Raw genomic sequence first — 115110 nt, 5'->3', positions numbered from 1 at the left:
TTCTTCTGCACCTTGATCTTCTTCATGACAGTCACCTCCTGTTTGAATCGGATTCTGTTGCATTCACCCCGAACGGTCGGATGGTCGAAAGCCGCTAATCCGCGGCGACGACCCTCTCCACCGTGGGGTGGTCCGGGTGGCCGATCAGCGCCAGTCCATTGCTCGTGAGGACGCGCGTGTCGGGCGAAATGATGTCCAGGTGGTATTGGGTGTACGGAGTGAGACCGAGGCCGTAGTGCAGGCAGCCTTCCGTGCCGCCGTACACCTCGTTCATGGCGTGGTTGCCGGGGAGGATGTCGAGCGACGTGTTCAGCGCGTGGCCGATCTCCCACACGATCCGGTAGCGGGAGTCCACCGCGAACATCTGCTCCAGCATCGCCACGGCCGGCGCGGCTCCCGGGTCCAGCGCCTCCAGGCGCGTGATCCTGCCGTCCTCGACCTTGGCCTTGATGGCGTTGTCGCGCATCGCCCAGAGCTGGGAGTGGATGCGGGCCTGGTCGGTCCGGGAGAACGACGGGGTGCCGTTGTGGAGGATGGGGTAGCCGCGCAGCGTGATCTCGCCCTCCAGCGGCAGTTTCAGGGCCTCGTCGAACTCCCTGATCTCCACCGGCAGCACGCTGATCTCGCCGGACGGCACGATCTGCTGGTCACCCCACTCGAGCGGACCGGCCTGCTGGTTCCACACCAGGCCGTCGCGCAGGTGGTCGAGTACGGCCCGGGTGCCGTGCACGGGGTCGGCGTACACCAGGTGGTCGGCCTCTTCGGCGAGCTCGAAGAACGTGTCGCAGAACGCCGCCTGGTCGGCCGACGAGGTCCGCTCCATGATCCCGAGGAAGTGCCGGATCTCCTCGAGGGTGGTGGGCGTCGAGTTGCACGCCATGCCCATGATCTTCCGCTGGCCCACCAGATCGGGATCGGGGGACTCGAAGAAACGGTGCGGTGAGACCACCAGAATGTGGGCGGGTTCCGGGATCCGCTTTTCGAGTATGTCCTCGAAACGGTCGCCCGTGCCCATCGGGATCGTGAGGTAGCCCTTGTAGGCGGCGGATTCGACGATCTCGAACTGATCGATCAATTCGGGGTTCGTGACCAGGCAGAAAGTGCTTCCGGTGGCCTCGCCGAACTGGCTGAAGCGTCCGGGATCTATGGATATCCGAGTCATGATCACTCCCTCGTGGCCTGTGCCGCTCGCCCTCGCCGTGGTCACTACTGTGGCCGCCGGCGGCCACCGCTCGCTATAGGACCTATGTCCCGGGGGTCTTTCGTACCCGGTCGGAGCGGTGTGGTGCCGTGTGGGCGGGCTTTTATCCGACCTTTAGGGGCATGTCAAGCCCCGACTTTCCGGAACGTGACCCGGGTGTGCCCGCCGGGGCTTACTTGTGGTGCGGGCCTCACCGGAAACGAAATGAGGCAACAGACAACCGCACCGCCCCGAATTACCGGGCAATTCGAATACTCACTTTGGATAGCTGGGAGAAAATCATGAACCGCAAGATGCGTATCGCCACCCTGGTCGCTTCCGCCGCTGTGATCGGTGGAGGGGTCCTCCTCCCCGCCTCCACGGCGATGGCGGCCCCGATGCCCCATCACGTCGTCTCGTTCGTGGAGGACGGTGGGGCCGGAGGCAAGGGCGGCAAGGGCGGTGGCGGCGGCCTCGTCGGAGGCGGCGGCGGCTCCGGCGGCGCCGGTGGCGGCAGCGTCAACGGCACCGGCGGTGCGGGTGGCGACGGCGGCGCCGGCGGTGACGGCCTCCTCGTCGGCGGTGGCGGCGGTGGCGGCGGCGGTGGTGGCGAAGGCCGCATCGGTGGCGCCGGCGGTGACGGCGGTGACGGCGGCTTCGGCATCCTCGAGGGCGGAGAAGGCGGCCAGGGCGGCGGCGGTGGCGACGGCCGGCTGATCGGCGGCGTCGGCGGCAACGGCGGCGACGGCGGCTTCGGCATCTTCGACGGCGGTGCGGGCGGCGACGCGGGTGACGGCGGCTTCGGCGGCCTGATCGGCGGCCTCGGCGGCGACGCCGGAAACGGAGGCGGCGCCCTGTTCTGACAGCCACTCCCGGCACCACGGGTGGAGGCCTCCGGGCCTCCACCCCGCCCCGACCCGCACACCCTCACACCCCGCCCCCCTCCTCCACCCCCCTCTTGACCACAGCTATGGAGCACCCCATGTTCACGAATTCCTGGCAGCGTCCGCTCATCCTGGCCGCGACCACGTTCGCACTGGTCACCGGTACCGCCGTCGCCGCGCAGGCTTCGGTGCACCACACCCCGGCAGACGTCACGACGACTGTCGTGGCCGACCTGCCCACCACCTGCATCGGGGGCGGCGAGGGCGGCAAGGGGGGCAAGGGCGGCGAGGGCGGCAAGGGCGGTCAGCCCGGTGAGCCGGGTGAGCCCGGCAAGCCCGGCACCGTGGGCTGCCTCCTCGGGTTCGACGACCTGCCCGACAAGAAGAAGTCGGATCTGACGGTGGTCGACAAGGTGCGCATCGTGCTGACCCTGCTGGCCGACGACTCGGACGAGACCAAGGAGAAGATCTCCAAGAAGTACGACATCCCGGAGGAGCAGCTCGACACCTGGAAGCGGCAGTACGTGGACGGCGACTGGTTCGCCCTCATGGGAGACAGCCTCTCCTGACCGAGGGGGCCGACGGGCCGGCGGACGGATCGCCGGCCCGTTTCTCGAAACCGATGTCCAGACAAGGGAGAAGCCCATGCGCAAGCGAGGTTCTTGGAAGTTCCGTCTCGGTCTCGTCGTCTCGGCGACCCTGCTCGGCGCCGGTGCCATGACGCCCGCCGCCATGGCGGCTCCGGCGGCGCCCTCGGTCCAGCCGGTCCAGCAGTACGGCGCCTCGTACGGCGGCGGTGACAACGGATCCGGCGGGAGCCGCTTCGGCAGCGGCTCGTTCGGCGACGTCCAGGTGGGCAACGGCAGCGTCCGCGTCGGCGACAAGGTCTGCGCCGGCAAGTGCAGCGGATCGGTCAACGGCACCAACGGCAGCGCGGGCGGTGTCTGCGCCGGGCTGTGCGAAGGCAGCGGCAACGGCGGCGCCGGCACCAACGGCGGGACGGGCGGCAACGGCCAGAACGGCGGCAAGGGCGGAGTCTGCGTCGGCGTGTGCAACGGCAGCGTCAACGGGGGCAAGGGCGGCAACGGCGGGGCCGCGCCCCCCGGCGGCGACGGCGGCCTCGGCGGTCTCGGCGGCGACGGCGGGCTCTGCGTCGGCGTCGGCTGCCAGACCAGCGGCCGCGGCGGCGACGGCGGCGACGGCGGCGAAGGCTGACCCCGCTGACCCGCTGACCCCCCGCGTGGCGGGCGGACCACCCGCCACCCCTCGCCCGTCACCCGCTCCGGCGGGTGGCGGGCACGCGTGTGGGCCACTCGATAGACTTCTCGGTACGGCTGGTCACGGACGAGCGAGGACGGGGTCGGCATGACGGCACCGAACCTGAGCAGCTACACGGGCCGGCCCTCCGCCCTGATCGGGAAGCAGATCGCGGGCTACCGGGTGGAGCGCATGCTCGGCCGCGGCGGCATGGCCGTCGTCTACTGCGCCAAGGACCTGCGTCTGGGCCGTACGGTCGCCCTCAAGCTGATCGCCCCGGAACGGGCCCGCGACGACACCTTCCGGCGCCGCTTCACCCACGAATCACGGGTGGCCGCGTCGATCGACCACCCGCACATCGTGCCCATCTTCGAAGCCGGCGAGACCCACGGCGTCCTGTACATCGCCATGCGCTACGTCTCCGGCCTGGACCTGCGCGTCCTGCTGGACCGGGAGGGCCCCCTCCCCGTCGCGACCGCGCTGCGCATCGCCGCCCAGGTGGCCTCCGCACTCGACGCGGCCCACGAGCACGATCTGGTGCACCGGGACGTCAAGCCCGGCAACATCCTGGTGGCCGCGGGAACCGACAGCGAGCACCCCGAGCACATCTACCTGACGGACTTCGGCCTCACGAAGAAGGCGCTCTCGCTCACCGGGTTCACCACCACGGGCGAGTTCGTCGGCACGCTCGACTACATGGCGCCGGAACAGATCTCCGGCCGGCCGGTGGACGGCAGGTGCGATCTCTACAGCCTGGCGTGCGTCGTCTTCGAGACCCTCGCCGGCGGGCCGCCCTTCGAGCGCGACGACGCCGCGGCCCTGCTCTGGGCGCACCAATACGACCAGCCCCCTCTCCTGACGGAGAGGAGGCCGGATGTCGCAGGTGCCGCCGATGAGGTCATGGCAAGGGCCCTGGCGAAGGTGCCCGAGGACCGCTACGGGTCCTGCCTGGAGTTCGTGGCCGCGCTGCGGGCCGCCACCGGGAACGGGGCCGGACGCCGGGACGGCACCCCGTCCCCCGGGAAGGCCGGGGACGAGGTGCCGTTGCCGGAGCCGCCGGCCTGGGCCGGGCCGGTCTTCCGCGGCCCGGCCTGAGGGTCACATCCCCAGCGATATCGCCAGCCGGGTCAGTTCCGCCGTGGTGTTGGCGCCCAGCTTGGCGCGGATCCGGCGGAGGTAGGCGTCGACCGTGTGCTTGGAGAGCCCCATGTTGCGGGCCGTCTGCAGATAGGTGCAGCCTGCGGCGATGTGGCGCAGTGCCTCCTGCTCGCGCGGGGCCAGCGCGGGTGCGGGGGCTTCGGTCTGCGGCGCGACGAGTGTGAGGCTCATGATTTCCTCCGGCGGAGCGGTTCGGTCATCACTGCTCACGTCCTCGGAAGCAGGGGACTTGTCAGCGAATATCGCTGTATGTCCCTGATAAAGAGATTCCTCGCGCGACTTCATGACGCCGTCCGCCGACTGTCACAGGCGCGTCACAGGCCCTCCGCCACCCGGCGCGCCACCCGCACCTAGTACCCGACGAGGGTCTGCTCGGCCCAGATGGTCTTGCCGATGGGGGCGTGCCGGGTGCCCCAGCGCTGGGCGAGCTGCGCGACCAGCAGCAGCCCCCGCCCGCCCTCGTCGAAGGTCCGGGCCCGCCGCAGGTGCGGGGCGGTGTTGCTGGAGTCGGACACCTCGCAGATCAAGGTGTTGTTCTCGTGGATCAGCCGCAGCTGGATCGGCGGCTGGCCGTAGCGGATGGCGTTCGTGACCAGTTCGCTGACCACGAGCTCGGCGACGAACGCGGCCTCGTCCAGCCCCCAGGCCGTCAGCTGCTCGGTGGTGTACCGGCGGGCGCCGGCCACGACGGAGGGGTCCGAGGGCAGGTCCCAGACGACCACCTTGTCGGCGTGCAGGGCCCGGGTACGGGCCACGAGCAGCGCGACGTCGTCCTCGGGAGGGTGGGTCAGCATGGCCGTCAGCACGCGGTCGCAGATCGTGTCCAGGTTGGCGGAGGGCCGGGCGAGGGCCGCGAACATCCCGTCCAGGGCCTCGTCGATGTCGTGCTCGCGCGCCTGCAGCAGACCGTCGGTGTACAGGGCGATGACGCTGCCCTCGGGAAGCTCGACGTCGACGGGCTCGAACGGCAGCCCGCCCAGGCCCAGCGGCGGACCGGCGGGCACGTCGAGGAGGTACACCGAGCCCTCGGGGGAGACCACCACGGGCGGCGGGTGGCCGGCCCGGGCGACGGTGCAGTGCCGGGTGACCGGGTCGTAGACCACGTACAGGCAGGTGGTTCCGATGCCCCCGGCGGCCTCCCCGGCCGCGTCCCGGTCGGCCTCGTCGGCGGCCAGGTGGATGATCAGGTCGTCGAGGTGGGTGAGGAGCTCGTCGGGCGGCAGGTCGACATCGGCCAGCGTGCGTACCGCCGTGCGCAGCCGGCCCATGGTGGCGGCGGCCCGCATGCCGTGGCCGACGACATCGCCCACGACCAGCGCCACCCGGGCGCCCGACAGCGGGATCACGTCGAACCAGTCGCCGCCCACGCCCGCGTCGGTGCCGGCGGGCAGGTAGCGGGAGGCGGTCTCGAGCGCCGCGTGCTCGGGCAGCGTCTGCGGCAGCAGGCTGCGCTGCAGGGTCATCGTGCTGGTGTGCTCCCGGTTGAACCGGCGCGCCTTGTGCACGCTGACGGCCGCCCGGCCCGCGAGCTCCTGCGCCAGCCACAGGTCCTCCGGCTGGAACGGCTCCTGGCGCCGGTGCCGGCCGAACAGCGCGACGCCGACCGCGGTGCCCCCGGCCCGCAGCGGCACCACCATCATCGAGTGCGTCCCCGACTCGCCGATCCAGGCGGCCCCGGGATCCCCGGCGGCCCACCGGGCGACCGCCGGGTCGGCCGTCGCGTACACCGCGCCACGGCCCGCCGCCAGGCACTCCACCGGGGGTGACAGCGGGGGGTAGACGGTCGTGCGGCCGACCGAGACCGGCGACTCGGGAGCTCCCTCGAGGACCGACCGCACTGCGGTACGGGACACCGTGACCGGCCCCGCCACCGGGCCGTCGGCGGGCTCCTCGCCGCGCGCGGGGGGCTCCAGCAGGTCGACGACCGCGAAGTCCGCGAACCGGGGCACGGCGGCCTCGGTCAGCTCCTGTGCGGTGCGGGTGCTGTCCATCGTCGTGCCGATGCGGGCGCCGCCGTCGTCCGGCAGCAGCATCAGCTGCCGCTCGCCCTCGATCCCGGTCCGGTCGTGCGCGGCCAGGAACACCCCGTGCACCAGCCCGTCCCGGTCCCGCAGGGGCGCCAGCGAGGTCGCCCAGCCGTGCTCGGTACTCGCCCCCGCGGGCCGGACGAAGGCGTGTACCTGCTGCGGCTCACCGGTCTCCAGCACCACGCGCATCCTGCGCTCGGTCTCGTCGCTCACCGGATCCGGCGCGATCTCCGGCAGCCGCAGCCCCCGCATCTCGGCCTCGCTCAGCGACAGCGTGCGCACCATGCCCGCATTGGCCCGCACCAGCCGCAGGTCCGTGTCGAAGACGGCCAGGTAGCAGGGGGACTGGGTGAACGCCGACTCCTCGAGCCGGTCGCCCCAGGACGCGCGGGCCGCGCCCGGCACCGCGGACACCACGAACCACTTCGCCGTCCCGCCGGTGGACGTCCAGCGGTGCGCCAGCAGCCCCGTTTCCAGCCGCCGGCCGTCCCGGTGCCGCAGCGCCACCGTGCCGCTCCACCGCTCCTGTCCGGGCGGCATCCGCCACGCCGCGTCACCAGTGCCGTCGGCGAGCAGCCGGGCGGCGGGCAGGCCCACCACCTCGGAGGCCGCGTAGCCCAGCAGCCGACCGGCCTCCTCGCTCCACTCGGTCACGACGCCCTGCTCGCTGAGGGTGGCCGTGGCGGTGTATGCCGGCTCATGGGAGGCGTCGGTCATCTCACCCTCGCTATTCCTCTGCCGCTGATCCGCGGCAACCTGCACGGCCAGGGGCTCCACTGACAAGCATGATCCGGCCGGGCGAGGAGCACCAGCGCAGTGCCGTCACGGCCGCCCCGCCCCGGGTGCGAGGACGAGGGCGAGGACAGCGCCGCCCGCCTGCCACACCATCGCGCGGCGCCGTCCGCCGAGTACGGGCGGACACAGGCCCAGGATCGCGACGCGGCGCGGAGCGGCGCCGAAGACGCCGCGCCGGTCCGCCTTGACCGCTGCTTCCTTCAGCGCCCACGCGCCCGCCAGGGCCTCGGGCCGGTCCGTGCCGGTCAGGGCCAGCTCCCGGGGGGACAGGACGTGGTCCGCGACCCGGCGCACCGCGTCGGCCGAGGAGGTCTCGCACAGGTCCACTCCGACCGGTTCCGGCGCGAGGGCCGCCGCGACGTGCCCGGGGGTGTGGCTGAGGGAGAGGTGCACACCGGCCACCGGGCTGCCGCCCACCAGGACGTACGGGCTGCCGTCGGCGCGCGGCAGGACCTCCACGCCGTCCTCCGGTACGGCGAGCAGCTCGCCGGCCAGGCGCTTGGCGAGCAGCCGGCCGGCCGCCCACTCGGCCCGTCGCCGGGCCGGCAGCACGTCGGCCACGCGTCGTTCGGCGGCCGACAGAGCCGACAGGGCCGACAGGGCCGACAGGGCCGGCGCCCGGTCGAGGTCGCCGCGCCGGGCCACGGCGAGGAGGGCTCCGCCCCACCGGTGCGGGTGGCCCGGCGTGATCGGCCGGAAGACGCCGGGCCGGGTGTCCGTGCCGGGGGTCATGCCGCGGCGGGGACGGGGTCCAGGCGCCGCAGCTCGCCCTCCAGCGCGGTCACGGCCTGCCGGATCTGGCCGGGCGTGTGGTCACGGGTGACGAAGAAGCGCAGCCGGGCCATCTCCTCGCGCACGGCCGGGTAGAGGATCGGATTGACGCTGATGCCGTGGGCGAAGAGGGCCTCGGCCAGCCGCAGGGTCTTCAGCGAGTCCCCGACGATGCACGGGACGATCGCCGTGTCGTGGCTGTCACCGATGTCGATGCCCGCGTCGCGCGCGAGACGGACGAACAGCGCGGCGTTCTCCGCGAGACGCGCGACGCGCTCCGGCTCGGCCCGCAGCACGCGCAGGGCCGTCAGGGAGGCGGCGGTGTCGGCCGGGGTCATGCCGGCGCTGAAGATGAAACCGGGGACGGTGTAGCGCAGGTACTCGACCACCGCGCGGCTGCCGGCCACGTAGCCGCCGCAGCTCGCCATGGCCTTGGAGAGGGTGCCCGACCACAGTTCCACCGAGGTGCGTTCGATGCCGAAGTACTCGCCGATGCCGCGCCCCGTCGCACCGATCGTCCCGATGCTGTGCGCCTCGTCGATCATCAGCAGTGCGCCGTGCCGGTCCTTGACCTCGACGAGGGCGGGCAGGTCGGCGATGTCGCCGTCCATGCTGTACACGCCCTCGACGACGACGAGCACCCGCCGGTACTGGTGGCGGACCTGCGTGAGCACGGCGTCGAGGGCGGCCGCGTCGTTGTGCGGGAACGGCCGCCGGGTCGCGCCGGAGAGCTTGCACCCCTGCAGGATGCTGTCGTGGGCCAGGGAGTCGTGGACGACCAGGTCCCCGGGCCCGACGAGGTGGCCGATCACGGTCACGTTGGTGGCGTGGCCGTTGGCGAGGGTGACCGCGGCCTCGCAGCCGAGCAGAGCGGCGAGTTCGGCGTCGAGCTCCAGGTGGAGCGGACGGCTGCCGGACAGCAGCCGGCTGGCCGACACCGACGTGCCGTAGCGCTCGATCGCCTCCTTGGCCGCCTCGTTCACGCGGGGGTGCGTGGCCATGCCCAGGTAGTTGTAGCTGGAGAAGGAGAGGAGCTCCCGGCCGTCGACGACGGTCGTGTCCGTCATACCGCCCTCGTGGACGAGGAAGTACGGGTTCGGCAGCCCCAGGCCGGTGAGCGAGGCGATGCGCTCGCCGTGCGCGGTGACCTCCGGGAAGCACTCGATCCGGGTGTGCTCCTCGGGCAGCGGAGCCGCGGCTGGGGGAGCCGGCTCGGGCGCCTCGCCGGCGTGGTGGTCGGCGCGCTGTACGGGGACGGCTGCCGGTTCCGGTTCGGAGGCCGGGGCGCGCTCCGGTGCGGGCTCCGGTGCGGTGCCCGGTGCGACGCCCGCGATCAGCGCGGCGATCCTGGCGGGCGTCGGCCGGTCGGCGGTCGTGTCGTCGAACGTCCACCACGGCCACTGCCGCTTGAGCGAGGTGAACAGGTCGGTCAGCATCAGCGAGTCGAAGCCGAGCTCGTCGATCAGGAGCTGGTCCCCGCGCAGCCGGTCCACCGGGAACGCGCTGATCCGGGCCACGTGCCCGAGCACCGCGGCGGTGACCTCGCCGAGGTCCCCGGCCGGGGACGGCTCGGGCGCCGTCGCCACGGGGGCGGCGGGCGCCGGGGCGGGCGCGGCGACAGGGGGCGGGGTGACGACCGCGGCGGCCGGGGGCGGCGTGACGACCACGGCGGCCGGGGCGGCCGGGACCGGGGCGGCGGCCGGGACCGGGGCGGCAGGGGTGTCCTGCCGCGCGGGCCCCGGGGCGGACACCCAGTAGGACTGGCCGTCGAGCCGTGCCACCGGAAGGTCCAGCAGCAGGCGCTCCTCCCGGGGTACCAGGGCCCGCGGGTCGACCGGGGCGCCCAGGACGGCGAGCCGGGCGAGGGCCAGCACGAAGCCGCGTCCGTGGTCGGGGGCCGCGCCCGAGGCCGGGACGACGTGCGCGTCGCCGTGGCCCGCCAGGTCGCGCCGGACCGAGGTGAGGAGCGAGCTGCCGCCGCTCACCTGGACGAACACGCGGGCCCCCTGCTCGTAGGCGGCGGCGACTGCCTCGCCGAACCGGACCGGCGCGGACGCGTGCCCGGCCCACAGCTCGCGCAGCCGGCCGGGGTCGGCGCAGACCGCCGCGTCCACCGACGACACGAACGGCAGGACGGGACTGCCGATCGGTCGGCCGGCGAGGTCCGCGCGCATCGTCTCGTCGGCGCGGGCCATCAGCGGCGAGTGGAAGGGGTGGGACACGTCGAGCGCCGCGGTGGCGATCCCCGCGTCGGCGCAGGCCCGCCGCATCGCCGCGAGCCCGGCCTGGGTACCGCTGACCACGACCTGGCGCCGCTGGTTGAAGCAGGCGGGCCACACGCCGTCGATGCCGTGCAGGAGCCGGCGGCAGGTCTCCTCGTCGCTCTGCACGGCGAGCATTCCGCCCCCGAGGCCGTGCCCGGCGTCCCGGAGGGCCGCCCCCCGGTGGACCAGGAGCCGGACGGCGCCCGCGTCGGTGAGGGCCCCGGCCGCCGCGGCCGCCGCGAACTCGCCGACGCTGTGGCCGAGGACGAGGTCGGGGCTGACGCCGCAGTCGGCGAGGAGGCGGGTGGCCGCGAGCTGCACGGTGCCGAGCAGCGGCTGGCACACCTCGGTGGCGGCGAGCCGGTGACCGAGCTCCTCGGGGTCGCCCCGGCCGTCGCCGTACAGCAGGTCGGCGAGGTCGAAGCCGCCGTCCCGCCGGGCCACGGCGCCGAGGGCGTCGACGGTCGAGCGGAAGCCGGCGAAGCGCTCGTACAGGTCCCGCATCATGCCCGGCCGCTGACTGCCCTGGCCGGGGAAGAGGAAGGCGATGCGGCGCCGCTCGGCCGGCAGCGGGGCGTCGGCGGCGAAGGCGCCCTCGCCGAGGTCGCCCCCGGTGCCGTCGCCCGGGTCGCGGCCGGCCCCGTCGGCGAGCTGCCGGCGGGCGCGCCGCAGCCGCTCGGTGAACTCCTCCGTACCGCGGGCCACGATCGCGAGCCGGGCCGTCAGCGGCCCGCGCCCGCCCAGGGTGTGCGCCACCGCCGCGAGCGGGACGCGCGGGGAGCGGTCCAGGGTGTCGAGCAGCTCGCCGATGTGCCGGTCCAGCAGCTCACGGCTGCCGGCCGACAGCAGCAGGAGGTGGGGATCGGAGGCTTCGGTGCGGACCGGGAGGCGGCGCAGGGCCGGGGAGGGCTGCTCCTCCAGCACCACGTGCACGTTCGTGCCGCCGAATCCGAACGAGCTGACGGCGGCGCGCCGCGGGGTGCCCGCGCCCGGCCAGGGCCGGGCGCTGTCGGCGATGCGCAGGCCCGCGGCGGAGATGCCCAGGTCCGGGTGGGGGGTGGTCAGCGGCTGCGGGACGATCGTCCCGTGGTGCACGACCAGGGCGGTCTTGATCAGCCCGGCGATGCCCGCCGCGGACAGCGCGTGCCCGATCAGGGCCTTGCCCGAGGCGAGGTAGCACAGGGCGGGGTCGTCGTCGGGGTACTCGGTGCGCAGCCGGCGCAGCGCCTCGACCTCGGCGCGGTCGCCGACCGCGGTGCCGGTGCCGTGGGCCTCGATGAAGCCCACCGAGGAGGGGGCGACCCGCGCGTCGTCGTAGGCCCGGCGCATGGCACGCAGCTGCCCTTCGGAGGTGGGCACCAGCGGCCCGGGGGAGGCCCCGTCGTTGGCCGAGCCGATGCCCTTGATCACCGCGTAGATCCGGTCCCCGGCGGCGAGCGCGTCGGCCAGCGGCCGTATGACGACGGCCCCGGCGCCTTCGCCGAGGACGAACCCGTCGGCCTGCTCGTCGAACGGCCGGCACACCCCCGCGGCGGACAGCGCGCGGAGCCGGGAGAAGCCGACCAGGCTGTCGGGGGTGAGGTTGAGGTACACCCCGCCGACGACGGCGATCCGGCAGGTGCCCTGGCGTACGTGGGCCATCGCCTGGTCCAGGGCGACCAGCGAGCCGGAGCAGGCGGCGTCCACGGCGAAGCTGGGGCCGCCGAGGTCGAACTGCCGGCTGATGGTGCCGGACGCCATGTTGAGCAGGCTGCCCGGAAGCGTGAAGCTCTGGATCGTGCCGAGCCGGCCCGCCTGCTCCCGGATGGCCTCGCGGCCGCCGCGGTCGTCCTCGGCGAGGGACTCCTCGGCCAGGCTGATGGCCCGGATCGGGGCCGACATCAGGTCCTTGTACTCGGACACCGACAGCCCGAGGAACACCCCGGTGTTCTCCCGGTCGAAGTCCCCGCGGCCCATCCCGGCGTCGTCGAGGGCCTCGCGGGCCACGTCGAGCATCAGCCGGTGCTGCGGGTCCATGGCCCGGGCGCGCGCGGGTGGCACCCCGTAGTGCAGGGCGTCGAAGCGGTCCACGTCCTCCAGGAAGGCGACCTGATCGGTGTAGGCGGCGTTGGGCGCCGACCGGTTGCCGGGCTCGTGGAAGGTCTCGTGGTTCCAGCGCTCCTTCGGCACGGAGGCGAACTGCCGCTCCCCGCTCAGCAGGAGCTCCCAGTAGGCGCGGATGTCGGGGGCTCCGGGGAACCGGCAGCCGAGTCCGGTGATGGCGATGTCAGACATGACGGTTCTTCCTTGTCGGACGGACGGACGGACGGGCGGGACGGGCGGGACGGGCGGGGCGGGCAGGGCGGGGAGGGCGGGGATTCCAGGGGTGGGGGCGAGCGGGCTGCCGGCGGTCAGCGGCGCGCGGGGGCGCAGCGGCGCGGCGGGACGTGCGCGCAGAGGGGCGTGTGGACCGGGGTCCGGCCTCGGGCCGGGGGACACCTCCCCTGGACGCCGGGGGGAGGACGGGGCGCGAGGGGCTCCTTGGGCCGCAGCAGCCGCGGCGCCCACCAGTTCAGGTCACCGGCCAGGCGCATGAGCGCGGGTACGAGGACGCCCCGCACGAGCGTGGCGTCGAGGAGCACGCCGAGGCCCGCCCCGATCCCGAAGAACTGCAGCAGGGAGACCTGGGAGGTGCCGAAGCTCAGCAGGGTGAACGCGAGCAGGGCGCCGGCGGTCGTGACGATCCCGCCCGTGTGGGCGATGCCCGAGACGATCGAGGAGGCGTTGTCCTGCCCGGCGTCGTGCGCCTCCTTGATGCGTGCGAGGACGAACACCTCGTAGTCCACCGACAGCCCGAAGACGATGCAGAACAGCAGCACCGGCATGGTCGTGCTGAGCGGTCCGGGCGTGAAGTCGAGCAGGTGGCTCAGATGGCCCGACTGGAAGATCCAGACCATCGCGCCGAGGACGGCCGCGAGGCTCAGCGCGTTCAGCACGATGGCCTTCAGCGGCAGCAGCAGACTGCGCGTGAAGCCGAGGAGCAGCAGGAACGTGGTGACGGTGATCACGGACAGGGCCAGCGGAAGCCGGTCGCCGACCGTCGCCTTCGCGTCGACCAGCACCGCACTGGGCCCGCCGACCAGCACCTCGGTGCCCTCGGGGGCGGGAGTCCCGCGGATATCGCGCACCAGCCGCTGCGCGGCGCTCGACTGGGGGTCGGCCCGCGGCACCACGGAGAGCCGGGCGGGGCCGCCGCCGGCCGGCGCGGTGACCGGCGAGACCTGTGCGACGTGCGGGAGCGCGGACAGCCGGCGGGCGTACTCCTCCCGAGCCGACGGGGAGGCCTCGCCCGTCATCAGGACCGTGAGGGCGCTGGAGCCCGTCATGTCGAACTCGGCGCGCACCAGGTCCCCGGTCTGCCGGCTGGACGCGCTCACCGGCAGCGCCCGGTCGTCGGGCGTGGCGAAACCGGCGTGGGCGAACGGCGCGGCGAGCACCACCAGCAGGCCTACCACCGGCAGCGCCGCGATCAGCGGGCGGCGTACGACGATCCGCGCCAGCCCCTCCCAGAAGCGGGACCCCGAGCCGTCGCGGGCCCGGCGGCGCCACGGCACGGCCCAGGCGTTCACCCGGGGGCCCAGCAGTGTGAGCAGGGCGGGCAGCACGGTCACGGCGCTGACCGCGGCGATGGCCACCACGGCGATGCCCGCATAGGCGAAGGAGCGCAGGAAGTACGGCGGGAACACCAGCAGCGTCGCGAGCGCGGCCGAGACCGTGGCGGCACTGAAGCCGATGGTGTGGCCGGCCGTGCGGACGGTCCGGATCGCCGCGTTGCGCGGCCGGTATCCGGCGGCGAGCTCTTCGCGGAACCGCGAGACGACCAGCAGCCCGTAGTCGATGCCCAGCCCGAGGCCGAGCGCCGTGGTGAGGTTCAGTGCGAACACGGACACGTCCGTGACGGCGCCGAGAACGCTCAGCACCAGCAGTGTCCCGGCGATGGACAGCACACCGATCAGCAGGGGCAGCGCGGCGGCCACCACACTGCCGAAGACCAGGACCAGCAGGATCAGGGTTCCGGGCAGGACGACGGCCTCGGCCCGCTTCAGGTCGGACTCGGCGATGTCCTGGAGCTCGGCGTCGACGAGCGCCGACCCGCCCACCCGCACCGTCAGGGGCGCCTGGGAGCCGGCGTCGGCCGGGGTGGTCAGCTCCTCGCGCAGCTGCCTGATCCGTTCCGAGAGCCGTTCCCCCTCCCCGTCGACGTGCGCGAGCAGCATGGCCGCCCCGCCGTCCCGGCTGCGCAGCTCCGCCGCGCGGCCGGTCCAGTACGAGCTCACGGCGCTCACCCCGGCCCGGGCGGTCAGGCGCCTGGTCAGTGCCTCGCCCTCGCTCCGGGCCGCCGGGTCGTCGACGGATCCGCCGCGGGCCTGAGCGACGAGGACCAGGTTGGGCGCCGCCCCCAGGTGCTCGGCCGCCAGCTGGGCGGCGCGGCTGGACTCGGAGCGCGGATCGTCGTACCCCTGGCTCTTGAGCCGGCCGGTCGCCTCCAGGCCGAACACGACGGACAGCACGAGGAACGCGAGCGCGGCCAGGAGGACGAGCCGGGGGCGACGGGTCACGAAGACCCCTGCGCGACGGTCCATCGGGGCACTCCCTTCCGGGTGGCGGGTCCGTCCCGGCGTGGCGCGGGACGATCGGCTTCCACCGTGCCGGGCGCGGGGACGGGGTCGTAGCCCCGGCTGTTCGTCACTTGACAGGCGCTCGTCCACAGGCCCCGGCCGACGGACCGGGGCTGTCGGCGGGAGCCGTTAGGCTTCGTGGATGGCCCTTCCGGACGCGTCCCCCGAGACCACCGACGCGCTGCAGGTACTGCACCGCGTCTTCGGTTACAGCTCCTTCCGCGGTGAGCAGCAGGAGATCATCGAGCAGGTCGTCGGTGGCGGTGACGCCCTCGTGCTGATGCCGACCGGCGGCGGCAAGTCGCTGTGCTACCAGATCCCGGCGCTCGTCAGAGAAGGCACCGGCGTCGTGATCTCCCCGCTGATCGCGCTGATGCAGGACCAGGTGAACGCGCTCACCGCCCTCGGGGTCCGGGCCGGATTCCTCAACTCCACGCAGGACCCGTACGAACGGCAGGCCGTCGAGCAGGCCTTCCTCGCGGACGAGCTGGACCTGCTCTACCTGGCCCCCGAGCGGCTGCGCGGCGAGGGCACGCAGCGGCTGCTCGACCGGGGCAGGGTGTCGCTCTTCGCGATCGACGAGGCGCACTGCGTCGCCCAGTGGGGCCACGACTTCCGGCCGGACTACCTGGCGCTGTCGATGCTGCACGAGCGGTGGCCGAAGGTACCGCGGATCGCGCTGACCGCCACGGCCACCGAGGCCACCCACGCCGAGATCGTGGCGCGGCTCGGCCTGGAGGACGCCCGGCACTTCGTCGCCAGCTTCGACCGGCCGAACATCCAGTACCGCATCGTCGGGAAGAACAACCCGCTCAAGCAGCTGCTGGAGCTGATCCGCACCGAGCACGAGGGCGACGCGGGAGTCGTCTACTGCCTCTCGCGGGCCTCGGTGGAGAAGACCGCGGCCTCCCTGGTGGAGAACGGCATCGACGCCGTGGCGTACCACGCCGGCATGGACGCCCGCACCCGCGCCGCGAACCAGGCGCGCTTCCTGCGGGAGGACGGGGTCGTGGTGGTGGCCACGATCGCCTTCGGCATGGGCATCGACAAGCCGGACGTGCGTTTCGTCGCGCACATGGACCTGCCCAAGTCGGTCGAGGGCTACTACCAGGAGACCGGCCGCGCCGGGCGCGACGGCGAACCGGCCACGGCATGGCTGGCGTACGGCCTTCAGGACGTGGTGCAGCAGCGCAAGCTCATCGACGGCTCCGAGGGCGACGACGCGCACCGCCGCTCGCTGGGCATGCACCTGGACGCGATGCTCGCGCTGTGCGAGACGGTCGACTGCCGCCGGACCCGGCTGCTGGAGTACTTCGGGCAGTCCGGCGAGCCGTGCGGCAACTGCGACACGTGCCTGACGCCGGCCGAGTCCTGGGACGGGACGGTGGCCGCGCAGAAGCTGCTGTCCACGGTGTGGCGGCTGGCGAAGGAACGACGCCAGAAGTTCGGTGCCGGCCAGATCATCGACATCCTGCAGGGCAAGAAGACCGCGAAGGTCATCCAGTTCGACCACGACGCCCTGTCGGTGTTCGGCGTCGGTGCGGACCTGGGCACCGCGGAGTGGCGGAGCGTCGTGCGCCAGCTGCTCGCGCTGCGGCTGCTGGCGGTGGAGGGCGACTACGGGACGCTGGTGCTGACCGACGACAGCGGCGAGGTGCTGGGAGGACGCCGCAGCGTCTCGATGCGGAAGGAGAAGGCGGTCGCCGCCCCGGCCCGCAAGGACTCCGCGTCGGGCAAGGGCAAGGGCTCGCGCGTCCCGGCCGACCTGCCGGCGGCGGCCGTACCGGTCTTCGAGGCGCTGCGCGCCTGGAGGGCCGCGACCGCGCGCGAGCAGGGCGTGCCCGCCTACGTGGTCTTCCACGACGCGACGCTGCGGGAGGTCGCGACGCGGCTGCCCGGCACCGTGGAGGAGCTGGGCACGATCGGCGGAGTGGGTGAGGCCAAGCTCGCCAAGTACGGCGAGGGCGTCCTCGACACCCTTGCCGAGGCCCACGCCGCGGTCCCGGAGCCGGCGGGCGCGCCCGCGGCGGAGTCCGTCCCGGCGCCGTCACCGGCGCCCGCGGCGGCGGCCCCGGACGACGAGGAGCCGCCCTTCGACCTGGACGAGATGGACCCGCCGTGGGACGACTGGCAGTAGCCGGTCCGCCCCATCGGCGGGGCCGCCTCAGCCCGGCTGCTCCGGGGCGAAGCGGACCGGTGCCTGGAAGCGGGCCTTGCGGGCCGCCCGCCCGAAGACGGTGAGGACGGCCGGTCCGGCCAGCGTGATGCAGATCAGGTTGGTGACCGCCCGGCCCGTGTCCCAGCCCAGCGAGGTGGCCAGGTCGAAGGCGAGGTAGCGCTGGAACTGCTCGCTGAAGGGCAGACCGGGCAGGTAGGCGATGGAACTGTTCGGGTCCAGGGAGAACGGCCAGAAGGACAGGTTGAGCAGGAAGCCGAAGAGGTAGCCGGAGAGCGAGCCGTAGGCGGCCAGCATCGCGACCTCGCGGCGGCCGGTCGCCCTCGGGAGGAACCCGGCGAGCATGCCGACGAAGGCGCAGCCGAACATCTGGTAGGGCATCCACGGCCCGACGCCGCCCGTGATGAGCGCGGAGGCGAACAGCGAGGTGCAGCCGAGGGTGAAGCCGAACCCCGGGCCGTAGACCCGCCCGGCCAGGACCAGGATGAAGAAGACCGTCTCGATCCCGGCGGTGCCCGCGCCGAGCGGGCGGATCGCCGCGTTGACGGCGGACAGCACCCCCAGCATGGCCAGGGCCTTGGAGTTGATCCCGCCCTCGGCGATCTCGGAGATCACCACGCAGAGCACGATGACGAGCAGCACGCCGAAGATCAGCGGCGGGGCGTAGTTCGAGCCGAACTTCCCCGGCGCGACGAGGAACGGCCAGAAGAACGCGACGACTCCGAGGAAGGCCGCCATCGCGATGACGATCCCGGCGCGGGCGCGGATGCGGATGGCCGCGGTGTAGGTGCTCACGCGTGCGGGTCCGTTCCGTCGGCGGGCAGTACGCGGGCCAGCTGGTCCACGGTCAGGAACGGCAGCGGGGCCAGGATCTTCGCGGTCTGGGGGGCGAAGACGGGGGAGGCGACGATGACCTCGGTGGTGGGGCCGTCGGCGACGACGTCCCCCTCGGCCATGACCACCACGCGGTCGGCTGCCCGGGCGACGAACTCCACGTCGTGGGTGGAGATCACGATGGCGCGCCCCTCCGCGGCCAGGTCGTCGACGATGCGGATCAGCTCGCTCTTGGCGCGGTAGTCCAGCCCGCGGGTGGGATCGTCCAGCAGCAGGACCCGGGGCGCCGCGGTCAGCTGGATCGCGAGGACCAGGGCGAGCTTCTGCCCCTCGGACAGGTCGCGGGGGTGCGTGGTCCCGGGGATGCCGGGCGCCAGCCGGTCCAGGATGGCGCGGGCCCGTATCCCGTCCGGGGCGACCCCCGACTCCACGTCCGCCCGGTCGAGTTCCTGCGTGACCGATTCGAGGTAGAGGAGGTCGGTGGGGGTCTGGGGGACCAGGCCGACCAGCTGCCGGGCCTCCGCGGCGGAGAGCTTCTGCGGATCGCAGCGGTGTGGGACGGCTGGGGCCGTTCCCGAGCCCGAATGCCCGTACGGCAACGCACACAGAGAAGCCGTACCACGCGTTCCGGACGGCGGCCTCAGCCATGCCCGCCCGCGTCCGAACAGGCCCGGCGGCGCCAAGGCCCGGCCGGCGTCCGCCGATTCCAGGAGCAGGCCATGTCCCGTCCTCGTACCTCCCGCCGCCTCGCGCTCGCCGTGCCCGCGGCGCTCGGCGCCTTCGCGCTCACCGCGCTGCCCGCGTCCGCGACCTCGACGCCCGCGCAGATCGCCACGTCCAAGACCAACGGCGTCGCCTACCTGAAGTCCCTTCAGGCGGCTGACGGTTCGTACGCCGGTGCCGGGCTGTCCAACGAGTGGGCGTTCAGCGCCTTCGCCGCGGCCGGTACGGCCGTCGTCGACGTGGCCCCGGGCGGTGACACGACGAAGAACGCCCGGTCCGTCTACCGCAACCTGCTCTCGACGTCCGGCCGGCCGTCCGCCACCCCGGTGGTCACCGACTACGAGCGCGGCACGCTGAACGCGTACGCGGCGGGCATCGACCCGGCGCGCGTCTCGGACTCGAGGAACCTCATAGCCAACGTCTACTCGTACTGGCAGACCGCCGAGGCGGGCTACTTCGGCCCGTCCGGCAACCTCAACGGCACCGTCTTCGCGGCTCTTTCGCTCGGCGGCGCCAAGACGCAGGCCGGCGGCACGCGGATCCCGCAGGCGCTGACCGACGCGATGGTCGCCCGGATCCGGGCCAACCAGCACAACGACGGGGGCTGGGCCTTCAGCAAGGCCGAGGGCAACCCCACCGCGCTGGCCGCCCAGGGCGACGTCGACATGACCGGCGCGGCGATGGCCGCCCTCTGCGTCTCGGGCGTCCCCAACACCGATGCCGACGTGGTCCAGGGCAAGAACTTCCTCAAGGGCAGGCTCGCCACCACCGGCGCCTTCAACTCCCTCTACGGCGTCAACACCAGCTCCAACGGCTGGGGCGTCGCCGGGCTCAACGCCTGCGGCATCAACCCGCAGACCGGCGACTTCCTGACCCCCTCCGGCAAGACCCCGGTCGACTTCCTGATCGCCAACCAGTTCAACCCGGCGGGCGGCTTCAAGTACAAGCCGGCCGACACCACCCCGACCGCGTACGCCTCCATCGACGCCCTGCGCGCCGTGGCCGGCGGCGGGTTCACGGCGGCCCCGCCCGTCCCGGTCACCCCGGGCGCCCCGAAGTGGGTCTCCGCGGGATCCTTCACCGCCGGCACCGCCACCAAGCTGGCCCTCACCGTCGACGACGGCGCCGGCGGCCTGAAGGTCTGCTCCGTCGCCTTCACCCCGACCGGTACGACGACCACGCTCGGCGACGTCCTGAACGCGGCGGCCGGCGGGGCCACCCCGGCCGGCTGCGTCACGAGCGTGACCCCCTCCTCGGGAACCGGCACCGTCACCGCCGTCAACGGCAAGGCCAACAGCGGCTCGAACACCTGGAAGGTCAGCGTCGACGGCTCCGCCTTCGCGGGTGCCGCCCGCGACAAGGTGATCAACGTGGGCGACACCATCGCCCTGTGCTGGGGCGCCTGATCCGGTGGGGTGCGGGGCCCTCCCCGCCGGGGAGGGCCCTGCACCCGTTCACACCGGCACCCGGCACCCGGCACCGGCCCCGGACCTCAGCCGCGGGTGAAGTGCGCCGGGCGCTTGTCCACGAAGGCGGTCATGCCCTCCTTCTGGTCAGCGGTCGCGAACACGGCCTGGAACAGCCGCCGTTCGAAGCGGACGCCCTTGGTGAGGGTGGTCTCGAAGGCCCGGTCCACGGCCTCCTTGGCCTTCATCGCGACCGGCTTCGACATCCCGGCGACGGTCTCGGCCGGGAGGGAGTCGTGGCCGGTGGACCGGTTCCGCGCGCCGTGCAGGTCGACGGTCGTCCGATGGTCGCCGTGACGGAGCGCGAGTACGAGGGCCTGATCGCCGCACGCCGCCAACTGGGCGCCCAGGTCGCCAGGCTGCGCACCACCAAGAGCGCACTCGCCGACATCCTGGAGCTCGCCGAGGCGCTGGGCGCGGCCCTGGCCGACCGGATGCCGCCCGGCGCCGACGCGGCCGCGCCCGACGCGTCGGAACTGCTGGGGGAGGCCCGCCGGCGGATCGAGCGCGCACGGCGGATCACCGGAGCGGGCGGCGGTCAGCCGAGGTCGTAGAGGCGGAACAGGCGCAGCCGGTCGGGGCCTTCGTCGTCGTCCGCCGCGGCCAGGGCCTCCCAGCAGCGTGCCGCCTCGGCGCGGGCACGGGCGCCGGGCCAGGGCTGCGGGAGCAGCTCGGGGGGCAGCAGCGGGTCGGGTTCCATGGCGGTGGTGAAGGCCGAGGCCAGCTCGACGGCGTACGTCAGCCGCTCGGTCCCGGTGGGCAGGTCCGGGCCGGCCAGTCTGTCGAGGCGGGCCGCGGCGAGCGCGGCGAGTGCCTCGTGGCGCTCGGCGATCTGCCGGAGAGGCCAGAGCAGGGCGGCCAGCCGGGCCGGTTCGCTCTCCTCGCCGACCCGTAGGTCCCGGCTGGTCAGCCGGGTGAGCGAGGGCAGGACGCCGAGGTGCCGGGCGTGCGCCTCGACGATGTCGCCGATCGCGTTGGCGCTGACGTAGAGCCCGCCCTGCAGGGGCGCCGCGCCGAGGTGGAGCAGGGCGTCGCGCAGGGCGTCGCGGGCCTGCCGGGCGGTCTCGGGGATGGCGAAGGCGAACAGGTGCCAGGTCCCGTCCCAGGGGGCGAGGCCGCGGTCCTGGCGGTAGGCGTGGCGTACGTACTCCGCGTCCGGCGCGATGGAGCCGGTGGGGTCCGCGGTGGCGTGCAGCCGGGCCTTGCGGCCGCGGCCCTCCTGGGTGAACCGGCCCTCGGCGACCAGCCGTTTGACGCACAGCCTGACCTGCTGGTCCGTCATGCCGAGTGCCCCGGCGACGGCGTACAGCCCGCCGCAGTCGACCGAGCCGTCCTCGCGGACCAGGCCGAACACCAGGGTCCGGGTCCCGATCCCGGGCTGGGCAGATGCGGGCTCCGCCCCGGCCGGACCGTCCGTCATGGCTCTGTCCACGATTGCTCCTCGCGCTCTGCGGATGAGCATAGTACGGTCGAATCAGAAACGAGCGTTTTCAGATCGATAGTTTCTGTTCCGTCGACGCCGAAGGGGCGAACCGATGACCACCCGACCCACGCAAGGACCCACCGCAGGACCGACGGCCGGGTTACCGGCGGGGGCGGCCGCACCCCGGCGCCTCTCCCACATCGACGCCCTGCGCGGCTTCGCCCTCTGGGGCATCCTCCTGGTCAACATCACCTTCATGGCCTCGGCCTACCAGGGCACCGGTGTGGACGAACCGGCCTTCCGCTCCGCGACCGACACCGCCGTCCGCCTGCTCACCCTGGTCTTCCTCGAGACCAAGTTCTACCTGCTCTTCTCCTTCCTCTTCGGCTACAGCTTCACGCTCCAGCTGGCCTCCGCGGACCGCGACGGCGCCGCCTTCCTGCCCCGCTTCCTGCGGCGCTGCGCGGGCCTGTTCGTCCTCGGCGCCGGCCACGCGGTCCTGCTCTTCCCCGGCGACATCCTCACCACCTACGCCGTGCTCGGCCTCGTCCTGCTCGCCGTACACCGGATCCGGCCGCGCACCGCCGTGGGCACGGCCGTGGTCCTGCTCGCCGTCATCGCCGCCGGCTACCTGCTGCTGGCCTGGGCGGTCACCGCCACCGGGGGCGGCGGCCTCGACACCGACGCCGTCACCGAACAGGGCCGCCGGGCCACCGAAGCGCTGCGCGGCGACGCGGCGTCCGTCATCGGGGCGCACCTGCGCCAGCTGCCCGACATGGTGTTCGTCCTGGCCTTCTTCCAGGCACCGGCCGCGTTCGCCGCCTTCCTGCTGGGCCTGGCGGCCGGCAAGCGCGGGGTGCTCACGGACCCCGCCCGCCACCAGCGGTTCCTGCGCCGCCTGCAGTGGGTCGGCTTCCCCGTCGGCCTGGCCGGCGGCCTGGTCTGGGCGCACTCGACCCACGCGTACTCCGGTACGGCGTACCAACTGGTGGCGGTGGCCGTGGACGTGCTGACCGCCCCGCTGCTCGCCGCCGCGTACGCCGCCACGGTGCTGCGGACACTGGCCGGGCCCCGGGGCCGGCGCCTGGAGGCGGCGCTGGCCCCGGCGGGGCGGATGACGTTGACCAACTACCTGGCCCAGTCCCTGGTGCTGGCCCTCGTGTTCACCGGATACGGCGCCGCCCTGGTCGGCCGGCTCGCCCCCGGGTACGTCACCCTGACCGCCCTGGCCCTCTTCGCCGTACAGCTGGCCTTCAGCCGCTGGTGGCTGGCCCGCCACCCGTACGGGCCCGTGGAGTGGGCGCTGCGCGCCGTGACCCTGGCCCGGAAGCCCCGCTGGAAGGGGCGGGCGGACTGACCGCGGTTCAGCCCGCGGCGGCTCCCAGGGCGCTGTCGGGGATCCAGGACCCGTGGATTCCGGCCGGCACCCGGTGGGGCAGGTGGACGGTGGCGATCCGGTCGAGGCCGGCGGCGTCGAGGACCAGGAGTTGCGAGGCGTCCTGTTTGAGGTCGGAGACCACGGTGAGCAGGTAGCCGTCGTCCTCGCACGTGGCGCGGGCGGCGGGGACGAAGACCGCCTCGCTCGGCAGCCGGGCGTCACCGGCCCGGTGGATGCGGCGGGCGCCGGTGACGCGGTCGTACTTGACGATTCCGTACCCGCCGAAACCCTTCTCGTCGGGGAAGGAGACGGCGTACTGGTAGCGGTTCTCGGCGCCCAGGTACTCCTCGTTGAGGGTGGGGAACTCCACCGGCAGGTCGTCGATGATCTGCTCGTCGACGCTGCCGGCGGCCAGGTCGACCACCCAGCGGCGGGTGTACGACCGGGCTGCGGGCTCGGTGCCGCGGCCGGGTGCGCCGGTCCACCAGTTCCAGGAGAGCCGGAAGCCCTCACGGTCGACGGTGGGCCCTTCCAGGACGATGCGGCCCCGGCCGTCCTCGTAGGCGTTGGCGACGTGCAGCAGGCTGCCGGGTTCGATGGACAGCCAGCGGACCCCCTGGACACCGTCGCCGCCGCGCGGCATGACACCGATACGGGCGGGCTGGGCATCACTCCAGGAGTACGGGATGCCGGAGTGCTCGGCCGGGTCGAAGGTGACGTTGCCTTCGACGAAGACCACGTGGTGGCGGGTGAGCGCGAAGTCGTGCTTGAGCGCGGCGGTGGCTCCCGGGATTTCGGCACTGTGGACGATCGCGCCCTTGGCGTCGGCGACGTGGTGGGTGAGGAAGGGAGGGAAGGGTGAGGAGCCGAAGAAGTGCAGCTCGCCGGTGACCGGGTCGGTCTTGGGGTGGGCGGTCATGGCGGTGCGGAGCTTGCCGTCGAAGTCGTGCGCGCCGACGGTCTCCAGATCGGGGGTGAGTTCGAAGGGGAGGTTCGCCTCGCAGAGGGCCAGCAGACGGCCCGCGTGCTCGATGACGTGGGTGCCGGCGGTGCTGGCGGTCAGGTCGGGGCCGCGGTCGGTCATGTACGGGGCGCCGTCCAGGGCGGGGGTGTGGACCCAGCGGTTGCGGTACCACTCGGCACGGCCCTCCCGCAGCCGGATCCCGTGCACCATCCCACTGCCCTTGAACCAGTGGGCGGGGGTGATGCCCGGCTTGGGATTGTGACTGTTACGGATCAGACGGCCGGTCAGCTCCGGGGGCAGGGAACCCTCCACGGTGAGCGCGGCGGCGGTGACCTCCTCGACGACGGGGGTGTAGTGACCGGTCAGGTACGGCTTCGCGGCAGCCGTGGCACAGGCCTCTCCTGCCGCCCGGTCGGTGCGTGTGCGTGCTGCGTTCATGCTCCACAGCCTCGTCCGCGGCGCCGTCCACTTTCCAGACCCGGACGGACCGGGCACTGTCCACTGCTGTCCACACCTGTCCACTCCACCCCACTCTCCACCCCACCGCGCCCCCTCCCCGCGGGGCGTGCTCCCGCTACCGGGGCCCGTGCAGCTCCCGCTCCCACAGGGCCTCGCAGAGCAGGTCCAGGCCCTGCCTCAGGTGGCGGCGGTAGGTGCCGTACGGGAGGCCGAGGCGGCGCGCGGCGGCCTCCTGGGTCGGCGCACCGGAGAGGTAGCCCGCCGTCACGGCCTCGCGGGCGCGCACTCCCCGCGGGTCACCGGCGAGGTCGTCCACGGCCTGCCGCAGCAACGCGCGCAACTCGTCGGCGGGCTCGTCGAAGTCCGCCGCGAGGCGGGCGCGCATCAGGGCGCAGGCGGCGAAGGCCCCCGCGTCGCGCCAGTGGCCCAGCGCCTCCCGTACCGCCTGGTCGAAGGAGGTACGCGAGACGGGCGACGGCCCCGACCGGGCGGGCACGTCCGCCTCGGTGGCCGCCATGAACCGCCGCAGCCACGTCTCCACGGGCACCTGGCGCCAGTCGACGGCGAACAGCCCGTAGTCGTGCGCCCCGACGCGCGGGCGCTCCCCGGTGTCGACGAGGGTCCCGCGGACGCGCTCCGCCCAGGTCTCGGCGTCCTGGTAGACGGCGAATCCGTACGCGCGGCCGCGGGCCCGGGCCGACTCGGCCTGGGCCCGTGAGCTGCTCAGGTCGATGACGCGCGACGGGACCTGGTACCGCTCGGGATACACCGAGAAACGGCTGATGCCGATGTGCTCGCCGGCGCCCACCGGATCGGTGGCGTCGGCGTACCGCCACGCGGCGGCCACGACCGGGTCGGTGGCCAGGTCCAGGGGGTCGGGAGGGGACGGCAGCGCCAGCCGGGCCGTGAACGCCACGATCCGGCCGGTGCTCACGAGCCGGTAGACGCTGAAGGCCTGCGGCTGGCGCCGCGCCCAGTACCGGACCAGCTCCGCCGAGGCGGCCCCTTCGGTCTCCTCGGCCATGCGCAGCACGACGTCGAGGTCGTCCGGGTGCAGGGGCCGGTCGTGCACCTCGTCCTCGCGGGACCAGGTGCGCAGCCGGGCCAGGGCCTCGCCCTCCCGGAAGAGGAAGAACAGCTCGTCGGTGACCGTCCACACGCGGTCCTCGGGTGCCTCGCGCAGCAGGCGCAGGTATTCGTCCGCCAGGCGCCTGCGCATCGCCTCGAACGCGTTGGGCGCCCGCCAGCGCAGGTCGGCGGCGAGCGTCTCGCGGGCGGCGTCGTGCGGATACAGGCCGCGCAGCGCGGACTCCATGAAGGGCAGGTCCCGCAGCCAGGAGAAGAGCAGGTGGGCGTCCTCCCCGGGCAGGACGGCGGCGAGCAGTTCCTCGGACGTGGAGTGCGCCTGCGCCGCCAGCTCCAGGGCGCGGCGGTGCGCCGCCGTGGGCACCTCGCCGATCAGGCCCGTCAGCAGGGTGCGCAGCACGTCCGCCGAGGGGGCCCAGATCTCCTGCCGGCCGCAGCCCTCGGATCCGGCCGCGGCCGCGAGCGACAGGGCCAGGGGGTTGCCTCCGGCGAAGCGCAGCACCCGGTCCCGCAGTTCGGGCCGGATCTCCGCCGCGGCCAGCAGGCGCCGGGCCTGCTCCTCGGAGAACGGCTCCAGCCCGGTCACGTGCAGAAGCCGGGACCAGGCGGGATCGGCGGCCCACTGCGGCTGCGGCGGGCGGCGCCCGGCCAGCACGACCAGGGTGTCGTCGGCGGCGCGCGGCAGGAACTGGTGCCACAGCCAGCCTTCCAGCCACTGGCAGTGCTCGAAGGAGTCCACGATGAGGACCGAGCCCGCGACGTTCAGGAAGGGGCCGGCGGCGCTCTCGAAATCGGCCGGGTCCCGGCTGACGAACCGGCCGTCGAGTTCGACCAGCTGCCGGCCCGCCGCACGGGCCTGGTCCGCCATGCGGCGCAGCAGCGTCGACTTGCCGATGCCGCCCGGCCCGTACACGTAGAACGCGAACGGCGCCTGCGGAGCGCCGGCCAAAGCCTCCTCGAACCGCCCGAGTTCCTCGTCGCGGCCCACGAAGGCCCGTACCCGCGCTCTGTTCAGTCTTTCCCCGACGGACGCCACAGCGGCTCCCCACCTCCTGGTTTTCGGAAAATGCGTACGCGGCGCGGCGGGGCCCGCACCGGACGGTGCTCCGTGCGGACCCCGCCGGCCTCATCTGACCGTGCCGAGGTTCCCGTCGTCGGGGTGGCCGTCGACGAGGAGGGTGGTCTCCTCGACGCGCCGGAAGCGGCCGTCGGGGGCCATCCGGGCGAAGAGGTAGACCTCGGTGCGGGAGACCCGCCCGTTCTCCAGGCGGACGGTGACGGTGTGGCGGTCCGCGTAGCGTGCTCCGTCGCGCAGCTCCTCGTGGACCTCGATGTGGCCGCCGCGGACCATCGAGCGCAGGCGGGCCATGTGCTGGGCGAAGCCGGCCCGGTCGCTCCACACGCCGTTGGTGCGCTGGCGGTAGTCGGGGGTGAAGTGCCGGTCGAGGGCTTCTTCGAGGTCGGGGACCGGCGTGAAGAGCAGGTCGTTGATGGCGCGGGTGATGTCGGTCGATGTCATGGAAGTGCCTTTGCCTGACGAACGGGTGGGACGTGACCATACCGGCGGGCGGAGCCGGGGAAGCGGGTCAGCCGAGGCCGGTGCCGCCTTTGCGGGCGGGGGTGAAGTCCAGCGGCAGGGCGACGGGGCCCCGGGTGTACAGGCCGGATTCCCGGTACCGGAAGCCGGGGCGGTAGCGGACCCGGTCGAGCAGGGGCAGGAGCATTCCGGCGACGGTATCGAGCTCGGCGCGTGCGAAGGCCGCGCCGACGCACTGGTGCAGTCCGCTGCCGAAGGCCAGGTGCTGGGCGGCCGCGGTGAACGAGCGGGCCGTGCCCAGGTCCGGGCGGTGGATGTCGAAGGTGTCCGGGTCGCTGAAGGCCCCCGGGTCGCGGTTGGCCGCGCCGATCATGCAGAAGACGGTGGCCCCCGCCGGTACGGTGCCCCCGCCGAACACGGTGTCCTCCTCGGCCTCGCGCGGGATGAGCTGCACCGGCGGGGTGTAGCGCAGGGTCTCGGCGATCGCGGCGGGCAGCAGGCCCGGGTCCCGGCGGACCTGCGCCAGCTGCTCCGGGTGGTCGATCAGGTGCTTGAAGAGCAGGGCGAGCGTCTTGTCGGCGGGCTCGGTGGCGGCGGCCAGCACGTTGATCACCAGCGCGGTCACCTCGCGGTCGCTCATGGCGATGCCGTCGAACCCGGCGGTGCACAGCTTGGAGATCAGGTCCTCGCCGGGGGCGCGGCGCCGCTGCTCGATGACGGGCCGCAGATGGGCCTCCAGCTGCTCGGCGCACTCCAGGCAGCGGCGGCGCCGCCCGGGGGTGAGGGCGAGGCTGGTGATGAACTCGGTGACCCCGGCGTTCCATTCGGCCACGCGTCGCCGGTCCCCGCTGTCCAGGCCGAGGACGTCCAGCGTCACGTGCACGGCGAGCGGCTTGCCGAAGTCGTTGACCAGGTCCATCCGGCCGCGCGGCAGGAAGGGCGCCATGAGTTCGGCGGCGTTGGCGCGTACGGCGCGTATGTGCTCTTCGAGGGCCTGGCCGGTGAAGGCCCGTACGACGATCTTCCGCTTGGCGGTGTGCTCGGCCCCGGTCATCTGGGCGAGGACCGGCCCGCGCATCACCGGCTCCGCGCGCACCTGCAGCGTCCGCGTGGTGAACGCCTCGTGGTCGGTCAGCACCCGCTTCACGTCCTCGTGGCGGGAGAGGAAGTAGCTGTCGATCGCCGGCTCGTAGTGCACCGGTGCCCGCTCCCTCAGGTGCGGGAACCAGCGGTAGGGGTCGGCGGCGAAGTCCTCGGACAGGACGCTGACATCGGGACTGACCACAGGCATGGGGGGACCTCTCGGCGTGCGCGGTGCGGACGGAGCCGGTCCCGTCAGAACCCGCCCGGGGGGCAGGACGAGCGAACGGGCGTGCAGGTTGCGTCCGTTGCGCACTCGAAGTCCGGGGTGCGGGCGGGCAGCACCGCCTCCGGCCGGGTCGCGCCCGGGCCGGCGCGGCCCCGGTGGGCACCGCTTCCGGCAGCCTCCGCTGAATGCATTCACGAATGCCGGCTCTCCGCCAAGACCCGCCGAATTAAGCCAGAGAAGCGTCCGGATCCATGAAATCCATGCCACCTGGAGTTCTCCTAGAGCCGCCCTGGGGTCCGCATTCAGAGAGGTGTCGAAGGGGTGAAATCAGACAACCGTCCTGCTAAATTGCCGGATTTATGAACTGTCGTTCGTGATAGACATGAAGAAATCCACGAGGCAAAGGGACTGGGCTCCCACCCTGCCGCACCCACCTCTCCTTCGGGACCCGGCCGGACACCCCGAGCCTTCCCGTCGGCGTGTGAACGCACGCGCACGCCGCGAACCCACCCACCGACATCATCGACAGTGAGGGAAACACCGTGCCCGCACACCAGAAGCTCTACCTCCGCCCGTCCGTGGTGGCCCAACCCCTGCTGCACCGCTGGTACGCGTGGCCCTACCTCCTGGCGCCCCACACCGGCGCGCTCAACCTGCGGGAACGCCTGCTGCCGATCGTGGACAGCTACCTGAAGGCACCCCACCTCCACGACGCGGTCACCTCCGACCCCAACCGCTACGGCGCGCCCTTCCTCGACCCCGACGGCGCCACCCGCGACGAGGTCCAGGCGGCCCGCGAGGCCATGGTCAAGGACGGCCAGGCCAAGCTTCAGCTCGCCGACGACATAGACGCACTGCGGACCCTGCTGCGGGAGCAGGCGCTCGGCGGCCCGATGGAGCCGGTCTACCCCCAGGTCCCGGACTCCCTGCGCGGGCGCGTCGAGCTGGTCTACGACACCGCCCACCGGCCCAACTTCCGCTTCTTCGAAGCGCTGATGTACGACTCGCCGGCGTACGAGCGCGAAGGCCAGTGCGTCTCCCTCACCGCCGCGCCGAGCCCCCAGCCCTTCGTGTACAGCAGCCCCGTCCTCCCGCGCCCCGACCGCCTGGACATCCAGCTGCCCTTCGACTCCCCGCTGTGGAACGAACTCTTCGGGGCGCGCCTCGACCCGGTCGACGTACCGGAGCTCGCACAGCGCCTCGGGATCGCCGACGCCGACCTCCCGGCCTTCACCGCGCTGTTCCACGACGCGCCGCCCGCGGAGCACACCCCGCCCGCGCCGGGAGACGTCCGGGTCCGCTACCTCAACCACGCGTCCGTGCTGATCGAGACCGGCTCCACGTCCGTCCTCCTCGACCCGGTCATCGGCTACACCGGCGACGGCCACGAGCACTACACCCTCGAAGACCTCCCGCGGCACATCGACGCCGTCGTCATCAGCCACTTCCACTCCGACCACTTCTCGCTCGAGACGCTGCTCCAGCTCCGCACGCGCATCGGGACGATCCTCGTGCCCCGGGCCTCCGGCGGATCGCTGTGCGACCCCAGCCTCAAGGCCATGCTCCAGGCCCTCGGCTTCTCCAACGTCCAGGAGCTGGCCGAGCTCGAGACCCACCGCGTGGCCGACCGGGTCGAGGTCACCGCCCTCCCCTTCGTGGGCGAGCACGCCGACCTGGACATCCGCACCAAGATGGTGCCCCTCGTCCAGGCCGGCGGCCGCAGGTTCCTCTTCGCCACCGACATCACCCCGCTCGAGCCCGCGCTGTTCGGCAACATCCCCGGCCTCACCGAGACCCCTCTCGACGCGCTCTTCATCGGCCTCGAATGCGTCGGAGCCCCGCTGAACTGGCTGTACGGGCCGATGCTGGAAGGCAAGCTCTCCCGCGAGCACAACAACGGGCGCCGGCTGAAGGGCAGCAACGCCGCCCAGGCCGACCAGCTCGCCCGGCAGCTGGGCGCCCGCCACGTCTACGCCTACGCCATGGGCCTCGAACCCTGGCTCAAGCACCTCACCGGCTCCGAGTACGACCCCGAGGCCGAACCGGTGCAGCAGGCCGGTGTCCTCACCCGGCTCAGCGCCGAACGCGGCATCACCGCCGAACTCCTGCGCGGCCAGGCCGAGCGCACCTGGCCCGTCGCCGACCCGGCGCGGCCGTAGTCCGGGCGGCGGTCCGCACGCGTCCCTTCACTCGAGTGTGAATAGAGGGCGCTTCCATCCGTGCGGGCTAGGCTCTGTCAATCGAGAAATCAACAATAATTCGGCAGGGGACGCTTGTTGATGAACCATCGCGATCCGAAGACCCTGACTTTCCTTTTCGAGGAATGCGCCAGAAGATTTTCGGGTCATACTGCCCTGGAATTCGAAGGCGAATTTCTGAGTTACGGCGAGTTGAATCGCAGGGCAAACAGACTGGCCCACCATCTGCGGGACACCGGCGGAGTCCGCCCCGACGACCGGGTGGCGATCCTCGTCCGGAATCCCCCGGACGTGATCATCGCCATGCTGGCCACCCTCAAGGCCGGCGGTGCCTACGTCCCGCTGGACCCCGACAACCCGCCGGCGGTGACCCAGCGGATCGTCGAGGACGTGGCACCCAGGGCCATGGTGGTCGAGTCGTCGGCTGCCGCCGGCGCGATGTTCTTCGACGGCGAGCTCTTCATCCTGGACGTCATGGGCGGCGCCCTCGACACGCCGGACTCCGATCCCGATCCGGTTGCCACCTCCTCCGACCTCGCGTACGTGGTGTACACATCGGGATCGACCGGGCGCCCCAAGGGCGTGGCCGTCGAACACCGCGCGATCGTCAACACGCTGACGTGGCGCAACTCCTATTACGGGTTCGGTCCGGACGACGTGACCCTGGCCATTCCGCGGCCGTCCTTCGACAGCGCCGTGGCGGACACCTTCTGCGCCCTCACCTCCGGTGCGCGTCTGCTCCTCCCGCGCCGGGACCGCATCACCGACCGGCGCTACCTGACCGGTCTGATGGAGGACCGGGACGTCACCCACTTCCTGATCACCCCGATGCTGTACAAGCGTCTCCTCGAAGGCATGGAAGCCCGCCGGCTGAAGTCCCTGCGGTGCGTCACGATCGCCGGTGAATGGTTCACCTCGGGTCTGACCCGGGAGCACTTCCTGCGCGTCCCGGAGGTGGACCTGTACAACGAGTACGGCCCCTCCGAGAACGCGGTCTGCTCCACGGTCCACCGTCTCGCGGCCACCGACGAGCGCGTGCTCATCGGCAAGCCGATCGACCACACCGAGGCCTTCGTCCTCGACGAGGACGGCGCGCCCGTGGCGGCCGACGGCATCGGAGAGCTCCACCTGGCCGGGGCGGGCCTGGCCCGGGGCTACCTGGGCGATCCGCGGCTGACCGCGGAGCGGTTCTTCACGCCGGACGCGCCGCCGGCCGCCGGGAAGCGCGTCTACCGCACCGGCGACATCGTCCGGCAGCACGCGAACGGCGACCTCGAGTTCATCGAGCGCCGGGACGGCCAGGTGAAGATCCGGGGCCGCCGGGTCGAGCTGGGCCACGTGGCCCGGGTCCTCTCGAGGGACGCCGAGATCGGCCACGTCCACGTACTGCGCCACGCCACCGACTCCGAGACGCCGCTCCTGCTCGCCTTCGTGCAGGGAGCCACCGGCCGCGACGTCGAACGGCTGACCGCCGTCGCGCAGGAGAACCTGCCGGAGTACATGGTCCCCTCGGCGATCATCCCGATCGACGCCGTGCCGCTCACCCGCCACGGCAAGATCGACGACAAGGCCCTGGTGGCCCTGTACGCGCAGGCCGCCGGCCAGGGCGCGACGGGCCCGGAGCCGACCACGGAAGCCGAGGCCGCGCTCCTGGAGATCTGGCAGGAGCTGTTCGCTCCCCTGCCGATCGGCCTGGACGACGACTTCCTGGACCTCGGCGGCGACTCCCTCAGCGTGATGGACCTGCTCTCCCGGGTGGAGACGCGGATCGGGGTCCAGCTCGACGTCTCGGACCCCTACACGGACCGGACCGTCCGGAGCCTCGCCCTCAACATCGAGAACCGACAGAACGACAAGGTGGGTACAAAGTGAGCAGGCAAAGCGGTACTGACTCCGTGTTCGGCGGTGTCGACTACGACGTGGTCATCGCGGGCGGCGGCCTGGCCGGGCTCTGCCTGGCCAAGCAGCTCAAGGACGCGCAGCCCGAGCTCTCCGTCCTCGTCTGCGAGCGCGAGCGCTCACCGATCCCGCTGTCTGCGCACAAGGTCGGCGAGTCCTCGGTCGAGGTGGGCGCGTACTACTTCCACCACGTCCTCGGCCTGTACGACTACCTGGAGGAGAACCACCTCGAGAAGCTGGGGCTCCGGTACTTCTACGGCGGTGGCTCGGGCCTCCAGGAGGAAGCCGAGTTCGGCGTCAACCGCTTCCTCCCGGCGAAGTCCTACCAGCTCAACCGCGGCTCCTTCGAGGAGCACCTGCGCGAGGTCGCGATCGCTGCCGGGGCCGAGCTGACGCAGGGCGTCAAGGTGCTCGACATCGAGCTCGGCGAGCAGGACGCCCCGCACCGGGTGACGTACCAGGCCGTCGACGAGGACGGCGCGGAGGCGATCGCCGTCACCTGCCGCTGGGTCGTCGACGCCACGGGCCGGCACCGGCTGCTCCAGCGCAAGCTCGACCTCACCAAGCGGTACCCCAAGCCCCACAACTCGGTCTGGTTCCGGCTCGAGGGCAAGCTCGACACCGACCAGGCGGTCGGCGCCGAGCACACCGGCTGGCACGACCGCATCACCGAACCGCGCTGGCAGTCCACCAACCACTTCATGTTCGAGGGCGGCTGGGTCTGGGCCATCCCGCTGGCCCCCAACCACACCAGCGTCGGCATCGTCGTGTCCGACGACCTCCACCCGGTCACCAAGTTCAACCGGATCGAGAAGGCCATCGACTTCGTCGCCGAGCGCGTTCCGGGCTTCGACCCCGCCATCCGCGAACTGCCGGTCCTCGACTTCCGCGTACTGAAGAACTACAGCCACTCCTCGCAGCAAATCTTCTCGCAGGACCGCTGGGCGTGCGTCGGCGACGCCGCGGTCTTCGCCGACCCCTACTACTCCGTCGGCTCGAACCTGATCGGCTACGCCAACAGCTTCGTGACCGAGATGGTCGGCCGGGACGTCAAGGAGTCCTTCGACGAGGGCTTCGTGCGGTACGCCAACCGCTGGTTCCTCTCGCTCGCCGAGGGGCTCACCCTCAACATCCAGGGTTCCTACGCCTTCCACGACAATGCCGTGATCATGTCGTTGAAGACCATCTGGGACTACTACGTCGGATGGTCCTTCTCCGACCCGCAGTTCTACGGCAAGACCTTCCTGGACGAGTCGGCGAGCACGACGCTCAGCGCGCTCGGCGCGCACGCGGTGGCCACCCAGGGCACCATCATGAACCTCTTCCAGGCATGGTCGCGCAATTACAGCGGCGTCTTCGCGTTCGACTACATCGACTACTACGACGACGTGCCCACCCTCGCCAGGCTCTTCGAGCAGAACCTGCCGGGTGACGGAATACCCGCCTTCGGTACGGTGCTCGCGAGCGTGCGCGACGGCCTGGAGCGCATCGAGGAGCTGGCCCACGTCATCTTCTACCTCGCGCTCGAAGACGCCCTTCCCGAGCGGCTCGAAGAGATCCGCTCGCGGGGCTGGCTCAACGTCTCGGCCCTGAGCCTGGACCCGGAACGCTGGGAGCGGGACGGGCTGTTCGCGCCCAAGAGCCGGCCCCGGCTCGACGAGGTCGAGGCCCTGGAGAAGGAGCTGCGGGCCCTGTACCGCAGCACCTCGGCGCCCGCCGGACAGTAGGACCGCGGCGCCCGCCCACCCGGGGCGAACCCCCGGGCGGGCGGGCGGGTACCGTCCCTGCGGCGGACCTCTTTTCCACATCTCGAGTTTCAATCCAGCGGTGCTTGAGTGGTGTTGCGGCCCAACCGGCGCTGTCGTAGCGTCAACTGCACTGAATGCCTCCGGCGTCGGAGCCAGCCGAGGTGGGCGACCCGCATGTCACCACCGTCGCGGCCGCGCCCGAAGAGCAGCCCCACTCCACCGCCCCTTGTTCAGCAGCCGGTGCGGCCCGACTCGCGTGCGCCGGCCGGAAACACCTCCCGAAGGGCTCATCGCGTTGCGTCACTCATCGACATCGGCTGATTCGATCTACCCGCGGCCGCTCGAGGCCTACGGATGGTCCCCCGAGCTCGACGATCAATTCGCCTCCGCCGCCGACGCCTCGTGGGTGCCCGGCCGGGTCATCCGGGTCGACCGGGGCCGCTGCGACGTCGTGATCGCCGACGGCGACACCGAGGTGACCGTCGTCCACGCCGACACCGGCCCGGTCGCGGACCCCGACCCCATGAAGATGCCCTGCACGGGCGACTGGGTGGCGGTCCGGATCAGCGCGGCCGGCACCTACGTCCAGACGCTGCTGCCGCGGCGCACGGCCATGGTCCGCTCCAGCGCCTCGCAGCGCTCCGAAGGCCAGGTGCTGGCCGCCAACATCGACACCATCGGTGTCGTCGTGGCCCTGGACACGGAGCCGGACCTCGGCCGGATCGAGCGCTTCCTCGCCCTCGCGTGGGAGAGCGGGGCGCAGCCGGTGATGGTCCTCACCAAGTCCGACCTCGCGGAGGACGCGGAGGGCGTCCGCGAGACGGTCGAGCAGGCCTCTCCCGGGGTCGACGTCCTGGTCGTCAGCGCCACCACCGACGACGGCATGGACATCCTCGCGGCCGTTCTGACGGGGACGAGCGTCCTGGTCGGACAGTCGGGCGCGGGCAAGTCCACCATCGCCAACGTACTGCTGGGCCGCTCCGTCATGGAGACCCAGCAGACCAGGAGCGACGGCAAGGGCCGCCACACCACGACGACCCGCGAGCTGATGCCCCTGCCGGGCGGCGGCGTGCTGATCGACACGCCCGGTATCCGCGGCGTGGGCCTCTACGACGCCGCCGACGGCCTCCAGCAGACGTTCTCGGAGATCGAGCAGCTCGCCGAGGACTGCCGGTTCCGGGACTGCGAGCACGTCGCGGAACCCGGCTGCGCGGTACAGGAGGCCATCGAGGACGGCATGCTGCAGCAGCGCCGCCTGGACAGCTACCACAAGCTGATCCGAGAGAACCAGTGGATCGCCTCGCGGAGCGATGCCCGCCTGCGGCAGGAGCGCCTCAAGGCGCTGAAGACGCAGGGCAAGGAAGGCATGGCCAACATGATCGCGAAGCGCGGCTGACGCGAGGCAACGGCCTGGCCGGAGCACCGGGCGCCCGAACCGCGGGCCGCCCGGCGCTCCGGCCCGACAAGTGCATGGGCACCCTGTGGTGTCAGCGGTGACCCGCGTACCGGCCCGGCCACGGCCCGCCGGTACGCGGTCCGTTCGCGTCCCACCTCGGTGACGGGTGTGCCCGCACGTGCCCGATGCGGTGTTCGAGATCCATGGCGCTCCCTGTGCGCCGTGCAGAACACCTCTTGGCCGACGGGCAGTTGTCTTCATTCGTCCTCGAGCAAGGAAATGTGCCCATGACGTCCGACTCTGTTGTGCCCGCCACCACGATCCGCCCCCGCCGCACGTCTGCCGAGCGGCCGGCGCCGGCCCACGCCAGACTCGCGCTGACCGCGTCCGCCGCCGACGGCCTGGCCAAGGTCTCCGGCGGGCGCCCCCTGGAGGAACTGGTCGCCCTCACCGCGGCGGCGGCAGTGGTGGTCGGTGCGGCGGAGCACACCGACGAACCGGTGGTGGCCGTGTCCGGCCCGGCCGGGCCGGTGCTGTCCGGGACCGGGCTCGCCGCCCGGTCCACCGTCGGCGACCTCATACGGGCCGCCGACGCCTCCCTCCGCTCGGCGCCCGTGGTGGCCGACGCGCAGGCGGAACTCGCCGGCGCCCTCCTGGTCCGCTCGGCCCGGGTCGGCGGCCCCGCCGCCGGCGCCCCCCGGCCGGACGTCATCGAGCTGGTGCTGACCGAGCCCGGTGCCGACGGCGTGCGCGAACTCGTCGCCGAGGCCGGACCGGACCGCGCCGAGACCTGGTTCCTGGACGTCCTGCTGCGGTCGGTGTCCCGTGTCCTGGCCGGGTTCAGCGATCCGCACGCCCCCGCCGCCGCGCTGCCCACGGCCGCGGCCGACGACGTGGCGGCGGCCACCGCCCTCGGCCGGCGCGGCTTCGAACCGCAGGGCGTCCCCACGACGCTGACGGCGCCGATCGAGGAGACGGTCCGCGCGAACCCGGACCGCACCGCCGTCGTCGCCGGTGCCCGGACCCTGACGTACGGCGAGTTCTGGCAGGCGGCGCAGGCCGTGGCGGCGCGCCTGCACACGGCGGGCATCGGACGGGGACACCGGGTCGGTGTGCTCACCGGCAAGACGGTCCACGCCGTGCCGGCGATCGTCGGCACCCTCCTCGCGGGCGCGGCCTACGTACCGCTCGACCCCAGGTCACCCGCCGCCAGGCTGGCCGAGATCCTCGACGACGCGGAGTGCGCGGCCGTCCTCGCCGCGCCCGACCTGCTCGCCGGGCTGCCCGCCGGCCTCACCGCCCCGGTCATCGACATCCAGGCCGCGGCCACCGGCCCCGCCCCCGCCCCCGGCCACGAGCCGGACCGGTCCGGTCCGCTCCCGGACGACCTCGCGTACGTCGTGTACACCTCGGGGTCGACCGGCAGGCCCAAGGGCGTGGAGATCCGGCACCGCGCCATCGCGAGCTACGTGCAGTGGAAGCTGCGCAACCACGGGTTCGACGCCGGCACCAGGCTCCTGCAACTGCCGTCGCTGGCCTTCGACAGCTCGGTCGCCGACCTGTTCCCGGTCCTGGCCTCCGGCGGGCGCCTCGTCCTCGCCGACACCCACCAGCTGCTGCCGCGTCAGCTGGCCGAGCTGGCGGAAGAGCACCGCGTCACCCACCTCACGACCGTCCCCAGCCTCTACCGGGTCCTGCTCGGCGAACTCCCGCGCGCCGCGGCCTCGCTGCGCGCGATCACGGTGGCCGGCGAGGCCACGACGCCCGATCTGGTGCGCCGCCACCACGAGCTGCTGCCCGCGGTCAGGCTGATCAACGAGTACGGACCGACGGAGAGTTCGGTGGGCGCGACGGCCTTCGACCACGGCACGGCCGCGGGCCCCGGCTTCCCGATCGGGTGGCCCATCGCCAATACCGTCGCCACCGTGACCGGCGCCGACGGACGGGTCCTGCCGACCGGGTTCGTCGGAGAGCTCAGGCTGGCGGGACACGGCCTCGCGGACGGGTACCGCAACCGGCCGGAGCTGACGGAGGCGGTGTTCGTGGCCGACGCCGAGGCGCCCGGCGGGCGGAGCTACCGCACGGGAGACCTCGTCTGGTGGCGCCCGGACGGCATGCTGGAGTTCACCGGGCGGGCCGACGACCAGGTGAAGATACGCGGCCACCGGGTGGAGCCCGGTGAAGTGGAGAGCGTGCTGGGCCTGCTGCCGGGCGTCCACCAGGCGGCGGTCGCCGTGGTGAGCGGCCCCGACGGCGCTCCGGCGCTGGCGGCCTGGCTGGAAGCCGTGGACACCACGGTGGAGGAGATCAGGGCGGGGGCCAACGCCGCACTGCCGCCCGCCATGGTGCCGACCACCCTCGCGCTGATCGACGCGCTGCCCCGGATGGTGAGCGGCAAGATCGACCGGGGCGCCCTGGTGCGCCTCGCCGAGACCGCCGCCACCCCGGCACCGGCGCCCTCCCCGTCGCCCACGGCAGCGGAAGGCGACGGGCTGGAGGCGAAGGTCGGGGCGATCTTCGAGGAGGTGCTCGCCGTCGGACCGGTCGCTCCCGACGCCGACTTCTTCGACGAGGGCGGACACAGCCTGCTCGCGATCTCCGTGATCGACTCCATCGAGAAGCAGCTGGGCGTCAGCGTCGACATGGGCGACTTCTTCGCCACCCCCACCGTCCGCGAGGTCGCCGAACTGATCCGCAAGGCCGAGCCGGCCCAGGTGGCGTAACCGCGCCGGCCGGCCACGCACTGTGCCCCGGGGCTTTCGCCCCGGGGCACAGTGCGTGGTGTCGCGGTGTGCGCTCGCCGGCTAGCCGATCAGACGCGAGCCGACGGACCGGCGCATGGCACGGGACTTGCGCAGGTCGTGGGTGACGTTGACCCGCTTGAGCCAGCGGTCCGTGCCGTCGTAGCGCGCCTCGAACGCGCTACGGCTGTGCACCACCCGGTGGTTGTTCATGAAGACGCAGCTCCCGGCCTCGAGCGGGCAGTCGGTCAGGCCCGCGTCGAGCAGCTCCGCCGCCGCCGCGAAGGCCCGTACGGCCTCGGGGTCGTCCGAGGGCGCCGACATGTGCGTGGCGTCGAAGCACAGCAGCGGGTGGGACCGGGAGCCGGTCAGCATGGGCACCGTGCCGAGCCCGTCGATGAGGCGCGCGATGTTCTCGAAGACCAGCCGGTCCTCGTCGGTGCGCACCGTGTTGTTCTCCGGCAGGTGCGACGTGTCGGGGACGATGTGGAACCGGCTCTGGAACAGGACGTCGAGGACGTCCTGCGGCAGCACCGTGAAGTCCGCCTCCGCGACGGTCACCGGCACGGAGTCCGGATTGCGCAGCGCCGACAGGATGATGTAGTCGGCGCGGTGGGGGTGGAAGGCGTCCTCGGTGTGCAGGGTCAGCGGTGTCTTGCTGCCCGTGCCGAGCAGCTCGTGTTCGTACTGGCGGATCGGGAACACGTCGTTGACCAGGTGCCCGTCCTGCTGGGTGGCCCAGCCGAACGGTTCCCCGAGCAGCGAGCCGTAGAGGAGCACGAGGATCTCCTCGGGCAGCTCGTGGTGGATCCGCGTCTCGTCCTTCCAGTGCGCGGGCGTGGGCCCGATGCGCTCGTCGTCCACGAGATGGCCGTTGACCGCGCAGAAGCCGCGGGCCTGGTCGAGGGAGAAGGCCCGCAGGAAGCGCCGGACCCGGACGGGCAGCTCGTCGGTGAGCAACGGCAGCTCCTGGAGCAGCCGTTCGTCGTCGGCCGCGCGGTACTGCCCGGCCAGGCGCAGGGTCAGGTCGGACACCTGCCGGGCCTCGGCCGCGGTCAGCCGCAGCTCGGTCACGGTCTGGGGCTCGATGGACGTGGTCATGGTTGGTCTCCTCGGGTGCAGGGGCGACAGGTCGGGTCAGGCATCGAACCGGAAGCCGCCGAAGGCCCGGTGCTCCGGCGCCGCTTCGGGTGCGGGCTCCGCGGGGTCCCGCAGCAGGCGGGCCACCTCGTCCTCGAGCCGCCGGGCCATCCGCTCGGCGGTGTCCTCGGCGTAGCGCCCGGTGTCGTACTGGAGCCACAGCCGCATGCCGTCCGCGTGTTCCACGAACTGGAAGGACAGCTCGAACATGCCGACGCGCTGGGGTATCGGCCCGCCGCGCAGGGCGATGCCGTCCGGCGCACACGGTCCGGTGTCGATACGGGGATACAGGGCCACCCACACGTCGAAGAACGGCGGCCGGCCGGGGGACCGCGGTGGCGCGAGCGCCGCCACGAGCGTGTCGAAGGGCACCTCGCTGTGGTCCACCGCGTCCACCGTGCGCCGTGCGACCTGCCCGACGAGCTCGTCCGCAGTCGCCCCGTCCCGGACGTCGAGGCGCAGCGGGACGGTCGCGACGTGGAAGCCGACCGCGTCGTTCGCGCCGAGCCGGGCCCGCCGGTCCACGGGGGTGCCCAGGCAGATGTCCGTGCCGCCCGTGATCCCGGCCAGAGTACGGGCGACGGCGGCGGCCAGCGGCACGAAGGATCCCGCGTGGTGCCGCCGGCCCAGCAGCGTCAGCTGCCGCTGTACGTCCGGGCCGATCTCCCGCACGGCGATGGCGGTGGCGCTGCCGGCCCGCCGCGTCCGCGGGCCGCGCACGGGCAGGGGCAGCGGCGCCGGAGGCGGCAGGAGGACGTCGCGCCAGTGGTCGAGCGCGGCCTCGTGGCCGGCCGGGCGGTGGGCGGGCCGGTCCTCGGACGGTCCGGCGGTGGCCGGGTCCGCGTAGGCGGCCACGAGCTGGGTGGCGAGGATCTCCAGGCTGCGTCCGTCGCACACGAGGTGGTCCGCGAGCAGCAGCAGCGACCACCGGGCGTCGGCGCGCAGGAACAGGGTGGTCCGGGTGAGCGGGCCGGTCGACGGGTCGAACGGCACCGCGAGGCGCTCGTCCACCAGGGAGTCGAACCGGGCGTCGTCCGGCTCCTCCCCGCGCAGGTCGACGACCTCCAGCGGCGGCAGCTCGTCCGTGAGCAGCGCCCGCGGCTCGCCCTGGGCCTCGACGAAGACGGTCCGCAGGGCCGGGTGGCGCCGGGCCAGGGAGGCCCACGCCGCCGTCAGCCGGTCCACGTCCACGGCGCCCTCGCCGTCCAGCAGACAGGGCACGGTGTAGGCCCCGGAGTCGCCGTCGCCGCGCTGCCGCTCCAGCCACAGCCAGCGCGCGGCTTCGGCGGCCTCGGTGCCGGGCAGCGCCGTGCCCGACTGCCGGCGCGTGGCCGAGGGGGCCGAGGGGGCTGACGGGGCGGCGGGTTCGGCGGCTGCGGGGACGAGCTCGGCCAGCTGCGCCGCGAGCAGTGCGGGCGTGGCGGCGTCGAAGACGTCCCGTACGCGGACCCGTAAGCCGAAGGCCACTTCCACGGCCACGGCGAGGTCCAGGGCGGACAGGCTGTGTCCGCCGGCGACGAAGAAGTCGGTGTCCGCGGTGACATCGTCCACTTCGAGTGCCGTGGCGAACAGCTCGCACAGCCGCTGGGTCAGGTCGGGTCCGGTGACGGTCGCGTCGTCCCGGTGCCCGAGGGCGGTGTCAGAAGTCATAGTGGGTGTCGCTCCAAGCAGAGCCGGATGCGGACGGCTCGGGGGTCGGGGGCACGGTCGGTGAGGGAAGGCCGACGGGTACCGGGGGCCGGCCCGTGGCCAGGGCGTCCAGTACCGCGGCGACGTGGTCGGCGTAGGCGCCGGCCTCCGTCTCGTCGAGCAGGTTGTCGTCGTAGGTGAGGTCGAGGTGGAGGGTGTCGCCCTTGACGCGTGCGTACAGCCACAGGTCACTCGTGGCCGGCAGATCGTCGACCAGCAGGTCCTCGACCACATGGCTGTCGGGGCGCAGGCCCGCGTTCTCCCAGCTCACGCCCAGGTCGAGCAGCAGGCTGCGGCCCGGCGCCGCGCGCAGCGCAAGTCGCTGCGCCAGCACGTCGAACGGCAGCCGGGAGTGCTCGTAGGCCTCGGCGATCCCGATCTGGACCCGGGGCAGCAACGCACGTCCGGTCACCGCCTCGTCCAGCGTGATCCGCAGGGCCACCGCGTTGACCAGGTAGCCGATCAGCGCGTCGGCCTCGGGCCGGTCGCGCAGGCCCGCGGCGAAACCGACGACGAGGTCGGTGGCCCGGGTGCGCTGGTGCACGGTGAGGGCGAACGCCGTGACCACCTGTGCGAACGGGGTCCCGGGTGCGCCCCGGAGCACGGCCGCGGGCAGGGACCGGTGGACCAGCCCGGTGCGGCCCCGGCGGCCCCGGCGGCGGGCCGGGTCCACGGGGTCGGGCCCCGCCGTGACACCGCGCAGGCGCTCCCGCCAGAACTCCACGTCGAGCTCCGCCTCGGGCCCGGCCAGCCACTCCTGCTCCTCGCGCACCCACTCCTGGTAGGTGTACTCGAGCCGGGGCAGCCGGGCCGGTTCGCCCGCGACGGCGCGCTCGTACGCGGTGAACAGGTCCTCCAGCAGCACGTCGACGCTCGCGCCGTCGTAGATCAGGTGGTGTGCGGTGACCGTGAGCAGGTCACCGCCGACGGGACCCGAGAGCAGCCGCACTTCGAACAGCGGAGCCTTCTCCAGGTCGAAGCTGACCCGCCGGGCGTCGCGCAGCGCGGCCGCGACCTCGGGCCCCGAGGGGTCCGCGCCGGGCAGGTCCACGACGACCAGCGGCGGGCCGTCCGGGAGCCGGTCCAGCACGGTCAGCTCCGCGTCCGTGCCCCGGGGCAGGACCTGGGCCCGCAGCATGTCCTGGCGTTCCACGACGGCGTCGAGGGCGGTGCGCAGCGCGCCGGCGTCGATCCGGCGGCCCAGCCGGACCAGGTCGGAGATGACGAAGGTGTCCGAGCCCGCCCATCGCGAGGTCAGCCAGACGCGGCGCTGTGCCCGCGACAGCGGGAGGAACCCGCGCTCGGCGGTCTCCTCGATGCTCTCCTCGGCGCTCTCCTCGGTGCTCTCCTTCGAGGGTGCCTCCACGGCCGCCCCGGGCTCCGCCCCTGCTTGCGCCGACTGCCCGTCCAGCGCCGCGGTCAGCGTGGCCACGGTCTGGAAGGTGAAGACGGCGCCCACCTTGACGTGCAGGGCGTGCGCGATGCGGGCCGCGGCCAGGCTGTGCCCGCCCATCTCGAACAGGTTGCCGTCCGGGTCCGTGACGGGACGCCCCAGGACCTGCGTCCACACGTCGGCGACGCGCTGTTCGGCCGGGGTGAACGGCCGGGCGGCGGCGGAGGACTCCGCGGCGGCCAGGGCCTCGTCGGGCGCGGGCAGCGCCCGGCGGTCGAGTTTGCCGCCGGCCGCCACCGGGAGGACGGGCAGGCGTACGAAGGCCGCGGGCATCATGTAGGCGGGCAGCCGCGCCGCGAGGTGGCGGCGGAGCTCCGCCTGGTCCGTCTCGCCGACCACGTAGGCGACCAGGCGCGGTTCGGGCCCGGCCGTCGGGAGTACGGCGGCGTTGCGCAGACCGGGGGCTTCGGCGAGGACCGCGGCCACCTCGTTCGGCTCGACCCGGTTGCCGCGGATCTTGAGCTGGTCGTCGGCACGGCCCAGGTACTCCAGGCGTCCGTCCGGCAGCCGCCGGGCCAGGTCGCCGGTGCGGTACATGCGCTCGCCGGGCCGTACCCGGCTGTCCGTGAAGCGGGCGGAGGTCAGCTCGGCGTCGCCGAGGTAGCCGCGGGCCAGGCCCGCCCCGCCGATGCACAGCTCGCCCGGAGCGCCCAGCGGCACCAGATGGCCCCGCTCGTCGAGCAGGTCCACCCACTTCCCGGGCAGCGGACGGCCGATGGAGGCGTCGCCGGCGGCCGTCCCGGACCGGGTGTCCGGCACGGCGGCGTCCGGTGCGTCCGGTGCGTCCCGCGTGTCCACCGGCTCCACCGTGGTCACCACGCTGTCCTCGGCCGGACCGTACTCGTTGAACAGCCGCACACCGGGGAGGAGTTCCGCATGCCGGGCGACGAGCGCCCGGGTGACCCGCTCACCGCCGAGGACGACCTCGCGCACCTCGCGGAACGCCGGGCCGACCTCGTCGAGCAGCATCTGGTAGAGACTCGGCACGATCAGCACGTGGCGGATCGGGTGCTGCCGCATCACCGCGGCCACGTCCTGCGGCGTGAGCAGCTGCTCCCGGGTGACGATCACCATGGGCGCGCCGGAACCGAGCGCGCTGAACACGTCGGCGATGCCCGCGTCGGCATGGATCGGGTCGACCTGGAGGACCGCGCCGGTCGCGTCGAGTCCGTAGTAGCCGATGCGGAACCGGACGGAGTTGACGATGCCGCGGTGCTCGACCATGACGCCCTTGGGCGTCCCGGTGGAGCCGGAGGTGTACACCACGTACGCGAGGTCGGCGGGGCCCGCGGGACGCGGGGCCGCCGGCTCGTCGCGGACCGCGGCGGACCCGGGCGCCTCGCCGACGGTCACCGTGGGCACGCCCTCGCCGGCCGTGGTCGGCGTGAACTCCGCCGAGGTGACGGCGGCGACCGCCCCGCTGTCGCGGAGCACCCGGGCCAGCCGGGCCGGCGACTGCTGCGGATCGAGGGGGAGGAACGCCGAACCGGTCTTGAGGACCGCGAGCAGCGCGACCGGCATCCACGCGGAGCGCTCGCACAGCACCGCGACCACGCGGTCGGGTCCGGTCGGCGCGACCGCGGCGATCCGGGCGGCCAGGGCGTCGGCGAGGCCGTCCAGTTCGCGGTAGGTCAGGACACGGTCGCCGCAGACGACGGCCCGTCCCCCGGGCGTGCGCCGCACCTGCTCGTCCACGAGGTCCAGCAGGGTGCCCGTGGTGTGCCCGTCGGAGGGGCTCTCCCCGGTACCGGCCGCGATGAGTTCGTCGTGCTGCGCGCCGGGCAGCTGGGGGGCCGTGCCGACTGGGGCCCCGGGGGCCTCGGTCAGAGCGGCCAGGAGGTGGTCCAGCCGGCCGGCGAGCCGCTGCGCGGTCCCCGCGTCGAGCACGTCCTCGCGGTAGGTGACCGCCACCTCGATGGGCCGGCCCGGGCCGGGTTCGCCGAAGCTGAAGCAGAGGTCGAAGCCCTCCGCACCGCTGTCCAGCCGGATGTGCTCGGCCGCCGGGCCCTCCTCGGTGCCCAGCGGGTCCGTACCGGAGACGGCGGCCTCGACCAGCACGTCGAAGAGCGGATTGCGTCCCGTGATCCGTTCGCGCCCCAACGCCTCCACGAGGTTCTCGAAGGGGTACTCCTCGTGGGCGCGGACCTCCCGAGCGTGCGCCGCCACGGCCGCGACCACATCGGTGAAACCGAGCTCCGGCCCGACCGGGGTGCGCAGCGCCACCGTGTTGACGAACAGCCCGACCGAGTCGGCCAGTTCGGGGCGGTCGCGGCCCGAGACGACCGTGCCGAGCACGATGTCGCCGGCCCCGCTCCAGCGCAGCAGAAGGACACGGACGGCGGCGACCATCACCGTGAAGGAGGTGGTCCCGAGCCGTCGGCACAGGTCCTGTACGGACCGGGTCGTGCCTTCGCCGAGGGTCAGCCGGACCGTGCCCGCCGCCGAACGGCGCTCCGCCGGCCGGTGCCGGTCGAGCGGCAGGTCGACGCTCGGCGCGCCGTCCAGGGTGCGCCGCCAGAACGCGGCGCTCCGCGCATCGTCCCCGCGGGCCCGCTCACCGAGCGCGTACGCGCCGTACTGCGTGGGCTCCGCCACCTGCTGCCTGCCGGCCAGGAACCGCTGGAGGTCGCGCAGGATCACCGCGAACGACCAGCCGTCGCAGACGCTGTGGTGGACGGAGAGCAGGAGCGTGCCGCCGGGCCGCCCGTCCTCGACCAGCCAGTGCGCACGCAGCAGGGGCCCCTCGGCCGGGTCGAACACGTGGCGCTGCTCCGCGTCGGCGATGCTCCGCAGCAGACCGGCGGCGCCCTCGGCGTCCGTACGGTGGACCCGCAGTCCGGGCCGGGCCCGCTCGGGAGCCAGCACGACCTGGCTCAGGCCGTCGGGGTCGGTGCGGAACACGGTGCGCAGGGCCTGGTGCCTGCGCACCGTCCGCTCCAGGGCGTCCGCCACGTCCGCCGCCCCGTGGGAGCCGGGCAGCCGGAAGGCCTCCACCATGTTGTACGGGCGCAGTTCCCCGCCCTCGTACTGCTCGAGGAACCACATGCGGCGCTGGGCGTTGCTCGCGGGCACGGGGTCCGGGGTCTCGGGCCACGGTGCCCGGGCGGCGGTTTCCGTGATCCCCTCGGCCGCGGCGCGGCGCAGCAGGGCGCCGAGCCCTTCGGGGGTGCGGGCGGTGAACACGTCGCGGACGGTGATCGCGCCGCCGCCGGCGGCAGCGCCGAGCCGGCCCGCGAGGACGGCGGCGGTGAGGCTGTGGCCGCCCGCCGCGAAGAGGTCCTCGTCCCCGGCGCGCGGCGCGCTGCCGAGTACGTCGGCCCAGATCCGGGCGGCGGTGCGGTCGGCTTCGTCGTCGGGCTGCCAGACCTGCCCGTCCAGGCCCGCCACATGGGCCGTGATGGCCATGCGGTCGATCTTGCCGTGCAGGGTGACGGGCAGTTCGTCGAAGCGCAGGATGCGGCCCGGGACCATGTAGCCGGGCAGGCGCTGCTCCAGCCGGCGGCGTACGTCGGCCGGTTCGAGACCCTGGTCCGAGGTGTAGACGGCCACGACGGTCGGCGGCCCGGACGGGGCGGTGAAGGGCAGGACCGTGGCGGAGACGACGCCCGCGACGGAGCTGAGGGAGGCCTCGACCTCGCCGAGCTCGACCCGGTTGCCGTGGATCTGGATCTGGTTGTCCCGGCGGCCCAGGAAGACCAGCTCGCCCCGGTGGTTCCAGCGGCCGAAGTCGCCGGTGCGGAACACCCGGACGCCGGGGTGCGCGGGGAGCTCGCAGAACCGCCCCGGGCCGGTCGGTTCCTCGTCGGCGTAGCCGCGGGCCACACCGGGGCCGAGCACGTGGATCTCGCCGGGGATGCCGGGCGGTGCGTGGTCCCCGTGGGGGGTGAGCAGCAGCACGCCGAAGCCCTCGGTGGGCCTGCCGACCGGGACGGTGGTCAACTCGGGGAAGGCGGATCCGGGGCAGGTGAAGGTGGTCGCCTCGATGGTGGCCTCGGTGGGCCCGTACAGGTTGCCGAAGGTGCCCACGCGCAGTCGGTCCGCCAGCCGGGGCAGGAGGCCCGCCGGTATCTCGTCGCCGCCCAGCAGGCAGATGCGGACGTCCTCGGCGGCTCCCGCGGGCAGCCCTTCGGCCATCACGGCGAGCAGCGAGGGCACGCAGTTGACGACGTTGACGCGCAGGCGCCGCGTCGCCGCCCAGAACTCCGCGGGCGAGAGGGTCTGGGGCGAGCCCATGACCGCCACGCAGCCACCCGCGGCGAGGGTCGTGAAGATCTGATAGGTCAGGGCGTCGGAGGTCACCGCCGACAGCAGGGCGCACCGGATCTCCTCGTCGAAGCCGAGCAGCCGCCCCGAGGTGAGGGTCTTGTGGGCGAGCTGACGGTGGGTGAGCGCCACCGGGCGGGGGAGGCCGGTCGATCCGGAGGTGAAGAACAGGATGGCCTCGTCGTCGGGACCCGGTCCGGGCGCCGTCCCGGGGCCGTCGGCGGCGGCCGCGGCGGCCAGGGCCTGCGGGGACACCACTGGCAGGGCCACGTCACCGGGCAGTTCGTCCGCAGCGGAGACGACGCAGACGGCTCCGCTCAGGCGCAGCTGACGGGCGACCCGCTCCGGCGGGTGCGAGGGGTCGAGGGGGACCATCGAGGCGCCGGCGCGCAGTACCGCCAGGACGGCCAGCACGAGTTCGGGGCTCTTGGGCAGCAGCAGCGCGACCCGGTCGCCCGGCTTCACGCCGTGGTCGAGGGTGAGCGACCGCGCGGCGCGCGACGCGCGCAGCGCCAGCTCCCGGTGGCTCCACACGACCTCGCCGTCGGACACCGCCTCGCGGTCCGGGAAGAGTTCCGCGGCCTCGTCGACGATGCCGGTGAGGGTCGCGTCGGCGAACTCCGCCACGACCGGCAGGCCCGACCACCGCTCCAGTTCGGCGCGCTGCGCGGGACCGAGCACGTCCAGCTCCGCGGCCGGCAGCCGGGGTGAGCGGCCGAGTTCCGCCAGAGCCGCCGCCGTGCAGCGGAGCAGCGCCGCCGCGGCCACCGGGAGCTCGCCGTCGGCCTCGGCGGTCAGGGTCAGCCCGCCGCCGGTCCGGCGCAGGGTCAGGCACAGGCCGACGGGATCCAGCAGCTTGCCGCCCGCGTCCTCGCACACGACGCCGAGCCGGCCGAGAGCCGGGCCCACGGGCACGCCGGCGAGTCCCAGACGGGAGGCGACCGTCTCCCGGTCGGGCCAGGCGAGCGGCAGGGCGGATTCGAACTCGGTGTGCAGGGCCGTAAGGAAGGCCGAGGCCGGAGCCTCGCGGTCGAGGGGAGCGCAGAGCGCGAGCTCGCGCGGCACCGCGTCCGCGACGGCCGCGGCGCCCGCTCCGGGCGACTCGGTGGGCACGGGAACCAGGACCACGTGCCGGGGGTCCCCGTCGAACGCGGCCAGCGCGAGCCGGGTGGCCGCGACGGTCAGCAGCAGGAGGCCGGTCGCGTCGCCCCCCGTCAGGGCGTCCAGCCGCTCGGTGACCGCGGGTTCCAGGACGCATTCCGGCGCGTCCCCGTCCGGGGACACGACATCCAGGAACGGAACTCCGCAGCCGGCCGCCAAGCGGGCGAGCCAGGATTCACTCAGGGCATTGTCACTCAGCATTTTGTACGCTCACCCAATACCTTCGATGGTTCTGAAGAACTTGACGGCACCTTAAGATCCTGCGCAAGGGAAATGAGTCTTGTCAATCGCGAATCCGATGCCTACAGTCGGTCATTGCCCTCACTTCCTTCGGTGGTTATGATTTCCGACCATCGACGTCCGGCACTACGACGCACCCAGCAAACGACGGGATCCCACATGCTCAAGTCGCAAAGGCTTGCCACGCTTCCGATCGATTCCTACGACCTTGCCGATGATCTTTCGGTCATCGACTCAAACGATGCTGGAGGTGAATACGATGCATTCTCGTTCGGTTTCTGGTCCGCACATGTCCTCGCGAACTCCGGAGGGAGTGGAGCGGATACGGCATTCCGGCCCTACGAGGGTCAGCTCACCCTCACTGACCTGGGCAGGAAGCTTCCCGGGATCATGTCGCTCGTCACCGACAACTTCCCTCTCGAGAGGTTGCAGTGGGTCCGTGTATTCGGCCTCAGTGACGGAATTCTCGCGCCGCACGTCGATTTTCTAGAATTCTCCGAGCCGGGTACGAGGCTTCAGATACCGCTGCGCACGGACGAGGGCTCCCTGCATTCCGAGAACGACATCGTGTACCACCTCCGGCGCGGCGAGGTCTGGAAAATCCACACCACGGTCCCGCACTCGGCCCGCAGCGTTTCGCCGGTCGCCAGGCTGTCTCTCTGCCTCGATTTCGCAGACGCCGAGACCCCCATCGAAATCAAGAACACCATCCCGTCGGAACTTCCCGTCCGCATCATTTCGCGTCCGCCGGTCTCGGACGCCGACGTGGCGGAGCTGCTGTCGTCGGCGGCCGATATGGACGCCACCAACATGCGAGCCTCCTTCCGGAAATTCGCCGCGCTCCCCTTCACGCGCCAGGCCGATGCGACGGCGGCGTTCGACTGGTTCGTCGAAGCCGCCGTGCGCACCGGGGACGACGCGCTGGTCCGGAAGGCCGAGGCCTTCCGGACGTACTGCATCGAGAAGCGCGGCTACCGCGAGGACTTCGCCTGGTGAGGCACCAGGGACAGGGGCCGCGCCCCGTCGCCGGGCAGCGCCTTGCGGTCGAGCTTGCCGTTGGGTGAGACGGGCAGCCCGTCCACCAGCCACCAGCGCACCGGCACCATGTAGTCGGGCAGGACCGCGAGCAGCGCCCGGCGCAGTTCCGGGGCCGGCGGCGGATCACCGGTGAGAGCAGCGTGCAGCTCCACCGCCCCGTCGGCCCGCACCACCGGGAACGCCGCGGCGTCCTTGACACCGGCGAAGTCCGCGAGACGCGCCTCCACCTCCCGGGGTTCCACGGCATTGCCCCGGATCTTGATCAGGTCGTCCATCCGGCCCAGCAGCTGGAGGGTCCGGGCGGCGGCCCGCCACACCCCCCGGTCCCGGGTCCGGTACAGCCGCTCGCCCGGACGGAACGGATCGGGCACGAACGCGGTGCGGCTCAGCTCGGGATCGGTGTACCCCAGGGCCACGCCCACACCGCCGATGTACACCTCCCCGACCTCCCCGTCGGGCACCGGCACCCCGTGCTCGTCCAGCAGGTAGACGTAGGTGTTCCACACCAGCGACCCGACCGGCGGCCTCGGTTCGAGGTTTCCGGCCGCCGCGCTCATCGAATGGCTGGCCACCATGTGGTTCTCGGCGGGCCCGTAGTGGTTGTGCAGGGTGATGTCCGGCCGGCGCGTCAGCAGGCCCTCGAGGGCCTCCGTGACCCGGACCGTCTCGCCCGCGCTGATGATGTGGCGCAGGTCGGCGGCGTGCTCGAAGCTCGTCGGCAGCGACATGACCACGTCGATGAGCGACTGCGGGAAGTCCACGACCTCGATGCGCTCGTCGATGACGAAGTCGATCAGGTCCCGGGGGTCGCGCCGCACATGGGACTCCGGCACGTACAGGCACCCGCCCGAGGCGAGCGTGTAGAACATCTCCTGGACCGACACGTCGAAGGTCAGCGGCGCCACCTGGAGCACCCGCCGACCGCGCCCGAGACCGGAGCCGTCCACCTGCCAGGAGATGAAGTTGGCCAGGCAGCGGTGGGTCTGGACGATGCCCTTGGGCTTGCCGGTGGAACCGGAGGAGAAGATCACGTACGCGGGATCCTCCGGGGCCGGGGCCGGGGCCGGGGCCGCAGCCCGGCCGCCCTCCTCCGTCCCCGTCCCCGCGCCGCCCGCCGGATCCGGCGCCACCAGGGCGTCCAGACCGGTCGCCCGCGTCCCCGGGGCGCTGGTGTCCAGCGCCCCGGGATCGGCCAGCACCAGCAGCTGCGCGCTGCTCGCCCGCAGGATCTGCTCGATGCGCTCGGGCGGGTACGTCGTGTCCACCGGCAGATAGGCGGCTCCGGCCCGCAGCGCGCCCAGGACCGCCGCGGTGAAGTCGGCTCCCGCCCGCGCCGCGATGAGCACCGTATCGCCGCGCCCGATGCCGAAGTCGCGCCCGAGCCGGCCCGCGACGGTGTCCGCGAGCCGGTCGAGTTCGGCGTACGTGACCTCCCGGCCCGGCTCGCGCACCGCGGGTGCCCCCGGGTGCGCGGCGACCTCGCGGTCGATCAGCTCCAGGACCGTGGACACCCCGGTGTCCACCACCGGCCCCGCGTGCCCCGGGGGAGGGGGCGCCGCGGTCATCGCCGTGCCCCCGGCTGTCCCTCCCAGGACCGGGTGACCGGCTCCGGCAGGAACGAGTACGGGTCCTGCGGGTCGTCGGCGGTCGCCTCGACGGCGATGCGGTGGCCTACACCGAGGTCGCGCGCGAGCTCCTCGAACACCTCGACCATGACGAGGTCCTGGAGCGCCAGACCCGTCGAGTCGTACACGGTGGTGACCGGGGACAGCTTCCCGTGGGCCTCCGGGTCGAGGAGGATCTCCGCGAGCGAGGGCCCGATCTCCTCGGGAGCGAGCTGCTGGCAGTCGCCCTCGGCGCGCGCCTGCGCCAGGTGGTCGGGGACGACGACGGCCTTGCGCAGCAGCTCCAGCGGCAGCTCGGTCTTCCCCGGCATGTCGGAGCCGATGGTGTTGACGTGCACCCACGGCTTGAGGCTGGTCCCGCGGATGACCGGGCCCGCGTACGGTGCGACCGAGGTCGCGGTGCACAGCACGTCGGCCCGCTCCTCCACCTCCGCCAGCGGAGCGATCCGTACGGCCCCGGCGGGCAGCCGGGACCTGGCCGCGAAGGAGTTCTCCGCCCGCACGTCCTCGTCGCACACCAGGATCTCGGAGAAGGAGAACACCCGCGACAGGGCGTGCAGTTGGGTCACGGCCTGTGCGCCGCAGCCCACCAGGCCGAGGACCTTGGAGTCCGGACGCGCCAGTACGCGGCTGGCCAGCGCGGACGCCGCACCCGTACGGACGGCGGTGGCGAAGGTCCCGTCGATGACCGTCCGCAGGTGGCCGCTGTCCGCGTCGAAGGCGCACAACGTCGACAGGATGGTGGGCAGTTGGTTCTTGGCCGGATTGTGCGGGTTGTAGCCGACCATCTTCATGGACACCGTGGCGCCGTGCCGGAGCGCGGGCATCCACTCCAGCAGACCCAGATGGGGTGTCTCGATGAGGAATCCGTCCCGCTGCTTCATCTCCACCGGCGCGTCGCTGCCGGTGGCGAGAACGGTTTCCAGACGGGCGATCGTCAGATCGTAGAGTTGCCCCAGCCCCACCTTCGAAACGATGGTGGCGATGGCTTCGGCGTCGACTATGAGCGTGCGCTCGGCTTGCAAGGGTCTCTCCTGGCGCTCAGTGTGCGGGCTGGTCCGAAGAAGGCGAAGGAACAGGGGATTTCGACGAGGCCGGGCCGCGCCCGTGCCAGGACTCCCACAGTCCGGCGTACGCGCCGCCCGCCGAGACGAGCTCGTCGTGAGCTCCCTGCTCGGTGATGCGGCCGGCCTCCATCACGACCACACGGTCCGCGTCGTGGGCGGTGTGCAGCCGGTGGGCGATGGCGATGACGGTGCGCCCGCGCAGCACCCCGGCGAGCGAACGCTCGAGGTCGCGCGCGGCCCGCGGGTCCAGCAGCGAGGTGGCCTCGTCGAGTACGAGGGTGTGCGGGTCGGCCAGGACGAGCCGGGCCAGGGCCAGTTGCTGTGCCTGGCCGGGGGAGACGGGGTTCTCGTCGGTGCCCAGCTCGGTGTCGAGGCCGTCCGGGAGGGCCCGGACCCAGTCCTCGGCGGCCACGGCCGCGAGCGCCGCCGTCACCTGCTCGTCCGTGGCGTCCGGTGCGGCCAGCGCGACGTTCTCGCGCACGGTCCCGAGGAACACGTGGTGCTCCTGCGTGACCAGGGCGACGTGCCGCCGCAGTTCTTCCAACGGCAGTTCGTGGACCGGCACTCCGCCCAGCGTGACGGACCCCGTACGCGGCTCGTGGATGCCCGCGAGGATGCGGCCGAGCGTCGACTTGCCGGCCCCCGAGGGGCCGACGATGGCGATGCGCTCACCGGCGCCGACGCTGAGGCTGACGTCCTCGATCACGTCGTGGCCGGTCCGGTAGGCGTACGCGACGCCCTCCGCGGCCAGCCGGTCGCCCTCGGGACGCCGGCCGGAGTCGCTCTCCGGAACGGCCCCGGCCTCGACGCCGATCAGGCGGGCCAGCGAGGCGTCGCCGACCTGCAACTCGTCCAGCCAGCCGAGGAGTTCGTCCAGCGGGTCGATCACGGCCCGGGTGTAGAGGGTCGCGGCGGTCACCTCGGCGAGGCTCACCCAGCCCTCGATGTAGAAGAGGCCGCCGAACAGCAGGGTGGCCGCGACCGGAAGCACGTAGCCGAAGTCCATCAGCGGGAACCAGACGCTGCGCAGGAACAGCGTGCGCCGCTCCGCGCCGTTCGCCCGCACGACGTCATCGTCGGTGCGGCGGATGCGCGGGCCGGACCGGTGCAGCGACTCCACCGTACGGGCGCCGGTCACCGTCTCGGAGAGGCCCTGGGAGAGGTCGGAGTAGCTCGCCGCCTCCGCCAGGTAGGCCTCCCGGGCACGGGTGAGGTACCAGCGGGTCGACCAGACGATGAGCGGGACGGCCACGAGGCACGGCAGGACCATGATCGGGCTGGTGACGATCAGCGCCACCAGCGTCAGGCCCACCGACAGGCTCGCCACCAGGATCGACGGGGCGCCCATGCGCACGGCGTTCGAGAGGGAGTCCACGTCGCGGGTGCTGCGGGTCAGCAGGTCCCCGGCGCCGGCCTTCTCCACCGTGTGCAGGGGCAGGGTCAGGACCCGTCGGACGAACCCCTCGCGGATGTCGGCCAGGACCAGCTCACCGAGCCGGGCCCCCTGCAGGCGCGCGGTGCGGGTGAACACGCCCTGGAGCAGGAGGAGTCCGGCGATCGTCGCCACGGTGATGTCCACCTGGTCGGCGGTGATGCCCTTCTCCACCTCCCCGACCAGACGGCCCAGCAGGGCGGGCACCACCAGACCGCAGACCGTGGCGAGGACGAACCAGAGCACGGTGCGGGTCAGCAGACCGGTATGGCTGCGCACCAGGCCCCGTACGTGACGGCGGACCGTCTTCGCGTCGGCTACCGGAAGACTCACTGGGCACTCCTCTGAGAGCGGCTGTCGGAAGGGCGGGGGAGGGTGACGGTCACGTCTCCTCCCGCATGACGACGGCGGCGTACTGGGACCCACCGGTGGCGAGCTCACGGTGTGTGCCGGTCACGACGACCTTGCCGTCCTCCACGTAGGCGACCTCGTCGGCCCGGTCGAGCAGGAGCGGGCTGTTGCTCACGACCACCGTCGTGAGCTCCGCCCTGGACGTGTGCAGCCGTTCGGCGATCACCGACTCGGTGTGCGCGTCCACGGCGCTGGTCGGATCCACCAGGACCAGGACCTGCGGCCGCGCGGCCAGCGCGCGCGCCAGCCGGAGCCGCTGCTGCTGGCCGCCCGAGAAGGCGGAGCCCCCCTCGGTGACGACGGTGTCCAGACCGTCCGGCAGGGCCTCGACGATGTCCTCGGCGTTGGCGTCGTGCAGGGCCTGGGCCCGCACCTGCTCCGAACGTCCGCCCAGGTCGTCGGCCAGTACACCGGAGAAGAGGGTGTCTTCGTTGCGGGCGACCAGGATGAGGTCGCGCACCCGTTCCAGCGGCAGCGAGTCCAGCGGTACGCCGCCGACGGTCACCTGACCCGGCGCGTAGCGTCCGAGCCGTTCGGCGATCTCGGCGCCCTCCTCCGGAGTGGAGGCGGCGATGGCGGTCATCAGGCCGGGCCGGACCCGCAGGCCCGAGTCCGCGTCGTACAGGTCGGGCGCCTCGGAGACGCCGGCCGGTGCGGCGTCGGCGTCGGAGCCCGCCTCGGAGCCCGCGTCGGGCTCGAGGGAGAGCACCCGTACGACGCGCTGCGCCGCCACGTCCGCGCCGACGAACGACTGCACCGCGGACGTCGCGGTGCGCATCGGCAGCATGAGGAACGCGGCGTACCCGTAGGCCGCGACGAGTTCACCGGCGGTGAGTCCGCCGCCGACGGCGAGGCGGGCGCCGATCCAGACGACCGCCACGACGAAGATGCCGGGGAGCAGCACCTCGGCGGCGGGCAGCACCGATTCGACCTTCGCCACGTGGACGCCGGCCTGCCGCAGCCGCTGCGAGTCCTTGCGGTAGCGCTCGCCGAACGCGGCCTCGCCGCCGATGCCGCGCAGTACGCGCAGACCGGACACGATGTCGCCGGCCCGGTTCGTCAGGTCGCCCTGGAGGTCGCGGTAGCTGCCGATGCGCTTGTGCAGCGGGCTGAGCAGCGGGCCCGTGCCCGCGAGCAGGACCGGGACGCCGATGAGGACGAGCAGGCCCAGGGTGACCGAGGTGTTGAGCAGCACGATGGCGACGAGCACGACGGTGACGGCGCTGCCGATGCCGCGCGCGACGGCCCCGGGCAGGGCGCCGATGCGGGTGATGTCCGCCGTGCCGATGGCCACGACCTCGCCGGCGGAGATCCGCTTGGGCAGGGTCGCGCCCAGGCGTACCGCCTGCGCGGCGACGAGGCGGAACGTCAGGTAGTTGGCCTTGAGCCGGCCGATCGTGTCACAGCGGTGGCGCAGGACGCTGCCGGCGGTGGTCACCAGCGCGAGCCCGACGATGACGCCGGTCCAGACCAGCAGCCGGTCGGTGTCCTTCTCCGAGATGGCGTCGATGGCCCGGCCGATGGCGAAGGGGGTCAGGCCCATGCTGGCCATCCACAGGCAGCCCCACAACACCCCGAGGAACAGTGTGCTCGACTGCCTGCCGATCAGCCATCGAAGATAGCCGCGGGGGGATCGGAGGTCCGGATCTCCCAGCTCGGGCAGCGGATCGTTGCTTGGCAATGCGAATTCCTTCGAGTGGTCCCGTCCCGGACGGCCGGGTCGGGCGGGGGGTGAGGGGTACTGAGCGGTTCTGCCGGCGGGGGGACGCCCGGGAGCGTCCCCGGTCAGCCGTGCGGTGGCAGCAGGCCGAGGACGAACGCCCTCAGTCCGGCGGTCACGTTGCGCGGGTCGGCGTGGTGGTAGAAGTGGTCTCCGGGGAAGGTCCGCACGGTGTCGGCGCCGGCGGACCAGGCGCGCCATCTGCGGATGTGCTCGTCCGTCACACCCGCGTCGTCCCGCCCCCGCCATGCGCCGACCGGACAGGGCAGGAGCGTGTCCTCGGCCGGTGGCGCGTAGGAGTCGCAGATGGCGCTGTCGCCGCGCAGGGGTCTCGCGACCGCCGAGGCCAGACGGCTGTTGGCGGCCAGGGCCGCGGGCACGGCGCCTTCCGCGACCAGTTCGTCGACGAGCTCCTGGTCGGTCAGCAGGGGTGTGCGCGAGGGCTCGCCCTGGTCGTCCGGGGCCCGGCAGGCCGAGGCGACGAATCCCAGGGGCCGCAGGCCGTGCTCGCGGCCCAGTGTGCGCGCGAGCTCGTAGCCCACCAGCGCGCCCATGCTGTGGCCGAACACGGCGTAGGGCAGGTCGATCCGGGCGGCGAGCGCCGGCGCCAGCTCGTCGAGCACCTCCGCCATGCCGGTCAGGGGCTCCTCGCGCCACCGGCTCTCGCGGCCCGGCAGCTGTACGGCCAGCAGGGCGATGTCAGGGCCGAGCAGTTCCTGCCAGGGGCGGAACTGGAAGGCGCCGGAACCCGCGTGGGGCAGGCACACCAGGAGCGCCTTCGCGGTGGCCGGCGGGTCCCACTCCACGAGGGCCGCCGACGTCACGGCCGCTCCCGTGTGGCGTGGGCGGGTGCGCGGAGCACCTCGGGCAGACCGCTAAGACGGACACGCGAAGGCGAGGCTTCTGAATGGAGGCACACTGTTTCCCTTGTCAGTCGAAGGTGGCGTTCAGCGGCCGCGCACGTTCCGTGCCCGGCGGCCGGAAATGACTTCAACGGTGGACGCGGTATGAGGAGTCGGGGGACGATGGTCATACACTGCCCCTCGAGTGAAAAACGATTCGAGATACACAGCCCCCAGCGTTGTCGCCAACATTCCTATCACGGAATGGACTTGGAATGTCAACAAATGAATAGCGGCCCCCCTCGCAGGCATTTTCAGGCCATGCGGGCGGGCGCGTTCGTCCGGTGGTTACACCGGGCCGAGTCTCGCGATCGTGCGACGTCAGGAACCGCAGTCGCACGTCGCAGCCGCTCTGCGGGCGCCGCCACCCCATGAGTTGTATGCAAGCCTGGTCGAGTCTGCCTCGAGCTCCGCTTCCGCTGCACTGGAAGCGAATTGGAAGAACCCCCGCCATGCCTTGAGTTCACGCTGTTGTGCCGTACGTCACACGCCCCGTGCTCTTCCGGCCGTGATTCACTGGCGAGGAATTCACGGAAATAAGAGGTCAGTAGACCTGGAGCCTTGCCGGCGAGGAAGTTTCGACGTAACGAGGCGTACTTCTGGCCGATCGGCGCGCAAAGGAGATCCCAATGCCGCCGAAGCAGGTGTCCAGAACCCCGCCCCTGACGGGGGCGTGGGGTGAACGCGCGAAGGTTTCGTGGCGATACAGCGCGACGGGGCCGAGGGGGTGTGCATGGCGCAGGAAAAGCGCGGCGTGGCCGTGGTCTCGGGTGCATCATCGGGATTCGGCAGGAGAATCGCACAGGTACTGTGCGGGCGCGGCTACTCCGTGGTGGCCCTGGCCCGCAGAGAGGGCCGTCTGAAGGTCTTGGCGGACGAGGACTCCGGGGGAGCGATCCTGCCGGTGGCCGCCGACGTCCGCGACCGGGAAGGACTGGCCCGGGCCCTCGACGGGCTGCCTGCCGGGTTCCGTGACATCTCGGTGCTCGTCAACAACGCCGGCCTCTCCCGCGGGTTCGGCCCCCTCCAGTCGGGCAGCCACGAATCCTGGCAGGAAATGGTCGACACGAACATCTCGGGACTGCTGAACCTCAGCGGCCTGGTGCTTCCGCGGCTCGTCGCCCGCGGATCCGGACACGTGGTGAACATCGGCTCCATCGCCGCGAGTTACCCGTACATGGGCGGCAACGTCTATGCCGCCACCAAGGCGTTCGTCCACCAGTTGTCGCTGAACATGCGCGTCGACCTCCAGGGAACGGGCGTCAGGGTCAGCTGCGTGGCACCGGGAATGGCGAAGACCGAGTTCGCCAAGGTCCGCTACGACGGCGACGAGGCGAGCGCCGAGGCCCTCTACCGGGGAATTGAGCCGCTCACCGACGACGACGTGGCCGAGGCGGTGGCCTGGTGCCTCGCGCAGCCCGCCCGCGTCAACGTCAACATGATCGAGCTGATGCCGGTCGACCAGCCCTTCGGGCTCGGCTTCGCCGGCAGTCCGCCCGCCTCGCCGGGCGGTGCCGGGGGTGCGTGAGTCCTTGCAGACCGCCTCCCGTCGTGCGTCCGGCCTGCTCGTCGCCCGCCGCGCGCGCCCCGAGGACGCGGAGCAGATCGCCCTGCTCTCCGCCCCGTTCGTCGAACAGGGCCAGCTGGTGGCCCGCTCGCTGGCCGAACTCGCCGCCATGTCCCAGGACTTCGTGGTCGCCTGCGAAGGGGACCGGGTGGTCGGCTGCGCCGGGGTGGCGCCGTGCGGAGACAGCCTGGTGATCTACAACCTGTGCATCGCCGTCGACTGGCAGGGCCGGGGCATCGGCCGGGACCTGGTCGGCATCGCCGAGACCATCGCCGGCGAACTGGGCCACGGCTCCCTGCTGGCCCTGACCCGGCACGGCGGGGAGTGGTTCGGGAAGCTCGGCTTCCGCGAGGTCCCGGCGAGCGAGATCCGCGACGAATGGCGCACTCTCTTCCGTCCGGGCCGGAGATCGGGCCTCTACCGGCTGAGACTCACCTCCGACCAGTCCTGAGCCCGAAGCACACCCACGTGCCGACTCAAGCAGACCAAGGAGCAACACAGTTGATTATCTGCGGGTTGAAACTCACGCATGACGGCGCCGTCGCCCTGCTCGACGACGACCGTCTCGTCTTCAGTGTGGAGATGGAGAAGCTGGGGAACGGTCTGCGCTACAGCACCGTCGCCGACTTCAGCCTGATCCCCGGAGTCCTCGCCGACTTCGGCTACAAGCCGGACGACGTCGACCAGTGGGTCGTGGACGGCTGGGACGGAGACGTCTCCGGAACGGTCGCCCTCCTCGACCGGGGGGTGCCCGCGGAGATCGTGGTCGGCCCCTACCGCGAGTCGGCGGCGTGCCCGAGGCTCGACGCGCCCAGCGTCTCCGGCACGTTCCCGATGGACGGCGGGGCCTACCCGTACACCAGCTACCCGCACGCGGCGGGACACGTGGCGAGCGCCTACGCGTCCAGCCCCTTCGCCCAGCGCGGTGAAGGCTCCTTCGTCCTCGTCTGGGACGGCGGCCTCTTCCCCCGCCTCTACTGGGCGGACCCGCGCGACGGCGTGGAGAACCTCGGCGAGCTCTTCCCCCTCATCGGCCACGCGTACGCCATCGCAGGACACCACTTCGGACCCTTCCGCAAGACCGTCCAGTCGCCCACGGTCGACGACCTCTCGGTCGCCGGCAAGCTCATGGCGTACATCGCGCTGGGCCGTGAGGACGAAGACGTCATCACCGTTCTGCGGGAGGAGTTCCACCGCGTCTTCGAGAGCGAAGAGCCGGCCGCGGTGGAGTACCGCGCGACGGTCGGCGGCTACGGCAGTCTCTTCGAGCGGTCCGTGCCCCCCATCCACGAGTTCTTCTCCGCCGTCCGCGCCCGCGTGTCGCAGAACGGCACCAGCGACGAGGACGTCCTGGCGAGCGTGCACGCCTTCTTCGAGCGCTTCCTCGTCGAACGGATCACCGCCAAGGTCCGCGCCGCCAAGGGCGACGGCCCCTGGAACCTGTGCTTCGCCGGCGGCTGCGCGCTCAACATCAAGTGGAACAGCGCGCTGCGCGAGGCCCCCGAGTTCCGCGACGTGTGGGTCCCGCCGTTCCCCAACGACTCGGGTTCCGCCATCGGAGCGGCCGTTCTGGGCCGCGCCCAGCGCGACGGCCTGGCGCCGCTCGCGTGGAACCCCCGGCTGGGCCCGGCGCTGACCCCGTCGCCCGAGCTGCCCGCCGGCTGGTCGGCGTCGGCCTGCACCCCGGAGGAACTCGCCGCGATCCTCCACGAGTCCGGGGAGCCCGTGGTGGTCCTGCACGGACGGGCCGAACTCGGCCCGCGCGCACTCGGCGGCCGCAGCATCCTCGCGGCCCCGGTCAGCGCGTCGATGAAGGACGAGCTGAACCGGGTGAAGGACCGCGAACCCTACCGGCCCGTCGCCCCCATCTGCCTCGAGGCCGAGGCACCGGCGATCTTCGCCCCCGGCACGCCGGACCCGCACATGCTCTTCGACCACGAGGTCCGGGCGGACTGGGTGGACCGGATCCCCGCGGTCATCCACCTCGACGGCACCGCGCGGCTCCAGACGGTCGGCCCGGCGGACGACGACCTGCTCTTCGCCGTGCTGTCCGCCTACCACCGGCTCAGCGGCGTCCCCGTGCTGTGCAACACCAGCGCCAACCTCAACGGGCACGGCTTCTTCCCCGACGTGGCCTCCGCCGCCGAGTGGGGCCGGGTCGCCCGGATCTGGAGCGACGGGACGCTGTACCAGCGGGCCGACGGCTGAGCCGAGGCATGACACCGGAGGAACACCCCGGCCCGGCCGTCCAGGACGCGGCCCGCACCCTCGTCGCCACCCTGCCCCGGATCAGGGAACTGCACGGCCGGACCGTGGTCGTGGTGGCCGGGCACCACGTGCTCGCCGACGAAGGGCTGCGGCACGCGTTCTGCGGTGACATCGGGTTCCTGCGGTACAGCGGGGTGAGGACTGTCCTGGTGCACGACGGCGGACCTCACCTCCCTGCCTGGCTGGACGGCGACCCGGCCGCGCTGCGCACCCACGTCGCGGGACACGTACAGCGGGGGCTGGTGGGAAGCCTCAACGAGCACACCACGCTGGCGGTCGGCCTCACCGGTGAGGACGGCCGCACGCTGGAGGCGGACGGGGGAGGGGAGGTGCGGGTCGACCCGGGGGTGCTCCGCGTGTTCCTCGACAGCGGCCGGATCCCGGTCGTGTCGAGCATCGCGTACGGCCGGGACGGCGGCATCCGCCACCTCGCCGCGGCGCCGGCCGCCGCCGCTCTCGCCTCGGCGCTCGACGCCGCCCTGGTGCTCCCGGCCGAAGACGCGCAGGCGGGTCCGCCGTCCGCGGCCGTCGTGGACATGTCCGTGCCGCACGCGGTGCTGAGGCATCTGCACCGCCTCTGACACCGAGCCGACGCGACGCGACGCGACGCGACGCGGCCGGGCGCGGGCCCGATGGGCCTACGGCCGGGCCGCGTCGCGGCGCAGCAGCAGGGTGACGAAGCCGAGCGTGCCCCGGTAGCCGTGGAGCCATGCCGCGCGGTGTCCGGCGGCGGTTTCGAGGGCCTGGCCGTGGTCCGGGTGCCCGGGGTGGTCCAGAGCCCAGCGGGTGAGAGATCCGGTCCAGGACCACTCGTAGTCGTCCCACTCCCGGAGGGTGCTGACGTGCGCGTGGAGCGGCAGCCAGCCAGCGGCCGTGACGCGGTCGACGGTCGTCGCCAGGCTGTCGTAGTCGTCCGCGGCGAAACCGGCGTCGAGGGTCTTGCGGTCGGGTTCGCGCTCCCAGAAACACTCGCCGACGAGAACGCTCCCGCCCGGGGCGAGGTGGCTGTCGGCGGCCTTCAACGTGGGGAGCAGGCCGCCGAAGGCGTGCGCGGCGCCGATGCTGAGGACCAGGCCGTACCGGTGCGGGGAGCCGAACTCGGCGGCGTCCTGGGCGTGAAAGGCGATCCGGTCGCCGAGCCCCGCCTCGGCGGCGGCGCGGCCGGCGGCGGCGACGGCCCGTGCGTCGCTGTCCACGCCGTCGGCACGGAGGTCCGGGCGCGGGCCCAGCGCGCGCATCAGCCACGTACCCGACCCGCACCCGAGGTCGAGCAGCCGGGCCCCGGCCTCCGGCAGGGCCCGGTCGAGGAGATCGCGTACGGAATCGTCACTCAGCGGAGCGGCGACGGGGTGGTCGGTGTGGGCGATGGAGCTGATCTGTCGGCGGTCCATGGCAACACCCTGCCTCCCCGCCCACCCCACCGCAGGCGAAACGCCCCGATGCGTCCGACCGGGCGATCCGGCGACCGGGCGACCGTCCGACCGGGCGACCCGATCGTGGGGCCCCGCCCCGAAAACCAGGGGCCTCTCCGCCGCGCCGCCCGTTACGATCGGCCCTCACCTTGATCACGGCGGTCCCACGGAGGCACCGATGGCACAGGCCCCCGAGCGGACCCAGGCCCACCCCGAACGGCTCGAGCGGGGACACCCGTTCCGCCAGTGGAAGACCTGGCGCATACCGGGCACCGAGCTCACCCTCACCGGGTACTCGCGCGCCAACGACAAGACGTTCTTCCACATACCCGAGCTGCGCTGCGCGCTCGACGCCGGTCTCGCGGAAGGCCGCCAGCCGGAGACCGTGTTCCTCACCCACACCCACCACGACCACGCCAAGGACCTCGACTACCTCGCGGCCCGGCCCGCCGGAGTGGACATCCACCTGCCCGCCCCCGCCGTCCCGTACGTGGAGCGCCACCTGCGGGCCTCCGCCGAACTCAACCACGGCACGGCCTACGATCCCGCCCTCGCCGCGAACTGCCGGCTGCACGGGGTGCGCGGCGGCGACGAGTTCGCCTTCGGCCGCCGCGGACACCACGTACGGGTGGTGGAGTGCGCGCACAAGGTGCCGTGCGTCGGCTACGCCTTCTCCGAGCGCCGCAGGGAACTGCTCCCCGAGTACGAGGAGCTGCGGTGCTCCCTCGCCGCGGAGGGCCGCGGCGGCGCCGAGTTCGGGCGGATCCTCGCGCAGCGCCGCAAGGAGGGAGCCGCGGTGGAACACGAGGTGCTGAAGCCGCTGTTCGCGTTCCTCGGGGACACCCACGTCAGCGTCTTCGAGGACAATCCGTGGCTCTTCGCGTACCCGGTGGTCATCACCGAGTGCACCTACCTCGACGACGCCGAGCTCGACCGGGCCGACCGGGTCGGGCACACGGTGTGGAGCCGGCTGCGGCCCGTCGTCGAGGCCCACCCGCAGACCCTCTTCGTCCTCACTCACTTCAGCCTGCGCCACTCGGACCAGGACGTCCTCGACTTCTTCGGGGACGCGCGCCCCGACAACGTGCTGCTGTGGGCGCACCCCGACAGCCGGCTGCCCGAGCAGCACCAGCGCCGGCACGGCGGAGACCGGCATGACGGCTGACGGCGGCTGGTCGCCTTACCCCAAGATCCCCTCCCGGGCCCGGCTGGGCGAGGGACCGGCGGCCCGTGAGTGGGTCGCGCTGGAGAAGGTCCACGGCGCGAACTTCGCCGTCGTGTGCGACCGGGCAGGAGTGCGCCCTGCCAAACGCCGCGAACTGCTCGGCGAGAGCGGACTCGACGAGTTCTTCGGCGTCGGACGGATCTGGCCGGCCCTGGCCGTCGCCGCGGACCGCTGCGCCGCCGCCCTGCGCCGCACGCACGGCACCGGACCGGCGGCGCCGGTCACGGTCTACGGTGAACTGGCCGGCGGGCGCTACCCGCACCCGGACGTGCCGCCCTCGCCGGACACGGAGCCGGTGCAGACCGGCGTCTGGTACGCGCCGGGGCTGCTCTGGATGCCGTTCGACGCCACGGTCCTGACGGCCGGCGGCGGCACGCGCTGGGCAGGCGACCGGGCGCTGCGGGAAGCCGCCGACGCGGCGGGCCTGCACTGCGCCCCGCTGATCGCCCGCGGGACGCTCGCCCGGGTCCAGGAGCACACCCCGGTGTTCCCCACCCGGGTGCCCGCCCTTCTGGGCCTGCCCGAACTGCCCGGCAACCTCGCCGAGGGCCTCGTCGTCAAGCCCGCCGGGGAGTGGCCGGCCGAGGGCGGCACCGGCCCGGCCGCCCGCCCGGTGGCCAAGTTCAAACACCCCGCCTTCGCCGAGGACGGGCGCTTCGACGGCTCGCGCCCGTACCGGGCGCCCGCCGAAGGCGCGGCGGGCGTCCCCGGCTGGCTCCTCGCCCAGGTCGCCGCACTGCTCACCCCGGCCCGGGCGGCCGCGGCCGTCAGCAAGCTGGGCCCGCGCACCCCGCCCGGGGAGGTCGCCGCCGAGATCGCCCGGGACGCGGTCGAGGAGGCCGCAGAGGCCCTCGGCGGCCTCGATGACGGCCTCACCCCGGCCCTGGAGCGGGCGTTGCGGCCCGGCGCGCTCGCACTGGCCCGTTTCGACGCGGCCGACCGCCGGGCCCCGTGACTCAGCGTCCCGCCAGCGTGTCGCGCAGCCGGCGGGCCTCCTTCAGCAGGCGGGACGACCCCGGCCGCTCGGCCAGGGCGGTCACCTCGGGCAGCGCGCCGCGCGCACCCGACAGCCGCGCGGAGTCCGCCGCGACGGCCAGCAGCGCCCCGTGCGCCTGCGGCCGGGTGCAGGCCAGGAGGCCCGGGAGCCCGGCGGCCAGGACCGCCCAGACCGGGGCCGCGCCCTGCGGGGCGGCGGCCGCCGCCCGCAGGGACTCGGTCACCAGGGCGGGCTTCAGCGTGCCCAGCCCCACGAGTTCGGCGAGTTCCCGCCCCAGCAGACCGCCGTCGAGCCTGCTCCGCGCGGACAGCAGGAGCAGCGCCCTGACGGCGGCCTCCCGGTCCTCCTGCGGAGCCGAGGCGAGCCCGTAGGCGACGGCGAGGTGCACGGCCGGTCCGGCAGGGCCGTCGGCCGCGGCGAGCGCCTCCAGGAAGCCGGGCGCGCCGCGGCCGCCGTCCTTGTCGGCCGCCGACGCGACCCCCGTCAGCAGCCGGGCCGCGGCGATCTCCGGATGCCAGGGCAGGGTCGCGACCGTGTGCGCGTCCCGGAAGTCCGGCAGGGACCAGTGCGCGCAGGCTATGTCCGGCTCGAACGTGCGGAACAGCGACCAGAACCGCCGCGGGAACTCCCCGCGGCCCTCGATCGCCTCGTGCCCCACCAGGATCCGGCGGCCGACGCGTGCCCCCCGCCGCCTGCTGGGACGCTCGGGCGCCCCGGATTCGCGCTCCCGCCACCCCGTCGGCTGCGGGAGGCCGCCCTGCCGCAGCCAGTCGGCCACCCGGGACCCCTCCGCCGACTCCAACTCCTCGGCTGCGCGCACGGCTTCGGGGACGACCGGGCCGCCGCAGCGCAGCAGTGCCTGCCCCAGGTCCGCCGGGCCCGGCCGGACACCGAGGCGCCCGTACTCCGCGAGCCGCTCGACCAGATGGCGCGGCTCCACCGCACCCGTCGGCCCGCTCGGCACGGACAGCGGGAACGGCACCGGGTCGCCGGCCCGCAGCCGTGCGTGGAGCTCGCCCACGCGCGCGCCCGCGATGTAGTCCAGGGCCACGTGCTGGCACAGTTCGAGCCAGCCCGCCCCGGCCTTCTCCCAAGGCTCCCCGGCCCGTACGGGCTCCACCGCGGCGCCGACGATCCCCGCGAGGCGTGCCACCTGCGGATCCGGCCGCACCGCGAACCGGCGCGGAACGGCCCGCAGCGCCGCGGCCAGCGCCTCCCGGTCCCGGTAGGCGTGCACCATCACTGCGCTGAGCAGCCGTTCGAACGTCACCACGCCCGGGTCGCGGCGGTCGGCCAGCACGGCCGCGACCTCGTCGGCGAGCGCACCGAGCGCCGGTGCGGCGCATTCCCCCTCGATCATGGAACGAGACTAGACGGCCCCACCGACAACGCCGCCGCCGAGCGGCGGGTTCACCGGGCGGCGCTGCTCCACCCGGCCGTTGCCGAATACGAGTCGATCAGGTCCACGACGAAGACCAGGGTCGAGCCCGCCGGGATCAACGGCGAGGGCGACTGGCTGCCGTAGCCGAGGCGCGGGGGAACGACGATCTCGCGCCGGCCGCCGACCCGCATCCCCCGCACCCCCCGGTCCCAGCCCTTGATGACCTTGCCGCTGCCCAGGGCGAACTTGAACGGCTCTCCCCGGTCCCAGGAGGCGTCGAACTCCTTCCCGGACGCGAAGGTCACCCCGACGTAGTGGACCTTGACCACCATCCCCGGCTTCACCTCGGGCCCGTCCCCGACCGCCAGGTCCCGCACGGTCAGCTCCGCCGGAGCCGCACCCTCCGGGACCTCGACCTCGGGCTTCGTCAGTTCGCTCATCGCTGCCTCCTCGGACGGCCACGCTACCTGCGTGGGCTGGTCCGGAACTGGTCCGGATCCTGGGAGGCCGGCGCGGGGAGAGGATGCGACGCTGGAGTGAGGGGCCCGCGAGTGGAGGTCCGCGTGCGTCTCATCCGGTCCGGGCCCTCCGCGTGGAACTGCCCGTCGGGACCAGGACCGCGCGGCCGACCCGGAAGGCAGGTGCGTCCCATGCGCACGTCGACCCGTATCGCCGGTGCCCTCACCGGCCTTGCCCTCACCCTCGGTGGTGCGGTTGTCGCCGCTCCCGCGGCCCGGGCGGACATCTCCGCCTGCGCAGACATGGCAGGACAGGCCGGTGCCACCGATTCGGGATCCGCCCGAGCGGCCTGTGGCCTCGGCGTGTCCGGAGACCTGCAGAGTTGTGTGTCCGGGCTGACCGGGACCGGAGTGGCGGGCGGCGCCGCCACCGGTGCCTGCCGGGCGGCGGCCCATGAGCCGCGTTAGAGGACCGCGAGGGGCAGCCGCCCGCCGGCGCCGGTGGGCGGGGGCCGGGAGTCACCGCCCGGGCGCGGCGCCCAGCCCTGCCTGCCTCGCGGGCCTCTTGCGGAGCGCCCATGCTGATGAAGAGGGCGCCGTCGTTCTGAGACCTGTCCTTCCCGAAGGCCGAACGAAGGCGCCCGAGAGGAGGAGGACGTCATGCGCGTACGAAGAATCCTGGGCCTCGCCCTGGCCTCGGTAACCCTTGCCGTTGTGAGCGCGGTCGGCGCTGTCAGCGCCGGTGCCGCCTCGTCTCCGAACATCTCCAGAGACGACTGCACGGCCGCCGGCGGACAGATCACTGCACGCCCCTACGCGGCGGAGACCTGCACGCTGCCTGACAAGTCCACGCAGCCGATCGATTGACCGCCCTGCGCACGGCGGGGCAACCGGTCCGCGCACGTGGCCCTCGGCCCGCTCCGGGGACCTACGAGACGGGGCCGTAACAACACGGACAACGAGCCGACCGGCACGGTACACCCGCCGGCCGGCTCCGCCGCGTTCCTGCTCGTCACGGTCGCCGGTGCGACTCAGGCGACAGCAGACCGGAACCCCGACGGCAGCGCCCTCCTGACCGTCACGTCCCGCGAGGGCGGTCGCACCTGGAGCAAAGGCCCGGCAGTTCGTCGACACCGGCGTCGCCGTGCCCAACACCCGCACCATCGGCCATCTGATCGTCTTCGACCGGCGCGCCGGCACCCTGTACGACTTCTTCGGCCCGATCACCTTGGCCGACGACCTGAGCACGCTGTACATGGCCTACGAGGGCCCGGATTTGGGTCGGGGCTGATCAGCTCGGGGCTCCCCCAGGTGCGTCCGCCGCCCCTGCGGCCCTCCCGGCCACGCTCATGCGGGAGCGCCCCGCGGCGCGTGGCAGCGGGGCGCCTTGCGGGGTTCAGTCGACCGGCTCTCCGTCGTGCGTTCCGCCCTTGCAGAGGTTTGCCCCCAGATCGGCCGTTCCGCCGCCCTGCTGGCACTCATAAGGGGTGACGACGGATACGGCGCCCTGTGCGGAGGCGGCGGCGGTGGCGGCTCCTGTGAGGCCGAGTCCGGCGAGGGCTGCCGTGGCGATGACGGCGGCGAAGATTCGTCGAATGCGCATGTGGTTCCCCTTTCACGGATTGCCTCGGTTGGGGCACTCATCATCTCGATCTTCACCCAGATGGGCGTGCTGCGCCATTCGGGTGGTCTGCTCGTTGCTCCGGAACGGCCGGCGTGCGCGATCGGCCCCTGTGAGGATCCCTGTTGACCTGCGCAAACGTGGCCTTCGCGGCGGAGGGTGGCCGGACGGCCGCCGACCCGATGCCGTGATGGTGACCGTGCCCGCGGCCGGGGTCGCTCTCACACCCGGATGTACCACCTGCGCGAGGTGAGCAGCCGGGCGAGCGGTGCGTGGAACAGGGACAGCCACAGCAGCGCCCAGATGATCGATGCCAGTGGGCCGGGCAGGCCGACGGCTTCGCCCGCTTGCGCGCCCACGCTCCACAGGGTCGTGTCCTCGCCGTGGTACCGGAGCGGGATGTAGTCCAGCGTGGTGATGACGAGCTCGGACAGGACGTAGAAGAACAGCGGGTTGCGGCCGAAGGCGACCACCGTGCCGCCCGTGGAGGCCAGTCGGCGCCGGGCGGCGGCGGTCAGCCCGTGGTGGGCTGAGGCAGACCCGCGTGGGATGCGGTTCGCCGGGAGGGGCGTGTCGTCGCCCACCCGACCGTGGGGCGGGGGCCACCGGCAGCCGTCGGAGACCAGCAGGACCAGTCCGAATCCGGCGGTCATGATCCCGATGGTGACGAGCGCGAAGGAAGGCGTCCACAACTGCTTCCCGATCGGGATGAGCAGGCCCAGCGCCAGGCCGCCGCCCGCGCAGATCACGCCGAGGGACATCAGTAGGGACGCGCGCCTGCGGACGGCACGCATCGTGCTGTAGCGCTGCTTGTTCCGGACGACGTCCAGGCCGACGAGGAGACCCGCCCAGCAGTTGACCACGGCCACCAGCGTCGACAGCAGTCCTTCCGGGTCGGACTTGCCCCCCTCGAAGTTGTGCCGGGTACCCCACACGCTGGTGTCGAGGTAGGCCTGGAGGGAGCAGTCCGGCGTCAGCACACGGACTTCGGCGCATTCGGGCCACGCGTTGTGGAAGCTGTACGTCGCCACCGTCCAGACGGTGAGGCATACCAGGGGGAACCCGCCCAACAACAGGGTCCGGGCCAGGAATCGAGCCGCACGCGCACGCCCGCCCACACGCGCAGAGGTCGCGTCCTGGGCGGCCGCGGGCCTGTCGGTGGAGACCAGCGACCATGCGCAGGTGATGTACAGCAGAGATACGGCCAGGTACGCGAAGGCCAGCCGCTGCATCACACCGACGAACCGCCAGTGCTCCAGCACTTCGGGCAGGTACGTCCGGCGCCTCCTGCGCGACCGGCCGCGCGGCGGCCGGGCCACAAGCGGCGGTCGGTCCGGCAACGGGAGCGGGGGACAGCGCCGGTCCCCCCGGCCCGTGCGACACGACGGCACCGTCCTTGCGGCCGATGTAAACGTCGATGCGTGCGAGGACGCGGCTCTCACCTCGGACGGGGGCGCACCGTTCAGCGCAGAGCCGCCGGCGCGCCGGCCCGGACGGTGGCGCCGGTGGTGACGAAGTAGAAGTCCTCGTCTTCGACGGCGGGCCTGGTCTGTTCGCCGATGTACAGGTCGAGGTGCTTCGCGTCGTCGCAGCCGATGCTGCACAGGTCGTCGACGCGCCAGTGCGCGGCCCTCACCCGCGTGCAGATTTCGGCGGTCAGCCCCGGACCGCAGTCGGTGACGCGGATCTCGGTACCCGGTGACAGGTGGTTGGCGGCGACGGACGGCCAGGGCACCAGGGCGTTGTCGTGGGAGCCCAGCGGGGGAGTGCTGGTCGCGAAGTAGCACTTCCGGTCGAAGTCCCGGCCGAGGTAGTCGCCGCGGGCGGTCTTGCCGAAGCCTTCCAGGTCGACGCGCTCCAGGTAGTCGGCGGGGAACGTCTCCGGCAGGCTCTGGCCGGCGCAGGCCTGGCCGCGGATGCTGCGCCGCGGGCCGTTGTAGTACGTCTCAGCGGGGGTGAAGTAGACCGTGAGGGTGTAGCCGCCCCGGGGAGCCGTGGCGGCCTGGGGCGGGTCGATGGTGTTCAGCCGGTGCTGCAGCCGCAGGCCCGCGTAGCCGAGAGCGGCGAGCACCAGGACGGCGCAGACCAGTCCTGCCGCGATCCTGGCGCCGGGGGGCGGGGCGGTGTCCGGGGGTGCGGCCATGGAGCGTCCCCCCGGTCAGCCTCGACGTGCGCCCGGGCACGGTGGCGCTCACCTTCGACGACGGGCCCGACCGCGCCTGGACCCCGCAGATCCTTCGGGTACTGCGAGAACGGCAGGTACCGGCGACGTTCTTCGTCGTCGGCCGACACGTGGCCGAGCACCCCGAGCTGGTCCGGGCACAGACGGCCGCCGGGCACGAGGTGGGCCTGCACACCTTCACCCACGCCGACCTGGCCACCGCGCCGGTGTGGCAGACGCGCCTGGAACTCGCCGCCGGCCGCGCCGTCCTGGCCGGAGCAACCGGGAACACCACGACCCTCCTGCGACCGCCGTACTCGTCCATGCCCGACGCGGTCAGCGACCGCGACTGGCACGCGGCCCTGCGCACCGGCGCGCTCGGCTACCTGACGGTCCTGTCCACCCACGACGGACTCGACTGGGAAGCGCACACTCCCCAGGACATCGTGGACGGCGCCACACCCCGCGACCGCCGTGGTGCCGTCGTCCTCCTGCACGACGGCGGCGGCGACCGCTCCCGGACCGTCGCCGCCCTGGGCCGGCTCATCGACACCCTCAAGGCACGCGGATACCGCTTCACCACCCTGAGCGAGGCGGTCGGGCTACGGCCCCAGACCGCTCCGGCCCCCACATTCGAACGCTGGTACGGCGCAGCCCTGATCGGCCTGATCCAGGCGGCCGGTGCCGTACCGCCCGCCGCCGCGGGGCTGCTGTACGCGGTCGCCCTGCTCACCACCGCTCGCCTGCTCCTGCTCGCCGCAGCCGCGGCAGGGCACCGGAGGCGTACCCGCCCACAGGCAGTGCCCAGCCCCCTGCCCCGCGTCTCCGCCGTCGTCCCCGCCCACAACGAGGAGGCGACCATCGCCTCCTGCGTACGGGCCCTGCTGGACGGCGGTTGCCCGGACATCGACGTCGTCGTGGTCGACGACGGCTCCACGGACGGCACCACGGCGGCAGCCCTCACCGTGGCGGACCCCAGGGTGCGGGTCGTGACCCAGCCCAACCGGGGCAAGCCCACCGCCCTGAACACGGGCGTCGCCCACGCGCTCCTGCGGCGGCATCAGCGCGGACACCCTCGCCGAGGACACCGACATCGCCATGACCCTGTGCCGGGGCGGCTGGCGCGTCGTCTACCGCGCCGACGCCCAGGCACACACGCACGTCCCCACCACCGTCCGCGGTCTGTGGCACCAACGCCACCGCTGGGCCTACGGCACCCTGCAGTCCATCTGGAAACACCGCCACGCCGTCAAGGAGACCGGCACCGCCGGCCGCCTCGGCCGCCGCACCATCCCCTACCTGCTGCTCTTCCAGCTCGCCTTGCCACTCGCGGCACCCCTGATGGACGCAGCCGCCCTGTACGGCCTCGCCTCCGGCACCACGCCCGTCCCCGCTCTCACCTGGATCGCCTTCAGCCTCGCCCAACTCGCCCTCGCCGCCTACGCCCTGCGCACCGACCACGAGAGCCTGCGCCACCTGTGGCTCATCCCCCTCCAGCAGACCGTGTACCGCACGGCACTGTGCCTGGTCACCATCCACGCCCTGGCCGCCGCAGCACGCGGAGCCGGCCCCCGGTGGCGCAACCCCGCCGCCCGAGACCGTTCGGAGACACCGGCAGCACATCCGGCCACGGTGTGAAGTCCGGGAGACAACCTGGTCCGTGACCCTTCGAGGAGGCGGTCGTGGACGGTCGAAGAAGACGTCAGCCCACCCGGAGACCGACCGCCAGCGTCAGTTCGAGGACCCGGTGCGGCGACCCGAGATCCGGAAACAGCTCCCGCAGCTGCGACATCCGGTACCGGACGGTCTGGGGGTGGACGAACAACGCCGCCGCCACCTCGTCCCGCCTGCCCTGGTGCAGCAGCCACGCCCGCAACGTCTCCTCGAGCCGCCGCGCGGTCGCGGCGGACAGGGTCCGGAGCGGTGCGAGGGCCCGGGCACGCAGGTCGGCGAACGCGTCCGCGTCGGCGCTCAGTACCAGCTCGGGCAGGTGGTCCTCGGTGTCGCGGATGCCGCAGGCGAGGGAGCGCGCGCGTACGGCTCGTGCGTACGAGGCGGACGCACGCGTCCACGGACGGGCCGGGCCGACCACGGCGGTGCGGTCGGGCAGCCGCCTCAGGAGATGTGCTCGGTCGGCGTCGGGGACGAGCAGCACGCCGGAGGCGTCCGGAAGATCGTCGAGGACAAGGGTGTTCGGGTCGAGCGTGCGGTAGGCGGGCCGGGCCTGGGCGGCGGGCAGCAGGACTGCGGTCAGCGAGACCGGCGGCTGCCACGCGGCCCGCCCGGCAGCGGCAAGGAGCACGTCCGGGCTCGCGCCGGAGAGGAGGTCACGGGCCAGTTGTTCCAGGTGGCGCTCGTGGGCCCGGCCCCGCGCGGCCAGTTCGTCGGCGTGGCCGGCGGCGCTCGCGGCGGAGAGCTCGTCGATGTAGGCGAAGGTCAGCTCGGCGAACTTGGCGACCTGGGCGGCGGGCAGCCCCGCGGGTACGGCACCTGCGGCCAGGCCCCGCCAGGCCACGCGGGCGCCGACCCGGTAGGCGCTGAGCAGGGCGTCCATCGAACGGCCGTCGCGGACCTCGCCGCGGCCCAGCTCGTAGGCCGCGTCGCCGGCGTCGCCGCCCGTGGCGTTCCCGCTCGCGAGGTCGAGGTAGAGGCCCAGGGCGGTGCGGACAGCTCGGCGGATGGTGGCGCCCATGCGGCCCGAAAGGGCGTTGGCGTAGGGCGGGACCTCGTCGATGATCGCCTGTACGACCTCGTCGGCGGTGGTCCTCAGCACGGCCCGCACCGCGGAGACCGTCGTCTCATCCAGGACCAGTTCGCCGGCCTTCCGGACTGCGTGGTTCACTTTTTGTTCCCTGCGAACAGTTCAACCGATCAGATTCACGTTTCTCGGACAGGACTCTATCCCCTGAAGCACATCAAGCTGGGGTCATGACGAGTGCAGCCCTCCGCAGTAGGGCGTGGAAACTGCTGGAGATGGTCACGACGCCGGTGCTGCCGTCGGACTACCTCGACATGGTCAGCCCGCTGCGTGCGGGCGGCGACCTGCGGGGGCGCATCGAGGCCGTGCATCCCGAGACGAGTGACGCCGCGACCATCGTGATCAGGCCGGGACGGGGCTGGCGCGGCCACACGGCCGGTCAGTACGTGCGGATCGGGGTCGACGTCGACGGGGTGCGCCTGTGGCGTGCCTACTCGGTCACCTCGCCGACGAACCGCCGGGACGGCCGGATCACGATCACCGTGAAGGCCATCCCGGACGGCAAGGTCAGCAACCACCTGGTCCGCAGGGCCGGGCCGGGCACGCTGATCCAGCTCGACCAGGCGGCCGGCGACTTCGTGCTGCCGCAGGCCAAGCCCGCCAAGGTGCTCTACCTGACGGCCGGCAGCGGCATCACGCCGGTGATGGGCATGCTGCGCGACACCGAGCTCGACGACGTCGTCATGGTCCACTCCGCACCGCGGCCGCACGACGTGATCTTCAGCAACGACCTGCACGACCTGGTCGCGGAGAAGAAGCTGCGTCTCACCGAGCTGCACACCGACACGGACGGCATGCTCGACATCGCCCGTCTGGGCGAACTGGTCCCCGACTGGGCCGAGCGAGAGACCTGGGCGTGCGGGCCCGGGGGCCTGCTCGACGCCGCCGAGGACCACTGGACCGAGCACGGCGTCCCGGAGCGCCTGCACACCGAACGCTTCCGCCCGGGCGTCGTCGTCACCGGCGACGGTGGCGAGGTCACGTTCTCCGCCACCGACAAGACCGTCGACGCGGACGGCGCCACACCGCTGCTGGACGTGGGCGAGGAGGCCGGCGTGCTCATGCCGTCCGGGTGCCGCATGGGCATCTGCTTCGGCTGCGTCACGCCGCTCACGGCGGGCGCCGTCCGCGACCTGCGCACCGGCGAGATCACCGAGGCCGGACCGGGCGTCCTCATCCAGACCTGCGTGTCCGCCGCGGCGGGCCCCTGCGACATCGAACGGTAGGAGCACCTTGACCGCCATCGACCCCACCGCCCACCTGACCGCGGAGCAGATCGAGGAGCTCGGCCGCGAGCTGGACGCGATCCGCGACGAGGTGATCGCCGGCCGCGGTGAGAAGGACGCCGCCTACATCCGCAAGGTCATCTCGGCGCAGCGCAAGCTCGAACTGGTCAGCAGGGGCATCCTGCTGTTCTCGATCTTCCCGCCCGCGTGGCTGATCGGCACCGCCGGCCTGTCCGTGGCCAAGATCATGGACAACATGGAGATCGGCCACAACATCCTGCACGGTCAGTGGGACTGGATGCGGGACCCGAAGATCCACTCCACCACCTGGGACTGGGACCACGTCTCGCCGGCCGAGCAGTGGAAGCACTCGCACAACGAGCTGCACCACACGTACACCAACGTGATCGGCAAGGACAACGACCTCGGTTACGGCATCATGCGCGTCGACGAGGACCAGAAGTGGCACCCGTTCCACCTCGGTCAGCCGCTGTGGAACTTCATCAACGCCTGCTTCTTCGAGTACGGCATCGCCGCCTACGACCTGGAACTCGGCAGGAACCTGAGCAAGCACCGCCGCAAGAACCCGGAGTTCCGCGCGCGGGCCAGGGCCGTGGGCCGCAAGATCCGCAAGCAGGTGCTCAAGGACTACGTGATCCACCCGCTCCTTTCGGGCCCGTCGTTCCTCACCACGCTCGCCGCCACGTTCACCGCGAACCTGGTCCGCAACATCTGGTCCCACTCGGTGATCATGTGCGGGCACTTCCCCGAGGGCGTCCAGGTCTTCGAGCGCCGGTCGATCAAGGGCGAGACCCGCGGCCAGTGGTACCTGCGCCAGATGATGGGCTCGGCGAACATCAGCGGCAGCAAGGCCATGCACTTCATGACCGGCAACCTGTCGCACCAGATCGAGCACCACCTGTTCCCGGACCTGCCGAGCAACCGGTACGCCGAGGTCGCGGTGAAGGTGCGCGCCTTGTTCGAGAAGTACGAGCTGGAGTACGTCACCGGGCCGCTGCCCAAGCAGGTGTTCTCCGCGTGGCACAAGGTCTTCCGGCTCTCGCTGCCGAACAAGAAGCCCCAGGTCACGACGCCGGACCGCGAGCAGGAGCTCGTCGCCGCCTGACTCCCGGTACTGGTTTCGACCCTGCGGCCGTACCGACGGCACCGCCGGTTCGCGCGACGTCCCTGTGGAGCCCTTCGCGTGCGGGTCGGTCCCCGGGTCTTGCCCTACGCGTCCAATGGACTCATTATGTGGGTCCATTGGACGCACAATGAAGTGAGGCGGGGCGTGGACCAGGCGACGGACACCCAAGGACGTCATGCGACGGACACGGAGACGGGCCCGGCGGCAGGGTCCGTCCCGGGGGCCGCGAGCGGGAGTGGGGACGGGAGTGGGGACGGGCTGCGCGGCAGTGCGTTCGTGCCGCGGCAGGAGAACCTCGAACTGTCCTTGCCGCCGGTCTTCACCGACGCGGCGGCGGAGCGTGAGCACCGCAAGCAGCGGCTCGCCGGCGCCTGCCGCGTCTTCGGCCGGCTCGGCTTCTCCGAAGGGGTGGCGGGACACATCACCGCGCGCGACCCCGAGTATCCGGACATGTTCTGGGTCAACCCGTTCGGCATGTCCTTCCGGCACGTCCGAGTCTCCGACCTGATCCTCGTCGACCACGAGGGACAGGTCCGCCACGGCAGGCGCCCGGTCAACCGGGCCGGATTCGTCATCCATTCGGCCATCCACGCCGCCCGCCCCGACGTGGTCGCCGCCTGCCACGCCCACGCCCTCCACGGGAAGGCGTTCTCCAGTCTGGGACGCCTGCTGGACCCGATCACCCAGGACGCGTGCGCCGTGTACGAGCAGCACACCGTCCACCGCGACGGCGCCGGCGCCGTGGTGGTCGAGGAGGAGGCCGGCCGGCAGCTGGCGGCGGGGCTGGGGCCGCACAAGGCGGTCATCCACCAGAACCACGGCATCTTCACCGTCGGCGAATCGGTCGACGAGGCGGCCTGGTGGTTCATCTCCATGGAGCGCAGCGCCCAGGCGCAGCTGCTGGCGGAGGCCGCGGGCACGCCGCACCTGATCGACCCCGAGGCGGCCCGGCACACCCGGGGCCAGACGGGGTTCCCCCTCGCCGGGTGGTTCTCCTTCCAGCCCCTCTGGGACGAGATCGTCCGCACGGAACCCGACCTCTTCGAGTAGGCGCCGCTCATGACTCCGCACCCCGAAACCGCCGACGGCGACTCCGAGACCGACGCCAAGGCCGAAGCCGAAGCCGAAGCCTCCGAGCCCGGATCCCCCGCCTGGTGGCAGGCCCGGTATGCCGAACGGGACCGGCGCCGGCCCCGCCAAGGCGGGCTGACGCTCGACCGGATCGCCGCGTCCGCGCTCGAACTGGCCGACCGCGAAGGCCTGGAGGCGCTCACGATGCGCCGGCTCGGCGAGCACCTCGAGGTCCGCCACACCTCCCTCTACCGGCACGTCGCGAGCCGTGAGGAGCTGCTGATCGCGACGGTCGACCAGATGCTCGGCGAGATCCGGCTGCCCTCCGCCGACGGGGACTGGCGGGCTGGACTGGAGGGCGGGGCCCGGGAGTTCCGCCGGGTCCTCGCGGCGCACCCGGCGGGCGTGCCCCTGCTGACCACCGGCCAGTTGCTGGGGCCCAACGCCCTGCGGGCCCGAGAGCATGCCCTCGCCCAGCTCCTCGCGCACGGGTGGGCCCCGAGGTCGGCCGTCCACGTCTACCTCATGGTCACGCACTTCGTGATCGGCGCCGCCGTGCTCGACTCCGGAGGCGCGGCCCGCACGGCTGGCCAGCGGGCCGCGATGGCCGATCTGTTCGCCTCGCTCCCGCCCCGCACCCACCCGGTCGTCCACCGGCACGCCGAGCTGCTCAACTCCCTCGACCCCGAGGCCGAGTTCGAGTTCGGGCTGCGGACACTGCTGCTCGGACTGGGCCGGCTGCACTCCGAGGAGGCGCCGCGATGACCGGCGAACGCGTCCTGCCGCCGCTGTGCGACTGGACCGAGGGCGGCAACTCGCTGCGGATCGGAACCCACTCGGTTTTCGTACGGCAGGACGGGCCCGAGGGCGGCGCACCCGTCACCCTCGTGCACGGATTCCCCACCTCCTCCCACGACTGGGCCGCAGTCGTCCCGGCACTGGCGGCGGCCGGGCTGCGGGTCACCACACTGGACCTGCTCGGCTTCGGGGAGAGCGACAAGCCCCGGCGCCACCGCTATTCGGTGCTTTACCAGGCCTCGCTGGTCGAGGAGGTCTGGCGCCGGTGCGGAATCGGCGGCACCGCGCTGGTCGCGCACGACTACGGGGTGAGCGTCGGCCAGGAGCTGCTGGCCCGCGCCCCGGCCCGGATCACGCGCATGGCCTGGCTCAACGGGGGCCTCTACCCCGATCTGCACCGGCCCGTACCGGTGCAGCGCCTGCTGCACGGACCGCTGGGGCCGCTGCTGGCTCCCTTCACCACGGAGCGGCGATTCGCCGCGACCCTGCGCTCCGTCCTGGGGCGGCCGGTCCACGACGAGGACGTCCACGACCTGTGGGCGGCCGCCTCCCGCGACGGCGGTCACCGCCTCGCCCCGCGCCTGCTGCGCTACATCGACGAGCGCCGTGTGCATGCCGTGCGCTGGACCGCGGCCCTGGAGGGCTACAGCGGACCCGCGCTCTTCGTGTGGGGGCCGGCCGACCCGGTCAGCGGGGGCCACGTACTCCCCAGGATCCGGGAACGCATGCCGCAGGCCCGGATCGTGGAGCTCGCCGGGCCCCGGCCCGTGGGGCACTACCCGCAACTGGAGGACCCCGGGGCGGTCGCGGCAGCCCTCACAGGGTTCCTGGCGCCCTGAGGGACGCGTGGGGGCGACCGGAGTCCCCCAAACAGGAAGCGATGAGGAAGGCCCCGACCGCGATCCGGTCGCGCTCCGTCAGCGATCCAGAGCCGAACGCAGCGCGGCGGCGTCGGCGGGCTGGAGACGGCCGGCGAACCGGAGCAGCGCCGTGGTGCGGTCGGCCGAGGTGTCGAGGACGTGTCCGAGGAGTTCGGCGGTGTAGTCGCCGGCGCTCCTCGCGCCGGTGTAGCGGTAGGCGCGTCCCTGGCGGGTCCGGGTGAGCCAGCCCTTGTGCCGGAGGCGTTCGGCGACCGTCATGACGGTGCTGTAGGCCAGGGGTCGTGCGTCGTTGAGTGCGTCGGTGAGGTCCCTGACGGTGATGGGCTCGTCGTGGGCCCAGATCACGACCATGATCGCCGATTCCAGATCGCCGAACGTCCTCACGGTTCTCCCCTTCGCCACGGACCGGTTCACCTCGACCACGATCAACTTCTACGCAGTGTAGTAGACAAATTTCTACGCAACGTAGTAGTTTTTTGCCGTGGACGATGACCTGTGCGCCGTCGCGCCTTCCGCTTCCTGCCCGCCCGCCGCCACTCCTCCGATATGGACCCGGCAACCCGATCCCTTCACAGCCGTGCGCGTGCGGTACATGGATCCCGAGCACCTGCCGTTCGTCGTGCGTCAGCACCGGACGTTCTTTCCCGAGGGCTTCTTCGCCAAGCTCGGCGACCGGTTCCTCACCGCCTACACGCGGACCTACCTGACGAGCCCTCACGCCGTCGCGTTCATCGCGACCGTGGACGCCCGCCCGGTCGGGTTCCTCGTGGGCATCACCGACACCGTCCTGCACAGGAGGTTCATCCTGCGCAGGCGCGGCCTCGGGCTCGCCGCCCGTGGCGCGCTGGCTCTGTGTGCCCGACCTGCCCTGGGCTGGTCGTTCGCGCGAACCCGCCTGCCCCGCTACGTCCGCCGACTCAGGCCCGGCGCCGCACCGGTCCCGGCCCACGCTCCGGCACCCGACGCCGAGCGGAGGAGCGCGCCCGCGGGGCCGGTCGCGGTGCTGCAGCACGTGGCGGTCATGCCCGATGCCAGGTCCTTGGGCATCGGCGCCGAGCTGATCGACCGCTTCGTCGCCAACAGCTCTCTGGCGGGCAGCGCGCGGGTCCAGCTCGTCACCGCCGCCGGAGCCGGGGGCGCCGGCCGCTACTACGAGCAGCGCGGCTGGCTGCGCCGCGGCAGCTCACGCACGGCCGACGGCCACGAGTTCCTCACCTACGAGAAGGATGCGCGGCTCGACTTCGTCGCACCCGCCCTCCGGCACCACTGACAGTGAGGATGTTCGTGAGCGTCTCCCGGCAGGGTCTGACCCACCCACTGACTGACCTCGGGTCCTCAACGGGATCTGTCGACTCCGCCCGGGAGACGCTCGTGTGCAGCCACCGGACCGGCCTGCGTGACTTCATAAGAGCCTGGCCAGAGGCCCCATCACTGTCTCGTCCGCCCGCTCGGCCGGTGGCTGCCGCCCTGACCGCTCGAGTGGAGAGGACGGCGATGTCCACCATCGCACAGCAGGACCGCGAGATCACCGGCGGCGTCGACACCCACAAGGACACCCACACCGCGGCGGCCATCGACTCGGCGGGGCGCCCGCTGGGGGCCGAGCAGTTCGAAGCCACCGCGGCCGGCTACCGCAAGCTCCTGGCCTGGCTCCGCTCGTTCGGCACCCTGGTGCTGGTCGGCGTGGAGGGCACCGGCGCCTACGGGGCCGGCCTCGCCCGCTACCTGCACGAGCAGGGCATGAGCGTGGTCGAGATCGACCGCCCGGACCGCAAGGCCCGCCGCTGGCAGGGCAAGTCCGACCCGGTAGATGCCGAGGCGGCGGCCCGCGCGGCCCTGGCCCGACGCCGCACCGGCATACCCAAGCAGCGCGACGGCCAGGTGGAGGCCCTGCGGAGCCTGCGCGTCGCCCGCCGCAGCGCGGTCCGCCAACGAGCCGATGTTCAACGGCAGATGAAGACCCTGGTCATCAGCGCGCCGGAGGAACTACGCGCCGCCCTGCGTGAGCTGGGTGACAAGCAACTGATCACCACGTGCGCGGCCTCCCGGCCCGACGCGGCCCGTGCCGGAGAGCCAGCCGTCGCGGCCAGGCTCGCCTTGCGCACCCTGGCCCGCCGCCACCAGCGACTCACCGAGGAAGTCGGCGAGCTCGACGAGCTCATCCACCCGCTGACCGCGGATATCGCCCCGGCGCTGCTGGCTCTGAACGGCGTGGGCTCCGACGTCGCCGGGCAGCTGCTGGTCACCGTCGGTCAGAACCCCGAACGCCTTCGCTCGGAAGCCGCCTTTGCCATGCTCTGCGGCGCCGCCCCGCTGCCGGCATCCTCCGGGCGCACGCAGCGCCACCGCCTCAACCGGGGCGGCGACCGAGCGGCCAACTCGGCCCTCTACCGCATCGTCCTCTGCCGCCTGCGCTGGGACGAACGCACCAAGAGGTACATGGAACGCCGGACGAAGGAGGGCCTGTCGAAGAAGGAGATCATCCGCTGCCTCAAGCGGTACATCGCCCGCGAGATCTACCAGATCCTGACCGCCCCCACGCCGACGACCATCACCGCAGAACAGCTCACAACCGCCGCTTGACATCCATAAGAGCATCTCCCCGCCCACGGCGCCGTCGCCTTCAGGCGGCCCGGCGCGCGGCCCCTCCGGGCCACGCCCGCTCCCATCACCCACCCGCACCGGCCGCAGGAGCTCCACCGGCCGGACCGGCGGGGGCGGCGCGTGCGGCCGGCGGGCCGATGCCGGGCGTCGCCGAGGGGGGTGGCCGAAGACGCCAGGACCCGGCGCCCCGCAGGAGGCACCGGGTCCCTCGGTCATGTCACGGTCACGTCAGCGCGTGGGCGTTCCTGTCGGCGCGGGCTTCTGGCTCGTGTTCGGCTTCGTCTTGCGGGGCAGGCTCAGGAGGGCGTCCTGGGCCGCGGAACGCTTCGGCGGCACCCCGGTGTAGGGCGCGGAGGGGTACCCGGTGTCGAAGTGCATGTAGTCGGGCACCCGGATGTTCTGCCAGACCCAGCCCTCGTACATGAACGCCTGCCAGGCCGGGCTGCCCTCGGCGATGATCCCCTTGCCCTCGGTCTGGCCGGCGAACTCGGCGCTCGGCGACCAGCACGTGCAACGCAGGTCCTTCCAGGGGTTCTGGACGGGGTTGATGTCGATGGCCCGGCCGTTGGCGTGCGGGGACGCGGCGACAGGGGCGTTGATCTGGGTGTCCTTGCGGCAGTTGTAGGCAGCGGTGTTGTTCGCCTTCATGCTGGCGTTGTTGTCCCCTTGGTACGCCTCGACGCTCTCCATCCGTTCGATCTGGAACTTGGTGTCGAAGAGCCGGGTGAAGATCCGCGAGATGCTGGCCGTGATGTCCTTGTTGACGACCAGGACGCCCCGCTGCAGCTCGCCGTTGAAGTCCCAGTAGTTGACCTCCACCCGGCGCAGGTCTGCCTGCGTCGCGGGGCAGCCCTCGCGCCACGCGCCCGTCTGCACGATCTTCTGCCACTGTTCGGCGGGCAGCGGCTTCGTGACTGGGTTCGCCTGCGGGGGTGGCGGCGTCGGGCTCGGTGTCGCCGACGCGGTCGTGGGTGACGGTCCGGCCGGATCGCCGGAGCCCCCGCAGCCCGTTGCCGCAAGGGCAAGGCCGAGGACGGGGACGAGTACGCGCAGGGCTGCGGCGGGACGAGGGGACGCGTTCACAGAAGTGGCTGATCCTTCGGCGGGGCGGTGAGAGCGAGTGGCGCGCGGAGTCTCAGGCCGGGCGCCTGCCCGGCCGAGTCGCGCCAGGGCAGGGCTCGGCCGCGTGGAGACACGGGCGGTGCCGTTCACGACCATAAGTTACTACAGAATGTAGGAGTCGGGGGATGGGGCAGCCCGGCGCCGCCCCCGGGAGGCCGCCCGGGGGCGGCGCCGGGCGCAACGGCCACTACGGCCGGACCGGCCGCAGTGGCCATCCGCTCGACCATGCCCAGTCCCGCCACCTGCTCGCCGAGGGCCAGGTCCGGGCCTGCGGAATCCGGCACCGGATACATGTGCCCGAACGCGGGCCACCGCCTGTCCGGGCGCGACACGGCGATGTCCGAGGACCTCGCGGGTGAGTTCTTCGTCTCAGTGACCGCGTCCGTCCCCGGCTGCCGGACCGGCTTGCACATGCCCCGGCAGGCACCCGGCGGCCGGCCGATCGGCGCGGCGAACCGTGCACCACGTACGCCGAGGCGCTGGCGCTGGCGCTGGTCGCGACCGGGTGCGGCATCGTCCCCGGTGACGGCCGGCTGCTGCCGTACCAGCGGCCGGACATCCGTATCGGCCGGACGACCGGCCTGCCGCCTGTGCGCCTGGACGGCCCCGCGCTGCTGGACGAGGTCCAGTCCGTGGTCGAGGGGTACTACCGGTGACCGTCCGCAAGGTCCGTGCGACAGGTCCAGCTGTGCAGCGCCTGCTCGGAGGGTCGTCGAGCTCGGCCCTCCGGGCGAACCAGCCCCCAGCCGGCTGGTTCGTGGGGCAGAACGATGAGTGCGACGCGGGGGTTCGGTTCGCCCGCGACCGGATGGTGCAGCGAAGACGCTGTCCCGGACCTGCGCGAGCACAAGTGCCCCCGGCGCAGGGCGATGCCTCCTCGGATGTGCGTCCACAAAGAATGTTTTTCGTCTGCTGCCGGTACAGCAACTGCTGCGTCGCTGACCAGCGGAAATGGCTTTACCTGTGGCTTCTTCGACCAAGTTGGTGGCGTACTCGGTCGTGATCGAGCAAGGCGGTGGATCATGCACCTCGGACGCTTTGTGCAGGGTGAGCAGCGCACAGACACTCCGGGCGTGACGATCGGGACGCCCCGTGTGTACGAGGTGTGCGGCGCTCTCTCCTTCGGCGGTCTCCGGCACCGCTCTTTCGCACGCCTCGCCGCTCTCAGTGGCGCCGAGGCCGGAGACCGCGTCCTGGACGTGGGCTGCGGCACCGGCCACCTGACCCGGCACATGGCCGAGTGGGTCGGACCCGGGGGTGCCGTGACCGGAGTCGATCCGTCGCTGCCCGTTCTCGACTACGCGCGACGCAAGAGCCATCGGCGGCCGCAGTGGTCGACCGCTGCGTACCGGGAGGGGATGGCCGAGGCCCTCGACCTGCCGGATGCCTCTTTCGACACTGTCGTGACCAGCCTGATGCTGCACCATCTGCCGGAGGAGCTGCGGCCGGTTGCGCTCCGGGAGATGGTCCGGGTGCTGCGGCCCGGCGGACCGGTGCTGGTCGCCGACTTCCGACCTCCGAAGAGCGGGCTCGTCCGCCATCTGGTCCACGCGACGGGTGGCCACGCCATGGCCGACTACCGGGCCGACCACGGCCCTGCTCGGCGAGGGCTTCGGCAATCTCTTCATGTCCGCCGCGCTGCCTACCGCATCTCGCTGCCCGCGGTCGCCATCTGGGTCGCGCTCGCCGTCCTGGTCGCCGTTCTCGCCACCGAGGCGGCGGCGACCCGGGCCTCGCGCCTCACGGTGCGCGAGGCGCTGGCGTAGCTGTGAGGTTCCCCGGCGCGGGGAGGAGGTGGGCCGCGGCTGCGGCCCACCTCGGGCGCCCGGGCACGGGCAGACGGATCAGCGCTTGGCGGGCAGGAAGTTCACGTTCTGGAGCGTGAACTGGTTCTTGGCGTCGGTGAGGCTCTTGTTCAGGTACGGCGAATACGTGCGCACGCTGATCGTCTTCGCCGTCGGATCGAACCGGAGGATGCGGAAGTAGCTGTTGGGCTCCAGGACGGACGGGTTCTGGTAGTCGGCCTGGATCTGGTAGACCGTGTTGCCCTTGATGCCCTTCTCCGTGATGAGGCCCTGGTTGACGTAGTGGCCGGAGAAGACCAGGGAGACGTTGGCGTGGCGGCTGACGAGGTTGGTCCAGAGCTTGCGACCGGTCGCGTCCTTGGTCGTACCGCTCTGGTAGGCGTGGGTCACGATGGCGACCTGGCGGTTCGGGTGTTCGGAGATCACTTTGTTGCCCCAGGCGATCTCGGCATCCGTGGGCACGTACTTCAGTGCCAGGACCAGCCAGTCCGTGCCGCCGGCGGAGAACAGGTGGTAGCTGTTGTCGTTCTGCGTGGCCGGGTACGAGCCCCCGAAGGACGGCAGGCTCGAGAACTTGCTGCGCGGGAAGTTGCGGTTGAACGCCTTGGCGTCGCGATGCACGGCCGGGTTCTGGCCGAGCGGCATGGCGTCCATGTCGTGGTTGCCGACGCCGAGGATGTACGGGGTCGAGCCGGTCAGCTGGCCCAGTGCGCTGGTTGCGTTGTTCCACTGGTACTGCTGGTCGGAGTCGTCGACGATGTCGCCCTCGTGGATCGCGTACTTGATGTTGAGGGCGGCCGTATTGTCCTTGATCCACTTCCCCTGGGCGTTGAACACCTGAGGGAAGCTTTCCGCGGAGTACCCTGCGTTCCGCGTAATTCGGGCGGTCTAGAGGGTCTGATGAGGTGAAGTGCCTGGTCAGCAGCCTCGGTGGTGCCGAGCGGGCTAGAAACGCCTAGAGAAACGCTTTGGCCCGACTGCCCATTAACGGCATGACTCAGGCGTGTATGGTCTAGAGCGATGTATGTGAAGACGACGAGTCGGAAGACCAAGAGCGGCACGGTCCGCTACCTGCACCTGGCCCACAACACGTGGGACGCAGCGGCGGGGCGGTCGGTGCCCAAGCTGCTGTACGGCTTCGGCCGTGAGGACCAGCTGGACACCGACGCGGTGCGCCGCCTGGTCGGCTCACTGTCCAGGCTGCTGGATCCGGCTGCCGCACTGGCGGCGACCGCCGAGGCGAACACGGAGCTGGACTTCGTCGAGTCCCGCCCCTTCGGCGGCGCGTATCTCCTGGACCAGCTGTGGCAGCGGCTGGAACTCCCTCGCATCGTGGCCGCGCTGGGCACCCGGGGGCGAGGCCGTCCGCGGAATGTTGAGGCCACCGAGCGCGCCCTGTTCGCGCTGGTCGCGAACAGGGCCCTGGCACCGTCCTCGAAACTGGCCGCTGCCGAGTGGGTCAACCACGACGTGCACATTGACGGCCTGGACCCCGTCGACGACGACGCCTGCTACCGGGCGATGGACTGGCTGCACCAGATACGCGAGAAGCTGGAACAGCAGGTCTTCGATGCGGCTGCCCACTTGCTCAACCTCGAAGTCGACCTGCTGTTCTTCGACACCACCAGCACCTACTTCGAACTCGAGGACGCCGACCTGCCCGTCGCCCGCGACGAAAACGGCCTCCCCCTCCCCGAAACCGGCGACGGCGACGGCGACAGCGACAGCGACGGCGACGGCGACGGCGACGGCGACGGCGACGGCGTGAGCATGGGAGGGTTCCGGACCTGGGGGAAGTCGAAGGACTCCCGCGACGACCTGCCGCAGATCGTGATCGGGATGGCGGTCACACGTGACGGGATCCCGGTGCGGGTGTGGTGCTGGCCGGGCAACACCGGCGATTCCGCGTTGATACGCCAGGTCAAGGACGAGATGCGGGACTGGACCCTGTCCAAGATCGTGTGGGTCGCCGACCGGGGCTTCGCCTCCGCGGCCAACCGCCGCTACCTCCGCTCGGGCGACCACCACTACATCATCGGCGAGAAGCTCCGCTCCAACTCGCCCGAGATCAAGGCCGCCCTCTCCCGGCAGGGCCGATACCAGGACATCTCACACAACATGCGCGTCAAGGAAGTGAAGGTCTCCGAGAACGAACGCTTCGTGATCTGCCACAACCCCGAAGCCGCCACCCGGGACGCAGCGATCCGTACCCAGCTGACCGCCCAGCTCACCGAGCTGATCGAAGACAGCGACGCACTCTCGGACTACAAACGCGGCGAACTGCGCGGGAGAATCGCCGCGAAGCCCGGCCTGAACCGCTATCTGCGGACCACCCCGGCCGGCAAACTCCGCATCGATGCCACCAAGGCCAAGGCCGAGGCCAACCTGGACGGCAAGTACCTCCTGCGCTGCAGCGACCCGAAACTCTCGGCCGAGGACATCGCGCTGGGCTACAAGCAGCTCCTGGAAGTCGAGCGCGGCTGGCGCGACATGAAGCAGATCCTCGACCTCCGCCCGGTCTACCACCGCCTCGAAGAACGCATCCGTGCCCACGTCATCCTGTGCTGGCTCGCCCTGCTGCTGATCCGCATCGCCGAGACCACCACCGAGACGACCTGGCCCACCATCCGCCGCGAACTCGACCGGCTCCACCTGGGCACCTTCACCGGCCCCGCCGGCACCTTCCGCCAGCTCACCGACCCCACCAAGGCGCAACGCGACCTCCTGGCCAAGCTCCGCATCCCCACCCCGAAGAAGATCATCGAGGCCAGCACCACACCCCGCTGACCAGCAGCGATACCCCCGCCTAGAGAAACGCCTCACCGGCATGCTCAGGCACGTTTCCCCAGCTCAGACCCACAATCAAGCCTCTAGCCACGCTGAATTATGCGGAACGCAGGAGTACTGGGTGTCCGGAAAGACGACCAGGGTGAAGTTCTCCGGCGCGGCTATCGGTGCCCGCGTGGGGGCGGCCGTCGCGGGAAGTGAGGCCAGTCCGATGGATAAGGCGGCTGCGGCAACGCCCAGCGCCTGTAGGGTGAAACGCTTCATCGCCATCTCCGTGGGGAGTCGATGGGCGGGACGTTGGAACACCGTGCCAGGGCCGCGCGGCGCCTCACCGGCCGGGTGTGGGGCCGAACGCCGAACGGTGGATGACAAGTTGGAGCCACGCCTCCGTGGACATGCCGGACCGTCCGGGCTGTGGAAACGCAGCCCGGCCGGTCCGGGGGAGCTGTGGCGTGCTTGCTCAGCGGAGATATGAGGCGACCGAGGCTGCCAGGCGCGGTGCCGCCGTGCCGGTGCCGCAGACGCACCGCATCACCGGCCCGAAGGTGGCCGCCGCCGGCAGCCCGGTGAAGTGGAGACCTGGTACGGACGAGGCGAGGCCGTCGTCGAGTCGTGGGCAGCCGCCAGTCCGGGCGAGCCCGATGCGTACGTCCGGGGACAGGAAGCCGAGGGCGTCCAGCCGCATCCGGTATCCAGTGCCCGCGATGACGTGGTCGCTCTCGATCTGCCGCACGGAGCCGTCCGCGGAACGGACCGTGAGCCGGACGCCGCTTCCCCGGACGGTGGCGCCGATGATCCGGCGGTCGCCGAACAGCGGGACCTTGCCGACGACGCGCTGCTTGAGCCACCAGGCTCCGCTCGGGCCCAGCACCCGGCCGGTGAGCTGGAGGCGTACGTCGTCGAGGCGAGCTTGACGCGGAACCCGCCGCCCGGCTCCCGGTCCACGGCACGGACGGGGACGTCCTCGACCTCGGGCACCCACTGGTCACGGAACCACAGGCCGTAGCGCACGAAGAGGCCGCCGGGGACCTGGTGGGTACCGGACAGGGGCCGGAGCCCGACCGTGCGGCAGTAATCGGTCAGGGTGTGGCCCGCTGCGGGGCGGAGAGCGAGGCTGCAACCGGGGTGAGACGTCGCTGCTGTGGCAGGCGCCATTGCTGCGGCCCAAGGCTGCCGGCTGACGGATCGCGTTCCTGGTGCGCACCGAGGGGAGGTCATGGACGTACGGGATGCGGAGCAGGCCACCGATGCGCGCGGGCGGGCCGGTCCACGCCCATGTCAGCTCGTACCGGCTCTCCGGGTCGGGCGGCCCGCAGGGGACCGCGATCACCGTCTGCCGGGTGGATCCGCAGACCGGCGCGCTCACTGCGGTGCAGGAGGTCTACGGGGCGTATCCGTCCTGGATCGCCATCGACCGACGCGGCGGTTCTTCTGCGCGTGCTCGACGCAAGCGGGCGGCGGGCGGCGGGCGGCGGACCGGCGCGGTCACCGCCTACGTGATCGACCCCCGCACCGGCGCGCTGCGCTTCCTGGACCAGGTGTCCCTCGGGGAGGGCGGGCCGGCTCGGCTGGCGGTCTCCCCGGACGGGCGGCATCTGCTGGTCGCCGACTACTACGGTGGCGCGTGTGCGGTGGTGCCGATCGGCCCCGACGGGCGTCCCGGTTCCGTGAGCATCGTACTGAGGGACGCCGGCGGCGGGCCGCATCCGCGCCAGATGGGCGGGCCGCATCCCCACGCCGTGGCCTTCGATCCGCGCGGGCGGTTCATCGGGGCGGCCGACCTCGGCAGCGACAGGGTGCAGATTCTGCGCCTGGACGGCGACCGGCTGCAACAGGTCGGCGAGAAGCCCGTCGCGCCCGGTACGGGCCCGCGCCACGTCTCTTTCTCGCCCGACGGCGCGACGTACTACGTAGTCGGCGAGCTGGAGGGGAACATCAGGGCCTTCGCCTGCGACGCTGAGGCCGGCAGGCTCGGTGAACCCCTGCAGACCGTTACGACCCAGCCGCCCGGCTTCTCCGGCGTCCCCAGCGGCGCAGACGCCGGAGGCACCCGGGGTAGCGTGGACGGATGCGCCTATCGCCGTCCGTTCGGCTGGGTCTGCTCGTCCTGGTCCTGACGGCAGCGGCCGGTTCCCTGTTCTTGTGGAGTCCACAGCGTGTGCTCACGCAGGGGCTCGGCTCCGATGTATCACCCGTGTGGGCCGGGCTCGCCTTCGTGGCCGTCTTCGCCCTCGGCACCCTGGCGTTCTTCCCGAAGCCGGTGCTCAACATCGCTGCGGGGTTGTTGTTCGGTGTTCCCGGTGGGCTGCTGCTGGCCGTGGCGGGGACGACTCTCGGGGCGGTGCTGGCCTTCGGCCTGGGGCGGGGTCTCGGGAAGGAGGCGCTGCGGCCGTTCCTCAAGGGGAAGGTGCTGTCCGCCTTGGACCGTCAGCTCACGGGCCAAGGGTTTCGAAGCGTGTTCCTGCTGAGGATCGTTCCCGGTGTCCCGTTCCCGGCGGTCAATTTCGCCGCTGCCTTCTCAGGGATCGGACTGCGTTCGTTCACCGCTGGGACGGCCCTGGGCGTGGTTCCGGGCACTGCTGCTTACGTGGTCGCTGGGTCCTCTGCTTCGGATCCTTCCTCGCCCGCCTTCCTGGCGTCCGTCGGCGCAATGGTCATCCTGACGCTGATCACGCTCCTCTCGATGTGGCGATCGCGTCGGTCGAGGGCGGTGCCGGACCCGGCCCTCTCCTCCGGCTGAGCGGCGGCCTGCGCGGGAGGCGCGCAGCGCACCGCGACGGGCGGCGGACTCTTGCCCGCCACTGCTCACGACGGTTCCTGCCAATGGACGCGCCGTTCACCCGAAGGGCTCACGGAGGGCCCGCCCAACCGGCGTCGCACGGTGACGTTGGGTAGCTTCGGCGGCACGGTACGAACGGGCGTCGGAGGCCGACATGAGGCAGCGGGCTGGAGGCATGATCACGCTGCTGCTGTTCGTCGTCTTCGCGCACCTGGTCCTGCCGTACCATTCGCCTGGCCTCACCTCGTCGGAGCCGCTGGTCACCGTCGCGGCCGCCGAGGGCCCAGTGGTGTCCGTCGCCGAGCCGGCCCCGCACACCGAGCATCACGAGGGCGGGGCGGGCGACAATGCCGTACGAGGTGCCCGCGCCCATGTGGCGACGGCCGTCGCCCGGGCGGAGATCTGGTCCGGCTCGGTCGTGCGCAGTGGGGCTCTCCTGCCGAGGTGTCCCGCCACGCTCCCCGGACCGCGAGGGCGGTCCGCTGCGCACCACGGCTCCGCGCCGAGTGCTGATCCCGTCACGGAAGCGGATCTGCAGACGTTCCGCTGCTGACAGCCGGGCGCACGGCAGCGGGGCGATCCTTCGCGCGGGCGCGCCCGTCCGCATCCTTACCCTTGCTGCCGCTGTGCCTTGATCGCGTCATGTCAGCACGCACAGACGAGGCAGATCAGCATGCAGTCATTCATCGACCGCGCCCGGGCGTTTCCCACGGAACTGGCCGAGCGGCACGTCGACTTCACACATCTCGCCCGCGGCCAGCGTCCGCAGGCCCTGTTCATCTCCTGCTCCGACTCGCGGCTCGTGCCCCCGCTCATCACGGGCGCCCGTCCGGGCGAGGTCTTCGAGCTGCGTACCGCGGGCAACATCGTCCCGCGCCATCAGCCCGGCGCCAGCTGCGCCGTCGGAGCCACCCTCGAGTACGCACTCACCGCCCTGCAGGTGCCCGACGTCGTCGTGTGCGGGCACAGCCACTGCGGCGCCGTCCAGGCACTGCTCAGCGACCGCGCGGTCGCCGGGATGCCGCTGGTCGACCGATGGCTGCAGCAGGCCGCCTATCGCCGACGCCCTGTGTCGGCGCGCCAGGATCTGGCCGCCCAGGCCCACCTGCGGACGCAGCTCGACCATCTGCGGTCGTACCCCTGTGTGGCGGAACGGCTCAGGGACGGGCGGCTGCGCCTGCACGGCTGGTTCTACGAGATCACCACCGGCCGGGTCCTCACCCACGATGCCGGCAGCGGCGCGTTCGGGCCGCTGTGAGCGGCGCCCGTAGGAGGACCGGGCCCCAATCCGTCCCCGAATCCCCTTCGCCCGGTCCGTCGTCGGCCGCGCCGCGGGCCCGGCACCGGCGCGGGGGAGGCGCCATGAGGGCGGATGTCGCCGCGTCCCTCGTCGTCTTCCTCGTCGCCCTGCCCCTGTGCGCGGGAGTCGCGGTGGCCTCGGGTGTTCCGGCCGAGATGGGGCTGATCACGGGGATCGTCGGAGGGCTGCTGACCGGATTGCTGCCTGGCAGCAGCCTCCAGGTCAGCGGTCCCGCCGCGGGACTGACCGTCCTGGTCTACGAGGTCGTGGAGGCGTACGGGCTTCGGGGCCTGGCCGTTCTCGTCCTCACGGCCGGCTTCCTCCAAATGGTGCTGGGGCTGGCGCGTTGCGGGCGATTCTTCCGCGCGATCTCCCTGTCGGTGGTCGAGGGAATGTTGGCCGGCATCGGACTGCTCGTGATCGCGGGCCAGCTCTACACCATGGCGGGAGTCCCGCAGCCCGCCAGCGGCCTGGCCAAACTGGCTTCCCTGCCGTCCCTGTTGACCGCCCCGCCGTCGGCGTCCCTCGGGCTCGGGGTGGCGACGATCACGGTTCTGGTGCTCTGGCAGCGGGCTCCCGCCCGCCTGCGCGTCGTGCCCGGCGCTCTGGTGGCGGTGACGGCGGTCACCGCCGTGGCCGCCGTCATCCCGATCCGCGCGGCCCGGCTCGACGTGGCGGGCCTCGCCGGAGCCATCACCACGCCGGCTCCCGGCGACCTCGCGGTGCTCGCCGCTCCCGGCGCGATCGGCGCCCTGGTGGCGCTGACCCTCATCGCGTCGGCGGAGAGCCTGTTCAGCGCCGCGGCGGTGGACCGGATGCACGACGGCCCACGCACCGACTACGACAAGGAACTCCTGGCCCAGGGCGCGGGCAACACCGTGTGCGGACTGCTCGGCGCCCTGCCCATGACCGCGGTCATCGTGCGCAGTGCCGCCAACGTCCAGGCCGGGGCCCGTACCAAGACCTCGCGCGTCCTGCACGGCGTATGGCTCCTGCTCTTCGCCGCGCTGCTGCCGTGGGTGCTGTCGGTCATCCCCGTCGCGGCCCTGGCGGGAGTGCTCGTCCACGCCGGCTTCAAGCTGCTGCCGCTGCGCGGTCTTGCCCGCCTCTGGCGAACTCACCGCACCGAAGCCCTCATTCTGGTGACGACCGCCGTCTCGATCGTGACGGTCGGCATGTTCGAAGGCGTGCTCGTCGGTCTGGCCCTGTCCGTGGTCAAGGCGGCCTGGGACACCTCCGTGGTCCAGGTTCGCCTCTTGGCCGACGGCCCCGGGCCGATCCGTGTGACGCTGAGCGGGAACGCCACCTTCCTGCGGCTGCCGAAGATCCTCGACACGCTGGAGGGCCTCCCGCCGCACCATCGCGTCGAACTCGACCTGTCCGGGCTTCGCCACCTGGACCACGCCTGCGGCGCGGCCCTCGCGCAGTGGGCGGAGCGCCACAACCGAACCGGCGACGTCAAGATCGCGTACGGCTCCCTCACCCCGCCCTGAGGCCCGGGCGCGGAGGCGTACACGTCTCGTCCCGGCCGTCAGGCAGTCCGGAGGTGGGGGAGGCGGCCCCTCTGGTCAGGAGTCGGGGCCTGCCCCCCGCTTGACCAGCATCGACTTCATGAGGGAGATATCCTCGCGCTGGCCGGCGACCATGCTTCTCGCCAGCCAGCCGAGGGAGGGATCGACACTGCGGTCCACGTATCCCTGGGCCATGTCCATCCCCGCTTGGTGATGGCGGACCATCAACCGGAGGTAGAGCACCTCGGCTTCCCCGGCGGGTGCCGCTTTCAGCCGGGCGAGTTCGGTGTTGGTGGCCATGCCCGGCATCAGGGCACCGTCACGCTGCTCGAAATGGCCGCCGTGCCCCATCCACGCCATCGGCGCGGCCCCGGAGTGGACCGGCAGGTCCCAGCGCTGCAGTGCGTCGAGCATCATGCCGCGCTGATTCGACTGCGTGGTGATGATGTCGTACGACAGGGTGGAGATGTCGGGATCGTCGGTGCGGGAGCGGACGATGAACGACATTTCCACCGCCTGGGCGTGGTGGATGGACATGTCCCGCGCGAAGCCCGCCTCCGGCGAACTGCCGGACACGGCCGTGTGGTCGGCGCTGGCGCCGCCGGCAGTCGCGCGCCCCGTCACCAGACCGGCCGCGAGCAGCGCCGCTGCGGCCGTCGTCACCGCAAGAGTCCTGAGGTGCCGACGGGTCGGCGCCTCGGACGACCTGCCCGATATCGAGTCTGCTTCCACGTGTTCAGTTGCAGCCATGCAGGCCTCCGAAATCTGGCAACGGGCACGAGTCGACCACCCGGTACGGCCTATGGGCGTCCCCACCCGGGCCGGGTGATCTCACCACCTGCGTGATCTCTTGCGCAAGCCGACCGGGCGTCGCCGGAATCTTCATCGTCCTCACCATCGCCGCCTCCTCCGCGCTCGCCGGCTCCTCCGCGCTCGCCGTCCTCCTCGGTGCCGGTGGTTCCGCGCTGGGCTGGCGGGCGGCCGACCCGGTCATCGGGCTCCTCATCAACGCGGCCATCCTCCTGGTACTGAAGGACGCGGCTCGTGAGGTCTACCGGCGGCTGATGGACTCGGTGGACCCCGCTCTCGTCGAACGGGCCGAGGCCGCCCTGCGCGGCGTCGACGGCGTCGAGCACGTGGGCCGGGTCCGGATGCGGTGGATCGGCCACGCCCTGCTCGCGGAGACCGACATCGTCGTCGGCTCGCAGCTGACCGTCGCCCGGGCGCACGCCATCGCTGTGGACGCCGAGCACGCGCTCATCCGTGCCGTACCCCGCCTGATGGCAGCCACCGTCCACACCGACCCGCACGCCGACGGCCGAGGCGCGCCCGACCCCCACGCGCCTCTGCGCCACCACGCCGCCCACTGAGGCGCAGTCGGGGCGGGGAGTGGGCGGTCAGTCGTGCGGGGCCTCGCCGCTGACCCGGTGGTCGGCGTGGCTGAGCGCCTCCAGGACCAGGCGCCGCAGGTGTCCGTCCCGCAGCCGGTAGTGGATGTGCCGGCCCTCGCGGCGCGTCTCCACCAGCCCCGCCAGCCGGAGTTTCGCCAGGTGCTGGCTGACGGCCGTGCGGGCGGCGTGGCACCGCTCGGCGAGAGAGCCGACGTCGGACTCGTCCTGCGCGAGCAGCCACAGAAGGTGCAGGCGGGTGGGGTCGGAGAGCATCGCGAAGACTGCCGCCCCCTCCGCCAGGCGGGCTTGATCCGGGGCGTGCAGGTGCGCAGACTGCGCAAGTGGGAGGGCTTTGCTGACGGGCATGGTGACAGAGTAATTCCTCGGCCGCGCGGAGTACCGGTGACGCAGCACACCCGCCAATATGTGCGTAACTGCGCACGTGACGTGTAGTTTCTTCTGGTCACTCCCCCCGGCCCGGAAGGAGCCGAATGCTGTCCGTCCTGCGCAACGGCACCTACCGGCACCTGTTCACCGCCCAGGTCATCGCCCTGGTCGGCACCGGCCTGGCCACGGTCGCCCTCGGCCTCCTCGCGTACGACATCGCGGGCTCCGAGGCCGGATCCGTGCTGGGTACGGCATTGGCGATCAAGATGGTTGAATTCGGGGCAGGGCGGTGCGGGGGAATTCAGAATTCGGGCAGGCGCGAATTCCGGCCCGCCGGGGTGGGTGCAATTCTCTCGGCCGGCTCCGTTGTATTACTGCCGCCGCTCCAGCCGGCCGCCGTGTCGTGGATGAATCAGGCGACCGTCCGCGCGGGGCGCAGCGACCGGAGGACGGATGCCGGTCAGTTCCTCCGCGCGGGCTCTGAGGCGCGGTGACAGTCCGGCGCCCCACCCATGGGCCACGGCCCGAAGCAGCACGGCCAGCGCGGCCAGTTCCCCGATCCGCCCGGCAGGGGTGTCGAGCACGGCAGCGAACTCCTCGCGGACGCGGGCGGCGACGGCCGGGACCAGGAGACTGCCGGCGTGCAGCAGCCCGGCATCGTAGCCGACGGGGACCCGACCCCAGTGGTCCCAGCCGAGCAGGGTCAGCGGTGTTCCCGTGAGGTTGCCCCAGTGAAGGTCGCCGTGGCCGGTGACGCGTTCGATGAGGGACGGCGCCGGGATGCCGAGGACCTCGGTGAAGGCGCGCACGCACCAGGCGTCCGGCACCGACTGCCCGCGCGCCTCGGCTCCGGCCAGGAGGCGGAGCGACTGATGAAGGCCGTCCCACCACTGCTGCGGGAGGGCGGGATCCCGCATGAGAGCAGGGCCTTGGAGGGAGAGCGGGGGCTGCGGTACGAGCCCCAGCAGTTCGGCCTCGAAGGCGTACTCGCCCTCGGACCAGTGGTGGACCTCGTGCACGACCGGACGCGGTACCTCGCGCGGGACCCGGGAGACGGCGCCGGTCAGTCCCTCTTCCCTCGCCCGTGCGGTGCCCCGTCGGGGACTGCGGGTGACCTTGATCCAGTACGGACCCGCCTGACGGCCCAGGGTGCGCCCCCGCGAGCCCCATACGAGTGGCCCGTGGCAGGTCAACCCGATGGCGCGTTCGGCGTGTCCGTGCGCGGCCACCAGAGCGGCGCGTGCCGCCTCGTGCGGTGGCAGGGTCATCTTTCCTCTCCTCCGGAGGTTTCGGGTGCTCCCGGCGGGTCAGGGCGCGGGGGTGGGTGTCCTTCTGGGCGGTGCGGGTGGGGTGTCCGACTGGCGTCGAAGAGCTTGGTGAAGATGCGGGAGAGGCGGGGCGGGGGCGCTCATGCGCAGGGGTGTTCCTTGCTGTGCCGGACGGAATGGTCGGGTGCCGGTTGCGGGTCAGGTGGCGGGCCCTCGGCGGGCGCCGGGCGCCGCCCACGGGGGAAGCAGGGTGCGTTCGTAGGTCACGAAGGGCAGGCCGTCCGGTGTCCGGGTCTCGCCGCGGCGCCGCCAGCCGCGCTGCTCGTAATACGGTCCGGCGCCTGTCGGCCCGGCCGCCGTCACCAGGGATATGCGGGCGCAGTCGGCCAGGAGCGCGAACTGGGCGAACCGCTCGATCAGTTCGTTGCCGATGCCGAGCGAGCGGGCATCGGGGGTGACCGCGACGTGTGACAGCACCGCCTCGCGACCCACGCGGTGGGCGGGCCGCGGACCGGCCGCTCCCACCGGAGCACGCCCCGGGACGAGCTTGCGGTAGTAGCGGGCGAGGCGGGTGCGCGAGAACTGCCAGGCAAGTCTCGGGCGTGCCAAGAGGCCGAGCGCAGCGCGGCCGAGAAGGGAGATCCCGTGGGCGCGCAACAGGTGGCGGCGGTGCGGGGCACCATCGACGATCCCCACAAGGAATCCGGCCGGGCGTCCGTCGACCTCGGCGATGAATCCCGTTGCATGCGGGCTCGTGAGGTACGTCCGCGTGTAGGAGGTGAGGAAAGCGGGCCCCAGCCGGGCGAAGAAGCCGTCCGGGAAGTGGCGGCGGTGCTCGCCGACGACGAACGGCAGGTCTTCGTTGGCCATGAAGCGTACGGAGAACGGCTGCAGCGGGCGATGCGGGAGCGGCCGGGGTGCGGTCTCGCGCAGCGTGACGGCAGGCCGCTCGGAGTCGAAGAGGGCAGGGTTCGAGAGCGCAGAAGCGCGGTTGGCGGCGTCCACACCAACAAACTACTACACGGAGTAGAATTTGATGTCGTGCGGCAGACTGGTCGTGCGCGGAGCGCGGTGAAGAGCTGTAGGGAGACGACGTGCGGGCATTCGGCGAGCTTGAGGCGGACATCATGAGAGTGGTGTGGAGCAGCCCCGGACCCATTGCCGTGCAGGCGATCGTCGACGAGCTGGTCAAGCAGCGCCCGCTGGCCTACACGACGGTGATGACGGTCGTGGACCGGCTGCGGGAGAAGGGGTGGCTGACCCGCGAGAAGCAGGGGCGCGCGTACCGCTACAGCGCCACCCGCTCCGCCGAGGAGTACACCGCTGATCTGATGGGGCAGGCGCTGAACGCGTCCGACGACCGCGTCGGCACGCTGGCCCGCTTCGCCGGCCGGCTCACCGCCGCGGAGGCCGACGCCCTGAGGCAGGCGCTGAGTGACGGTGGAGCCAGCGCCTTCGCCGACGGGGCGTGACCCGTGATCGTGATTATGGCCTTGCTGATGTACGCGGCCGTTCTCGGGGTGCTCGGCGACCGGCTGCTGGTCCGTACGCCGTGGGCGGCCCGCCACCCGCGGGCGGCCCTGCGGGCCTGGCACAGCTGCGCCGTGGCCTTCTTCGCCTCGATCGCGGTCGCGCTGGTGGTGATCGCCCACGACCTGTGGGAACACGCCGTGGTGTGGCTCTTCCACGCCGGCAAGCCACAGGTCCATGTCGCCTACGGCGGGGTCTGGCACGTCGAGGGGATCGCGGACGCGGCTCTGCTCCTCCTGCTGCTGGCCTCCGCCACGATGGGGGCGCTGGCCGCCCGCAGGCTCGTCGCCGCCCGGCGGGAGGAGGCGCGGGTGCGACTCCTCGCCGACGCCCTCGGCTCCGACGGCCTCGACGGCCATGACGGCGTGCGGGTGCTCGAACACGACGCGCCCACCGCCTTTTGTATCCCTGGGGGGAGGCACGGCAGCCGGATCGTCGTCAGCCGGGGGGCTCTGGGAACACTCACCGGGAACGAGCTCGCCGCCGCGATCGCACACGAGCGCGGGCACCTGCACTTGGGGCACCACCGGAAGATCCTCCTGGCTGATGTGGTGACGGCCGCATTCGGCTGGTGCGGGATGCTGCGCGGTTACGCGCACCAGGTGCGCCGACTGTCGGAGATGGCGGCCGACGACCACGCCGCCCGGGAGCACGGGCGCCGTGCGGTGGCGACCGCACTGCTGCGGATGTGCACCGTTGCCCCCGGGCCCGTCGGGCCGGGGGCGCTGGCCATGGCCGGGCCCGACCCGGCCGAACGCATCCGCCGCCTGATCGCGGGCAAGGCCGCCCCCGCGGGGCGGCTGCGGCGGGCCGCGGTCGCCTGCGCGACAGCAGCCCTGATCGCCCTGCCCGCCGCCTTCGCGCTGGGACCGGCCCTGCTCGTCGCCGACACCGCGCACTGCACGGGCCACTGCCACGAGTGAGCGGAGCCGGGGGGATGCCGTCCGGCTGCACGGCGCGATGCGCGTGCGGTCAGGTCAGCGTGTGAGCTGGTTCGGCCGGGGCTTGCGCTTGCGCCGGAGGAATCCCCCAAGATCCCGCCGGTTCATCGCTCCGTGCCGGGGCCTTTCGGCGGGCTGCCTCGACCCGAACGAAGGCGCCCATGGCTGCGTAGATGTCTGCGGTCATGCCGACTGCTCCTGGTGCTGGCGCTGATTGCGGACGGCGGCGGCCGGATGTGGGCGCACTTTCGCGGCGCCCGCACGTCCGGGCGGGGGCTGTCAGCAGCGCAGTACGGGAGGCGAGTCGGGTTCGGTTCGGGCGGCACCGGCCCGGTGGGTGCCGTGACCGGGCGGGCGACAGCAGGCCGGTGCCCGGCGGACCCCCGACGGGATCGCCTCCGCGGGTGCGGAGCGCAGCTGGAGCGAGGGGCGGCCGGAGGTGTTCCAGGCGTGGTCGCCGACGTGCCCGGCGCACTCCGACCGCTCGACAGCCGTCGGGCTCGTCGTGGTCGTGGCCGGGGCGGCGGCGGCCGCCAGAGGCGGGCGGGCCGAGGGGAAGTCGGGAGACGTAGCGGCCATGGCACGTGAGACGGTCGCCAGGATCAAGAGGGTTGCCACGCACAGAGCGCGTGAGAGTCGGGGCAGGACGGGGCTGCCGCTGGTCATTCCCGCACCTCCTGCCCAGTCGAGCGACTCCAGGTGATCCATGGATGGCCGAGGGCGGCCCGAATTGGCGCCCCTCGGAGTCCTGTTTCACCCGAATCGGCGAATTCGGCACATGCTCCTCATGCCGTACATCGGCGCCGTCGTGGGTGTGCGGGTCCCGGAAATCCGCGCAGTGGGTGGGTGTTCCGGGCCTGCGGGCGGGCGCCGCACCGAATGGTCACGACATGCGCATGTGTGCACACTCAACGTAGTCTCGTCGGTATGTGCGATCACGGACGAGGAACCTGGCGGGTGATGACGGTCGTCCTGTTCGCGCTGCTGTGGTGCGTCGTCGCCGGGTCTCCCAGCCACGCGCATCCGGTCGTCCCCACGCCCCTCGCGGCTGCCGTGGCTGTCGCGGACGGCGACTCCCACATGCCGGAGCATCAGCCGGGCGAGCACGTCACCCGCCAGGTGACGCCCTCGGCCAAGGAGGAGGCCCGCACGCGCCCTCCGTTGCCACCGGTGCACAAGGGCGCGTGCGAGGTGCCCTGCCCTCCCTTCCGCGACGCGGCACAGGACTCCCGCTTCACCAGTCGCCGCAGAGCAGGCCCCTTGCCCTTCCGGCTGGGGCCGAGCGCCGCCCGGCCTCCACTCGCCACCTGGATCCAGTAGGGGAATGCCGCCCGGACCGGACACCGGTCCCTCACCCGGCCCCTCCACGCCTCGGGCCTCAAGTGAGCAGTCCTCCCACGGCACCCCCTGGAACCAGAAAGCAGCATCTCCATGACCACGTCCCTGACCACCCCCTTCGTCATGCCCGAAAGCGGCCTGGGCCGCACCCTGACCGCAGCCGTCGGCAACACCCCCGTCCTGTGGGTGTCCGACCCGCTCACCCCCTCCGACCGCGGATTCTGGGCGAAACTCGAAGGATTCAACCCCGGCGGGATCAAGGACAGGCCCGCCCTCCACATGGTCAAGCGCGCCCGTGCCCGCGGAAACCTGCGCCCCGGCGCCCGGATCATCGAGTCCACCAGCGGCACCCTCGGCCTCGGACTCGCCCTCGCCGGAAAGGTCCACGGGCACCCAGTCACCGTCGTCACCGACCCCGGCATCGAAGTCGACATGCACCGCCTGCTCAGCGCCCACGGCGCCACCGTCGACATGGTCAGCGCCCCCCACCCCACCGGCGGATGGCAGGAAGCCCGCCGCCTGCGCGTCGCCGAACTCCTCGCCCAGGACCCCGGCGCCTGGTGCCCCGACCAGTACAACAACCCCGACAACGCCGCCGGATACGCCGGCCTCGCCGGCGAACTCTTCCAACAGCTCGGCAACGTCGACGTCCTGGTGTGCAGCGTCGGCACCGGCGGACATTCGGCCGGCATCAGCCGGGTCCTGCGGGCTCTCACCCCCCGCCTGAAGATGATCGGCGTGGACTCCACCGGCTCCACGATCTTCGGACAGCCCGCCCGGACCCGCATGATGCGGGGCCTGGGCAGCAGCATCCTGCCCCGCAACGTCGCCTACGACCAGTTCGCCGAAGTCCACTGGGTCGCCCCCGCCGAAGCCGTGTGGACCTGCCGCGAACTGGCCCGCTCCCACCACCCGTCCGGGGGCTGGAGCGTCGGTGCCGTCGCGCTCGTCGCCGGCTGGGCCGCCCGCACCCACCCCATCGGCACCCGTATCGCCGCGGTCTTCCCCGACAGCCCCCACCGCTACCTGTCCACCGTCTACAACGACGACTACTGCGAGGAGTACGGCCTGCTCGGCGTACGACCGGCCGACCACCCCGAGGAACTCGCCACCCCCACCGAAGCCGAAGCCGTGCGCTGGACCCGCTGCGCCCGTGTCACCGACCCCCTCACGAGGATCACCGCCACGGAACACGGCGGGTGAAGGCGCGCTGAACCCCCTTCGGTTGAGGGTGGGTTCGGCGAACCCCGTCAAGCGTCGCTTGTGGCGGCTCTGCCCGCCGTCATCGGCCTGCACCAGGGGTGGCCGTCGTCCACCTTGGGCGCGGGGGCGGGTCCCCGCTCTGTCGTTGCCCGGAGCTCGTCGGGGCTCCGGGCGACGACACGGCTGCCGACGGCTTCCTGCTTTGGATGTACCTGCTTCTTGTGACCCACCACGTGGAGTGCGTGGCGATTCTTGAACCGGTGCGAGGCGGTGCCTGACGGACGGAAGTCCAGGTCGGGCGCCTCTTCTTGTGTATCTAGAAGAAGCCGAGCTTCTTCGGCGAGTAGCTGACCAGCAGGTTCTTGGTCGACTGGTAGTGGTCCAGCATCATTTTGTGGGTCTCTCGGCCGATGCCCGACTGCTTCACTCCTCCGAACGCGGCGTGGGCCGGGTAGGCGTGGTAGCAGTTCGTCCACACGCGGCCCGCCTGGATCGCGCGGCCCGCGCGGTAGGCGGTGTTGATGTCGCGGGTCCAGACGCCCGCGCCCAGTCCGTAGGACGTGTCGTTCGCGATCCGCACCGCGTCGTCGAAGTCGTGGAACGAGGTCACCGACACCACCGGGCCGAAGATCTCCTCCTGGAAGATCCGCATCCGGTTGTCGCCCTCGAAGATCGTCGGCTGGACGTAGAAGCCGCCCGCCAGGTCGCCGCCGTGGTCCACGCGTTCGCCGCCCGTGAGGATCTTCGCGCCCTCCTGCCGGCCGATCTCCACGTACGACAGGACCTTCTTCAGCTGCTCCTCGGAGGCCTGCGCACCGATCATCGTGTCCGTGTCCAGCGGATGCCCCGGCACGATCAGTTCCGTGCGCGCCACCGCCGCGTCCAGGAAGTCCCCGTACCGGCCCCGCTCGATCAGGGCGCGCGACGGACTGGTGCACACCTCGCCCTGGTTGAGGGCGAACATGGTGAACCCCTCCAGGGCCTTGTCGCGCAGGTCGTCGTCGGTCGTCCAGATGTCGTCGAAGAAGAGATTCGGGCTCTTGCCGCCGAGCTCCAGGGTGACCGGCTTCAGGTGCTCGGCCGCGTACTGCATGATCAGCCTGCCGGTCGAGGTCTCGCCGGTGAAGGCGACCTTCGCGACGCGCGGGCTGGAGGCGAGCGGCTTGCCCGCCTCCTCGCCGAAGCCGTTGACGATGTTCACCACGCCCGGCGGCAGCAGGTCCGCGACCAGGCCCAGCCAGTAGTGCACCGACGCCGGGGTCTGCTCGGCGGGCTTGAGCACCACCGTGTTCCCCGCGGCCAGTGCCGGGGCCAGCTTCCACACGGCCATCAGGATCGGGAAGTTCCACGGGATGATCTGGGCGACCACGCCCAGCGGTTCGTGGAAGTGGTAGGCCACCGTGTCGTCGTCGAGCTGGCTCAGGGCCCCCTCCTGCGCACGCAGCGCCCCCGCGAAGTAGCGGAACTGGTCGATCGCCAGGGGGATGTCGGCGGCGAGCGTCTCGCGGACGGGCTTGCCGTTCTCCCAGCTCTCCGCGACCGCGAGGGCCTCCAGCTTCTGCTCCATCCGGTCCGCGATGCGCAGCAGGATCGTGGACCGCTCCGTGACGGAGGTCCGCCCCCAGGCGGGCGCCGCCGCGTGCGCCGCGTCCAGGGCCCGTTCCACGTCCTCCGCCGTACCGCGCGCCACCTCCGTGAAGGCCTCCCCGGTGACGGGGGACGGATTCGCGAAGTACCCGCCCCGCACGGGCTCGGCGTACTCGCCGCCGATGAAGTGGCCGTAGCGGGGTGCGTACGACATGAGCGCCCCCTCGGTACCGGGCGCAGCGTAACGGGCCATGGAATACCTCCCCTTGCCGGGCGCCGTCCACCGCCGGACGGCGCTCGAGGGGAGGCTAGGAGCGGGCAGGTTGCGGATACGTTGCACGCCCGCGGCCGGTACGCCCGGGCTGCCGTACGGGAGGCCCGTACGCGCCGAGCTCCCCGTCCAGGGTGCGTACGCGGGCCAGCGCGGCCGGCCGGTCCGCGGGCGGCAGAGCCGCGGCCAGCGCCCGCCACGCCTCCGGGTCGTCCGCGCCCCACGGACTGCACACCCAGTCGGTCAGCAGCCCGGCATCGGCGCGGGCGATCACCGCGGCCCGCGCCTGGTCCTCGATCCGCCGCCGGAGCCGGACGATGCCCGGCGCGGTGGAGGCGGGCAGGAGCGGCCCGGGATAGCAGTGGAGCGCGGCCGAGACCGCGCCGGCCGCCAGGTTCCGGGTCAGCGCCGTGAAATCGGCGTCCAGCGGGCCGGCCGTCCGGTAGGGCCGCGAGAGCGGGGCCGACGGCCCCAGCAGCGTGCGCAGCCGGGAGATTTCGGCGCGCAACGTCACCGGTGACACCGATTCGTCCTCGTACAGGGCGATCGCCAGCTCCTCGCCCGACAACCCGGCCGGATGGTGCGCCAGCAGGACCATGATCTCGCTGTGCCGCCGCCCCAGCCGGACCCGGCGGCCGCCGGCCACCAGCAGCGCCTCGTCCTGGCCGAGCGCGGTGAGCGTGTCGCCCGCCGCCGCCGGCGCTCCGGGGCCGAGCAGGGCCAGCTGCGCCTCCGCCGCCCGCGCGACCGCCTGCACGAAGGCGAGCGAATGGGGGTGGGCGAGACCGTCGCCGCCGGTGATGTCCACCGCACCGAGCAGCCCGCCCGTCCGCGGATCGCGCACCGGGGCCGCCGCGCACGTCCACGGATGGACCCGACGGCTGAAGTGCTCGGCCCCGAAGACCTGGACGGGCTCGCCGACCGCCACCGCCGTACCGGGTGCGTTGGTGCCCATCGCCGTCTCCGCCCAGCGTGCGCCGGGGACGAACCCGAGCCCCTCCGCCCGCCGCAGCGTGCCCGGCTCGCCCTCCACCCACAGCAGCCTGCCCTGCGCATCGCACACCGCCAGCAGGTGGGCCCCGTTCGCCGCGAAGGTGCCGACGAGGTCCCGGAACAGCGGCATCACCCGGGCCATCGGGTGCTCCTCGCGGTACGGGCGCAGCTGCGCCTCGCCCAGCTCCACCCGGGGGACGCACTCGGGGCTGACCCGGGCCCGTGCGCACCGCCGCCAGGACCGGGCGATGACCGCGCGGACCGGGGCCTCCACCCGCCCGTCCCGGGTGAACGCGGCGTGCGCCCGCCGCAGTTCCCGGTGCGCTCGGCGGGATCGGTCCCGCCCGGCAGGGCCACCGAAGGATCGTCCATGTCCACCCTCCCGTGGTGCCGCGGTACCCGGAGCGCCATCGTCGTCCGGGGACCGGCCCCCGACAAGCGGTACACCGGCCAGTCCGCGCCGAAACCCGTGAGGACCGGTCCGGGACACAGGGCCCCACGCCTGCCCGGCCGTTGGCCCGCCCTGTCCTGCGCCTCGCCGCCCTACGCCGGATCGGCCGTCAGGGCCGAGGCCGGGTCCGGGGCCGACGGGCCCGCCGGGACCCAGCGGTCCCCCTCGCGGCGGTACGGCCACCAGCTGCCCTCCCGGCCCAGCCGGAGCTGGCGCCCGGTGTCCGCCTCCGTCCAGCGGGCGCGGATCCGCCGCAGCACCGGAGCCTCCTCGTCCGCCCAGGCCGCCGCCAGCGCCGCCCGGGCCCGGATCAGCGTGGACCGGTCCGGCGTCCAGTCGTCCTCCAGCGCGGCCAGGGCCGGGGCCCCGCCGAAGCCCCAGGCCAGTACGGCCCGTTCCGTCTCCGCCCGGTCCCGTCCGGTAGCCGCGGACAGGCGGGCGCGGAGCCGGATGTCATTGGCCTGCGCCGTGAGCCGTACGGCGTCCTCGGCAGTCGTGAGAGGAGGTGGAGGGACCCGGTCGGCATGGCCCGGAGCCAGCGCTTCCGCGAGCAGCCGGTACGCCTCCGACGCGGCCGCCTGCGCCAGGAACTCCACCGCGTCCACGTCCAGCCCGTCCGCTTCGGCCTCGGTGTCCAGCGTCGGCGGCTGGCCCGGCGCCTGCGGCAGCCCCGGCAGCGCGGGCAGCGGCGGCAGGACGGCCCGCGCCGCGAAGGCCTCCGCCGCCGCAACCCCCTCGTCCGCGGCCGGCTGCGGGGCCCGCGCCTCCGCGCTGCTGCGCTCCTCCAGCTCCCGGAGCAGCTCCCGTTCACCGCGCCCGCGCAGGAGCAGCAGCACGAACGGGTCCTGGTCCAGCAGCCGCGCCACCTGGTAGCAGAGCGCCGCCGTGTGCGGGCAGTGGTCCCACTCGCCGCAGTCGCAGCGCGGGTCCAAGTCACCGATCCCGGGCAGCGGGTCCGCCCCGGCCGCCGCCGCGTCCTCGGCCAGCTCCGGGGGCACCTCGCGGTCCAGCAGCGCCGCGATGTACCCCGACTCCCCGGCCGCCACGCCCAGCAGCCGGTCCCATTGCGTCCCGGTGAACTCCTGGACCAGCACGTCCGTCCGGTGCGCCGTCCCGTCCCGGTCGCGCACCACCGCCGTCAGCCCGCCCGGGCGCACGGTCACGGCCCCGACCGATCCCGCCCGCGCGTTCCGGCGCCCCTGTCTGACCTGCTCCCCGTCGAGCGCGCTGTCCTCCAGGGCGCGTAGCCAGGCGTGGCCCCACCAGGTACGGGCGAAGCCGCGGCCGGGGGCGGGCGGGAGCGCCGGGAAGGTCTTCTCGTGCGGGTACGGGGACGCGTACGGGTGCGTGTCGCGGGTGCTCATCCGTCACTCCCGGGGGTCGGGCGCAGCGCCACGAGGTCGGCCAGTTCGGCATCGGTCAGTTCGGTCAGCGCGCTCTCGCCGCCCGCGAGCACGGCGTCCGCGAGGGCCCGCTTGCGCTCCAGGAGCCGGGCGATGCGGTCCTCGACGGTGCCCTCCGCGATGATCCGGTGGACCTGGACGGGCTGGGTCTGGCCGATCCGGTAGGCGCGGTCGGTGGCCTGTTCCTCGACGGCCGGGTTCCACCAGCGGTCGAAGTGGATGACGTGGCCGGCGCGGGTGAGGTTGAGCCCGGTGCCCGCGGCTTTCAAGGAGAGCAGGAACACCGGGACTTCGCCCGCCTGGAAGCGGTCGACGAGCTCCTCGCGGCGCGGCACCGGCGTCCCGCCGTGCAGCAGCTGCGAGGCGATCCCGCGTCCGGCGAGGTGCTTCTCCAGGATCCGGGCCATCGCCACGTACTGGGTGAAGACGAGCGCGGAGCCGCCCTCGGCCAGGATCGTGTCCAACAGCTCGTCCAGCAGGTCCAGTTTGCCGGAACGGGCGCCCGACTGCTCCTTCGCGTACTGCGAGGGGTGGTTGCAGATCTGCTTGAGGGAGGTCAGCAGCTTGACGACGAGGCCGCGCCGCTCCATCCCGTCCGACGCGGTGATCGCGGCCAGCGTCTCGCGTACGACCGCCTCGTACAGCACGGTCTGTTCGCGGCTGAGGACGACGGGGTGGTCGGTCTCGGTCTTCGGCGGCAGTTCGGGCGCGATGCCGGGGTCCGACTTCTTGCGGCGCAGCAGGAACGGGCGTACGAGGGCGTTCAGCCGGGCCGCCGCCTGCGGGTCGCGGCCGCTCTCGACGGGCTCGGCGTAGCGGGTGCGGAAGGTGCCGAGACGGCCGAGGAGCCCGGGCGTGGTCCAGTCGAGGACGGCCCACAGTTCGGAGAGGTTGTTCTCGACGGGGGTGCCGGTGAGCGCGACGCGCGCGGCTGCCGGGATGGTGCGCAGCGCCTTCGCGGTGGAGGAGCGCGGGTTCTTGACGTGCTGGGCCTCGTCGGCGACGACCATGCCCCAGCCGGTGGCGGCGAGGACGGGCGCGTCCGCGCGCATCGTGCCGTAGGTGGTCAGGACGAAGCCGCCGCCGAGGTCCGCGAGGGTGCGGGCGGGTCCGTGGTAGCGGCGCACGGGCGTGCCGGGGGCGAACTTCTCGATCTCGCGCTGCCAGTTGCCGAGCAGGGACGCGGGACAGACCACGAGGGTCGGCGCGGGGCCGGGGTGGCCGGGGCCGGCGTGGCCGGTGTCGGAGTGGCCGGGGTCGCGGTCGGGGTTCCGGTGCAGGTGCAGGGCGATCAGGGTGACGGTCTTGCCGAGGCCCATGTCGTCGGCGAGGCAGGCACCGAGGCCGAGCGAGGTCATCCGGTCCAGCCAGCGCAGTCCGCGCAGCTGGTAGTCGCGCAGGGTGGCCCGCAGCCCGGGAGGCTGGGCGACGGCGGGTTCGCCGGGCTCCTGCGGATCGGCGGTCAGCCGTGCCCGCAGCCGTTCGAGGGCACCCGCGGCAGCCACCTCGGCCCGCTCGCCGTCGATCTCCGCCGAACCGGTGAGTACGGCGGCCAGCGCGTCGGCGGCCGTGAGCTTGCCGTCCCGCCGGGCGCGGGCCCGGCGGGCCTCGGCCGGGTCGATCAGGACCCACTGGTCGCGCAGCCGGACCGGGGGGCGCTTCGCCTCGGCGAGCCGGTCGAGTTCGGCGCGGGTGAGGTCGTCCTGGCCGCCGAGGGCGTAGCGCCAGCTGAAGGAGAGCAGCGCGCCGGGGGAGAGCAGGCCGGAGGGGAGGGCGGAGGGGACGGCGGACGGGACGGCGGACGGGAGGCCGGACGGGAGGGAATCGGGGGACGACTCCGGGCCCGGCGAGCCCACGACGGCGCGGGCGGTGAGGGTACGGGCGAGGCCGCGCGGCCAGTGCACCTGCACCCCGTCGGCGGCCAGCGCGGCGCAGGCCCCGCCGAGCAGTTCGGTGACCTCCTCGTCGGCGAGCACCACGGAGTCCGGTACGGCGGCGGTGAGCAGCGGGCCGAGCGCAGGCCACAGCCGGGCGGCCCGGCGCAGGGCGCGCAGGGCGTCCATCCGGGCCCCGGGCGGGAAGGCGGCCGCGGCCGTTCCCGTTCCGGCCCAGACGTCGGCGGCGTCGGCGACCGGGGCGGCGTCGGCCGGACCGTGCATCTGGAGGACGGCCCGGAAGGAGGGGGCTGCGCCGGGGGAGCCGGCGGCCGTGCCGTCAGGCGTGCGGCCGGGCCCGCCGACGGGGTCGTCGAGCTCGATCCGCAGGGAGATGCGTACGCCGGCGTCGTGGCCGGAGGCCACCTCGGCGGCCCAGTCGCGCAGTTCGGGGTGGGGGCGGGGCGGGCGGGCGGCGTAGGCGGGTCCGGCGGCCGCCGCGGGGGCGGCGGGGGAGCGGGGCAGGGTGTCGGCGACGGCGTCGAGGAAGGCGCGCAGCAGCGGTTCGGGGGCGGGCAGCCGCGGCGGGCCGTCCATGCCGAGGGGCAGGCAGTGGGCCTCGGGGGGCATGGCGGCGGCCAGTTCCCGTACCTCTTCGAGGTCGGCGGCGTCCAGCGGGCCGGTCCGCCAGGCGTCGTGGCAGGCGGGGCTCAGCCCGGGCAGGAGCTGCCCGCGGGCCAGGAAGCGCAGGGCCAGCAGGGCGGCGGCGCCCCAGAACGCGGCACTTGCGGAGGGCGCGGTTGCGCCGTCGGCGGCCGCGGTACGGGCGCGCGTGAGCAGCGGCAGGGCTTCGCCGACGGGCAGCACGAGGGCGGTCACGGCGGTCCGCCGCAGGTCGGCGGTGACGACGTGGAGCTCCTCGTGGGAGCCCGCGCCCGGGGCCCGCCCGTCCGGGGCCCGCCCGCCAGGAGTCCGCCCGTCCGGGTGCCAGAGGGCGATCCGACCGCCGCGGGCGGGGTCGGCGGGAAGGAAGACGGCCGTGCAGTGGATCAGGCCGGAGATCTCGGGGAGCACGCATTCCTCACGCTTGACTACCAGGGGTTACCAGGGGCTCAGGGCGGCCGAGGTTACCCCACCGAGGGCGCCGGAGGCTCCGGCACGGCCGTGCCCCGGGTCGCTTCGCGGACGGCCGGGGCGTCCGGGAACGCGGGGTCGCGATGGTGCGTTGAGGGGGGTAGTGGTCGACGACGGGTGGAGGTGTCCGCAAATGTCCACGAGCGGAAAGGTGGCGGTTGCCGGAGTCGCGGCAGCCATCGTGTTGTTCTGGGCGGTCGGTTTCTGGGCGGGGCTGCTGGTCCTGATCGGTGTGCCCGCGGCCGCCTATCTCCTGCTGGACTCCTCTCAGCGGCGTCGGCTGCGCGGCATGTCCAGGAAGCAGATAGGCCGCTGACGGCCCGGGGCCGCACAGGCGGCCCCGGGGCCGAGGCGTGAGGCCGATGCCCGAGGCGAGGTGTCCTGCGGTCGGAAGGCCGGAAGGCCGGTGTCCGGCGGTCCGCTCAGTAGTAGCCGTGCATCAGGGCCGTCGCCCACTCGGGCTGCCGCAGTTCGCCGCGGGGGCCGAACTCCGCCATGTACGGCTTCAGATCGAGCACGGGCGTGCCGTCCACCGCGTCGAGGCCCTCCACGTGGACGTCGAGACCGTCCACCTTCACCACCCGGCACCGCGAGACGCCGAGCCGGTTCGGCCGGTTCTTGCCGCGCTGGGCGAAGATGCCGACCAGCGGCCAGTCCGGATTGCCCCGGGGGCGGCGCGCGCCCGTCTCGACCTTCTCCGCCGGCACCCGGTCGAAGTGGTAGACGACCTCGACGTGCGTAAAGTCCTCCAGCCCGTACAGCGCCTCCGGGCCGAACCGGCCGGCGTCCAGGCGGATCACCGCGCTCTCGCGTCCCCAGTCGTCGTCGGCCACCTCCGCGCGGCCACCCACGACCACGCCCACCGGCTCGCACTCCACCGTCATCGCTTCCCCGTTCTCCCGTTCCCCTCGCACGGCCCGTACGTGATCACACCGGGCGCACCGCGACGCGGTCCAGCGCCGCCAGCAGCTCCGGCAGGTCGGTCTTCCCGTCGCGCGGCACCGCGATCACCCCGCTCGGCTCCTCGTCGAGCAGGACGAAGGCGGCGTCACCGGTACGGGCCACCAGCGACCAGCCGGGACCGTCCGCCCGCAGGGTGCGGGCCTCCTCGGCCGCGAAGGAGGAGCGCACCCGGCCGGCCGGGTGCGGGGCCAGCGTGTACGCCAGGGCCTCGGCCAGCGCCCGCGCGAGCCCGGGGTGCGTGGCGGCGGCCGCCCCGCCGTCCAGCGCCTCGCGCTCGCGCCAGTCGTCCCACTGCCGGGCGATCTGGTCCGCGGCCATCCGCCGCTGCACCGGCCCCCAGGTCTCCGCCGAGGGCGGGGCCAGCGGCACCCGCCCGGTGCCGTCCGCACCCTGCTCCGGATCGTGCGGTTCGGGGATCCCCGCGGCCGCCACCGACAGCTCCAGCGGCCAGCCGGCCAGCGAGACCACGATCGACCGCTCGTCGGGGGACAGGTCGTAGTCCATCCCGCAGTCCCAGGAGGCGATGGCCGTGGCCACGAGCGAGACGTCGTCCACGACGACCGTCCAGCGCGCGCCCTCCTCGTCCTGGCCGAGCACCAGCCCGTAGCCCTCCCCGTCCGGCGCCACGCCCAGCAGGGCGCAGGCCTCGGGGAAGTCGTCGCCCAGGACGCTGGGGAACTGCGCGGGGGTCAGCAGCACGGCGGTCAGCACGTACAGCGAGCCGCCACCCTCGTCGTCGGACACCTGGCCTCCCCATTGCTCTCTCGTCGGCGCACCTTAACCAGCGGGTAACCCACCCGTCGAGGGTCTGCGGCCGACGATTTCCAAGGCCGCCACCTGCACGTAGAGTTGGCAGCCCGCCACAGAAAGGGACACCCGGTGCAGCGTTACGACCGGCTGAGGGAGATCCTCCGTCTCGATCCCGACAAGGACTTCCTGGCCATCTACCGGCTCACCGCCACCTACGAGTTCCCGTGGGACTTCGCCCGGGCCCTGGAGCTCGCCCTGTTCCGCACCTATGCCGTCCCCTCCATCGGCGGGCTGCTGGCCGAGACCGGCGAGTTCACGGACCGCACCCAGAAGCGCTACGACGACACCGCGCTGCTCCTCGACGCCATCGTGGAGCACGGTTTCGAGCACGGCACCGCGCGCACCGCGATCCGCCGCGTCAACCAGATGCACCGCAGCTACGACATCTCCAACGAGGACATGCGCTACGTCCTGTGCACGTTCGTGGTGATTCCGGCACGCTGGCTGGATGCGTACGGCTGGCGTCCGCTGACCCACCACGAGCGCCGCGCCTCCGCCACCTACTACGCCACCCTGGGCGGCCACCTGGGCATCACGGACGTTCCCGGCTCCTTCGAGGAGTTCGAGTCCACGCTCGACGCCTACGAGGAGGAGCGGTTCGGCTGGGACGAGGGCGCCCGCAAGGTCGCGGACTCCACGCTGGACCTGATGGCCTCCTGGTACCCCGCGCCGCTCGCCCCCGCCGTCCGCGGCGTGGGCCTGGCCCTCCTGGACGAGCCGCTGCTGGACGCCTTCCGGCTCACCCGCCCGCGCCCCCGGGTGCGGCGGCTGGTGCAGGGCGCCCTGCGGCTGCGCGGGCGCGCGGTCCGGCTGCTGCCTCCGCGCAAGGCCCCGCACTACGGCCGGCAGAACCCGGAGATCAAGAGCTACCCCGGCGGCTACGACGTGGGTGAGCTCGGCACCTTCCCCGTGCCCGGCAGGGGCGGCTGCCCCGTTCCGCATCCCCGCCGGCCCGCCGGAGCCGAGGCTCAGCCTCCGGCGTGATCCGGGTACGTCCGCGCATCCCGGGCAAGGGGCCGACGTACGGCGCATGTGTCAGCCGTGGCGCACGGCCAGGGCCAGGAAGCGGGCGTCCTCGTCGGCGTACGAGGTCATCTCCCAGCCCGAACGGGCCAGCAGCGGGCCGAGGTTGTGCTCGGCCCGCAGGTCCTGCGGGGTCAGCTCGCGGCCCTGGCGGGCGGCGAGGGCCGCTCGCCCGATCGGGTGGAACAGCGCGAGCCGGCCGCCGGGGCGGACCACCCGGGCCAGTTCGCGCAGGTTCGCGTCCGGGTCGGGCAGGTGCGCGACCAGTCCGGCGGCGAACACGGCGTCCAGCGCCCCGTCGCGCAGCGGCAGCCGGGCCACGTCCGCGAGCAGCAGCGCGCCCTGCGCGCCCCGGCCCGCCCGCTGCGCGGCGGCCAGCATCTGCGGGGTGAGGTCGGCCCCGAGGACGACGCCGGCGGTTCCGACGGCGGCGCGCAGCGGGGTCAGGGCCCGCCCGGTGCCGCACCCCGCGTCGAGCACGCGGTCCCCCGCCCGCAGCCCGAACTCGGCGACGGCGGTCGCGAAGGCGGGCGCGTCGCCGGGGAACTTTCGGTCCCATGCGGCGGCGCGTGCCCCGAAGAACTCCTGCACGTGCGTGTGGTCTTCGCTCATGTGCCCATGATCCCCCACCGGCGGGCGGACGCGGGCCTGCGGACCGTGTGCAAGGAGGCACGCGGCGTGATCGAACACGAACGTATCTCTGTCATATTCCAGCAGTTACAGCTGCTTTCGAAATGCTCCCCCTGTTCGCGCCCTCACCCGGACTAGCGTCCGGTGGCCATGGGACACCTGGGACACCTGGACCACGCCGCCTACGGCTGGCTGACACCCGTGCTGTCATACGTGATGGCCTGCATCGGCGCCGCCCTCGGGCTGCGCTGCACCGTCCGCGCGCTCGCCGCGACGGGCGCCTCCCGGCGCAACTGGCTGCTCACCGCGGCCTCCGCGATCGGCACCGGCATCTGGACGATGCACTTCGTCGCGATGCTCGGCTTCGATGTCAACGGCACCGAGATCCACTACAACGTGCCGCTCACCGTCCTCAGCCTGGTCGTCGCCATGCTGGTGGTCGGCGCGGGGGTGTTCGCCGTCGGTTACGGCAAGGAACGCGGCCGGGCCCTGGTCCTGGGCGGCCTCACCACCGGCCTCGGCGTCGCCAGCATGCACTACCTGGGTATGGCCGCCCTGCGGCTGCACGGCCGCGTCAGCTACGACCCGCTCACCGTCGGCCTCTCCGTCGTCATCGCCGTGGTCGCGGCCACCGCCGCCCTGTGGGCCGCGCTCAACATCAAGTCCCCGGTGGCCGTGGCCGTCGCCTCGCTCGTCATGGGCGCGGCGGTCAGCAGCATGCACTACACCGGGATGACCGCCGTCGCCGTCAGTGTCACCCCCTCGGACGCCGCCCTGCCCGGGGCCACCGCCATGCAGTTCATCTTTCCGCTCGCCGTCGGGCTGGGCTCGTACCTGTTCATCACCGCCGCCTTCGTCGCACTGTCGCCGACCGCCGACGAGCGGGCCGCCTCCGACTCCGTCCGGAGCCTGGGGGAGCGCGCCGCGGCCGCCCACTGACCCGCACCGACCCCACTGACTCCCAGCGCGCGCACGCCGAACCCTCCGCACGCCGAACCACCCGTACACCGCACCACCCGCACCCGTCGGTACCGCCCCGGAACGAGGAGCCCATGCGCACACCCCGCAGACAACCGGAAGCAGCGGCGCCGCGGCTCCCCGCGCCGGCGGGCGGCCACGGCGCGGGAACGGGCCGCCGTGCCCACGCCGGACCGCCGGCCGACGAACACCCCGAGCAGGCACTCCGGCAACCCGCCCCGGCCGGTCCGCCGCACGACCGGAGCCCCCGGCTGCGGCTGCGCCCCGCGACCGTCCGCGCGAAGATCGTCTCGCTGCTGATGGTCCCCGTCGTCTCCCTCCTCGCCCTCTGGGCCTTCGCCACCGTCAGCACGGCCCAGGACATCGCCCGGCTCACCCGCGTCCAGCAGGTCGACGCCGAGATACGCACCCCCGTCGCCGCCGCCGTCACCGAGATCCAGGCCGAGCGGCGGGCCGCCGTACGCCTCCTCGCCGATCCCGCCGCGGACCCGGCCGCCCTGGACCAGCAGGCCCGGCGCACCGACGCCGCCGTCCGGCGGCTGCGGCTCGGAGAGCGCAACACCGCCGCCGACTCCGGCGACTACGGCTCGGACATCGTGGTCCGCCTCGGGGCCTTCGTCTCCGACGCCGAGGCCCTGGAGTCCGCCCGCAAGGACATCACCGGGCGCCGCGCCACCCCCGAAGCCGCGTACGAGATCTACACCCGCGTAGTGGAATCGGCCCTCACCGTCGGCGGCGCCCTGACCGGCGGGCAGGACGCCGAACTCGGCCCCGACTCCCGGGTCCTGCTGGAATTCGCCCGGGCCGCGGAGCTCCTCTCCCGGGAGGACGCCCTGCTCGCCGTACCCGGCCCGCGCAGCGCCGAAACGCTTCGCCAGCTGACCGGCACGATCGAGACCCGCCGCGCCCTCACCGCCGCCGCGGCCCGCGACCTGCCGCCCGACCAGCAGGACGCCTGGCAGTCCGTCGCCAAGAGCGCCGCCTACGCCGACCTCACCGCCGCCGAGGACCGGGCGCTGGCGGCCGGCGCCGCCAAGGACGCGCGCGGGGTGCCCGCCGGATGGGAGGCCGCCCACAACGGCATCGCCGCCTCGATGCACGAGATCGAGGGGGCCGCGCACGCCGCGGCCGCCGACCGGGCCGATCCGTTCGCCGAAGGGGCACTCAGCCCGGCCGGAGCCGCCGTGCTGCTGGGCCTGGCCGCCGTCGCCGCCTCGCTGGTCATCTCCGTCCGCATCGGCCGCGTCCTGGTCGTGGAGCTGGTCTCGCTGCGCAACACGGCGCTGGAGATCGCCCACCGCAAACTCCCGTACGCCATGGAGCGGCTCCGGGCGGGCCGGGCCGACGAGATCGACATCGCCGCCGAGACCTCGGCCGGACCGCCCGCCGACGACGAGATCACCCAGGTCGGCGAGGCCCTGGCCACCGTCCACCGGGCCGCCCTCAGTGCCGCCGTCGAACGGGCCGAGCTGGCCAGCGGCGTCTCCGGGGTGTTCGTCAACCTCGCCCGCCGCAGCCAGGTCCTCGTACACAAGCAGCTCACCTTGCTCGACTCCATGGAACGGCGCGCGGACGACCCGAACGAGCTCGGCGACCTCTTCCGGCTCGACCACCTGACCACCCGGATGCGCCGGCACGCGGAGAGCCTGATCATCCTGTCGGGTGCGGCCCCCGGCCGGGCCTGGCGGATGCCGGTACCCCTCACCAACGTCGTACGGGCCGCCGTCTCCGAGATCGAGGACTACCCCCGGGTCGAGGTGCGCCAGCTCGCGGAGGCCGCCGTGGTCGGGGGAGCCGTCGCCGACCTCACCCACCTGCTGGCCGAACTCATCGAGAACGCCGCCCAGTTCTCCCCGCCGCACACCAAGGTGCGCGTCAGCGGCGAGCCGGTCGGCGCCGGATACGTCCTGGAGATCGAGGACCGCGGCCTCGGCATGGGCCGCGAGACCCTGAGCGACGCCAACCGGCGCATCGAGCAGTCCGAGGCGCTCGACCTCTTCGACAGCGACCGGCTCGGTCTCTTCGTCGTCAGCCGCCTCTCGTCCCGGCACGGTGTGAAGGTGCACCTGCGGACCTCGCCGTACGGGGGCACCACCGCCGTGGTGCTGCTGCCGAACTCCATGCTCCAGGGCGCGATCACGGCCGGCGCCCCGGAGCCCGGGCACGGGGCCGGGGCCGGGGCCGCCGCCGAGACGCGGACCGCGGCGCCGGCGGCGCCCGTAACGGCCGTCGCACCGGCCGCCCGGCCGGCCCCTGAGCCGCAGCCGGCCGGGCGGGCGGAGCAGCCGCCCGCGATGACCGTCGTACGGGAGGACGCGCGCGGGCTCGCAGACCCGGACCCCGTGCCCGTCCGTCCGGAGCCCCGGCCCGCCCCGGTGGCCGCACTGCGGCCCCGTAACGCGGGCGGCGCGCCCACGGGTGCGCACGTCGCCGCACCCCCCTCCGCCTCGGTGACGGAACTCCCGCGCCGCGTCCGCCAGGCCAGCCTGGTCCCGCAGCTGCGCGAGACGCCCGCCCCCAAGGCCCCGGCGGGCGCGCCCCTCGCCGGCGATCCGCCCGGGCGCAGCCCGGAGCAGGCCCGGGACCGGATGGCCGCGTACCGGGCCGGCTGGGTCCGCGGCGCCCAGGAGAACTCCCCGCACGCGGGCCGCGAGGTCCGCGATGGTCGCGAAGGCCGTGAAGGCAGCGCAGGCAGCAAAGGAGAAGTGTGATGATCGAACACCAGAGAATCGGCCTCGACGGAAGCGTCCGCAGGTCGGGTGAACTGGACTGGCTGCTGGACGACATGGTGGTCCGGGTCCGGGAGGTCCGGCACACGGTGGTGCTGTCCAACGACGGCCTGCCGGTGGGCGCTTCCAGCGGGCTCAGCCGCGAGGACGCCGAGCACCTGGCCGCCGTGGCATCCGGCTTCCACAGCCTGGCCAAGGGCGCGGGCCGGCACTTCCACGCCGGGGGCGTGCGCCAGACGATGGTCGAGATGGACGGGGGCTTCCTCTTCGTCGCGGCCGCCGGGGACGGATCCTGTCTGGCCGTGCTCAGCGGCGCCGGCGCCGACATCGGGCTGATCGCCTATGAGATGGCCCGCCTGGTGAAGCAGGTCGGCGAGCACCTCTACACCCCGCCCCGGTTCGCGGCGCGTCCGCCGGCCGCCGGCTGAGGGCGGCGGTCCGGCACATGAACGGCCAGTGGTACGACGCCGACGCGGGCCCGCTCGTCCGTCCGTACGCGATGACCGGCGGGCGTACGAAGCCGGGGCCCCACGGGGTCCGCTTCGACCTGATCGCACTGGTCGTCGTGGATCCGGAGGGCACGGATGCGGCCGCCGAGTCGCTGCTCGGCCCGGAACACCGGGCCCTGCTCGGACTCTGCCGGTCCGAGACCCAGTCGGTGGCGGAGCTCGCCGCCGACGCCGACCTGCCCGTGGGGGTGGTGCGGGTGCTCCTCGGCGACCTGCTGGAGGGCGGACACGTCAAGGTCAGCAGGCCGGTACCGCCCGCACAGCTGCCGGACGAGCGGATTCTGCGGGAAGTCATCGAGGGATTGCGAGCGCTGTGATGGGACTGCACGACGACGGACCGGCCGAC

At 72.8% G+C, this 115110-nt stretch carries 90 protein-coding genes and 7 pseudogenes (1 of these 97 running past the window's edge); 52 read left to right on the top strand and 45 right to left on the bottom strand.

Annotated elements, in window-relative coordinates; genetic code table 11:
- Positions 1-94: 94 nt before the first annotated feature.
- Positions 95-1162, bottom strand: coding sequence for a hypothetical protein (locus ACTVZO_RS06295; protein WP_443297428.1), 1068 nt, complete (start codon positions 1160-1162; stop codon positions 95-97).
- A 320-nt stretch (positions 1163-1482) separates the two neighbouring features.
- Here ACTVZO_RS06295 and ACTVZO_RS06290 point away from each other — a divergent pair, with 320 nt between their 5' ends.
- The 4 genes from ACTVZO_RS06290 (at position 1483) to ACTVZO_RS06275 (ending at position 4416) form a co-directional block, all read left to right on the top strand.
- Positions 1483-2043, top strand: coding sequence for a hypothetical protein (locus ACTVZO_RS06290; RefSeq protein ID WP_443297427.1), 561 nt, complete (start codon positions 1483-1485; stop codon positions 2041-2043).
- Positions 2044-2162: 119 nt separating this feature from the next.
- Positions 2163-2633, top strand: coding sequence for a hypothetical protein (locus tag ACTVZO_RS06285; protein WP_443297426.1), 471 nt, complete (start codon positions 2163-2165; stop codon positions 2631-2633).
- 76 nt (positions 2634-2709) lie between these two features.
- Positions 2710-3279: a hypothetical protein gene (locus ACTVZO_RS06280; RefSeq protein WP_443297425.1), complete on the top strand. Its 570-nt coding sequence runs from the start codon at positions 2710-2712 to the stop codon at positions 3277-3279.
- Between the two features lie 150 nt (positions 3280-3429).
- A complete protein-coding gene (locus ACTVZO_RS06275) occupies positions 3430-4416 on the top strand; it encodes a serine/threonine-protein kinase (protein WP_443297424.1) in 987 nt (328 codons plus the stop codon).
- Between the two features lie 3 nt (positions 4417-4419).
- On the opposite strand, the gene ACTVZO_RS06270 is transcribed toward ACTVZO_RS06275, so the two are convergent.
- From ACTVZO_RS06270 to ACTVZO_RS06250, 5 genes are all read right to left on the bottom strand, one after another.
- Positions 4420-4650: a response regulator transcription factor gene (locus ACTVZO_RS06270; protein WP_443297423.1), complete on the bottom strand. Its 231-nt coding sequence runs from the start codon at positions 4648-4650 to the stop codon at positions 4420-4422.
- Positions 4651-4829: 179 nt separating this feature from the next.
- On the bottom strand, positions 4830-7223 hold the full coding sequence (locus ACTVZO_RS06265) for a SpoIIE family protein phosphatase (protein WP_443297422.1): 2394 nt from the start codon (positions 7221-7223) through the stop codon (positions 4830-4832).
- A 105-nt stretch (positions 7224-7328) separates the two neighbouring features.
- The gene (locus ACTVZO_RS06260; RefSeq protein ID WP_443297421.1) at positions 7329-8033 is read right to left on the bottom strand and encodes a 4'-phosphopantetheinyl transferase family protein; all 705 of its coding nucleotides are present in this window, start codon (positions 8031-8033) and stop codon (positions 7329-7331) included.
- A complete protein-coding gene (locus tag ACTVZO_RS06255; protein WP_443297420.1) occupies positions 8030-12610 on the bottom strand; it encodes a type I polyketide synthase in 4581 nt (1526 codons plus the stop codon). The genes ACTVZO_RS06260 and ACTVZO_RS06255 overlap by 4 nt, the downstream gene beginning before the upstream one ends.
- A gap of 116 nt (positions 12611-12726) precedes the next feature.
- A complete protein-coding gene (locus tag ACTVZO_RS06250) occupies positions 12727-14958 on the bottom strand; it encodes an MMPL family transporter (RefSeq protein WP_443297419.1) in 2232 nt (743 codons plus the stop codon).
- Between the two features lie 178 nt (positions 14959-15136).
- Between ACTVZO_RS06250 and recQ the strand changes: the two genes are divergently transcribed.
- The gene (recQ, locus tag ACTVZO_RS06245) at positions 15137-17131 is read left to right on the top strand and encodes a DNA helicase RecQ (protein WP_443297418.1); all 1995 of its coding nucleotides are present in this window, start codon (positions 15137-15139) and stop codon (positions 17129-17131) included.
- Between the two features lie 27 nt (positions 17132-17158).
- Here the strand turns inward: recQ and ACTVZO_RS06240 are convergent, their stop codons facing one another.
- Together ACTVZO_RS06240 and ACTVZO_RS06235 are read right to left on the bottom strand one after the other, a co-directional pair.
- Entirely contained in the window at positions 17159-17965 is an 807-nt protein-coding gene (locus ACTVZO_RS06240; protein ID WP_443297417.1) for an ECF transporter S component, read from the bottom strand.
- A pseudogene (locus ACTVZO_RS06235) lies at positions 17962-18699 on the bottom strand (AAA family ATPase); the annotation flags it as partial. The pseudogene ACTVZO_RS06235 and the gene ACTVZO_RS06240, both read right to left, overlap by 4 nt.
- 24 nt (positions 18700-18723) lie before the next feature.
- Between ACTVZO_RS06235 and ACTVZO_RS06230 the strand changes: the two are divergent.
- Positions 18724-20133, top strand: coding sequence for a hypothetical protein (locus ACTVZO_RS06230; protein ID WP_443297416.1), 1410 nt, complete (start codon positions 18724-18726; stop codon positions 20131-20133).
- Positions 20134-20219: 86 nt separating this feature from the next.
- Here ACTVZO_RS06230 and ACTVZO_RS06225 read toward each other — a convergent pair.
- Positions 20220-20417, bottom strand: a pseudogene (locus tag ACTVZO_RS06225) (enoyl-CoA hydratase-related protein); the annotation flags it as partial.
- A 12-nt stretch (positions 20418-20429) separates the two neighbouring features.
- Here ACTVZO_RS06225 and ACTVZO_RS06220 point away from each other — a divergent pair.
- The gene (locus ACTVZO_RS06220) at positions 20430-20747 is read left to right on the top strand and encodes a hypothetical protein (protein WP_443303427.1); all 318 of its coding nucleotides are present in this window, start codon (positions 20430-20432) and stop codon (positions 20745-20747) included.
- Here ACTVZO_RS06220 and ACTVZO_RS06215 read toward each other — a convergent pair.
- Positions 20732-21613: a PaaX family transcriptional regulator C-terminal domain-containing protein gene (locus tag ACTVZO_RS06215; protein ID WP_443303055.1), complete on the bottom strand. Its 882-nt coding sequence runs from the start codon at positions 21611-21613 to the stop codon at positions 20732-20734. The two genes, ACTVZO_RS06220 and ACTVZO_RS06215, sit on opposite strands and share 16 nt — an antisense overlap.
- A gap of 115 nt (positions 21614-21728) precedes the next feature.
- Here ACTVZO_RS06215 and ACTVZO_RS06210 point away from each other — a divergent pair, with 115 nt between their 5' ends.
- The gene (locus tag ACTVZO_RS06210; RefSeq protein WP_443297415.1) at positions 21729-22973 is read left to right on the top strand and encodes a DUF418 domain-containing protein; all 1245 of its coding nucleotides are present in this window, start codon (positions 21729-21731) and stop codon (positions 22971-22973) included.
- Between the two features lie 7 nt (positions 22974-22980).
- Here ACTVZO_RS06210 and ACTVZO_RS06205 read toward each other — a convergent pair whose 3' ends face one another.
- The 4 genes from ACTVZO_RS06205 to ACTVZO_RS06190 form a co-directional block, all read right to left on the bottom strand.
- A complete protein-coding gene (locus tag ACTVZO_RS06205) occupies positions 22981-24396 on the bottom strand; it encodes a carotenoid oxygenase family protein (protein WP_443297414.1) in 1416 nt (471 codons plus the stop codon).
- Between the two features lie 136 nt (positions 24397-24532).
- Positions 24533-26539 (bottom strand): AAA family ATPase, encoded by a 2007-nt coding sequence (locus ACTVZO_RS06200; RefSeq protein WP_443297413.1) that lies wholly within the window; start codon positions 26537-26539, stop codon positions 24533-24535.
- A gap of 90 nt (positions 26540-26629) precedes the next feature.
- On the bottom strand, positions 26630-27022 hold the full coding sequence (locus ACTVZO_RS06195) for a nuclear transport factor 2 family protein (RefSeq protein ID WP_443297412.1): 393 nt from the start codon (positions 27020-27022) through the stop codon (positions 26630-26632).
- Between the two features lie 67 nt (positions 27023-27089).
- Entirely contained in the window at positions 27090-28331 is a 1242-nt protein-coding gene (locus ACTVZO_RS06190; RefSeq protein WP_443297411.1) for a cytochrome P450, cyclodipeptide synthase-associated, read from the bottom strand.
- A gap of 560 nt (positions 28332-28891) precedes the next feature.
- Between ACTVZO_RS06190 and ACTVZO_RS06185 the strand changes: the two genes are divergently transcribed.
- From ACTVZO_RS06185 to ACTVZO_RS06165, 5 genes are all read left to right on the top strand, one after another.
- Complete coding sequence (locus ACTVZO_RS06185) at positions 28892-30508, top strand: MBL fold metallo-hydrolase (RefSeq protein WP_443297410.1); 1617 nt, start codon at positions 28892-28894, stop codon at positions 30506-30508.
- A gap of 120 nt (positions 30509-30628) precedes the next feature.
- Positions 30629-32419, top strand: coding sequence for an amino acid adenylation domain-containing protein (locus tag ACTVZO_RS06180; RefSeq protein ID WP_443297409.1), 1791 nt, complete (start codon positions 30629-30631; stop codon positions 32417-32419).
- Complete coding sequence (locus ACTVZO_RS06175; RefSeq protein WP_443297408.1) at positions 32416-34173, top strand: NAD(P)/FAD-dependent oxidoreductase; 1758 nt, start codon at positions 32416-32418, stop codon at positions 34171-34173. Before ACTVZO_RS06180 ends, ACTVZO_RS06175 begins: the two co-directional genes overlap by 4 nt.
- Before the next feature lie 316 nt (positions 34174-34489).
- Complete coding sequence (rsgA, locus tag ACTVZO_RS06170) at positions 34490-35590, top strand: ribosome small subunit-dependent GTPase A (RefSeq protein WP_443297407.1); 1101 nt, start codon at positions 34490-34492, stop codon at positions 35588-35590.
- Between the two features lie 287 nt (positions 35591-35877).
- Complete coding sequence (locus tag ACTVZO_RS06165; protein WP_443297406.1) at positions 35878-38313, top strand: non-ribosomal peptide synthetase; 2436 nt, start codon at positions 35878-35880, stop codon at positions 38311-38313.
- 81 nt (positions 38314-38394) lie between these two features.
- Here ACTVZO_RS06165 and gntD read toward each other — a convergent pair whose 3' ends face one another.
- From gntD to ACTVZO_RS06150, 3 genes are read right to left on the bottom strand one after another with little or no spacing between them, the layout of a single operon-like run.
- Positions 38395-39432: a guanitoxin biosynthesis L-enduracididine beta-hydroxylase GntD gene (gene gntD / locus ACTVZO_RS06160; RefSeq protein ID WP_443297405.1), complete on the bottom strand. Its 1038-nt coding sequence runs from the start codon at positions 39430-39432 to the stop codon at positions 38395-38397.
- 36 nt (positions 39433-39468) lie between these two features.
- Positions 39469-41121 (bottom strand): condensation domain-containing protein, encoded by a 1653-nt coding sequence (locus ACTVZO_RS06155; protein WP_443297404.1) that lies wholly within the window; start codon positions 41119-41121, stop codon positions 39469-39471.
- Positions 41111-48238, bottom strand: coding sequence for an amino acid adenylation domain-containing protein (locus ACTVZO_RS06150; protein WP_443297403.1), 7128 nt, complete (start codon positions 48236-48238; stop codon positions 41111-41113). The genes ACTVZO_RS06155 and ACTVZO_RS06150 overlap by 11 nt, the downstream gene beginning before the upstream one ends.
- Before the next feature lie 198 nt (positions 48239-48436).
- Between ACTVZO_RS06150 and ACTVZO_RS06145 the strand changes: the two genes are divergently transcribed.
- Positions 48437-49273: a putative nonproteinogenic amino acid hydroxylase gene (locus tag ACTVZO_RS06145; RefSeq protein ID WP_443297402.1), complete on the top strand. Its 837-nt coding sequence runs from the start codon at positions 48437-48439 to the stop codon at positions 49271-49273.
- On the opposite strand, the gene ACTVZO_RS06140 is transcribed toward ACTVZO_RS06145, so the two are convergent.
- From ACTVZO_RS06140 to ACTVZO_RS06120, 5 genes are all read right to left on the bottom strand, one after another.
- A complete protein-coding gene (locus tag ACTVZO_RS06140) occupies positions 49249-50880 on the bottom strand; it encodes an amino acid adenylation domain-containing protein (RefSeq protein ID WP_443297401.1) in 1632 nt (543 codons plus the stop codon). The genes ACTVZO_RS06145 and ACTVZO_RS06140 overlap by 25 nt on opposite strands.
- Entirely contained in the window at positions 50877-51965 is a 1089-nt protein-coding gene (locus ACTVZO_RS06135) for an ornithine cyclodeaminase family protein (RefSeq protein ID WP_443297400.1), read from the bottom strand. Before ACTVZO_RS06135 ends, ACTVZO_RS06140 begins: the two co-directional genes overlap by 4 nt.
- Positions 51966-51981: 16 nt before the next feature.
- Positions 51982-53772, bottom strand: a complete 1791-nt coding sequence (locus ACTVZO_RS06130; RefSeq protein WP_443297399.1) for an ABC transporter ATP-binding protein — start codon at positions 53770-53772, stop codon at positions 51982-51984.
- A gap of 49 nt (positions 53773-53821) precedes the next feature.
- A complete protein-coding gene (locus tag ACTVZO_RS06125) occupies positions 53822-55531 on the bottom strand; it encodes an ABC transporter transmembrane domain-containing protein (RefSeq protein WP_443297398.1) in 1710 nt (569 codons plus the stop codon).
- Positions 55532-55635: 104 nt separating this feature from the next.
- The gene (locus tag ACTVZO_RS06120; protein WP_443297397.1) at positions 55636-56394 is read right to left on the bottom strand and encodes a thioesterase II family protein; all 759 of its coding nucleotides are present in this window, start codon (positions 56392-56394) and stop codon (positions 55636-55638) included.
- Positions 56395-57205: 811 nt separating this feature from the next.
- Between ACTVZO_RS06120 and ACTVZO_RS06115 the strand changes: the two genes are divergently transcribed.
- The 4 genes from ACTVZO_RS06115 (at position 57206) to ACTVZO_RS06100 (ending at position 60888) form a co-directional block, all read left to right on the top strand.
- Entirely contained in the window at positions 57206-58000 is a 795-nt protein-coding gene (locus ACTVZO_RS06115; protein ID WP_443297396.1) for an SDR family NAD(P)-dependent oxidoreductase, read from the top strand.
- Entirely contained in the window at positions 57993-58490 is a 498-nt protein-coding gene (locus ACTVZO_RS06110; protein WP_443297395.1) for a GNAT family N-acetyltransferase, read from the top strand. The genes ACTVZO_RS06115 and ACTVZO_RS06110 overlap by 8 nt, the downstream gene beginning before the upstream one ends.
- 65 nt (positions 58491-58555) lie before the next feature.
- Positions 58556-60247: a carbamoyltransferase N-terminal domain-containing protein gene (locus ACTVZO_RS06105; RefSeq protein ID WP_443297394.1), complete on the top strand. Its 1692-nt coding sequence runs from the start codon at positions 58556-58558 to the stop codon at positions 60245-60247.
- A gap of 8 nt (positions 60248-60255) precedes the next feature.
- Entirely contained in the window at positions 60256-60888 is a 633-nt protein-coding gene (locus tag ACTVZO_RS06100) for an amino acid kinase family protein (protein WP_443297393.1), read from the top strand.
- A gap of 57 nt (positions 60889-60945) precedes the next feature.
- On the opposite strand, the gene ACTVZO_RS06095 is transcribed toward ACTVZO_RS06100, so the two are convergent.
- Positions 60946-61698 carry an SAM-dependent methyltransferase gene (locus ACTVZO_RS06095; protein ID WP_443297392.1) on the bottom strand — a complete coding sequence of 251 codons (753 nt, stop codon included), beginning with the start codon at positions 61696-61698 and terminating at the stop codon, positions 60946-60948.
- Positions 61699-61897: 199 nt separating this feature from the next.
- Here ACTVZO_RS06095 and ACTVZO_RS06090 point away from each other — a divergent pair, with 199 nt between their 5' ends.
- Complete coding sequence (locus ACTVZO_RS06090; protein WP_443297391.1) at positions 61898-62884, top strand: MBL fold metallo-hydrolase; 987 nt, start codon at positions 61898-61900, stop codon at positions 62882-62884.
- Complete coding sequence (locus ACTVZO_RS06085; RefSeq protein ID WP_443297390.1) at positions 62874-63899, top strand: RNA ligase family protein; 1026 nt, start codon at positions 62874-62876, stop codon at positions 63897-63899. Before ACTVZO_RS06090 ends, ACTVZO_RS06085 begins: the two co-directional genes overlap by 11 nt.
- 1 nt (position 63900) lies before the next feature.
- Here the strand turns inward: ACTVZO_RS06085 and ACTVZO_RS06080 are convergent, their stop codons facing one another.
- Together ACTVZO_RS06080 and ACTVZO_RS06075 are read right to left on the bottom strand one after the other, a co-directional pair.
- The gene (locus ACTVZO_RS06080) at positions 63901-65301 is read right to left on the bottom strand and encodes a hypothetical protein (protein ID WP_443297389.1); all 1401 of its coding nucleotides are present in this window, start codon (positions 65299-65301) and stop codon (positions 63901-63903) included.
- A gap of 50 nt (positions 65302-65351) precedes the next feature.
- A complete protein-coding gene (locus ACTVZO_RS06075; protein WP_443297388.1) occupies positions 65352-65762 on the bottom strand; it encodes an FKBP-type peptidyl-prolyl cis-trans isomerase in 411 nt (136 codons plus the stop codon).
- Positions 65763-65972: 210 nt separating this feature from the next.
- Between ACTVZO_RS06075 and ACTVZO_RS06070 the strand changes: the two genes are divergently transcribed.
- The 3 genes from ACTVZO_RS06070 to ACTVZO_RS06060 all read left to right on the top strand — a co-directional run bounded on the left by ACTVZO_RS06070 (position 65973) and on the right by ACTVZO_RS06060 (position 67071).
- Positions 65973-66248, top strand: coding sequence for a hypothetical protein (locus ACTVZO_RS06070; protein WP_443297387.1), 276 nt, complete (start codon positions 65973-65975; stop codon positions 66246-66248).
- A 192-nt stretch (positions 66249-66440) separates the two neighbouring features.
- Positions 66441-66647, top strand: a complete 207-nt coding sequence (locus tag ACTVZO_RS06065; protein WP_443297386.1) for a hypothetical protein — start codon at positions 66441-66443, stop codon at positions 66645-66647.
- Positions 66648-66924: 277 nt separating this feature from the next.
- Complete coding sequence (locus ACTVZO_RS06060; protein ID WP_443297385.1) at positions 66925-67071, top strand: hypothetical protein; 147 nt, start codon at positions 66925-66927, stop codon at positions 67069-67071.
- Between the two features lie 105 nt (positions 67072-67176).
- Here ACTVZO_RS06060 and ACTVZO_RS06055 read toward each other — a convergent pair whose 3' ends face one another.
- The 3 genes from ACTVZO_RS06055 to ACTVZO_RS06045 form a co-directional block, all read right to left on the bottom strand.
- Positions 67177-67383 (bottom strand): hypothetical protein, encoded by a 207-nt coding sequence (locus ACTVZO_RS06055; RefSeq protein WP_443297384.1) that lies wholly within the window; start codon positions 67381-67383, stop codon positions 67177-67179.
- A 239-nt stretch (positions 67384-67622) separates the two neighbouring features.
- Complete coding sequence (locus ACTVZO_RS06050; protein ID WP_443297383.1) at positions 67623-68663, bottom strand: hypothetical protein; 1041 nt, start codon at positions 68661-68663, stop codon at positions 67623-67625.
- 200 nt (positions 68664-68863) lie between these two features.
- The gene (locus ACTVZO_RS06045) at positions 68864-69544 is read right to left on the bottom strand and encodes a hypothetical protein (RefSeq protein WP_443297382.1); all 681 of its coding nucleotides are present in this window, start codon (positions 69542-69544) and stop codon (positions 68864-68866) included.
- Between ACTVZO_RS06045 and ACTVZO_RS06040 the strand changes: the two are divergent.
- Together ACTVZO_RS06040 and ACTVZO_RS06035 are read left to right on the top strand one after the other, a co-directional pair.
- Positions 69535-70596 (top strand): annotated as a pseudogene (locus ACTVZO_RS06040) (polysaccharide deacetylase family protein); the annotation flags it as partial. The gene ACTVZO_RS06045 and the pseudogene ACTVZO_RS06040 sit on opposite strands and share 10 nt — an antisense overlap.
- A 22-nt stretch (positions 70597-70618) precedes the next feature.
- Positions 70619-71200: pseudogene (locus ACTVZO_RS06035) on the top strand (glycosyltransferase); the annotation flags it as partial.
- Between the two features lie 64 nt (positions 71201-71264).
- Here the strand turns inward: ACTVZO_RS06035 and ACTVZO_RS06030 are convergent.
- Positions 71265-72404, bottom strand: a complete 1140-nt coding sequence (locus ACTVZO_RS06030) for a PucR family transcriptional regulator (protein ID WP_443297381.1) — start codon at positions 72402-72404, stop codon at positions 71265-71267.
- Between the two features lie 86 nt (positions 72405-72490).
- On the opposite strand from ACTVZO_RS06030, the gene ACTVZO_RS06025 reads away from it, so the two are divergent.
- The 5 genes from ACTVZO_RS06025 to ACTVZO_RS06005 all read left to right on the top strand — a co-directional run bounded on the left by ACTVZO_RS06025 (position 72491) and on the right by ACTVZO_RS06005 (position 77401).
- On the top strand, positions 72491-73546 hold the full coding sequence (locus ACTVZO_RS06025) for a ferredoxin reductase (RefSeq protein ID WP_443297380.1): 1056 nt from the start codon (positions 72491-72493) through the stop codon (positions 73544-73546).
- Between the two features lie 7 nt (positions 73547-73553).
- On the top strand, positions 73554-74672 hold the full coding sequence (locus ACTVZO_RS06020) for a fatty acid desaturase family protein (protein WP_443297379.1): 1119 nt from the start codon (positions 73554-73556) through the stop codon (positions 74670-74672).
- 297 nt (positions 74673-74969) lie between these two features.
- The gene (locus ACTVZO_RS06015; protein WP_443297378.1) at positions 74970-75743 is read left to right on the top strand and encodes a class II aldolase/adducin family protein; all 774 of its coding nucleotides are present in this window, start codon (positions 74970-74972) and stop codon (positions 75741-75743) included.
- A 9-nt stretch (positions 75744-75752) separates the two neighbouring features.
- Positions 75753-76529: a TetR/AcrR family transcriptional regulator C-terminal domain-containing protein gene (locus ACTVZO_RS06010; RefSeq protein WP_443297377.1), complete on the top strand. Its 777-nt coding sequence runs from the start codon at positions 75753-75755 to the stop codon at positions 76527-76529.
- On the top strand, positions 76526-77401 hold the full coding sequence (locus ACTVZO_RS06005; RefSeq protein ID WP_443297376.1) for an alpha/beta fold hydrolase: 876 nt from the start codon (positions 76526-76528) through the stop codon (positions 77399-77401). Before ACTVZO_RS06010 ends, ACTVZO_RS06005 begins: the two co-directional genes overlap by 4 nt.
- A 78-nt stretch (positions 77402-77479) precedes the next feature.
- On the opposite strand, the gene ACTVZO_RS06000 is transcribed toward ACTVZO_RS06005, so the two are convergent.
- Positions 77480-77827, bottom strand: coding sequence for a BlaI/MecI/CopY family transcriptional regulator (locus tag ACTVZO_RS06000; protein ID WP_443297375.1), 348 nt, complete (start codon positions 77825-77827; stop codon positions 77480-77482).
- 208 nt (positions 77828-78035) lie between these two features.
- On the opposite strand from ACTVZO_RS06000, the gene ACTVZO_RS05995 reads away from it, so the two are divergent.
- On the top strand, positions 78036-78713 hold the full coding sequence (locus ACTVZO_RS05995) for a GNAT family N-acetyltransferase (RefSeq protein WP_443303054.1): 678 nt from the start codon (positions 78036-78038) through the stop codon (positions 78711-78713).
- Between the two features lie 224 nt (positions 78714-78937).
- On the top strand, positions 78938-80026 hold the full coding sequence (locus ACTVZO_RS05990) for an IS110 family transposase (RefSeq protein ID WP_443297374.1): 1089 nt from the start codon (positions 78938-78940) through the stop codon (positions 80024-80026).
- Positions 80027-80275: 249 nt separating this feature from the next.
- On the opposite strand, the gene ACTVZO_RS05985 is transcribed toward ACTVZO_RS05990, so the two are convergent.
- The gene (locus ACTVZO_RS05985) at positions 80276-81130 is read right to left on the bottom strand and encodes a M15 family metallopeptidase (RefSeq protein WP_443297373.1); all 855 of its coding nucleotides are present in this window, start codon (positions 81128-81130) and stop codon (positions 80276-80278) included.
- 1112 nt (positions 81131-82242) lie between these two features.
- On the opposite strand from ACTVZO_RS05985, the gene ACTVZO_RS05980 reads away from it, so the two are divergent.
- Complete coding sequence (locus ACTVZO_RS05980; RefSeq protein WP_443297372.1) at positions 82243-82935, top strand: class I SAM-dependent methyltransferase; 693 nt, start codon at positions 82243-82245, stop codon at positions 82933-82935.
- Positions 82936-83013: 78 nt separating this feature from the next.
- Here ACTVZO_RS05980 and ACTVZO_RS05975 read toward each other — a convergent pair whose 3' ends face one another.
- The gene (locus ACTVZO_RS05975) at positions 83014-83811 is read right to left on the bottom strand and encodes a metallophosphoesterase (protein WP_443297371.1); all 798 of its coding nucleotides are present in this window, start codon (positions 83809-83811) and stop codon (positions 83014-83016) included.
- 183 nt (positions 83812-83994) lie between these two features.
- Here ACTVZO_RS05975 and ACTVZO_RS05970 point away from each other — a divergent pair, with 183 nt between their 5' ends.
- Positions 83995-85761: an IS1634 family transposase gene (locus ACTVZO_RS05970; protein WP_443297370.1), complete on the top strand. Its 1767-nt coding sequence runs from the start codon at positions 83995-83997 to the stop codon at positions 85759-85761.
- Between the two features lie 460 nt (positions 85762-86221).
- On the opposite strand, the gene ACTVZO_RS05965 is transcribed toward ACTVZO_RS05970, so the two are convergent.
- A complete protein-coding gene (locus ACTVZO_RS05965; protein ID WP_443297369.1) occupies positions 86222-86632 on the bottom strand; it encodes a hypothetical protein in 411 nt (136 codons plus the stop codon).
- 358 nt (positions 86633-86990) lie between these two features.
- Between ACTVZO_RS05965 and ACTVZO_RS05960 the strand changes: the two genes are divergently transcribed.
- The 5 genes from ACTVZO_RS05960 (at position 86991) to ACTVZO_RS05940 (ending at position 91333) form a co-directional block, all read left to right on the top strand.
- Positions 86991-87878, top strand: coding sequence for a lactonase family protein (locus ACTVZO_RS05960; protein ID WP_443297368.1), 888 nt, complete (start codon positions 86991-86993; stop codon positions 87876-87878).
- Positions 87879-87919: 41 nt separating this feature from the next.
- Positions 87920-88501 carry a TVP38/TMEM64 family protein gene (locus ACTVZO_RS05955; protein ID WP_443297367.1) on the top strand — a complete coding sequence of 194 codons (582 nt, stop codon included), beginning with the start codon at positions 87920-87922 and terminating at the stop codon, positions 88499-88501.
- 193 nt (positions 88502-88694) lie between these two features.
- Positions 88695-89093, top strand: a complete 399-nt coding sequence (locus tag ACTVZO_RS05950) for a hypothetical protein (protein WP_443297366.1) — start codon at positions 88695-88697, stop codon at positions 89091-89093.
- Positions 89094-89213: 120 nt separating this feature from the next.
- The gene (locus tag ACTVZO_RS05945; protein WP_443297365.1) at positions 89214-89798 is read left to right on the top strand and encodes a carbonic anhydrase; all 585 of its coding nucleotides are present in this window, start codon (positions 89214-89216) and stop codon (positions 89796-89798) included.
- A gap of 104 nt (positions 89799-89902) precedes the next feature.
- Positions 89903-91333, top strand: coding sequence for a SulP family inorganic anion transporter (locus tag ACTVZO_RS05940; RefSeq protein WP_443297364.1), 1431 nt, complete (start codon positions 89903-89905; stop codon positions 91331-91333).
- A 75-nt stretch (positions 91334-91408) separates the two neighbouring features.
- On the opposite strand, the gene ACTVZO_RS05935 is transcribed toward ACTVZO_RS05940, so the two are convergent.
- Positions 91409-92014 (bottom strand): DUF305 domain-containing protein, encoded by a 606-nt coding sequence (locus ACTVZO_RS05935; RefSeq protein WP_443297363.1) that lies wholly within the window; start codon positions 92012-92014, stop codon positions 91409-91411.
- Positions 92015-92271: 257 nt separating this feature from the next.
- On the opposite strand from ACTVZO_RS05935, the pseudogene ACTVZO_RS05930 reads away from it, so the two are divergent.
- Positions 92272-92721, top strand: a pseudogene (locus tag ACTVZO_RS05930) (cation diffusion facilitator family transporter); the annotation flags it as partial.
- A gap of 27 nt (positions 92722-92748) precedes the next feature.
- Here ACTVZO_RS05930 and ACTVZO_RS05925 read toward each other — a convergent pair.
- Positions 92749-93108, bottom strand: coding sequence for an ArsR/SmtB family transcription factor (locus ACTVZO_RS05925; RefSeq protein ID WP_443297362.1), 360 nt, complete (start codon positions 93106-93108; stop codon positions 92749-92751).
- Between the two features lie 125 nt (positions 93109-93233).
- Here ACTVZO_RS05925 and ACTVZO_RS05920 point away from each other — a divergent pair.
- Positions 93234-93407 (top strand): annotated as a pseudogene (locus ACTVZO_RS05920) (MFS transporter); the annotation flags it as partial.
- Positions 93408-93500: 93 nt separating this feature from the next.
- Here ACTVZO_RS05920 and ACTVZO_RS05915 read toward each other — a convergent pair.
- Both ACTVZO_RS05915 and ACTVZO_RS05910 read right to left on the bottom strand, forming a co-directional pair.
- A complete protein-coding gene (locus ACTVZO_RS05915; protein WP_443297361.1) occupies positions 93501-94397 on the bottom strand; it encodes a hypothetical protein in 897 nt (298 codons plus the stop codon).
- Between the two features lie 198 nt (positions 94398-94595).
- Positions 94596-95402: a GNAT family N-acetyltransferase gene (locus ACTVZO_RS05910; protein WP_443297360.1), complete on the bottom strand. Its 807-nt coding sequence runs from the start codon at positions 95400-95402 to the stop codon at positions 94596-94598.
- An 89-nt stretch (positions 95403-95491) separates the two neighbouring features.
- Between ACTVZO_RS05910 and ACTVZO_RS05905 the strand changes: the two genes are divergently transcribed.
- On the top strand, positions 95492-95869 hold the full coding sequence (locus ACTVZO_RS05905; RefSeq protein WP_443297359.1) for a BlaI/MecI/CopY family transcriptional regulator: 378 nt from the start codon (positions 95492-95494) through the stop codon (positions 95867-95869).
- A gap of 3 nt (positions 95870-95872) precedes the next feature.
- A complete protein-coding gene (locus tag ACTVZO_RS05900; protein WP_443297358.1) occupies positions 95873-96850 on the top strand; it encodes a M56 family metallopeptidase in 978 nt (325 codons plus the stop codon).
- A 297-nt stretch (positions 96851-97147) separates the two neighbouring features.
- Here the strand turns inward: ACTVZO_RS05900 and ACTVZO_RS05895 are convergent, their stop codons facing one another.
- Positions 97148-97447, bottom strand: a complete 300-nt coding sequence (locus ACTVZO_RS05895; protein WP_443297357.1) for a hypothetical protein — start codon at positions 97445-97447, stop codon at positions 97148-97150.
- A 348-nt stretch (positions 97448-97795) separates the two neighbouring features.
- Here ACTVZO_RS05895 and ACTVZO_RS05890 point away from each other — a divergent pair, with 348 nt between their 5' ends.
- Both ACTVZO_RS05890 and ACTVZO_RS05885 read left to right on the top strand, forming a co-directional pair.
- Positions 97796-98188 (top strand): hypothetical protein, encoded by a 393-nt coding sequence (locus ACTVZO_RS05890; protein WP_443297356.1) that lies wholly within the window; start codon positions 97796-97798, stop codon positions 98186-98188.
- A gap of 111 nt (positions 98189-98299) precedes the next feature.
- Complete coding sequence (locus ACTVZO_RS05885; protein WP_443297355.1) at positions 98300-99409, top strand: PLP-dependent cysteine synthase family protein; 1110 nt, start codon at positions 98300-98302, stop codon at positions 99407-99409.
- Positions 99410-99725: 316 nt separating this feature from the next.
- Here the strand turns inward: ACTVZO_RS05885 and exaC are convergent, their stop codons facing one another.
- The 4 genes and pseudogenes from exaC to ACTVZO_RS05865 all read right to left on the bottom strand — a co-directional run bounded on the left by exaC (position 99726) and on the right by ACTVZO_RS05865 (position 107062).
- The gene (exaC, locus tag ACTVZO_RS05880) at positions 99726-101249 is read right to left on the bottom strand and encodes an acetaldehyde dehydrogenase ExaC (protein WP_443297354.1); all 1524 of its coding nucleotides are present in this window, start codon (positions 101247-101249) and stop codon (positions 99726-99728) included.
- Positions 101250-101304: 55 nt separating this feature from the next.
- A pseudogene (locus tag ACTVZO_RS05875) lies at positions 101305-102632 on the bottom strand (GAF domain-containing protein).
- Between the two features lie 171 nt (positions 102633-102803).
- On the bottom strand, positions 102804-104075 hold the full coding sequence (locus ACTVZO_RS05870) for an SWIM zinc finger family protein (protein ID WP_443297353.1): 1272 nt from the start codon (positions 104073-104075) through the stop codon (positions 102804-102806).
- Positions 104072-107062, bottom strand: coding sequence for a DEAD/DEAH box helicase (locus ACTVZO_RS05865; RefSeq protein WP_443297352.1), 2991 nt, complete (start codon positions 107060-107062; stop codon positions 104072-104074). Before ACTVZO_RS05865 ends, ACTVZO_RS05870 begins: the two co-directional genes overlap by 4 nt.
- 193 nt (positions 107063-107255) lie before the next feature.
- Between ACTVZO_RS05865 and ACTVZO_RS05860 the strand changes: the two genes are divergently transcribed.
- Complete coding sequence (locus tag ACTVZO_RS05860; RefSeq protein ID WP_443297351.1) at positions 107256-107438, top strand: hypothetical protein; 183 nt, start codon at positions 107256-107258, stop codon at positions 107436-107438.
- A gap of 106 nt (positions 107439-107544) precedes the next feature.
- Here ACTVZO_RS05860 and ACTVZO_RS05855 read toward each other — a convergent pair whose 3' ends face one another.
- Both ACTVZO_RS05855 and ACTVZO_RS05850 read right to left on the bottom strand, forming a co-directional pair.
- On the bottom strand, positions 107545-108006 hold the full coding sequence (locus ACTVZO_RS05855) for an SAM-dependent methyltransferase (RefSeq protein ID WP_443297350.1): 462 nt from the start codon (positions 108004-108006) through the stop codon (positions 107545-107547).
- A gap of 43 nt (positions 108007-108049) precedes the next feature.
- Positions 108050-108829, bottom strand: coding sequence for a hypothetical protein (locus ACTVZO_RS05850; RefSeq protein ID WP_443297349.1), 780 nt, complete (start codon positions 108827-108829; stop codon positions 108050-108052).
- 135 nt (positions 108830-108964) lie between these two features.
- Between ACTVZO_RS05850 and ACTVZO_RS05845 the strand changes: the two genes are divergently transcribed.
- Positions 108965-109879 (top strand): oxygenase MpaB family protein, encoded by a 915-nt coding sequence (locus ACTVZO_RS05845; protein ID WP_443297348.1) that lies wholly within the window; start codon positions 108965-108967, stop codon positions 109877-109879.
- A gap of 51 nt (positions 109880-109930) precedes the next feature.
- Here ACTVZO_RS05845 and ACTVZO_RS05840 read toward each other — a convergent pair whose 3' ends face one another.
- On the bottom strand, positions 109931-110530 hold the full coding sequence (locus ACTVZO_RS05840; protein WP_443297347.1) for a class I SAM-dependent methyltransferase: 600 nt from the start codon (positions 110528-110530) through the stop codon (positions 109931-109933).
- 177 nt (positions 110531-110707) lie between these two features.
- Here ACTVZO_RS05840 and ACTVZO_RS05835 point away from each other — a divergent pair, with 177 nt between their 5' ends.
- The 5 genes from ACTVZO_RS05835 to ACTVZO_RS05815 form a co-directional block, all read left to right on the top strand.
- The gene (locus ACTVZO_RS05835) at positions 110708-111487 is read left to right on the top strand and encodes an MHYT domain-containing protein (RefSeq protein WP_443303053.1); all 780 of its coding nucleotides are present in this window, start codon (positions 110708-110710) and stop codon (positions 111485-111487) included.
- Between the two features lie 113 nt (positions 111488-111600).
- Positions 111601-114237, top strand: a complete 2637-nt coding sequence (locus ACTVZO_RS05830) for a sensor histidine kinase (protein WP_443297346.1) — start codon at positions 111601-111603, stop codon at positions 114235-114237.
- The gene (locus tag ACTVZO_RS05825; protein WP_443297345.1) at positions 114237-114683 is read left to right on the top strand and encodes a roadblock/LC7 domain-containing protein; all 447 of its coding nucleotides are present in this window, start codon (positions 114237-114239) and stop codon (positions 114681-114683) included. Before ACTVZO_RS05830 ends, ACTVZO_RS05825 begins: the two co-directional genes overlap by 1 nt.
- Positions 114684-114700: 17 nt before the next feature.
- Entirely contained in the window at positions 114701-115081 is a 381-nt protein-coding gene (locus ACTVZO_RS05820) for a DUF742 domain-containing protein (protein WP_069919003.1), read from the top strand.
- A protein-coding gene (locus ACTVZO_RS05815) for a GTP-binding protein (protein WP_443297344.1) crosses the window boundary here: on the top strand, positions 115081-115110 show its beginning. 612 nt of this gene lie beyond the right edge of the window; only the first 30 of its 642 coding nucleotides appear in the window; its start codon is at positions 115081-115083; its stop codon lies off the right edge, out of view. The genes ACTVZO_RS05820 and ACTVZO_RS05815 overlap by 1 nt, the downstream gene beginning before the upstream one ends.

The organism is Streptomyces sp. IBSNAI002 (genome assembly GCF_052244475.1).
GTDB lineage: Bacteria > Actinomycetota > Actinomycetes > Streptomycetales > Streptomycetaceae > Streptomyces.
This window is presented reverse-complemented; position numbering and strand designations above follow the sequence as displayed.

Coding starts and splice junctions, on each gene's coding strand:
- ACTVZO_RS06295 (WP_443297428.1), bottom strand. CDS start 1,162: ATGACTCGGATATCCATAGATCCCGGACGCTTCAGCCAGTTCGGCGAG.
- ACTVZO_RS06290 (WP_443297427.1), top strand. CDS start 1,483: ATGAACCGCAAGATGCGTATCGCCACCCTGGTCGCTTCCGCCGCTGTG.
- ACTVZO_RS06285 (WP_443297426.1), top strand. CDS start 2,163: ATGTTCACGAATTCCTGGCAGCGTCCGCTCATCCTGGCCGCGACCACG.
- ACTVZO_RS06280 (WP_443297425.1), top strand. CDS start 2,710: ATGCGCAAGCGAGGTTCTTGGAAGTTCCGTCTCGGTCTCGTCGTCTCG.
- ACTVZO_RS06275 (WP_443297424.1), top strand. CDS start 3,430: ATGACGGCACCGAACCTGAGCAGCTACACGGGCCGGCCCTCCGCCCTG.
- ACTVZO_RS06270 (WP_443297423.1), bottom strand. CDS start 4,650: ATGAGCCTCACACTCGTCGCGCCGCAGACCGAAGCCCCCGCACCCGCG.
- ACTVZO_RS06265 (WP_443297422.1), bottom strand. CDS start 7,223: ATGACCGACGCCTCCCATGAGCCGGCATACACCGCCACGGCCACCCTC.
- ACTVZO_RS06260 (WP_443297421.1), bottom strand. CDS start 8,033: ATGACCCCCGGCACGGACACCCGGCCCGGCGTCTTCCGGCCGATCACG.
- ACTVZO_RS06255 (WP_443297420.1), bottom strand. CDS start 12,610: ATGTCTGACATCGCCATCACCGGACTCGGCTGCCGGTTCCCCGGAGCC.
- ACTVZO_RS06250 (WP_443297419.1), bottom strand. CDS start 14,958: ATGGACCGTCGCGCAGGGGTCTTCGTGACCCGTCGCCCCCGGCTCGTC.
- recQ (WP_443297418.1), top strand. CDS start 15,137: ATGGCCCTTCCGGACGCGTCCCCCGAGACCACCGACGCGCTGCAGGTA.
- ACTVZO_RS06230 (WP_443297416.1), top strand. CDS start 18,724: ATGTCCCGTCCTCGTACCTCCCGCCGCCTCGCGCTCGCCGTGCCCGCG.
- ACTVZO_RS06215 (WP_443303055.1), bottom strand. CDS start 21,613: ATGACGGACGGTCCGGCCGGGGCGGAGCCCGCATCTGCCCAGCCCGGG.
- ACTVZO_RS06210 (WP_443297415.1), top strand. CDS start 21,729: ATGACCACCCGACCCACGCAAGGACCCACCGCAGGACCGACGGCCGGG.
- ACTVZO_RS06205 (WP_443297414.1), bottom strand. CDS start 24,396: ATGAACGCAGCACGCACACGCACCGACCGGGCGGCAGGAGAGGCCTGT.
- ACTVZO_RS06195 (WP_443297412.1), bottom strand. CDS start 27,022: ATGACATCGACCGACATCACCCGCGCCATCAACGACCTGCTCTTCACG.
- ACTVZO_RS06190 (WP_443297411.1), bottom strand. CDS start 28,331: ATGCCTGTGGTCAGTCCCGATGTCAGCGTCCTGTCCGAGGACTTCGCC.
- ACTVZO_RS06180 (WP_443297409.1), top strand. CDS start 30,629: ATGAACCATCGCGATCCGAAGACCCTGACTTTCCTTTTCGAGGAATGC.
- ACTVZO_RS06165 (WP_443297406.1), top strand. CDS start 35,878: ATGACGTCCGACTCTGTTGTGCCCGCCACCACGATCCGCCCCCGCCGC.
- gntD (WP_443297405.1), bottom strand. CDS start 39,432: ATGACCACGTCCATCGAGCCCCAGACCGTGACCGAGCTGCGGCTGACC.
- ACTVZO_RS06155 (WP_443297404.1), bottom strand. CDS start 41,121: ATGACTTCTGACACCGCCCTCGGGCACCGGGACGACGCGACCGTCACC.
- ACTVZO_RS06150 (WP_443297403.1), bottom strand. CDS start 48,238: ATGCTGAGTGACAATGCCCTGAGTGAATCCTGGCTCGCCCGCTTGGCG.
- ACTVZO_RS06145 (WP_443297402.1), top strand. CDS start 48,437: ATGCTCAAGTCGCAAAGGCTTGCCACGCTTCCGATCGATTCCTACGAC.
- ACTVZO_RS06140 (WP_443297401.1), bottom strand. CDS start 50,880: ATGACCGCGGCGCCCCCTCCCCCGGGGCACGCGGGGCCGGTGGTGGAC.
- ACTVZO_RS06115 (WP_443297396.1), top strand. CDS start 57,206: ATGGCGCAGGAAAAGCGCGGCGTGGCCGTGGTCTCGGGTGCATCATCG.
- ACTVZO_RS06100 (WP_443297393.1), top strand. CDS start 60,256: ATGACACCGGAGGAACACCCCGGCCCGGCCGTCCAGGACGCGGCCCGC.
- ACTVZO_RS06095 (WP_443297392.1), bottom strand. CDS start 61,698: ATGGACCGCCGACAGATCAGCTCCATCGCCCACACCGACCACCCCGTC.
- ACTVZO_RS06090 (WP_443297391.1), top strand. CDS start 61,898: ATGGCACAGGCCCCCGAGCGGACCCAGGCCCACCCCGAACGGCTCGAG.
- ACTVZO_RS06085 (WP_443297390.1), top strand. CDS start 62,874: ATGACGGCTGACGGCGGCTGGTCGCCTTACCCCAAGATCCCCTCCCGG.
- ACTVZO_RS06080 (WP_443297389.1), bottom strand. CDS start 65,301: ATGATCGAGGGGGAATGCGCCGCACCGGCGCTCGGTGCGCTCGCCGAC.
- ACTVZO_RS06075 (WP_443297388.1), bottom strand. CDS start 65,762: ATGAGCGAACTGACGAAGCCCGAGGTCGAGGTCCCGGAGGGTGCGGCT.
- ACTVZO_RS06070 (WP_443297387.1), top strand. CDS start 65,973: ATGCGCACGTCGACCCGTATCGCCGGTGCCCTCACCGGCCTTGCCCTC.
- ACTVZO_RS06065 (WP_443297386.1), top strand. CDS start 66,441: ATGCGCGTACGAAGAATCCTGGGCCTCGCCCTGGCCTCGGTAACCCTT.
- ACTVZO_RS06055 (WP_443297384.1), bottom strand. CDS start 67,383: ATGCGCATTCGACGAATCTTCGCCGCCGTCATCGCCACGGCAGCCCTC.
- ACTVZO_RS06045 (WP_443297382.1), bottom strand. CDS start 69,544: ATGGCCGCACCCCCGGACACCGCCCCGCCCCCCGGCGCCAGGATCGCG.
- ACTVZO_RS06025 (WP_443297380.1), top strand. CDS start 72,491: ATGACGAGTGCAGCCCTCCGCAGTAGGGCGTGGAAACTGCTGGAGATG.
- ACTVZO_RS06010 (WP_443297377.1), top strand. CDS start 75,753: ATGACTCCGCACCCCGAAACCGCCGACGGCGACTCCGAGACCGACGCC.
- ACTVZO_RS06005 (WP_443297376.1), top strand. CDS start 76,526: ATGACCGGCGAACGCGTCCTGCCGCCGCTGTGCGACTGGACCGAGGGC.
- ACTVZO_RS05995 (WP_443303054.1), top strand. CDS start 78,036: ATGGATCCCGAGCACCTGCCGTTCGTCGTGCGTCAGCACCGGACGTTC.
- ACTVZO_RS05990 (WP_443297374.1), top strand. CDS start 78,938: ATGTCCACCATCGCACAGCAGGACCGCGAGATCACCGGCGGCGTCGAC.
- ACTVZO_RS05970 (WP_443297370.1), top strand. CDS start 83,995: ATGTATGTGAAGACGACGAGTCGGAAGACCAAGAGCGGCACGGTCCGC.
- ACTVZO_RS05960 (WP_443297368.1), top strand. CDS start 86,991: ATGCGGAGCAGGCCACCGATGCGCGCGGGCGGGCCGGTCCACGCCCAT.
- ACTVZO_RS05950 (WP_443297366.1), top strand. CDS start 88,695: ATGAGGCAGCGGGCTGGAGGCATGATCACGCTGCTGCTGTTCGTCGTC.
- ACTVZO_RS05945 (WP_443297365.1), top strand. CDS start 89,214: ATGCAGTCATTCATCGACCGCGCCCGGGCGTTTCCCACGGAACTGGCC.
- ACTVZO_RS05940 (WP_443297364.1), top strand. CDS start 89,903: ATGAGGGCGGATGTCGCCGCGTCCCTCGTCGTCTTCCTCGTCGCCCTG.
- ACTVZO_RS05925 (WP_443297362.1), bottom strand. CDS start 93,108: ATGCCCGTCAGCAAAGCCCTCCCACTTGCGCAGTCTGCGCACCTGCAC.
- ACTVZO_RS05915 (WP_443297361.1), bottom strand. CDS start 94,397: ATGACCCTGCCACCGCACGAGGCGGCACGCGCCGCTCTGGTGGCCGCG.
- ACTVZO_RS05895 (WP_443297357.1), bottom strand. CDS start 97,447: ATGGCCGCTACGTCTCCCGACTTCCCCTCGGCCCGCCCGCCTCTGGCG.
- ACTVZO_RS05890 (WP_443297356.1), top strand. CDS start 97,796: ATGTGCGATCACGGACGAGGAACCTGGCGGGTGATGACGGTCGTCCTG.
- ACTVZO_RS05885 (WP_443297355.1), top strand. CDS start 98,300: ATGACCACGTCCCTGACCACCCCCTTCGTCATGCCCGAAAGCGGCCTG.
- exaC (WP_443297354.1), bottom strand. CDS start 101,249: ATGGCCCGTTACGCTGCGCCCGGTACCGAGGGGGCGCTCATGTCGTAC.
- ACTVZO_RS05870 (WP_443297353.1), bottom strand. CDS start 104,075: ATGAGCACCCGCGACACGCACCCGTACGCGTCCCCGTACCCGCACGAG.
- ACTVZO_RS05860 (WP_443297351.1), top strand. CDS start 107,256: ATGTCCACGAGCGGAAAGGTGGCGGTTGCCGGAGTCGCGGCAGCCATC.
- ACTVZO_RS05855 (WP_443297350.1), bottom strand. CDS start 108,006: ATGACGGTGGAGTGCGAGCCGGTGGGCGTGGTCGTGGGTGGCCGCGCG.
- ACTVZO_RS05840 (WP_443297347.1), bottom strand. CDS start 110,530: ATGAGCGAAGACCACACGCACGTGCAGGAGTTCTTCGGGGCACGCGCC.
- ACTVZO_RS05830 (WP_443297346.1), top strand. CDS start 111,601: ATGCGCACACCCCGCAGACAACCGGAAGCAGCGGCGCCGCGGCTCCCC.
- ACTVZO_RS05825 (WP_443297345.1), top strand. CDS start 114,237: ATGATCGAACACCAGAGAATCGGCCTCGACGGAAGCGTCCGCAGGTCG.
- ACTVZO_RS05820 (WP_069919003.1), top strand. CDS start 114,701: ATGAACGGCCAGTGGTACGACGCCGACGCGGGCCCGCTCGTCCGTCCG.